Below are 115343 nucleotides of genomic sequence, written 5' to 3'. Positions count from 1 at the left end.
CTTGTTTACGGAGGAAACATTTGATTGATGAAAGGATAAACGCGCGCGAGACCGGCTTCTTACTTTTGCTTTCCCACAATAAAACTCGCTAAAATTTCCTGGCTTTTCGATCGACTCTCTTTTGAGAGGAACCCACAGGTGCCCCAGAAGACGCTGGCGATTTATCAATAGATGAAGAACTTGCCGTTGCCATCCCTTCCTCAGGAAGCGTAGCTACTTGAGCGGCACTGTCAATCGCTCTACGGCAGTCATCAAGGAAGTCAGCTATATATTCATTGACATAGACAACCAACGGCTCCTTTGGAACAACAATCAGACGCCGTTTGTCCGTTTTATCCCGAGTGATGTCGATGAACCCACGCAAATGCGCTGCCTCGACATACTTTTGGCAAACAGTCTGGTTTTTGAAAGGCAGATAGCGACACGCCTGCATCTTCGTCATGGGTTTGTTATTGGCGTCCATATGATATACTTTAAGCATCAATCCAAGAATATTCCTCAGGAATAGTTTTTCTTCGGAATTTTCGCTAAAGAGATCTGACAAAAACGAGTCAATTTTCTCAAGCTTATGCTTTACGCCGACGTCGATCTGTTCTGGCGTATATATTTTTCTTCGTGTTGTCTTCGTCACGGCCACGCCTCTGCGCAATGGGTCGTTCTGTTTTCACCCAAAGCCTGTTACCGGATCCCATCGCGGCGACATTTATCATATGTATGTCTTCATAACTACGACGAATATAAGAATTTGCGGGCGGTCGTGAGACTAACCTTCATCGTGCACGAGCCCCCGCTCTTGTTTTCACATCCATTTAAAAAAACAGTTACACAAGTGTAACTACGAGTGCTATCAAAAATTCGGGAGCTTCGCTTCCGATGGAAGGTCGGTCTCTTGATTGGCCCCCGACCAGCTCGCCCGCCGCCCGAGCTGGCATGCAAGAGCCCGACCTTCCGTTTTGCACGTGGCTTTTCGAACCAGGGATCCGAAATGAATAAAGAGATTTGGAAAGATTACAGCCAACCTTTCGGGACGATTGGTCCATTGATGACAGTGGGCGAAATTCTGGAAAAGAATATTGATGCGGGATACAACGCCTATGATGAGTATGCAAACGCAGCTCTTCAGAAATTTGCTCGGTATGCCTCAGAATTCCTCTCCAATCCACATCCTCATTTAGGTCGGGACGGGAGCGTTTGCCCTTTCGTTCCCGAGGCTCTGACGAAGGGGCTTTTACGGGTTGCCGCGTCGCAAGCTGTTGCAGTTGACGAAATCGAAAACGATTTGGCGCGTATGCTCGCCGTCTTCAGCCAGATGAAACCCGTAAAGTCCTTCAACGATCGAACGGGCGACTGGATCTATAAGGCCATTATCATTGCCCTTCCTGGAATACAGGATGAAGGAGAGATCATCAGGATTGGTCAACTGCAAAAACGGCTGAAGCCCGACTTCATTCAGGAAGGTTTCATGATCGGTGAATTTTATCCAGGTTGCCCGGAGCCCGGTTTGCACAACAGGATGTTTCGACCGCTCGACACAACGGTTCCAGCCTTGGCTATTCGGCATATCACCAAATATGATGCTCCTTTCATGCTCGATAGCGATAAGTGCCTGGAGGCTTACTTCAGTATTTTTGGGAACGAGGGTCGCCGCCGCATTAGGCAGCTTTTGGAGCGAACCGCCTGAAACTTACTCGCAAGAGGGCTGTACTCGCAGTCGCTGAAACAGCTATCCTCGATCGTCCTACCAGGTGAACCGGAAGGAAACGACTATGTTGGACGTTCATCCGAACGTACTTGCTGAACTGCACCAGATCGGAGCGTCGACGGTACGATTGTGGCGCTATAGTGAGTTCGCCACCCCTATTACATCTCCTTCCGATTTAGCCTCTGCTATCGGCGTTCCCGTGGGGCGCGTTGCAAAGACGATGATTATTGCCGAGCAGAAAGCGAACGATGTGATGCGCCGGTCTCATCCTGCGCGCCACCTTTGTGCCGTTTTGCTGCCATCACCTTCAAAGATTGACATGAAAGCGGTTGCTGGCACGTATGGATGGAAACGAGCCGAGCTTGCTCAGAAAGAACAGGTACTCGATCTCTTCGGCTACCCGTCAGGAAGCGTATCACCATTCGGTCTCCAGAAGATCGCTGTACTGATCGACACCGCCCTTTTTTCTTATCCTACCGTAGTCACAGGTGCGGGCAAGGTTGGAGTCGAGCTTGAGATCGACACAAGCATGCTTTGGAAGATCGGGCAGCCGTTACAGACGCGTGGACGGGCCAGTCAAACCTAACGCCTCGTCACCTTTCATAGAGATGCCGTGAGGTAGGTTATTTCTTCGGGAAAGGAAATGCGGTTCCACGTAACGGCGCCTCGATTAGAGAATGAGGGTTCAATACGTATGTTGCGTAATCGGACTCATAGTGCGCACTATAACGAAAATCGTCACACCCGTCCCAACGTCTGCACGACATCTTCACCTCGATAGCTGTGAGGCGGATCAAGCGCGGGAACATAGCGTGAGAAGGTGGCGACCACCGTCAGGACCCGCAGTTTCTTTCCGGTTGCGAGCTGGTCGTGCACGAAGTCCATCGCCCACACGTCATTTGGTCCGACAGCCATTTGCCGATCCTCGCGAAGTTTCGCCTTAACACGGCGCTTCCGAGTCTTATTCCGCAGCTGCAGTCCCAAGTCCCTGTAAATGCGATAGGTTCGCTTGATGTTGGTGCCCCAACCCTCGCGTTCCAAAAGCACATGCACGCGACGATAGCCGTAGCGCACCCGCGCTTACAGGTCTAGACCGGCCTCGGCGCGGCGAGAGATGTAGTGATCGGTCGACCGATCGAAGTTCAACGCGCCACAGGCACGCCGGATCGAGATCGCCCAATCGCGGCACATGACACCACCTCCCGCTACCCCTCAGGCCTTAGAGCTTTCGGCGGATGGCGTCCTGCAGCATCTCACGGTCCAACGTCAGATCCGCGACGATCTTCTTCAATCGCGAATTCCCGTCCTCAAGCTGCTTGCGCCTCTTCATCTCTGGCGGCAACATGCCGGCGTACTTTTTCTTCCAGTTGAAGTAAGTCGTCTGACTGATCCCCGCCTTGCGACAAATCTCCGCGATCGAGACGCCCTCATCACCCTGCTTCAAAATGAACGCCTTCTGAGCGTCCGAAAACTGCGATGCCTTCATCGTGTTCCGTTCCTTTTCCCAGCCAGGAAAATGCACCGGAAAACTCTAACCAAAATTGGTCCAGTTTGAAGGGTTGAGAGCAATTTCCCTATCGTAAAACCTGTGATCCTATGAAGTTAAGATGGGGAATGTTAAGGACATATAACAGCGTGCACGAAAGACGCGGAAGCCAACTGCGTCACATCTATTTCTGGTATCGGCGCTGTTGCGCTGCGGCCAAAACCGCACTGGCTCCTGATCCTTCCACCTTCGGAAGGGGCCGTGATCTCGCCTGGGTCGACCGTATGCTAGTTCGATCAGCAACCCTTTGACGGTGAAGATTCCTGGTTATTCACCTGGTGGATCAATGCCATACAAACAATCAATTTTACGAAGCCATGGGATGTTATTAAACACCTCGATTATGAATTGGGGACCCCATGATGTTGCTCCACCGAGAGCAGCCGAGGGCAAGGTCACAGACCTGGCCGGTAAATGGAGACGAACATGGCCAACGTGGAACTGCAGAAGGCGCTCTCGTCTGCCAATCAAGCGCCGAGACATAGCTCTGGGTCCTTTCTTCGCCTACTGCAGGAGCCTCGTCGCATTAAACCGAATACCAGCTTTAACACATTTGGGTCGCCACAAAAGCTGAACAACCACTATCCGATCTTGCCAATCCTTGGCTTCTCAAAAGTGAACGGAGCTGTGGGTATGCGAGATGGGGTGTTACCCACCGCGAAGTCATACATGAATACGAATGATTCAATGTCATTTCAACGTGAGCATTATGATTAGCTCATCGGCGTCAGCATCGTTTTTTAGAACCAGCAGCTTTTCGATGATTCCTGGCGAAAGACATCGGGGCCACCCTCCGGTCTTGGTCACCGAAAATTCGCCGCCAAACTTGGAGACATTTAAATGACAAACTCTCTTCCCGCAAAGCTGATGGTTGGTATCTTCGACCATTTGGACGAAGACGGAAGGGAGATTGGGCGCCAGTATGAAGATCGGATGAAGTTGGCAGAGGTCTGCGATCGCCTTGGCTTTTATGGATATCACGTCGCAGAGCACCACTGTACTCCCCACGGCAGAGGACCTTCGCCGAATCTATTTCTAGCAAGCGTAGCTCAGCGCACGCAGCATCTTCGTCTCGGTCCTTTGGTTATGCTGTTGAATCTTTATCATCCGTTACGTGCGTTTGAAGAAATTTGCATGCTGGATCATCTGAGCGGTGGCAGGCTCGAGTTGGGCATGGGGCGCGGCTCCTTACCAATCGAATGGAGCTTTTTCGGTATTGATGAGGAGGTGGCGACATCGCGCTATCTCGAAGCCAGCGAGATCGTCATCCAAGCGATGAAGGAAGGAGCTCAGGCTCTTTCCTACAAAGGCGACCACTTTGAACTAGACAAAGTCCCGTTGATGTTGCGGCCACACCAACGTCCTCAGCCTCCGAGATGGATTACAACCAGTCGTCCTGAGGTTGCGCGCTGGGCGGCTGAGAACGATACAAATCTTGCCTGCGGGGGCCCTGCTTCTGCTGTTCGCCAGATCACTGATGCCTACCGAGCACACGAGAGACGTACCGCCGGGGGCAGGAAACGGGCGCCGTTCCTTGGGTTGGTCCGAATGGTGGTGGCCGGCAGCACGACGAAGCATGCCATTTCGCTCGCGGCCCCGGCTTATCAACGGTGGCTTCGGAGCTTTAGGTTTCTGTACGAGATTAACGGGATACAGACTCCTCAGAACCTCCCGCCGGATTTTGATGCAGCAGTAGACTGTCAGTTGTGCGTAGTTGGTACTGCTGCTTCAGTTAGGCAAGATCTTCTCGATCATGTCGAGGAAGCAGGTGCTAATTATCTTCTTTGCCAGCTGGCGTTTGGTGATTTGCCATTGGAGGCTTCCTATTACACTGCAACGAGCGTTCACTCTGGAGTTATGGCTTAATCTGGACTGGCCTCAGGTTGCTTTCCGATCACAGAGATTAAGTCTCTGTGGCCGCGCCCTCAAATCGATTGAGGAGCGTCAAGGCGAATTCAGCCATCGCCGTAGGAACAGCCATTGTGGAATGGGCTGCACTATTGGATAGTTAAAAGATATGCGATTTAAGGGCCTCGATCTAAATCTCCTTGTCGCGCTCGATGCACTAATGATTGAGCGCAACCTTACTGCGGCGGCACGTAGCATTAATCTGAGCCAGCCCGCAATGAGTGCAGCTGTCCGCCGGCTCCGCTCCTATTTCCGCGATGAACTATTTACGATGCGTGGTCGTGAGTTCGTTCCAACTCCGCGTGCGGAAGACCTCGCGCCTGCGATTCGTGAGGCTTTACAGCATATTCGGCTCAATATCATACCCTGGGATAAATTTACTCCTGATCAATCAGATCGTCATTTCCGAGTAAGCTTATGCGATTTCGTTACAGTTGTTCTTTTTCAGAAGATACTGGAGCGTCTTGCGCGGGAAGCACCCGGCATTAGTTTTGACTTGCTGCCTCTTACTGACAATCCAGACGAGCTTTTGCGACGCGGCGACGTAGACTTCCTTATTAGCCCACCGCTATTCATGTCGAGCGCGCACCCTAAGATAGATCTATTTCAGGAACGACTGACTTGCGTCGGCTGCAGTAATAACAAACAACTTGAGGAAGCCCTTACTGCCGAGGAGTATTCTTCAATGGGGCACGCGGTAGTTAGGTTCGGTCGGACGCAGCAGCCTACCATAGAAGATTGCTTCTTGCAGGAGCATGGCCTCAAGAGGCGGGTCGAAGTCGTTGTTTCAAGCTTTAGCATGATCCCCGCCGCCCTAATGGGCACCGATCGCATCGCAACCGTTCCGTTACGACTAGTTGGGCTTTTTGAGGACACGATACCATTGCGGATGACTGCGCCCCCGATAGCGCTGCCGACATTCACCGAGGCAGTCCAATGGCCGGTACTTCACGACAAAGATCCGGCAAATATCTGGATGCGAGATATAATGGTTCAGGAGGCAGCGCGATTGCCGTGACCATCCTGAAACCTAGGAAGCTGGGCTGCATTGGGAGCGACGACCCGCGACGCGGCCGATTAGCTGAAGACGGCACCACCTGTGAGTGACCCGCAGGCCATTTTATCGACGAAGCTGAGCGCTACGCCCGTCGCCGATCGGCCGCCCTTCGGACGATTGCGCGACGTGCTGTCTAGCACCTTCGGCGGCAAATCGAAGGGTGCTGGGGGACCACAATTGCTCCGCACCGCAACCCGCCGCTACCGCCGCAAATACAGCAACCCAAAACCGTCGGAGCGAACTCAAAACTGGATAAAACTTGGGGGCAAGGTCAGCGGCCTTCCCCGGATGGATACCTTTGAAAAGCCTCTTTGGTGGCTGTTGAACTTATTCGGGCTCGGGCGGATCTTACTCAAGCAGGAACCTTGGTCAGGAACCGGATTGTTGTAGCAACCCATGTATTTTAGGTGCGTTGGAGGACATCATACGGGAAGCTTCCTCAACCAATATCTCCCTGAACCAGATGCTCCCTGGATCGGCATTATGGAGCGCTGGCCATTGAACAGCTTCTGTGAAGACGGGGAGCGGTAACGGAAGGTTGATGATCCGCAAAGGGAAAGTACTTTCGTAATGCTCGACTAAGCGAAGCGGTAGGTTAGCTATGCGGTTCGTGCCACGCAGGACTGGTGGTATTAAGCTAAACCCTTGCACGACGACCTCCACCCGCCTCTGAATACCATTCTCGAGCAAGAACCAGCCCTCGACCGATGGCTTCAAAAAGCGCCCAAACGCGGCAGCGACGTGTCCCGTGGAGACATATTGCTCGATCGTCAGCGCTGAAGGTAGGTCCACATTTGTCGAACAGGCTACACATACAAACTTCTCTGTGAACAGTTTTGCACTCGGGTGTGCGCCCGAGAGAAAAAATTCAGGCACGATGAGGAAGTCGACGTCACCGCGGCTAAGCATCTCGTACGGATCACTATCCAAAGGCAGCAACTCAAAGCTGACTGCGGGCGCTTCTCGAGCAACTCGCTCAATGATTTTATTGAAGTATATCAGCATCATGAAATCGGACAGAACTATTCTAAAGCATCTGTCAGACTTCGACGGGTTAAACGGCTCCCAAGAGATGATTGAGCATTGTACCTGCAAGAGAGTTTCACGCACTGCCGAGGCAAGTCCTTCGGCACGGGGCGTCAGCCGAAGTTCTCGACCATTCATTGTAAACAATTCGTCGCGGAAATAGTCCCGAAGCCTACCAATGGCGGCACTCATTGCTGGTTGACTTAGATTGATACTACGTGCGGCAGCCGTTAGGTTGCGCTCGGTCGTGAGCGCATCCAATGCAACGAGCAGGTTTAGATCAAGGCCCTTGAAACGCATCTTTAGTCACATCCAAACAACGGATATTTTATATCCAAACAATCGATTTTTCCAGTACAGAACCTTCCAGCATAGATCCAATGAAGGTTCGTCAAAAAGGCTTAGGTTAGTTTGGTGATCAATTAAGTAGGCCGCATAGTTACGATAGACGTTATAGTTGCAGATAATCCACTTTAAATATCGAATGGCACCTTAGCAATAGGCGATGTGGAGCGGCGTCACCGAGCGACATGAAATGCTAGTGAACGGATGGGCGGAAGTAGGTTCATCATATCGCGATACCGGAGAGGCTTTGCCGTACGCTGGCTATCGACTGGCGGGCTCCTTCTGTTTGGAAGCATGTTCAAGATATTGGTGGCGTGCCAGTAATTTGTGATGAAAAGATCAACGCGCCTGAAGGCGCTTGAGGAAGAGAACGCCACACTGAAGAGACTGCTCGCCGAGCAGATCCTGGATACGGCCCCACTTCCCGAGCTCCTTAAAAAATAGAAAGGCCCGCCGCCAAGCGCGACGCCGTCGCACGCCAGAAAGCCGTCGTGGGCCTTTCGGAACGAAGTAGGTCGCCCGACTGCCGCCTTGCGTTCTCCGCTATCGAGATGCCGTCATCCGGTCGGCGTCCGCGTTACTCGCCTCGGGATCGTCAAAGCGGTTGCCGTCATTAAAAGCTAAGAATTCGGCCGGACTTGCCTAAATCGTCTTTCATAAGCCTCTATGAAGGCTTCCGGAATCGGGTCGCTAAACAATGGGAAATCAACCGGTTTGCGTAAGCCGGTGCTTGGCCGGATAGTGCCGCCATCGAGCCCCGGCCGCCATCCGGCTCCGAAAAAGAAAGCACCATACCGCGCCGCAAGCATCGGGGTCACAGGATTAAGAAGGCTTAGAAATACGGAAACTTCCGCTGCGCTGACTGAGGTATCTGCCCTTGAAAAAGACGCAACGTCGAAAAAGGCGTCTATGGCGTCCATGGCATCCCAGACGCGCAAGTCCTGCACCGCTTCGGAATATCGTTTAACATTGTGGTTCTGCTCGACTGTCAGCTTGTCGGCCGTCAGCGTCTCGTTACATCCGGCGTACTTGCGCAAAGCCGTTTCGAAAGCACGAATTCTAGCCGCGGTCTGAAGCAGCCCCTCGATCAGAAAATCGTTGTCGTTTGCGCCAAATGGCTTGGCGATGCTAGCCAAATAGTAGCGCAGCACGTTCGTGTCGATATCTGCTGCCACCTCGTCAGCCCACACAGCGTGGTCACGGCTAGTAGAAAATTTCGCGCCTTCGAGCTTATAAAAGTCCTGAATTGCATGGTTGTATGGAATCGCATAACCGCGCGAGAACAAACTAGCAGTAACGCCGATCGTGTAATAAAACCGGTTATCCTGACCCATGAAGAATACGAGTCTCGTGCTCGCGTTGCGCATAGTGTCATCGAGATCTGCGCCATTTTGCTTGCAGAGGCGTTCGATTCCTGTCTCATAGCACCACAATCCTTCAAACCAAGTCATTAAAGTTTGGCCTGCCACCTCCACCGGGGAGTTCAAAGTCACACCACGGTCGAAATGCCGCGACATCGGCAATGCCATCAGTTTTGACCGTAGCCAGTCAAGTTCTTTGCGCTTTATGGATTCCGGCCATCCGCTCGCCTCAATGGCGTGATCGAGCCCCGGAGCAAATTTTTCAAGCTCAAAATGAACCTGTCGAATCGGGCGCAAGATAAGGCTCTGGCCGCATGTCGTGTGAATCGGGTTGCGTAGTAGATTGTGTTGCAGCGCCGAGCCGCAATCTTCGCAAAGGTTACTATCTGTTGGCGCGTTACAAGCTGGACACTCTCCGACCGCGAGTGAGTCTGCGGCGAACTCTTCGCACGTCCCGCAATACAGTTGCTCTCCGTCGCGCAGCTCAACGTAGCCGGACGCTCTTAGTTGGTCGTAGATCGCCAAGCTGCGGTCTTTGTGGTCTTCGCTTGAAGTCCTTACAAATACGTCCGGTTCAATATCAACTGACCGCAGACACTGCAGAATTTCTTCAATGTGCATGTGTGCGACGTCATCAACCGGCCTGCCAAGCTTTCGGGCTTTCACCAGCGTGTAAGTGCCATGTTCGTCCGCACCTGTCACGTGATAGGCCGCGTTGCCTACCATGCGGTGGTAGCGTACGAACACGTCGGCGAGAAGGTACACGCCACCTATATGCCCAAGATGCAGCTTGCCGTTCGGGCACGGCGGCGCCGAGCAGGCAAAAAAAGTATGTTGGTTTGCTCTCAATTCAATCCCACCATATCGAAAGGAACTTTAAGCTGGTTTGAGGGCTGCTATTTTTGATCGCGTGTTTTTGGTGCGGCGCTATATAGACCATCGTGTCCCCACTGACTGCGGAGGTTTCTCCATCGGATTGAAACACGCCGCTGCCCGAGATCAATACCCAGAGTTCGTGCTCTGGGTGCGAATGAAGATCGACCGCATCGCCAGGTACCACCTCCACAATCGATGTGCCGAAAGCCGTTGCGACTGCCTGCGGTAGATGCTCAAGTAACCGGCACACCAGAACGCCATACTCCTGGCGCATGATTGAGCGGTCGATCTGTTTCGTATACATGTTTGCCTCTGTCCTCTGCCTTCAATCGCGATAGAAAATGCCGTTCGGCGGCTTGAGCTCGTCGATGTTGGAGACCTTGCCCTCGGGAGGGTTGTAGGCGCGTTTCAGTTTGTTGTATTCGGCCCTCGTTGGCCCACCAGTTGAGGCACGCTGGAACACGAGATAAATCACCCTTCGAGAATTTTCACTTTTGTTGGGCTTTGAGTAATGTGGGGCATAGTCGTCAAAGATGAAAATGTCACCGGCCTTCCACGTTACGGGCTCCCAAGCCAGCCTGTCCGCGACCTCGGGGTACATTACGCCGCCGGCGTCCATTGGGAACACGCCCTTTTTGTGGTTCCCGGGGCTGAAGAAAAGCCCTCCGTTGTCTGGGCCGGAATCGTCGATGCCTATTGCAACAATCGCGTGCACCATCCGGTCTGGTAGCTTATGTGGGATATGGTAGATGTCCTGATGCGGGCGATAGCCGCCGCTGTCGGAGTACTTAAAGATCAGCAACTCTTTGAGCATGCGGGCATCTTCCCCCAGTAACTCTTCGACGATCGACTCGATACGGTGGTCAGCCAGCAGTAAATCACGCACGGGGGCGTTAAATTCGAGGAAGTTCTCGACCTTCGAAATGATCCTCCTACCGACAGTTGTTTTTTCGAACCATATCAGCCATTTGTCTTCACTTGTCTCCCAGCACGAAACATCAGCCACAAGAGCTGAAAGTTTATCTCGGCTTTCTAGATCGAGAAATGACTCAATCCTAATGTATCCAACGTCATCCCATGTTGATTTTTGTTCTTTGGTTAACATGTGTAACTCCTTTTTAGATTTAAAGCCGCCTGGTAAAGCTGCGTCGTGAGCAGGCGCCCCGAGCTGCACTGCACTGGAGTGTTATCTTGCGTTTTGTGTCTCTTGAGCGGGAAGTAAACCTAGGCACCCAAGGATCGGCCGATCTGGGACGTTCAGATAGTATTCACGCCGAAGCAGGCTATTGATGATGCGACCGTTTCGGTAGGCGACGAGCGATAGATTCACACTCTGCAAGCCACTTTGGACTGGGGATCGGTTTTGCAGATATACCTGGCCGGGGGCGTTGTCCTCGAATTGAACGGAGTAATCGTCCTTCACGACCGGCAGACCGCCTTCCATAGAAGCGGAAGCCAATAGGCGATCGATAAACGCTAGCGGGCGAGGCTCGAAACCGGTGGCGAGTACGACCCGATCAGCCACTACAGTCGGTCGCTGACAGGTGCCGTGCGAAGCCAACAGCGCGTGCCAACCGTCCGCATGAGGAGACAACTCCTTCATGACGACTGCGGGTAGCAGTTGAATGACATCGTCAATATTGCCAGTCGCGCTGCGGTGATAGATAGTTTCGTAAATGCGGTTGCTCAATTCTGCTGAAATGCCGTCACTGGTGAGTTTTTCGTCGTCGACAATAGTGCGACGTTTTTTAAGTGGCAGCGAATGAAAGCGCTGGCTGTAAGACGGCGTGTATGACACGTTGATAAAAGAGCTGTCATCCCTCGTGAACAGGTTCCCGCGTGACGTCACCCATGTAATTTTACCGATACCCGGACTGCCCAATAGGTGTTCAACAACCTCCGCACCGCTCTGCCCCCCACCAACGACTAATACGCGTTCACCGATGTCGATTTGTGGCCGATCCAGATAGCTCGCCACATGGTAGACCTTCTCGCCCAGCCAAGGTTTGGCGCATTCGGGAATTGTTGCAACGACACCGACGCCAATCGCAACTGAGCGTGCATGGTAGTGATCTCGAGTCGTCGTCACGCGGTAACCCTCGTCTAATCTGGTTACGTCGGTAACCTCCTCCCCAAACCGGAGTTGTGGCAACTGATGCGCAACCCATTGGAAATACTGTGTGAACTCTCTTCGCGACGTGGTCGCGTCGCACCGGTTTACGAAGCTGTACAGCCGTCCATGCACCGCGAGGTAGTTGAGAAACGAAAACGGACTGGTCGGATCTGCAAGTGTCACACAGTCCTTCAGCGGAGATACCTGCAGGCGACTGTTGGGCAGCAGCAGCCCAGGATGCCAATCGAAGCCGCTTTCCTTTTCGAAAAAGGCAGTGCGCAGCGGCGTCGGACACGCGAGTGCTGCAAGACTAAGATTAAAGGGTCCGATGCCTATACCGATGAGATCCAGCACTTGCATAAACACACTTCCTTTGGTTGGGCGGGCACGTGGGCAGCGATACGGAAATCATTATGAAGGACGTCTGTCTCCTACACCGCCCTCCACAATGTCTGACTGGCGATTGCGATGTTGAGAGCGACCAGACCCGCCATCACGAGCATGGCAACGTCGATGCCATAAACAGCAATTAATGTGCCACCGAGATACGGGAATTCGAACGAACCCACGAAAATAAGCGAGTGTAAAGACTTGGGAGGCCGTTGAGATTGACAGACCACGTTCGCCAGCGAGGTTCACCACCATCGCATTCAAGGTCGAATAAGTGAGACCGTAGCCTATCGCAAAGAGAACGGTGGCGACGACGTACAGCAGCTCGCTTCCCGGGTTCAAAACCAAAAGTCCGATCCCAATCAGTGTCGTCACGAAGAGGGTGAGTGCTAGGCGCCCAAGCGGCAACTTACCGATCATACCCGCGACGGAGAATCGCAATGTGACAGTCGTGACGGTGAATGTCAGAAAGAAGACATTCGGTGAGAGTCCGCGCGTTTCGGCATATATGCTTTAAAACGTGGACAGGCCTGCGAACGTACAAGCACCGATCGCCAACATGACCACCGGCAACACCGTTCTCCCCCACAAAATAGACATGGTCGTCGGATCGGATAAGCGACGGCGCTGGTAGAAAGTTGCGGCTGATGCTGATCTGAACCCTTCAAACTGGACCAATTTTGGTTAGAGTTTTCCGGTGCATTTTCCTGGCTGGGAAAGGGACCAGAAGACGATGAAAGCGTCGCAGTTTTCGGACGCTCAGAAGGCGTTCATTCTGAAGCAAGGTGATGAAGGCGTGTCGGTTGCTGAAATCTGCAGGAAGGCGGGGATCAGCCAGGCGACTTATTTCAACTGGAAGAAAAAATACGCGGGCATGCTGCCACCGGAGATGAAGAGGCTGAAACAGCTCGAGGACGAGAATTCGCGCCTGAAGAAGATCGTCGCGGATCTGACGCTGGACCGCGAGATGTTGCAGGATGTCATCCGCCGAAAGCTCTAAGGCCTGCTCGGAAGCGGGAGATGGTGAAAGGCATGTGCTGCGATTGGGCGATCTCGATCCGACGTGCTTGTGGAGCGTTGAACTTCGATCGATCAACTCACCACTATACCTCTCGCCGTGCTGATCAGGCCGGTCTGGAACGTCGTATTCGCGAGATCTGCGAGATCCGTGTGCGGTACGGCTATCGCCGCGTGCATGTGCTGTTGGAACGCGAGGGTTGGGGCACCAACATCAAGCGAACCTACCGCATTTACAGGGACTTGGGGCTACAGTTGCGGAACAAGACACCGAAGCGGGGGGTAAAAGCCAAGCTTCGCGAGGATCGGCACATGGCCGTCGGACCCAACGACGTCTGGGCGATGGACTTCGTTCACGACCAACTCGCAACGGGTAAGAAACTGCGCGTGCTGACGGTGGTCGACACCTTCTCGCGCTACGTGCCGGTGCTTGATCCACGTCATAGCTATAGAGGCGAAGACATCGTGCAAACCCTTGAACGGGTGTGCCAAAAAGCCGGCTATCCGAAAACGATCCGTGTCGACCAAGGGACCGAGTTCGTGTCGCGCGACTTGGACCTGTGGGCCTATTCCAAGGGCGTGACGTTGGACTTCTCACGCCCCGGCAAGCCGACTGATAATGCTTTCATCGAAGCGTTCAATGGCCGCTTCCGTGCAGAATGCCTGAACCAGCATTGGTTCCTGACCCTTGCGGATGCCCGCGAAAAGATGGAGGATTGGCGTAGATACTACAATGAGGAAAGACCTCATGGTGCGATCGGCAACAAGGTGCCGATCTCGTTGGTGAATTCGGGAGGCGCAACCAGCCCGCCTCCCTGAATGAAGCCGGAAAACTCTAGCATCCGGTGGTCCAACGTTTGGGAGCGTTTCAAGACCGCCGAGGCTCTAATCGCCGCCGGATGAAAATTCAGTGGCAGGTCATTTGGTCTCGATGTTGCACAAGGAGCCAATTCCAGCGGCCACGAAGTACTTGGTATGCACCCGTGGGAACAACATGGGCGCTTCAATTGAACGGAAACTCAAATTTATGGCTGGCTCTGACAAATTACGGACGATCAGCGATAGTTCGGGTCTCCAGCGGGATTGCAGCATGAGGCCGGCAGTCAATACCAAAGGACATTACTGCGACTTCGCCGAATGCCGGTAATAGACATCCGCCAGAATGTGGTGGTCATGGCGGTAGACTTCGGCCATGATATTATAGAGGCTTGGATCGTGAGCCTCGAAATCTTCTGATGTGGCAATGGTGAGATTGCCTCGGCTGTAAGCCAAGTTCGTATTGAACCAAAATCGCGTGCCCTCGGCCCAATACTCATCGACGTTGTTCTCCATATAGGAACACGCCCAGAGGCCTTTCTCGTAGGCGTGCGAATAGGCACGTTCAACTCGTGCAACGAGATCAGGATCTACCGTGCGCAGCGCGTTGAAAATATTATGTGAGAATTCGTGAACAAGAATGTTCCCGCCGTAATACCGCGTGCCCGGCACGCCCATCAAATTCTCCACAGCTCCCGTCGTGTAGAGCCCGCCCATGCCGCGCGCCCTTTGTGCCCAGTAGTCTCGGGCAGTCATCTTGCCGATCGTGTTGGCGTAATCCCGCCGCTCGTCAGGGGTGAGACGTGGATCATCGGGAAGAGGCTTCTTCCAATCCCGCTGCTCGGGAATATCAGTCGTCGTCTCGTCAATTGCCATGACGCCCACCCGCGCTCCAGCCTGGATTAAAGCATCGCGGACATCACGGCGTTCTGACAACATGTAGAGGACAATGTCACGTGAGATCAATAGTGCCGTGTCTGGAACCTTGTTTGACGAAATAATAGGTATGCCCGCTGCGTCAGCATATTTGGCATAAAATGGATCCAGATTGAGTGATGTCGGTGGGCTGCGAACTATGAAAGTCTCGAAACTCGATACATCAGCCGCGGACAAAGGCGAGTCAGATAAGACATTCTCAGCGCCGCCGAGTCTGCCTGCGGATGCAGCAAGAAGGTACCCACCGCACAACACCATCCCCATCGAGCATACATCCATCATCGTGACCTCTCGTTAACGGCTGTCTTTCGTGAGACGACGCAACAACCGTGCCAGTCACTAAGTATTTCCTCGGGGGCTCATCGGCGCCGCCGGCTCTGTACCAGACCATGTGCGTGACGATCGGCATCCGGTGACCAGGGTATGACGATCACCTCATACCGTTATCTAGGAGAAAATTGCGATCTCGCGGCCGCCTCGCCAGTCCTGGGAGGCGTTTGCTGTGTCCGGGGTCCTAAAAGCTTGCACCGGAAACGCACTGATCTGCGAATCCATTCCTGTACCCATCATCTTCTCCCGAGGTCGGGATCGCCAGGCAAGTATGTCCTCTGGCAATCTTCGCCGATACCCAGCGTGCCGGTCCATGGGCTGCGATAGCCAAAGCGAACCAGGGCGTTTTGCGAGGGGAACCCCTTTCAGATTCAACAGGAGAATGCTGCTGCCTATCGCCGCGTCCCATTTTGTGTGGAATCAGACTGTCGCAAACCGAACATTCCGAAAAAACCCCTCCGCCAGGTCGGGTCGTTCGACGACTTTCGACGCCGGGATAGACCAGCCCGGTTCCGCCGAGGGTTCTAATGTGATCTCGACAATTTGCCTGATTATCGCCGAAAACGTCTTTGGCTTGCTTCTGCCTGAGTAGCGAGCCTCTCAGTCATGGTCAACTTTTCAGTTCAATGTCCTGGATGCCTGATCAAGATGATCCAGCATGATGGACAAGGCGGCATGTTCACGAAGAAGTTGGAGCCCGGCCGCTTCATCTGGCGTCGGCAGCCGATGGCAGGCCGATTGATTGGAACGCATCCATTGGACGGATGAGTTCCATCCAAACAAATGATTTCACCAGCTTATACCAGTGCCATTAGAAGCGCCCCAACGAGTGCGTATCAAGTAGTTGCTCTGTCGACGCCTGGACAGAGTATTAAGTGGAGGTTTAGGTATGAGCCCTCAGGTGCGGTGGAAAGTGTGCTGGGAAAACGAGTTGGAGCTCTCTGACCACACGGAGCTCGCAGATTTCTTTCGGAAGACCTATGGGCCAACTGGAGCTTACAACGCCCTTCCATTCGAAGGTGCTCGTAGTTGGTCAGGAGCTAGGCCCGAGCTTCGCGTAATAGGCTATGATGCGCACGGTGTGGCCGCTCACATGGGGTTGTTGCGTCGTTTCGTTCGGGTTGGCGAGGTCGATCTACTCGTATGCGAGCTTGGATTGTGGGGCGTGCGTCCAGATCTTGAGGGGTACGGCATTAATTCGATGCGCATTGTTTACCCAGTGCTGCAGCAACTTGGCGTTCGGTTTGCGTTCGGCGGTGTTCGGCAGGCGTTGCGCAACCTTGTTCTCAGGCTCTGCCGAAATGGTCTTGCGACGGTTTTGGAAGGGGTACGCGTGCGATCCACCCTTGCCGATGTTTATCTCAACCTCCCGCCGACGCGCTGTGAAAACGTAATTTTGGTAGTATTCCCAATAGGATGCTCAATGAGTGATTGGCCATCGGGGACCTTGATCGAGCGGAATGGCCCTGAGCTATGAAAGAGCATGGTCCCATAGCTGAAGTTATCCGAAGAGACGGTGGCGGCCCAGTGATCGGTGCGTCTATTTAACCCTCGATGACGGACCGACCCACACGATGACACATCCCGCACCTTTCGATCTGCGAACGCTTAGACGTCAAGCGTGAGATATTCGAGACAAGCAGGACCATCAGGAACATATGCCCCGAAGCCTCGGTACCGCAATCCGGGCACCTGGTGGAAGTATGAACATCATCGGCTAATGCCGTATTTTTGCGCGCTCGCGGGTTCACGATCCGCGCTCCTCGTTCGACCCGCTAACTGACGCCACTGCCGCAGAGCACGGCATCGGAGCCTGCGCACAAGCGCACTGCCGACCATACTGCGATGGCCGACAACCCAGATCTTCTTGTTGGACAAGTCGTACACTCAGAGCTCTTCCCGGCTGTTCAGGGCCTTCCAGTGCTTGACATCCTCGCGCACCATCTCGGCGACGAGCTCCTGAACCGGGGCCTTGTGTTGCCAGCCCAGCTTCTGGCGGGCCTTGGTCGGATCACCGGCAGAAGATCAACTTCCGTCGGGCGGAGGTATCGAGGATCGACTTCAACAAGGCAGGCACCGGACGCGGAGTCGTAGCCAGTCGACGCCGGACGCCTTCCATTCCAAAGTAATGTTCAAGTCGGCAAAAGCCCGCTCGAGAAATTGGCCGACACTCGTCGTCTCGCCGGTCGCCAAGACGTGGCCATCCGGTTTGTCCTGCTGCAGCATGCGCGACATGCCCTCGACATACTCACGTGCGTGGCCCCAGTCGTAGCTCCTGGCGCTGTTTTTGGCCAGCTGTCGGGCGCGGCGGGCCTGCGCGATCGAAGTTGGCTTGTTCAGCCACAAGGCGAAGCTCTATCACTGGGCGCTCGCAGCGTCTCCCGTGCGATACGCCATTTCTCTCTTGGCTACAGGGATGTGCGATTGTCTCCTGTTTTCAAAGCTCTTTGTCCTGCTGATGGTCGCGGTCGCGCTGGCGCGCGGTCGACCTAGACATGTCCTGCGATTGATGAATCGATTGTGAGGTGACGAGAGCGACCGAAGCTGATTCAACATCCACAGCGGAGAGGTGGATGATGGGACAGGCCCTGAGCGATGATCTCCTAATACGGGTTTTGAAAGCGTCTGCGGCGGGCATGTCGGCTCGACAGGCTGCGGCTCGTTTCGGAGTTGGGATTTCGACGGCGATCCGCTGGATTGAAGAGCGAAAGAGGGTGAGTTAACTGCTCTGCCACAGAGCTGGAGACGACCTTCGGCAGTGGATGCACACGAGGAATTCGTTGTCGCGTTGATCAACGAGCGTAGGGATGTGACGCTCGATGAGATGGTTGAGCGCTTGTCCGTCGAGCGGCAGGTGAAGATCAGCCGCAGCGCACTTGGCGCCTGGCTTCGAGGCCGTGGGTGGACCTTTAAAAAAAGACCGCACACGCACTGGAGCAGGACCGACCGGACGTCCTGAAGCGCCGGCGCGCCTGGTTCGATGGTCAATTGGACCTCGATCCGGAGAAACTGATCTTCATCGACGAAACCGGCCTCTCGACCAAGATGTCACGTCTGCGCGGACGTCCATTGCGAGGTGAGCGTTTGCCGTGCCGGCGTGCCGCACGGCCATTGGAAAACAACGACTTTCACCGGTGCGTTGCGCCTCAGCGGAATGACCGCCCCATTCGTCTACGATGGCGCGATGAACGGCAACGTCTTCCTTGCGTATGTCGAACAGGTGCTGGTGCCGCCCCTGGAGATCGGCGACGTCGTCATTATGGATAACCTGCCTGCACACAAGATAGCCGGTGTCCGCGATGCCATCGAACGTGCCGGCGCCAAGCTCATGTTCCTGCCGCCCTATAGTCCGGACTTCAATCCAATCGAGAACGCATTCTCGAAGCTGAAAGCCATGTTGCGAGGCCGAGCCGAGCGAAAGATCGATGCTCTATGGGATGCGGTCGGGGCCTTGATACCTCGCTTCACTGCGGCAGAATGCGCAAACTACCTTAAGGCCGCTGGATATGACCCAGATTGAGCAGGATTTGCTTCTAGCCCAGTTGCAAGTGATGCCATCACGACACCGTCTGTCGGCTTTGTCTGATCGGCGACATTAGGTTTGTTTGGCAGTTTCCTGTGGTGGTTCGGAGTAACTTTCTGAAACCCAACAAAAGGATCTTTCCTTTGGCTCGATCGGCCCACATGGCACGGGTTTTGAAGATTGCCATGCGAGGCGGCGCGAGCTGCCTGCCTTTTACTCAGCGATGGATGGAACGAAAGAAGGAAGGCGATATGTCAGATTTGCGTCAAATCGCATTTTACGGCAAAGGGGGGATCGGCAAGTCCACCACCTCCCAAAATACGCTCGCAGCGCTTGTCGACCTCGGGCAGAAGATCCTGATCGTCGGATGCGACCCGAAAGCCGACTCCACCCGGCTGATCCTGAACGCCAAAGCACAGGACACGGTTCTGCATCTGGCAGCGCAGGAAGGTTCGGTGGAAGACCTTGAGCTCGAGGACGTGCTCAAGGCCGGCTACAAAGGCATCAAGTGCGTGGAGTCCGGCGGTCCGGAACCGGGCGTCGGCTGCGCCGGGCGCGGCGTCATCACCTCGATCAATTTCCTTGAAGAGAACGGTGCATATGACGATGTCGACTACGTCTCCTATGACGTGCTCGGCGATGTGGTGTGCGGTGGCTTTGCGATGCCGATCCGTGAGAACAAGGCCCAGGAGATCTACATCGTGATGTCCGGCGAGATGATGGCGCTCTATGCCGCCAACAACATCGCCAAGGGCATCCTGAAATATGCCCATTCCGGCGGCGTGCGGCTCGGCGGCCTGATCTGTAACGAGCGCCAGACGGACCGCGAGCTCGACCTCTCCGAGGCGCTGGCTGCCAGGCTCAATTCCAAGCTCATCCACTTTGTGCCGCGTGACAACATCGTCCAGCACGCCGAGCTCAGGAAGATGACGGTGATCCAGTACGCGCCGGACTCCAAGCAGGCCGGGGAATATCGGGCGCTAGCCGAGAAGATCCATGCCAATTCGGGCCAAGGGACCATTCCGACCCCGATTACCATGGAAGAGCTCGAAGACATGCTGCTCGACTTCGGCATCATGAAGAGCGACGAGCAGATGCTGGCCGAACTACAGGCCAAGGAGTCAGCGGTGGTTGCGGCTCAATAACTGCCGCTGTCGACAGGACGCGCTGGCCCTTGCGCCAGCGCGTCCTTCCAAGAAAGCCGCTTCGGCGACGACGACCTAACCCGAACCTTGAAAGGGGGCAGGGGCCCATGAGCCTTGATTACGAGAATGACAGCGTTTTGCATGAACAGCTCATTGCGGAAGTATTAGCGCAATATCCAGACAAGGCGGCGAAGCGCCGCAAGAAGCACCTCAGCGTCGCAACGAGCGGCGACGAGCCTGGCGATGAGCCGAAGGCCCTTTCCGAATGCGACGTCAAATCGAACATCAAGTCCATTCCGGGCGTGATGACGATCCGCGGCTGCGCCTATGCCGGTTCCAAAGGCGTGGTATGGGGGCCGGTCAAGGACATGGTCCACATCTCGCACGGGCCGGTCGGTTGCGGTCATTATTCCTGGTCGCAACGCCGCAACTACTACGTCGGCCTGACGGGCATCGACACGTTCGTGACGCTGCAGTTCACCTCAGACTTCCAGGAAAAGGACATCGTGTTCGGCGGCGACAAGAAGCTTGAACAGGTCATCGACGAGATCGAGGAGCTTTTCCCCCTCAACAACGGCATCAGCGTGCAGTCGGAATGCCCGATCGGGCTGATTGGCGACGACATTGAGGCGGTGTCGCGCAAGAAGGCCAAGGAGCACGAAAAGACGATCGTGCCGGTACGCTGCGAGGGCTTCCGCGGCGTCTCGCAATCGCTCGGCCACCACATCGCCAACGACGCCATCCGTGACTGGGTTTTCGACAAGAACGAAGTCGAGTTTGAGACCGGCCCTTACGATGTCAACGTCGTCGGCGACTACAATATCGGTGGCGACGCGTGGGCTACGCGCATTCTATTGGAGGAGGTGGGGCTGCGCGTGGTCGGCAACTGGTCGGGTGATGCCACGCTCGCTGAGGTCGAGCGCGCGCCAAAGGCCAAGCTGAACCTCATCCACTGCTACCGCTCGATGAACTACATCTGTCGGCACATGGAGGAAAAATACGGCATCCCGTGGATGGAATACAATTTCTTTGGTCCGTCCCAGATCGAAACCTCCCTGCGCGAAATAGCCAAGCACTTCGGTCCGGAAATCGTCGACAAGACCGAGGCTGTCATCACCAAGTACCGGCCCCTGGTCGATGCTGTCGTCGACAAGTACCGGCCGCGCCTCGAAGGCAAGACGGTGATGCTCTATGTCGGCGGCCTGCGTCCTCGCCACGTCATCACGGCCTATGAGGACCTCGGCATGCGGATCGTCGGCACCGGCTACGAGTTCGCCCACAACGACGACTATCAGCGCACCGGCCATTATGTGAACAAGGGTACGCTGATCTATGACGACGTGACCGGTTACGAGCTGGAAAAGTTCATCGAAGGCATCCGCCCCGACCTTGTTGGGTCCGGCATTAAAGAGAAGTATCCGGTGCAGAAGATGGGCATCCCCTTCCGCCAGATGCACTCCTGGGATTATTCCGGCCCGTATCACGGCTATGACGGCTTCGCCATATTCGCCCGCGACATGGATCTGGCCATCAATAATCCGGTGTGGGATCTCTACGACGTCCCCTGGAAAAAAGAGGCCGCGCCAGCTGAGGCGGTTGCGGCCGAATGAGAGCCTGGCCTGTCTTGGGAAGGGGCAGGCCAGGCTCTTCCTATCGGACTTGATCCGCACTCGTGACAGATGACATCCCATTGCCGCCACCGGTGCGGCGCGATGAAAAGAAAGGTGCTTACTATGCCGCAGTCGGCGGAAAAAGTTCTCGACCATGCTCCCCTGTTCCGCGAGCCGGAATACAGGCAGATGCTCGCCGAGAAGAAAGCCAATTTCGAATGCCCCCACCCGGATCAGGTCGTTGCCGATCAAAACGACTTCACGAAGACCTGGGAGTATCGCGAAAAGAACCTGGGCCGCGAAGCCCTGGTCGTGAACCCGGCCAAAGCCTGCCAGCCGCTCGGTGCCGTCTTCGCAGCCGCAGGCTTTGAGCAAACGATGTCCTTCGTCCATGGCAGCCAGGGCTGCGTCGCTTATTACCGTTCGCATCTGTCGCGTCACTTCAAGGAGCCTTCATCGGCGGTCTCGTCCTCGATGACGGAGGACGCGGCAGTGTTCGGCGGGTTGAAGAACATGGTCGACGGGCTCGCCAATACATACAAGCTCTACGATCCGAAGATGATCGCCGTCTCGACCACCTGCATGGCCGAAGTCATTGGAGACGACCTCCACGGCTTCATCGAAAACGCAAAGAACGAAGGGTCGGTCCCGCACGACTTCGATGTTCCTTTCGCCCACACGCCTGCCTTCGTCGGCAGCCACGTCGATGGCTATGACGGCATGATCAAGGGCATTCTGGAGAACTTCTGGAAAGGCAACGAGCGGAAGGAGGTTGCTCAAGCCATCAACATCATTCCCGGCTTCGACGGCTTCTGCGTCGGCAACAACCGCGAACTGAAGCGCCTGCTCGACATGATGGGCGTATCCTACATCTTCATCCAGGATGCCTCCGACCAGTTCGACACGCCGTCTGACGGTACGTACCGCATGTATGACGGCGGCACGAAGATCGAGGACTTGAAAACGGCGTTGAATGCCGAAGCGACCCTGTCGCTGCAGCACTATAACACGCGCAAAACGCTGGAATATTGCAAGGAGGTCGGTCAGGTTACGGCTTCGTTCCATTATCCGCTGGGTGTTCAGGCGACCGACGAATTCCTGATGAAGGTCTCGGAGATTACCGGCAAGGAAATTCCTCCGGCAATCGGCCTGGAACGCGGCCGTCTCGTCGACGCTATGGCAGATAGCCAAGCCTGGCTGCACGGGAAGAAATACGCGATCTACGGCGATCCTGACTTCGTCTACGCCGTTGCCCGGTTCGTCTTGGAAACCGGCGGTGAGCCGACCCACTGCCTTGCTACCAACGGCACGTCGGCCTGGGAAGCCGAGATGAAGGCGTTGCTCGCATCCTCGCCCTTCGGCAAGGATGCCCAGGTCTGGGCGGGCAAGGACCTGTGGGCGTTGCGCTCGCTGCTCTTTACCGAGCCGGTTGATCTTATGATCGGCAATTCCTATGGCAAGTATCTCGAGCGCGACACCGGCACCCCATTGATCCGGCTGACCTTTCCGATATTCGACCGGCACCATCACCACCGTTTCCCGCTCATGGGCTACCAAGGCGGCCTGCGCGTCCTGACGACGATCCTCGACAAGATCTTCGACAAGCTCGATCGCGAGACGAGCGAGCCGGGTGTGACGGACTATTCTTACGACCTGACCCGCTAGGAGCGGCGGCGGTCGGCCTTGTGAGGCCGGCCGCCTTCATCTGAACTTGGAGACCGCAATGCCCTTGCTCAATGCTAAAGTCCAGGATGTCTTCGACGAGCCTGCCTGCGAGAAGAACCGCAGCAAGGATTCCAAGGCGCGCAAAAACGGCTGTTCGAAGCCGCTGATCCCCGGGGCGGCAGCCGGCGGATGCGCTTTCGATGGCGCCAAGATCGTGCTGCAGCCGATCACCGACGTCGCGCACCTGATCCATGGGCCTCTCGGCTGTGAGGGCAATTCCTGGGACAATCGCGGATCGGCTTCCTCAGGTCCAACGCTCTGGCGCACGAGCTTCACGGCGCTGACCGAAGCAGGCGCCATTGAAAAGAAGCCTTTCGATGAGGAGGACTAAGAAATGGGTACATTGACAGGAAGTACGAATGGCCCTGCTGTCAACGAAGATGGGGATCTCGCCACCCCTTTTCTCAGATGCCTGATAAGGCTCATCCGCGCTCAGGATGCCCATGGGGCGTGGGAAGGCAAATCGGACGCTGACCTGCTGGCCGACTTCATCCTCACCAAGGAGCAGCGCCGTAAGATCCCGATCATAGGCGATCCGGATCCTGATGTGCTGTGGAGGCTACAGAATTTTTACAGTTGCGTGGGGCTTGTGATCGAAGAGTGCACAGGCCTGTTGGCATCGCCGATCATGACGATCGGCCATGAGGGCTTCGGCCGCTTGCTTTTCACGACTGGACGGTTGGTCGTTCTGTCGAAGACCCTGCGCGATGTCCACCGGTTCGGCTTTGAGACGCTAGGCAAGCTCGCCGAGACCGGCACGAAAATGGTCGATGACGCTATTGAAGTTATCGAAACCTATCCCGACGTGGCGCGGGCATCATGAAATCAATTTTCGAGGAAAGAGATCATGTCAGACATTGTGGAGCAGCTGAAGAAGGTCCGCAAGCTGCAGTCCCGCGCCGCCGCTGCGAAGATGGAGTTGCACGATCTTGCCGAGGACCTTCCGATTAATTGGGCTAGAATCAAGACCATTGCAGGAGAGACGTTCGACGCCTTCGCCGAGTTGAACGCTGCGAAGGAAGAGCTCGCTGCATTGGAGAATTCACGATGACTGGCCCTTTCGTCACGCGCGACGGCTCCAGCTGGGTGCCGGAGTACCTGACCTGCATCGATGCTACAACCTGCATCGGCTGTGGCCGATGCTTCAAAGCCTGCTCTCGCGAAGTCATGCACCTCTATGGCGTCGGTGAAGCGGGTGAAATCCTCGGCATCTGCGACGACGAGGAGGAAGACTTCGATGGCGAGCTCAATCGTATGATCATGGTTGTCGATGAGGCCGGCCGCTGCATTGGTTGCGGCGCCTGCGCGCGCGTCTGCCCGAAGAACTGTCAGACCCATGTCGCGGCAGACAAGGTTACTGCGTGATCTCGCGAACAAGTCAACGCTGTTACCTTCAGATCGTTTGTTGTCTCCTGCTGCTCGTCGTCTGCGCAAACGAACGAACGTAGTTACTTCGTGTGGCATTCCATCCACAAAGTTAGCGCTGCGATGGTGGCTAGTTCGTCGCTTCTTTCAATAGGACTTTTTTAAAAGCGCGAAGTGGCGATCGCTGTCTCGTCGCCCTCGGCGATGAACTTATCCGGTTGCCAAGGCAGATGCCCCGCGATTGGATCGCCACAGATCGTGCCGTTCGTGTCCCATGCCTGATCCGCGGATGCGGCGGTTCTAATCAATGGCGGCCGGTGCAAAGAAGGCACTGCAATTGCACGCAATGTCTCGCGCAAGCTGACCGTCAAGGTAAGCACCAGTGCGCAGCTGACGGAGGCACTTGCGGCGAGGACCGCAAAGCCACTTTCCACCCCGCAGGCTCAATACGATCCGACACAGGACGATCCTGAGCGCGGTTGAATTACATGCTAATTCCCTTGTCCCCAGCGCAACCGTCGACATTTCTCGCAAATGTCGGGCATCCGCCACTTTTGTCAGGTTTGTCGTGATTGGAACGTTTTGTTCGCCGGTCTCTCCGTCAAATACACATCAACCTGCCCTCAACCCGCCCATTGATAAAAGAAAATCATCTTCTTGGCGCGTCGGAGCAGTTGGCATGGTGTTTGCTGATCCCTGGTTACAAGCGGCAGAAAGCAGTCTGCATGATGCCGGTTCATGAAACGAACGGAACGGAGGCCACCTGACCGTTCGTCATCGGATCCGCGTTCTACCAAGCGGCCATGCATCCGCCGGCGGAAGGGTCAATCCCGATGTCACAGCTTGCAACCAACTCAAAGAGAAGGAAAATGCAATGACCAAGATTTCCGAAAGATCCTTTGAAACGATCGAAAACCCGGGGTCATCGTCGCTCAAGGTGCCAGATCAGTTCGGCGCATCTGTTGAAAAGGGGAACAAGAAGGTGACAGAGGCTCTTTTGAAACTTGCGTCCGGCGCTGAAGCGACACAGAAAATGCTGCCTCCGATCCTCGAAACGACAAGTCTATTCGGCAACGAATTGTGGTGGAAGACGATCGCTGCACTGCAGGCCGACGCCGAGGCCAGCTTCTCACATTTGCAAGCTTTGCTGGGCGCGAATTCGCCGTCGCAGATCCTCGAACAGCAGTCGACCTTTTTCCGCAAGCGCGTTGAGACAAGTTTGCAGCACGCCAAGGAAGTCCGGGTGCTCTCAAGCAGGGCGGTGGAGGAAATCTCAAAGCCGGTCAAGGATGCTTTTGACAAGGTGCTGACGGACCTCAAGGCGACGTAAAACTGAGGAGACCCTAGAAATACCGCGCGGTGATCTGCCCGGTGAAGAAACACCTGAAGTTCGCACTCGCTTCGATGACCGCCCGGTAACCCCGATCTTTCCCATTCATCTTCTGTGCACGGCTGATGCGCGGGACCATGTCTATGGCGCTTATATTCGCGCCCGAATGCAGAGCCCGCTTGAGCAACTCATTGTTGGCTGCGGGATAGAAGAAAGCGATCAGCGTCTTTTCAGGCGACAGCAGGGCGACCTCATTGATCGAGGCGCACCTTGACGATCACGTCGGCGGCCGCGGCGAGGGCCTGTGGAATTGGAAAACGACCACGACTTCCGCGTTTCGGTAGGCTTCGCTCGAGATTCCCGCCGTTAGGCCGGCACCAGTTCCACTGGCGATCAACAAACTATCGCCGGGGGCCAGCGCATGGAGCGAGCCGAAACCGTGGGATGGCTCGACCGGCGACAGCACGCGGACACCAATTTGTTTCACCCGTTTTGCGTATCAGTCATTCTTGCTCATTTCCTTGTGGCACGTCTCTTCGAACAGCCGGGACCGCGGCTCGACCCATGTCAGAACGAGATGTTAGGCGGGTTCGAAAGTGCTGACTTTCACAGCGGACAAAGATCCGGCTGATTCTGGCCTGAGACGTCATCATTGATTTGGGACAAGGAAGCCGGCGCGGCCGGAGGTCATAAAGCATCCTGTTTTGAAAAGGGATGCGAAAATGTCTGATGATCTGATCGCCAAATACGGCGATGCGCGGGTTCCGCGTTATACGAGTTACCCGACGGCGGCGGCTTTTTCTGCAGCCGTGGGGCCGGATGAATATGCCGGCAATCTCGCCCATATCGCCGCGGCTGGCCCGGTTTCGGTTTATCTCCACGTCCCGTTCTGCCGTTCGATATGCTGGTACTGCGGCTGCCACACGACCATCACCCGGCAAGACGCTCCGGTCGCCGACTATCTCGACGTGATGAAGGAAGAGATCGAGCTCGTCTCTTTTGCGGCCGGAAACGACGTGCCCGTCAAGTACGTGCATTTCGGCGGCGGCACGCCGTCGGTCATGAAGCCGCAGGAATTTTCGGCTCTAATGGCAAAGCTCAGGAGTGCCTTCACGTTTGAAGCGAAAGCCGGCGTCGCAGTCGAGATCGACCCTCGCACATTGGTCGCCCCCATGATCGATGCGCTCGCCGAAAACGGCGTCGACCGCGCAAGCCTCGGCGTCCAGAGCTACGATCCGATCGTGCAGGCCGGTATCAAGCGGCTGCAATCCTTTGAGCAGACGGAAAGGGCGGTCGCCGGGTTGCGCTCAGCAGGCGTCAGCAGCATCAACTTCGACCTAATTTATGGCCTTCCGAAACAGACTGTCCAATCTTGCATCGAGACGGTCCGGCTGGCTGCAGAACTGCGTCCCGAACGTTTCGCCGTTTTCGGTTACGCTCACATACCCGCTTTTAAGAAACATCAGCGCCTGATCGACGAAGCATCGCTGCCGGACGCAAAACAGCGGAACGAGCAGGCGGAAGTGATCGCCGAGGAGCTCCAGAAGGCCGGATATCTGCGCATTGGGCTCGATCATTTTGCACTGCCGAACGATCAGTTGGCGCTCGCCGCGCGCAACAGAACGCTGAGGAGAAACTTCCAGGGCTATACCACGGATGATTGCGATAGCCTGATCGGCCTCGGCGCATCTGCGATCGGGCGGCTGCCGGCCGGCTATATGCAGAACCACGTGCCTCTCGGCCTCTATGCCGAGCGAATTGCCTTCGGGGTGCTGCCGACCGCCAAGGGATATCTTCTCAGCGAGGAGGACAAGCTTCGGGCGAGGGTCATCGAGAGGCTGATGTGCGATTTCGAAGCCGATCTCGGCCAGTTGAGCAGCGGATCGGGTTTCGACACCGGCTTCCTTGTCGAGCGCAACGACCGTCTCGGCGAGCTCATGGCCGACGGCGTCGTGACGATCAGCGGTGAGCGGATTGTCGTATGCGAGGAGGCGCGCTTCATGGTCCGTGCAGTCGCGGCGGCATTCGACGCCTATTTTAGCTCGCACGGGCACACGCACAGCAAGGCAGCCTAGTACTTGTCGCCGGAAGTGTGCATCGGTTCCGGCGACACGAAACGCATCAAAGGCCGCGCGAGAAGACATCGAGTTCCCGTTTCTCGATCGAGGACCCTGCAGTTATCTTCCCAGGAGTCCCGTCGACAACGGCACGTCGAGGAGGATCGACGTCGCAAGTTCGTGTGAAGCAGGGCGGGCGCACTCACAAATACGGTCATCGGGCCGCCCTGTCACAAGTAGATGGGCGCCCGTATCACCGCCTGGACGTCGAGGTCGTTATCGTCGAGCTTTTCGGCTCATTCAAATACAGCTCGATCTCGGCAGGCCCCGGCCCAGGGTATCGTTGGCGACTGACGTCGAACCTTTAAGGTGGCGTGGGCAAGCGCCGGTCCGCAGAGTTGTGCCCATCGCGATTATGGCGGCCGCGCAGGCGCCTGAAGGAGCCTTTTCGCGAGGTGAGCTACCGAGCGCCACATGATCGACGGCTCTCGCCCTCTCACGAACGCGGTTGTTCGAGCACGTCGAAGGACGAGGCAGGGGTCTCCTAGTTGTAGGACTTGCCTGCCGCGGGGATTTCGATCAAACGTTCGACGGCGCCTTCCGTGCAATTCTTGGGTAACCAGAACGAGACCCCGGGTTTTGGCTGGCATCTCCTTCGCGACTGCCGCGCAAAAAAACGACCTCGTTATATTCGTCGTCAGCGAGATTGCCGCCGGGCTAGTGATCTTGCCCACGCGTTCCTTCACAGGTCTGCCGTGCAGATCATAGCTCTTTTCACAGGCCACATTCACTTTCTCGACGGTCCCACCAGGTTTCGGCATCGGCTTTGCCGACAACCGTGTCCGACCACTGCCTTGGACGTCTTGCCTGACAGCGCCTGGCTCTGCTCGATGCTCACTGAGCATCAGCTGCTCCTGGCGAGGCAAACAGCTGCCACGAAAGCCATCGTCATGGGCTGCGCGGTCATCCGCACCTGCTGTGTCTCACTGGGTGATGTTTGTGAGGTCGGCATCGAGCCGCTTGCGCACCATGTTCGGCACCTTTGCAGTCTTGATCGCTTCGAGATTGGGCGGACTGTCACCCACCTGGATCAGGGCAACCATGCCCATGCCGGAATGTGGGGTGCATTTCAGGACATAGACGCCTGGAACATCGAATTTCGCGCGATATAGCTCATTCGGCTTTGACTTGAAGTCGGCAACGCCATCCGGAATGAGGCCTTTGAAGGTTTCGACGTTGTGGCCCTTGTCGGTGGGGATGAAGGTGACGGTGTCGCCGGGGGCGATCTTCAGGAAGCCAGGCTCGAACACCATCGCGCCTTCCGTGCCTTTGTTGAGCATCCGAACCTGGTGGTCGGCCGCCATCAACGGCGCTGCCGAAACAATCAAGGCTGCCGCTGCAGCGATCAGACCGAATTTTAACCGCATTTGCAAGCTCCTTTTCTGCGAGACCCAATCAGCCTCATGAATGTGTCTTAGCAGATGCCGGAATTGGGCTCTTTGACGCCCGTCAAATTCGGGGAAAAAAGGCAGAAGGTCCCAATTTTTGCCTGCTTGCCCAGCGCCCTTGCGAGGGACATGGCAGCCTGCAAGCGATGTAGGAATCACCGAAGGACAAGCACGCTCGGCGAACGTCGGCGCTGCTGAACAGCTTAGGATTGCCGTGACTGAGCTCATATCGCGTCGAGAAGTTCGCGGAGGGCATGAATGTCGATCCCGCGGCTTGTCGCGTGTGTTGAGGTTTACCCTCTGACAGAAATCCTCGGAAAAATCATCAGTGTCGCCCGATAACCGTACCAGCGGGCAAGATTGACGTTCCGCAGGTCGTGCCTGCCCTCGGGAATAACGATGTTGCGCGACGCAAGTTTCGTAACGGTGTGGGCCAGGGTCTCAATGGTCAGGCCGAGATGATCCGCAATGTCTTGACGATTCATGGAAACGCGCAACGGACCTTGGCGGACGCGGGTTGCGCCGGAATGCAAGCTTCACGATGAAGCTGCAGGGGCGCTCCTCGGCGTTCTTCTTCGGCAACAGCACCATCTGTTCATGCGAAGCGGCCGCCTCCTGCCAGAGCAACGAGAGCTAGGTCGAGCGAGCGCATTAGACCGAGCGACTTCCCCGTGGAAACTCATGTGCGATATCCGGCGGATCTTGCATTTCGTGACGGCCTCAGCCGTAAATAGGAAATCGTTTTGCAGCGACGCGCCGTTGAGATCGCCGGCGAATTGAAGAGCGATTATCACCCGACGATCTTTCGCCGATGATACGAAGCAGGCGCACGACACCTTCTTCCACCTGGACAAGATGGTTGCTTATCACCCTCCCACCAAATCGCCTTACCGGCTGCGACGGCCTCGGCCGCCGAGCCTACGAACAGCGAAGAGAGGGATTGGCCGGCATGTATGGCTTCGCGCCCCTTCGCGCCATTGTCGAACGCGTGGTTGTTCTGCACAGCATCTTCATCGCCCCTTGTGGCAGTGGGTGCGGTAGAAAGCAGCTGCGTCACACGGGAGTAAGCGGGCGGTGCCAAAGGGGGAAGTTTGCAACAGAGTGTAACAACGTCGGTTCGTCCACCGCTTCCAGTCCGCTTGTTGATGTAGATCAAGGAGCCGTTCCCGTCTTCGTGACAGTCCTGCCTCGAAATCCGAGAAAGCCGGCCGCGAGGCGGTCGTCTGCGCACTGGAGACGACATCATGAATTACACGACAGAAACGATGGTGATCGCGGTCGCAGCGTTTCTGGCGCTGCTCGCGGCCGCATTCGCGCACGATCATCTGTTTGCAGTCCATATGGGTATACTTTGCCTCTGCCTGGTTGCGGGAACGCTGCTGCTTGTCAGAAACGCAGAGTTTTCGCCGACGGGCCAACAGCGCAAAACAGAGCTTACGGGCTATTGCGACGAGGTAATCCGCTACGGCCTGATCGCTACGGTGTTCTGGGGCGTCGTCGGCTTCCTCGTCGGCGTGATCATCGCGCTGCAGCTCGCCTTTCCCGACCTCAACATCGCGCCCTATTGGAATTTCGGAAGATTGCGGCCGGTTCACACATCGGCGGTGATCTTCGCCTTCGGCGGCAACGCGCTGATCATGACATCCTTCTATGTGGTGCAACGCACCTGTCGCGCGCGTCTCTTCGGAGGAACACTCGCCTGGTTCGTCTTCTGGGGCTACCAGCTGTTCATCGTGATGGCTGCGACCGGCTACGTGATCGGCATCAATCAGTCGCGCGAATATGCCGAGCCCGAATGGTACGTCGACCTGTGGCTTACCATCGTCTGGGTCGCCTATCTGGCCGTCTATCTCGGAACGATCCTGAAGCGCAAAGAGCCGCATATCTACGTGGCAAACTGGTTCTATCTCAGCTTCATAGTCACCATTGCGATGCTGCATGTGGTCAACAACCTCGCTGTTCCGGCGTCGTTCCTCGGCTCCAAGAGCTATTCTCTCTTCTCCGGCGTCCAGGATGCACTCACCCAATGGTGGTACGGCCACAACGCCGTCGGCTTCTTCCTCACCGCCGGCTTCCTGGGGATGATGTACTATTTTGTGCCGAAGCAGGCCAACCGGCCGGTTTATTCCTACCGGCTGTCGATCATCCACTTCTGGGCCCTGATCTTCATGTATATCTGGGCCGGCCCGCATCATCTGCATTACACGGCGCTGCCTGACTGGGCGCAGACGCTCGGAATGGTCTTCTCCGTCATGCTCTGGATGCCCTCCTGGGGCGGCATGATCAACGGTTTGATGACCCTTTCGGGCGCCTGGGACAAAATTCGCACCGACCCGATCATCCGGATGATGATCGTCGCCATCGCATTTTATGGGATGTCGACCTTCGAAGGCCCGATGATGTCGATAAAGGCTGTCAATTCGCTCAGCCACTATACCGAATGGACGATCGGTCACGTGCATTCCGGAGCACTTGGCTGGGTGGGTATGATCACCTTCGGGGCGATATACTACCTGACGCCGAAACTGTGGGGGCGCGAGCGCCTCTACAGCCTGCGGATGGTCAACTGGCACTTCTGGCTCGCGACGCTCGGGATCGTGATCTACGCCGCGGTGCTCTGGGTCGCGGGCATCCAGCAGGGGCTGATGTGGCGAGAATACAATTCCCAGGGCTTCCTCGTCTATTCCTTCGCTGAAACGGTCGCGGCGATGATCCCCTATTACGTGCTGCGTGCCGTCGGCGGAGCACTCTACCTAGCGGGTGGCCTCGTCATGGCCTGGAACGTGTTCATGACGATCCGCGGCCACCTGCGCGACGAAGCGCCAATCCCGACCAGTTTGGTGCCCCAGGCACAGCCTGCCGAGTGAGGTGAGACATGGCATCGTTACTTGATAAACATAAGACCCTCGAGAAGAACGCGACGCTTCTTCTGGTCGGCTCGCTGCTGGTCGTCAGCATTGGCGGCATCGTTGAAATCGCACCGCTGTTCTACCTGCAGAACACGATCGAAAAAGTGGAAGGCATGCGGCCCTACACGCCGCTAGAGCTCGCCGGACGGAACATCTACATCCGTGAAGGCTGCTATCTCTGCCACAGCCAGATGATCCGGCCGTTCCGTGATGAGGTCGAACGTTACGGCCATTATTCGCTCGCCGCGGAATCGATGTACGACCACCCGTTCCAATGGGGATCCAAGCGGACAGGGCCCGATCTGGCCCGCGTCGGGGGGCGTTACTCGAACGAATGGCACGTCCAGCATCTCGCAAATCCGCGGGCCGTGGTGCCGGAATCAATCATGCCGAGCTACGCCTTCCTCGAAGAGAAGGAGGTGACGGTCAGGAGTATCGGAGAGGACCTCAAGGCCAATGAGGACGTGGGCGTGCCTTACAGCGACGACATGCTGGCGAATGCCGAGGCCGACATGAGAGCCCAGGCCGATCCGAACGCGGACACGGCGGCTCTACTCAAGCGCTACCCAAATGCGAATGTCGGCGATCTCGACGGCGATCCAACCCGGCTGACCGAGATGGACGCGCTGGTGTCCTACCTGCAGATGCTCGGAACGCTGGTTAATTTCTCGACCTATGACGACGCGACCGGCTACCGGTGAGGTGATCCATGGAAACTTACACTGCAATGAGACACTTCTCCGACAGCTGGGGCCTCCTGGCAATGGCCGCATTCTTCGTCGGCGCGGTCATGCTCACCCTTCGCCCAGGTAGCAAGCAGACGGCCAAAGATGCCGCCGATATTCCCTTGAAGGACGATTGAGATGTCGCAAAAGCATATCGATGAACTGAGCGGCGTCGAAACGACGGGTCATGAATGGGACGGCATCCAAGAGCTCAACAATCCCATGCCGCGCTGGTGGATCTGGACCTTCTACGTGACGATCCTCTGGGCGATCGGCTACGCCATCGCTTACCCGGCCATCCCGATGATCACTTCCGCCACTAACGGCTATCTCGGTTATTCAACGCGCGCCGAGCTGCAGCAGGACCTCAATCTCGCTAAGTCATCGCAGACGGAGTTCCATGACCTGATCGCTGCCAAGACAGTGGAGGAGATCGACGCGGATCCTGCTCTTCGTAAATTCGCGATCGCTGGCGGCGCATCCGCTTTCAAGGTGAACTGCGCGCCCTGCCATGGATCGGGAGCGAGCGGCGGTCCGGGGTTTCCGAATCTCAACGACGACGACTGGCTGTGGGGCGGGGATCTGAATGCCATCCAGGCCACGATCTCTCATGGCATCCGCTTCGACGGCGATACGGATAGCCATTCCTCCGAAATGCCGCCCTTTGCCGGTGTTCTGGAGCCCATCCAGATGAAGCAGGTCGCCGCCTTTGTCTGGGGGCTGACCAATACGCCCTCGGATGTCGGTCTGGCGGCGGCCGGAAAACAGGTTTTCTTCGACAATTGCGCCCCATGTCACGGCGAGGACGCCAAAGGAAAGGTGGAAATGGGTGCGCCGGATCTCGCCGACGCAATCTGGCTGAAGTCGCGGGGTGAAGACGCCATCCTTCGTCAGGTTGCCTCTCCCAAACATGGCGTAATGCCTGCCTGGGCAGCGCGCCTGGGGGACACAACGGTAAACGAGCTTACTATTTTCGTTCATGCGCTCGGCGGCGGCACGTAAGGAGAAAAGACATGACAGCCCACGACCGCAATCCGATCCTCCCTCTCTACGGCGCGCCGCGTACTGTTATCCGATCGCGTGTCTCAGCCCGCGCCCAACAGATGCCTGCGTCTTCGGAGCAGGACGACCCGGCAAAAATCGGCAATTCGATGGTGAGTTTGATCTGCCTCAAAGACCACAAGCAGACGAGCCGATAGTTTCAGCTCCTGTGGAGGACGTCCCAGCGGTTTCTCCGCCGCTGTCCTCCGGCCACGCCCTTACTCTGGGGCGTGGCCTTTTCGCTTCTGCACGGTCGTTCTTGATCTGCATCAAGGAACGGATCCGCCACGGCTGGGAAAAGAGTGGTGAAAATCGGACAGGTCCTATGAATCTCTATACCCGCCCTAATCTAAATGACATTGACCACGTTCGCGTCGAACCCGTCAACGCCCGGCGCAACCGCCAGTCTCTCTATGCGCCGCGCAAGAAGATCTTTCCGAAACGAGCCGAAGGGCCCTTTCGCCGGTTCAAATGGGTCTTGATGCTGCTCACGCTTGGCACATATTACCTCGCGCCGTGGATTCGCTGGGACCGCGGTCCCTATGCGCCCAATCAGGCAATCCTCGTCGACCTCGCCTCGCGGCGCTTCTTCTTTTTCTTCATCGAGATCTGGCCGCAGGAATTCTACTATGTGGCGGGCCTGCTCGTCATGGCGGGCTTCGGCCTCTTTCTCCTCACCGCCGCTGTCGGCCGCGCCTGGTGTGGCTATGCCTGTCCGCAGACCGTCTGGGTCGATCTCTTTATCGTCGTCGAACGCGCCGTCGAAGGCGACCGAAACGCTCGGATGAAGCTCGATGCCGACCCCTTCACTTTCGACAAGCTCAGGAAGCGGGTGATCAAGCACGCGATCTGGTTGCTGATCGCCGTCGCCACGGGCGGAGCATGGATCTTCTATTTTGCCGACGCGCCGAGCCTGGCGGCTTCACTGTTTGACGGCAGCGCTCCTGCCGCTGCGTATGCCACGATCGCCACCCTGACCGCGACGACCTATGTGCTTGGCGGCCTCATGCGCGAACAGACATGCACCTATATGTGTCCGTGGCCGCGCATTCAGGGCGCGATGCTGGATGAGAATTCGCTTGTTGTCACCTACAACGACTGGCGGGGCGAGCAGCGGTCGCGCCATGGCAAGAAGGCTCAGGGTCTGCCGGTGGGCGATTGCGTGGACTGCAATGCCTGCGTCGCCGTCTGCCCGATGGGGATCGACATCCGCGACGGCCAGCAGATGGAATGCATCACATGCGCCCTCTGCATCGACGCCTGTGGCGGCGTCATGGACAAGCTCGGGAAGCCACACGGCCTGATCGCCTATGCGACGCTCAAGGAATATTCGAGCAACATGTCGCTTGCTACTGACGGAGGACGGACAGCCATCCAGCCCTCCAATGTCCGAAACGACGACGGAAGCTTCATGCCAGCTGTCCGGAATTTCGACTGGCGCATCATCTTCCGCCGAAGAATTGTCTTCTACGGTGTCGTCTGGGCATCGATCGGCGTCGCCATGGTCGTCCATCTCGCCTTACGCGATCGGCTCAGGCTCAACGTTATCCACGACCGGAACCCTCAATATGTTCTGGAAAGCGACGGCTCCATCCGAAACGGCTACACGCTGCATGTCCTCAACATGGTGCCGAAGCCGCGGGACGTGACCATCACCCTCGTCGGGCTGGAGGGGGGCACAATGCGCATTCCCGAGTTCGGCAGGCAGGATGCCCGCAGCTTCACCGCTCACGTCGAACCCGACGCGGCCACGACGCTCAAGGTCTTCGTCACGCGCGCCCCAGACGGGGCAGAGATCAACGAATTCCTCTTCGTCATCGAAGATATAGGTCAAGACGCAGGTCAAGCCGACCGGGCGAGCTATCGCGCCGCGTTCAACGCGCCGGGAGACGTGAAATGAAGACTTCTACTCAGGGCTTTACCGGCTTGCACGTGCTGCTTGCCACCTCGGCATTCTTCGCCGTAGTGATCGCCGTAAACGCCACCATGGCCTTCTATGCTGCGTCCAGCTGGAGTGGCATCGTCGTGGAAAACACCTATGTGGCCAGCCAGGAATTCAACACCAGGGCGGCAGCGATGAAGGCAATGGCCGCCTCCGGCGTCGAGGGCGCGCTCGTCGTTAAGGGCATCCAAATCCGTTACGACATCCACGACAAGGCCGGCACGCCTGCGATCATCGATGATGTCACGCTGAACTTCAAACGGCCCGTCGGCGATCATGAGGATTTCCGCGTGACGCTCCGGAAGACGGGCGAAGGGCGGTTCGAAGCCGATCACCAGGTTGTCGCCGGCGACTGGATCGTCGAGGCCATATCGAGAATGAACGGGGCGGTCGTCATGCATGAGGCCAAACGCTTCGACACCGCGGAGTTCCGCCAATGACCTGCTGCTCGATGGATGCGGAAAGCGTTCTCGGCCTCAGCGCGACATCCGCCAGCGCCGAGGAGGTATGCCTTGCAAGCCACCCGCTCGGGGCAGGGTTACGCCAGATCGACCTCAGCGTACCCGACGTCCACTGTGGCGGCTGCATATTGACCCTCGAAAAAGCGCTGTCGGCGCTTGCGTTCGTCAGGAAAGCCCGGGTCAATCTCACCGCCCGGCGTGTCACCTGCGTCTATCAGGAAGAGATCGAGGCGAAGGCGACCGATCCCTCCGAAATCCTCGCCGCGATCACCTTGGCCGGATACCGCGCCCATCTCATCACGTCGACAGCACCCGAAACCGACAGGATCCGGAACCAGCTACTGCTGGCGATTGGAGTTTCCGGCTTTGCGGCCGCCAACATCATGATGCTCTCGGTGTCGGTATGGTCGGGCGCCGATGCGGCCACGCGCGACATGTTTCACTGGATCTCGGCGATGATCGCGGCGCCGGCGCTGGTTTATGGTGGACGCTTCTTCTTCAAATCGGCCTGGAGCGGGCTCAAGCGTAGGCGCACCAACATGGATGTTCCGATCTCGCTTGCAGTGACGCTGTCCTATGCGGTCTCCCTATGGGAAACCATGCACCATGGCGAACATGCCTGGTTCGACGCGTCGGTGTCTCTGCTGTTCTTCCTGCTGATCGGCAGAACCCTCGATCATGTGATGCGGGAAAAAGCCCGCGCCGCGATCAACGGGCTTGCCAGACTGGCGCCGCGCGGGGCGCAGCTGATGATGCCGGACGGGTCGCGGCACTACATCCCGGTCGAAGAGATCGCCGTCGGGGATAACATCGCGATTGCCGCCGGCCAACGCATTCCCGTCGATGGCATGATCGTCAGCGGCGAGAGCGATGTTGACCTCTCCATCGTCACCGGTGAAAGCAGCACGGTCGCCGTCGCCGCAGGCAGCGCGCTGAATTCGGGTGCGATGAACCTGACCGGTTCGCTCGTCCTGCGGGCGACCAAAGTGGCAAGGGATTCGCTTCTTTCCGAGATCATCGGCCTGATGGAAGCGGCCGAGGGCGGCAGGGCTCGTTATCGCCGGGTCGCCGATCGCGCCGCAGCACTTTATTCTCCCGCCGTGCACCTGTTGGCGCTGGCCTCCTTTCTCGCCTGGGGCTTGCTTGGGGGCGATTGGAAACAGGCCATGCTGGTCGCGGTCGCGGTGCTGATCATCACATGCCCCTGCGCATTGGGCCTTGCTGTACCGGTGGTCCAGGTGGTCGCCGCCGGCGAACTTTTCCGCAGGGGCATCGTGGTGAAGGACGGTTCGGCGCTCGAAAGACTGGCCGACGCGGACATCGTGGCCTTCGACAAGACCGGCACCCTGACGATGGGCCGGCCCCGCCTCGTCCGAATCGACTCGATCGCGGGCAATAGAGCCATCGTTTGCGCAATGGCGGCGCATTCACGGCATCCGCTTTCCCAGGGTCTGGTGCGGGACATAGACATCTCTTACCCCTTCGCCTTCGACAGGGTCACGGAAATCGCCGGCGGGGGGCTGGAAGCCTGGCAAGGAGCGGACTTCTATCGGCTCGGCAACCGGGCCTTTGCCTGCGGAACCGGGCTCACGCCCGCGGGCGATACTCCGTTTTCGGAGGTGGTCCTGTCGAAAAACGGCGTCGATCTCGCCCGTTTCCTGTTTGACGACACGCTTCGTCCGGGCGCCGCGGAGACTTTCCGCCAGCTCGCTGCAGCCGGTATCGAAACGTTGATAGTATCCGGCGACAGGCAGGCCGTCGTCGACAACACAGCGCGGGCTCTCGGTATCGGCAAAGCTCTGGGCGACCTGGGGCCGAAACAGAAGGTCGAGGAACTCCAGAGGCTGGGCGCCGAGGGCTATCGCGTGCTCATGGTCGGCGACGGGATCAACGACGCACCGGCGCTGGCCGCCGCGCAGGTCTCGATGGCGCCTGCAACCGCATCCGACGTCGGCAGGCAAGCCGCCGACCTTATCTTCTTCAACGATCGTCTCGATGCCGTTCCTGAGGCAATCGCCGTTGCACGAAGATCCGCCAGCCTCATTCGCCAGAACTTTGCTCTCGCCATCGGTTACAACGTGCTTGCGGTACCGATCGCAATCGCCGGCCTGGCAACGCCGCTGATAGCGGCGGTGGCCATGTCGACTTCGTCGATCATCGTCGTGACGAATGCGCTGCGATTAAATGCCTTCGGCCTACGGAGCGAGCCGCTTGCCGGCGGACGTGCGGAAGTTGAAACCGCATGAACATGCTGATCTATCTGATGCCGATCGCACTGCTGATGGGGGGAATGGGTCTCCTGGCGTTCCTCTGGTCGCTGACGAGCCGCCAGTACGAGGACCTTGAAGGAGCAGCTTGGCGAATCCTCGTCGAGGACGAAACCGATTGCAAAAGACCTTGAACCGCTCACGGCCGAAACGAAAGGAAGATCGATGCTATCGAGACATCCCATACTTTTGCGATCTGACCTGTTTCACGGCCTGGACAAAGCAAGGATAGAAGAACTGGCCGACACGGCTCAGTTCCAGATCTTCGCACCGGACGAGCGGATCATCGCCGAGGGCCAGCAGGCGTCGTTCGTCTATTGCGTGATGCGCGGCTTCGTGCGACTTTCGAAGTCGGAATCCGCGGGGCGCCAGGCAGATATCTGCATCTGCGAACCGGGTGAGACGTTCGGTGAATATCTCCTGTCGGCAGGCGGCTCCTACACCTACAGCGCATGGTCCGCCGACGGCGCAGAGGTCGCGTTGTTCGACCTTGTGGAGTTGCGGGCGCTTGCCGACCGGGACCCCGTCATGCGTCGCAACGTCATGCGCATCATGGCCCGGCATCTGCTCGGTGCCATGGATTGCATAGCGGGAGACCGGCTGCACACGGCTGCACAGCGTGTTGCGAATTACCTCGTCAGCCGCTGCCCGGCCTCAGCATCGCAGGCCACCTTTCGCCTGCCTTACCGGAAAAGAATTCTGGCCGGCAAACTCGGGGTTGCGCCCGAAGCCCTTTCGCGGGCTTTCGCTGCCCTCGGTCCTGCAGGGGTCGAAGTCAGAGGCAGGGTCGTCGTGGTTGACAGCGTCGATCTGCTGCGGAAGGCGTGCTGACCTCGGGGCAGGGCGATAACCGCGCCGGAATTCGACAACCGTCAATATGGCGATCGCTTGCTCCGTTATGGCCAGGCGCAAAAAAGCACCAGGACGGATTGTTTTTGTGATCTCGACTGTCTTCATCGCTTGCTTCAGGCCTTGTCCGCATCAACGGTGGCGCTGACGACACATGCGGATACCGTCGGACTGGCGGGCTTAATAGGGAAGTGCAGACGAACGGGCGCAACGAGCACCAACATGCGACGGAGAGCGTCCGGCGCTATTCTTCGAGGGGCCGTCGCGAGATAACCCATGCTGATGGTGCTTGCGAAGAGGTAGATGAACAGGCCCTTCGCGAGATAATTCTCAAGCGTGCCTGCCGCGGCAAATCCATTTTGCCAAACGAAGAAGCCCACGGCGGATCCAATTGCGAACCCCGTCGCCAAACGCGTGAGTATGAACCTGATCATGCGAGGCATGGCACCACCTCAGACTTAATCATTACAAATGGCCGGGCAACGGAAATGCTGGCTGGCCAATTGAGTTTTGTCAACGACTGGCGCAAGCCGTCATGCAAGCAGCGGCGGGAGCCGGAGACTACAACAGTGCATCTTCTGTCTTTCGCAGCCGGCGTTATCACGCCTGCGAATGCGTCGAGGCTGAGTGAGTTGCGAGTTGCAAGGACGATGGGCGCTAAGGACCTAGCGCGGCGGCGGCTTCTGTGGTCGCGCGGTTTGCCAGACGTGTCGGGATGCGGGAATAAAGAACGGCACCGGCCACGCCCACGACCGCATAGAGCACGAAATCAGCTTGATGGCGATCTGTCGACCAAGCCCGACGAACGCCCTCGCATCAGGCAGGGCGTCGGCTAAGGCGCCGACGAGGCTGTGGCGCGCGAACGTCCTCATCCCATCGGAATCGCCGACGTGCGAGCTTGCTATGCCAATGGTGCGGGTCGAGCGCACGGTGCCGTTTCCATTCACCGAAGGCGCCCAATAGCTACCCTTCACAACAATGATCCGGCAAGCCTTTGGACGCGCGAGACGCTAGGAGAAGATGCGCCCCGGCCTTGTCTCGTCGGGTGCTGCGCCCACATCGCGATCCAGTGAACACCTCTCCTCAATCCTGCGAGGGCGCCGAGAATTTGTTCAGCGGAGTGCCGGTTCATCAAGCCGGCTCATGCTCGGACGATTCATCAGTCAAGATCAAGCGAGTCGGATTTTTCAAGTCGAACTCAATAACACGTGGCACGAAGAGACGGGCATAGCGCGTAAAGGCGCTGGTCGGCGGAAAGCGAATTACCGTATCGCATCGGGCGAGAAGGTACATCTCTGTAAGAGCAGAGATACCACCGTCCACTCCCAGCGATGCACTGTGTAATGGCCCGGCCTGGGCCGCCTGGAAGCATTTCGGGATAGTGATTAGATCGGGGAACACACCGAGTAAATGGTCCCGTACCTGCGCGCTGTCCGTACACAAGAAAACCATCACAGGGCGTCGATGCGGTAGCGCTTTGGCCTTCTCGATGGCAGTGCACACCTGGCGTAAGGCCAACTCCGGATCGGCCCAGTAGGGCGTATGGTCCATTATATCTTCGCCATTGCCATGCCGTACGTGCACACCGATGATACTGCGCCCCTTGAAGTGCTCCTGATAGATGGCGTGAATACGAGCCTGAATTTCAGGTCTAAGGTTGAGGCTCTGAAATATCTGGCGTTCGGCAGCTTGGTCGCACCGCCACATTAAACAGGCATCACAGACTACCGTGTTGGCATCAGTATCGTCCTGGGCTTGAAGAAGCTCGGTCAGTTCGTCACGTTCCCGGAAAATTTGCTCATCGGGGCGGTAAACGCTCTCGATTGAGGGCTTGTTCCACCATGATGGGAAGAACGGTCCCGGAAATGAGAACTGGTTGATCTGGTCATCGCAAATAACCCGTACGCCAGCAATATCTTGAATCGGCTCGAAGAACACCGTAAAAGCGTTCGTGAAGGGTTGATTGAGATAGCAGGAGCCACGCCAATCGATGGCCAGCGTCCGCCCCGTTCGCTGTGCATAGCGCCAAGCTGCCGCCAGCGACCAGAGACAATCACCGAAACCAGTCCGCCGTCGAGAAACAACATACCGATCCCTCTTCAGGTCGCCAGCGAGCATGTTCGTTGCCTTGTTCTGGAAAAGCGCATCGGCTTAAATCCTGCTGAAATTTTGCATATCAATTCCCGGACCTGCATCAACGCTCGTGATTCCCGCCAATTTTATGCATGACCCTTCGTCGCACAGATTTACCATTTTACGCCAGACTGGAAGTTGCGGCGCCATACGCCTTTTCAGTCCGGGCATTGAAGCCGCCGCATAGCCCTCCGTCATCGTTCAGTCGTTTATCTCGCACCCGATCCAACCCATCGGCATCGCACTTGGCTCGGAGCGAGAGGCCGGAGCTTACGTTGCGGTACGGCTCATGTTGGCGCGCTTCGCCGATTCATCGAGGGTGGCGCCGATCTAGCCAATTCCCGTCCTTTCCCGCTACCTGATCTCTATTTCATGCGTCTTCTGGAGCATCCTGGGGAATCCGTAAAATCGATTGTTTGGATAATCTCCATCCGCTTGATGGATAAGTGTGGCCACCATTGCGTCACGGCTGCCACCGTGGCGGCGATGCTGGCGAGTCTCACAACTGCGGCTCGCTGGACAAGCAGTCGATGATCGTGCCGCGGCCCAGGTTGTTGATTCAGACGAGCTCGGTTACCTCCACTTGGAGGCCCATCGCGCCCGTTTGTTTTCCAAATGTGTTCCGCGCTACGACAACAGCTCGATCCATAGTCGCGTGGTCGTCACAGCATTATTGGACCGCCTGCTTTCACCTCTCGACGGTGGTCACCATCCGGGCGACAGTTATCGGCTTAGCCAAAAGCGACGCTCCGACCGTCTGCGGAAGATTGGGGCCAGTGCTCGGATCTAACGAAACGCAAACCGATGGGGTCCGTTCTTCAATTCGGCAAGTGGGACTAGTTCCTCGAGTCGTTTGACAGCCATAGCCGATCAATTCTATCCGGCGCTTTCAGGCTTCCGGAAGGTTTCAATCTGCTCCGGAGCTTTACCCAGAGTAGGTTAGAAAGCCGCCAATGCCGAGCCATGATAAGTTCGTCAAGGGAGCGACGACGGAAATCCGGCGTCAGCCACGACAACAGGCTCGGTCCGTTAGCAGGAACTGTGGCTCGAATTTTATCTATGGCGTGGATGGGTATCATCCAAACAATCGATTTTACGAATTGAATGGCATGATCCATTAGACGAGCATCTTGACGGAAATCAAGTCGTCGATGGCGCGCCAGTGGTGTAGAGGGGTCAAATGTGTGGCTTTGGAATGTAATGCTAGCATAAGCGTTCGATCAGCCCATTGCATCATCTTGCAATCGTCGATAGGTCGGGGTTCGCGACCAATCGTCACTTTGATCGCAAGATCGATCGTTTTGGCAAATCGGCAAAGATTATGAGGCCTTTGCATGCGATTTACGTGCGTTGGGAACCGTTGCGGAAAAGGAATCGCAACTCCGACCATGTCGAGGGAATTTACATTCGCACTCGGTACAGTCCGCAACGAGCCGCGTATTGACAGATTCAAACGAGGCGGTCTGGTGACCGCTATTTTGGGAAACGGCGTACGCTACACGCTGCCACACGCGCGTTTCGACCTGCGTCCACGCGCGGCGTCATCATCCTACCTTTGGGCGGCCGGTCTCCGAATGGCCACCAGGATAATTTACCGGAAAGGACGAGAGCAATGACGCACCTCGATTGCTCGTGCGAAGTGCACGGTGAGCGCGATGACGGCACTGGTCGTCACAGCGTTTATTTGACGTTCGACGACGGTCCGCATCCATTTTGTACACCGGAGATTCTCGATATTCTGGCTGAACACCGGGTGCCGGCAACATTCTTCGTCATCGGCGAGTTCCTGGCCGATCAATCGAAATTGATCCAGCGAATGATTGCAGAGGGGCATGAAGTCGCCAACCACACAATGACGCATCCAGACCTGTCTGACTGCGAACCCGACGAGGTGCAACGTCAGATACTCGAGACAAACAGAGCCATAAAAATGGCGTCGCCTCAGGCGGTGGTGCGGCACATCCGAGCTCCTTACGGCATCTGGACCGAAGAAGTGCTCAAGGCTTCGGCGAATGCGGAACTCACTGCCGTGCACTGGTCGGTAGATCCGCGAGACTGGTCTCTTCCCGGGGCCGACGCCATTGTTAATGATGTGCTGCAGTCTGTCCGGCCGGGGTCAATCGTGCTCTTGCACGACGGTTGTCCCTCCAGTGAAATGCAGCAAGGAGCTGACCACAGTCTGCGCCACCAGACTATCATGGCGTTATCTAGCATAATTCCAGCTTTGCATGATCGCGGCTTTGTATTTCGCTCGCTTCCTCGGGAGTTCTGAAGATCCGATGGATATGCTTGACACAACCAGCACTGTCGCCGTCTCGCTTTATGCACTTCTCTCGACTGCATATAAAAGCATGCAGGCCGTTTATTCTCTGCCGACCGATGTTTCATTGGCGTCCCACGGCTTGGGCGGCTTTGACGAGCTGCCCAGCGTAGATGTCATCGTGCCAAGCTTCAACGAGGATCCCCGCACGCTTTCGGAGTGCCTGGCTTCTATTGCGGGTCAGGAATACGGGGGAAGGCTGCAGGTTTACCTAGTTGATGACGGTTCCGAAAATCGCGAGGCTTTGCGACTTGTGCACGAGGCCTTCGCGCGAGACCCCAGATTCAATATTCTCCTGCTTCCCCAGAATGTCGGCAAACGGAAGGCACAGATCGCTGCGATACGCCGCTCTGCTGGAGATATGGTGTTAAACGTCGACTCCGACACGATCCTCGCATCTGATGTCATCAGGAAGCTCGTGCCTAAAATGCAAGATGCGGCTGTCGGCGCGGCCATGGGACAGTTGACGGCCCGCAACCGAAACGACAGTTGGCTGACCCGTTTGATCGACATGGAGTACTGGCTGGCTTGCAACGAGGAGCGTGCGGCACAAGCTCGCTTCGGTGCCGTTATGTGCTGCTGCGGTCCATGTGTTATGTACCGTCGCTCTGCGCTCGCTTCGCTGCTTGACCAGTACGAGTCACAGTATTTTCGGGGAAAGCCAAGCGATTTCGGTGAGGATCGGCATCTCACCATTCTCATGCTGAAGGCAGGCTTTCGAACAGAGTACGTGCCGAGCGCCATCGCAGCGACAGTCGTTCCGAACAAGCTAGGACCGTATCTGCGCCAACAACTACGCTGGGCGCGGAGCACGTTCCGGGACACGTTGCTTGGGCTGCGCCTGCTGCCCACCCTCAATCGCTTCCTTACGCTCGACGTCGTCGGACAGAACCTCGGACCGCTGCTTCTGGCACTATCAGTGCTGACGGGACTCGCACAGCTTGCATTGACGGGCACCGCGCCTTGGTTGGCAGCCCTGATGATTGTGGCCATGACGATGATCCGCTGCAGCGTTGTAGCGCTTCGGGCCCGCCAACTACGGTTCCTCGGATTCTCTCTGCATACATTCATCAATATTTTTCTGCTACTGCCCTTGAAAGCCTACGCGCTGTGCACGCTGAGCAATAGCGACTGGCTGTCGCGCAGCTCTGCTGGCAACTCGAATCAACATCCGACGGCTGATGCACGCACTACAGAATGTTCTGGACATGCGACAGCGCCTCGAAGGCTCAAGCCCGCCCGCCATCCTGCCAGGCGAACGACGTCTGACTGCATGTGCAGCGACGAGTAAGATCTATTTACCGAGGTGAACGAGTTGACACAGAGCGACAATTATCAATTGCTGAATCGGGAACTGGCTGCACCCGATCCATGGGGACTCGACGCCAATCCATTCGAGCGTGAGCGTCACACGCAAATGCTCCGCTTGGCGCTTGCCCAGGGATCCATCTCAAGTGCGCTCGAAGTGGGATGCGCTGCCGGCGCATTTACGGTGCAGCTAGCCCCCCACTGCAAACGGCTCACCGTGATCGATGTTGTGCCTCAGGCTATAGAAAGATCGCGTCGACGCATAAGGGGTTCTCCGCACATCAGCTGGATAGTCTCTGATGTTCAACAGTTTTCACCTGACGAGAGGTTTGATCTGATCGTTGTGGCGGAAGTGCTCTACTACATCGGAGGAATAGCCGAGATGAGAGGGGCTGTTCGGAATTTAGTGCGGATGCTTGCGCCAGATGGATATCTGGTTTTCGGATCGGCGCGCGACGCCAACTGTCGTCGCTGGGGCCACGTTGCTGGTGCTGAGACGATCCTCGGCATGCTGAACGAAACTTTGCTCGAGGTAGAGCGGCTTGAGTGTCGGGGTGAGTCGGTCAACGAAGATTGCTTGCTCGCCTGTTTCCGAAATCCGTTTTCTGCCTCCTAACGGCTCAACCCTCGACGTTCAGACATGGAGACACTATGCGCATCTGTGGTATCAAATTGACCCATGACGGAGCGGACGCGCTTGTCGAGAATGGGTGGCTCGCCTTCTGCGTCGAGCAGGAGAAGCGGGGCAGCAACCCGCGATATGAAACTGTCGACAATCTCGACGCGATTGGCGCCGCTTTGGCGCAACACGGTCCGGATCCACGCGTTCTTGATCAAATCATCATCGACGGCTGGGGTGCAATGCTGAAAGTTCTCTCGAATCCGTCGAGGGCTCCGGTCTCGTTCCAATGACAGGGCATTTCCCTGCAAGAACTATCCTCGTGATAGGTGCCGCGCGGCCACCGCAGCCCGTGGCTCCGCCTCGTGGCGCCGATCTGCCTGGAGGACCCGTGCGCCTTATATAGTCAGCCCTCGAACTCCGGATTGCGAAATGTTGTTTAACCATCAGACCCGGATGAGATGCCAGGACAGAATTCCGGCTGTTGTCCATCTCGATGAATCTGCACGATTTCAGACCATCCCAGGCACTCTCTCCGTGAAGGCGCCGAGCTACTCTTCGAATGTAACAAGCTCAGGGACATTCGGCTGCTCTGCAACACGAGTGCCAATTACCACGGACGAGGCGTTTTCCCGGATTCTGCTGCAGCCCTTTAATGGAGACGCAATGAACACATACGGTGCGATGGACCAGGAAGAACCCAACCAACCGAAGAAATGCCGGTCAACGGCGCCCGACGGTCAGATGAGCGCATGTTCATGACCGCAATAGATTTTTCCGACGTAAGTAAGACATATGGCGACAAGGCCGTGGTCAGCGCGCTATCGTTCCGCGTTTCCCCGGGGGAATGCTTCGGGCTGCTTGGACCGAACGGCGCGGGCAAGAGCACGATCGCACGCATGATCCTTGGCATGACAGCCCCTGATGCGGGGAAGATTACCGTGCTCGGCGTGCCGGTGCCTGCCCAGGCTCGCTTGGCGCGAAAGGGTATCGGCGTGGTGCCGCAATTCGACAACCTTGAGCCTGAATTCACTGTGCGCGAGAATCTGCTGGTCTACAGCCGCTACTTCGGCATGAATACACGCAAAGTCGAGGCGGTCATGTCGTCGCTCCTTGAGTTTGCACGCCTAGAGAGCAAGGTGAATGCGCGTGTGTCTGAACTTTCAGGCGGCATGAAGCGGCGCCTGACGCTAGCGCGTGCGTTGATCAATGACCCGCAGCTACTTGTCATGGACGAGCCGACCACCGGTCTCGACCCGCACGCGCGCCACCTGATCTGGGAGCGCCTGCGTTCCCTGCTTACGCGCGGCAAAACGATCATCTTGACCACCCATTTCATGGAAGAAGCCGAACGGTTATGCGATCGACTCTGCGTACTCGAAGGAGGTCGCAGCATTGCCGAAGGGCGTCCGCATGACCTGATCGATGAACTGATCGGGTGCGAAGTCATTGAGATCTACGGCGGCGATCCGCATGAGTTGGAATCGCTGGTCGGGCCATATGCCGATCGCATCGAAATTAGCGGCGAGACCCTTTTTTGCTATGTGTCCGACCCGGAGCAGGTGCGTGTGCGGTTACGGCAGCGCGCGGGCTTGCGCATTCTGCAGCGTCCGCCGAATCTTGAGGATGTATTTTTGCGGTTGACCGGGCGCGAGATGGAGAAGTGAACGATGGATGAAGGTTGTGCTGCGGCTCTGCCCGCCAACGCTTTTAACTGGATTGCGATATGGCGACGCAACTATCTGGCATGGAAGAAAGTAGCACTTGCGTCAATTGTTGGAAGTCTGGCCGATCCTATGATCTACCTGTTTGGCCTCGGCCTTGGCCTCGGAATTATTGTGGGTCGCGTTGACGGCACAACCTACGTTGCATTCTTGGCGGGCGGCATGGTGGCGACAAGCGCGATGACGTCTGCGACGTTCGAGACGATTTACGCGGCCTTTACGCGAATGCACGCCCAACGCACCTGGGAAGCCATGCTCTACACACAAATGACACTTGGGGACATCATCCTGGGTGAGTTGGCATGGGCAGCGAGCAAGGCATTTCTTGCCGGTACGGGAATCATAATCGTCGCCACCGTGCTAGGCTATGCGACGTGGCCATCAGTCGTCTATGTGCTGCCAATTATCATGCTCACTGGATTTGCATTCGCGAGCCTTGCGATGGTAGTCACGGCGCTTGCGCCCAGTTACGAGTATTTCATTTTTTACCAGACGCTCGTCCTCACACCAATGCTGTTCTTGTGCGGCGCGGTGTTTCCAATCACGCAACTGCCCCAGACTTTTCAGCAGGTAGCGCAGTTCTTGCCTCTAGCGCATGCGATCGACCTCATACGCCCGGCAATGCTTGGGCGCCCCGCGAGCAGCATGGGCCTGCATATAGGCGCGCTTTGCATCTACGCGCTTTTGCCGTTCTTCCTGTCGGCAGCGCTGTTGCGTCGGCGCCTGATGTCTTGACGCCACTCGCCACCACGCCAGGAGGGGTATTGCGATGCAGTGTCTTGAAAAGACCCGCAGAGCTCTGAAGATAATCATCATAGTCCGGGAACAAACGAACCCATGTCGGCGCCGGCGAGACGATGCAGGTTTTTCGCTCTGCAACTGGCCGAACTCGGAAGCAAACACCCTTCAGGAAGATCCGGCGTGTATCAGGAGAAAAGCAAATGAAGGTCATCTCAATCGCTACGGCGCTCTTTGCTCTGGCGTGTCCCGCGAACGCGTTCGAAAACAAAGCGGTCGCGGCTACGCTTATCTTAAGGACCGATCGTACGATTGCCGGTCAGCCCATCATCGTTCCACGGAAGGATGTCGAGGTCATCGCTTCGATTTATGAGATTGCGCCCGGTGCGACGTTACCAATTCATCAGCATCGCTATCAGCGCTATGGCTATGTGCTTTCGGGGGAGATCACGGTCACCAATACAGAATCTGGGAAAGAAAGCATTTTCACGGCAGGGGATTTTATCGTCGAGTCCTGGGGCATATGGCATAAAGGGGCGAACAACGGCACCGAGCCGGTAAAGCTGCTCGTGATCGATCAGGTGGAAAAGGGCAGTGAGAATGTTCTGCCGCAAAAATAAAGACGTTGAGGTATTACCGGAGGGCAATCTGGCGCCACGGCTCGGATGTGGTGAACCCGTCCCATATTAGGGGTTGGTTTGCCGCTCCTTGCTAATGTCGATTGGAGCTGCGTGAACCTTCGACTTGCGTCGTCGACAAACTGTCGAGGAGGTTGTTTCATTGGTCGGCTGAACGGCGGGCGTAGGAGAGCATCTGTCCAGTTCCTCCATACTTGGTCGTCAGTCAGCGCGGCTGTTGGGCCAGCGGCGACAGGATCATCGATCATCCGTGAGACTGTAGCGGCGGCGTTTCAAAGAGGCTCCTCATTCCGACGCCATGAATCACGCCGAACGACAAAACCACGAAAGAATGCTAGGAAATCCTGAGACGTCTCATTACCTCATGGGGCGAAGGCATGCGGGATGCTTCCTGGCATAGCACGTCCCGCATCCAGAGGCTTGCCTGATCACTATTGTGAAGCGCGGGCCATTGGAGGGCCTGTGTGAACGCGGGCAAAGGTAGCGGAAGGTCAGCGATCCGCAGGGGTATTGTCTTTTCGAGCTGCTTGACCAGGCGTAAGGGCATTGTCGCTATGCGCTCGGTCCCTGAAAGCATGAACGGAACCATGCTGAAGCCCTGCACGACTACTTCGACATGTCTCTTAAGCCCGTGCCCAAGCAAACACCATTCCTCGATGGAAGCAGCGTTCCCAAACTTCACCACAACGTGCCCCATCGACATATACCTCTCGAGTGTAAGTTGCTCCGAGAGTAGCTTGTTCGAGCGGCAGCCCACGCACACGAGGGTCTCCTCGAATAACGCCACCTTAGGATGTGCGCGCGACATGAGCAATTCCGGAAAGATGAGAAAATCGGCGTCACCGCGCCGCAAGTAATCATCGTAGTTATCGGCGATCGGCAGCAACTCGAAGCTGACGGCGGGCGCTTCTCGGGCGACACGCGTCACGACCTTTTCAAAAAAAACGAGTGCGGCGTAATCGGAAAGAATGACTCTGAAGCAGCGATCCGATTGAGCAGGGCAAAACGGATCCCAGGATATGATCGAAACCTGGATGTGAAGCAGAGCCTCGCGGACCGAAGGCGCGAGCCGCTCCGCACGCGGGGTTGGAACGAGTTCGCGACCGACCATGGTAAAAAGGTCGTCATTGAAATAGGTGCGTAACCTGCCGACGGCCGCGCTCATGGCCGGTTGGCTCAAGTTGATGCTGCGCGCTGCCGCCGTGAGATTACGCTCGGTCATCAAGGCGTCGAGTGCGACGAGGAGATTCAGATCAAGGCCCTTGAACCGCATGTCTTCATCCATAGCGAGGTGGCGAGATAAAAGGTGAAAAGGCTTGGTCTCGCAGTGTGCGCCGCCACGAGAGATCAGCAAGCAAAGGGTCGCCTAAAATTGAGAAAGTATCGATGTTCCAGCCGCCGTGGCTTTGATGGTCTTACTGCTACCTTCAACCGACACGATTCAGTGGTGCCTGATCATTCTGGCGAGTAGCAGTGTTTTCCGCGGATAAAGGTTTCGGTCTGCGACGTCGATCACTTCGGCGCCTTCAATATGTACTTCGGGGGGTAAGACGCACTCGTAGCACTCACCTTCTTCGGCAGGAGTATCTTGGCAATTGAAGTCTTGAGTGTGCTCCGCTGAATGGGCTTTGTCAGCACCATTCAGGTTTGCGCGGGGGTCACTTGCCGCCGGGCCACAATCTTGGTTACGATCATCTGCTGCAAGTGACGGCCCGGCCCGCAATGTCAATGCGAGCAACGCTGCAACGATGACGTAGTAACCAATAACCTTCATGAGACGTTTCCTTTCTTCGACTAAGGCCAGGCGATACCAGGTAGGATTGATGCCATTCCCGCCGCCAGTGCTTCGGGGCTACAGGCGTTGTTGGATTGGTTGAGAGCCTTTCAACGGATCATACCCGGTGGAGTGGAGACGGCCGTCTATGGAGCATCCGCGAAAATTGGTGAAATCTATTGTTTAAATGCGAGTCATCCATTTGATGCATGTAGACGACGTCTTGCCTGCCCGAGCCAACAAGTGTCGCCAAACCCACTGTTTTCAGGGGCGCCTTTTCACCCAGTCCTTCTATCCTCAGTGGGCTTGCGCATGTCGTTGCCGCCATCCCCTTCATCCGGGATAGCAAAGGGCGCCGCGTGCGGGAGGGACACCCCTGCGTCTCCCGTCAGGCTACGACATTTTGTTCGATCGGCTGCCTTGTATGGAGAAGACCGGATTCCTGACGTTTCAGTGTCATCGTTTGCAATGAGATAGAGGTAATGGCCGCAAGCCGGCTGGGTCGACCACGTTTAGCTTCCATCGCGGAACGTCGCCATTAGCTTTCGACGTTCATTTCGAATGATCGTAGCGTGATGAACAAGTCGGTCTACCGCGGCAAGCGTCATGGCCGGGTCCGGAAAGACGAGGTTCCATTCTCCAAAGGGCTGATTGGCGGTGATGATGATGGACCGCCGCTCATATCTTGGGAGATGAGTTCGAAGAGCACGCGGGTTTCGGCCTGGTCCTGGTGACGTAGGCCAGGTCGTCGAGGATAAGCAGATCGAACTTGTCGAGCTTTGCGACGGCGGATTCGATCTGGAGTTCACGCCGTGCGACCTGCAGTTTCTGGACGAGGTCGGTCGTGCGAGTGAACAGCACCCGCCAACCGTTCTCGATCAGCGCGAGGTCGAGGGCCGCGGCGAGATGGCTCTTTCCGCCGCCCGGCGGACCGAACATGAGGATATTGGCACCTTTCGCGACCCAGCTGTCGCAGCGGCAATGGCCATGACCTGGGCCTTGGAGACCATAGGGACTGCATCAAAATCAAAGCTGTCGAGCGTCTTTTCCGGTGGCAGGTTTCGCCTGGGCAAAATACGCCGACGCTTTGCGCAGAATCTCGTTGGCCTGACGAAGCTCGCGGCTCTCCCGCTCAAGAGCATTCATATTCTCGGCGACATCGTTCGGCCGGCCTGCTCGCTTACCGCTATCGACCTCGGTCTTCTTCACCCATTCGTGCAGCGTGCGTGGCCGGCGAGCAGCCGATCTTGGCCGCGATAGATGAAACGGCAGCCCACCGCGCGGGGTGCTCGGCTTCGTGATCCAGCACCATGCGGATGGCACGCTCACGGACTTCAGGCGAGAATTTGTTCGTTGTCTTGCTCATATCGGCTCCAATCTCTCATGAGTTGAAGCCTCCGGCAAACTCGGCGCGGTTCTTGAATCCCAAAAAGGGAACCGGCTATAGGCTTGTGTTTTTAAGCAAAACGTCACCCTCCACTCCTAGGTCCTGTTGACAAAGTCAGCAGTGATAATGCGATAAGATGGCTCCTAACGGAGGATTTGATGTCTGGAGCTGATCGGGAAATACGACTTCGACTTAGTGTGCAACGCGCCTTGCTCGGGGCCGTATCATCGACGCTCGCCGCCGTTACGTGTGGCTGGAGTGGCAACGAGATTGTCCTCGAATTCTTGGTCGATCCCGATTTCAGCGATGATGACCGCGAACGCATGGAGGTAGTCGCATCCGAGGTCATCTCGGATTTCGGTTATGAAACAATAATGACTGTCTTCACATCCCCACCATCGGATGGACCGAAGGTTCCGGTTGATAGGCGATGGTGGGCTTACAGGCGATTTGAGCCATTGCTGGGCTAAAGGCGTTCCATGAAGTGCGGCAGCCAGATTTTTGCGGCGGCCAGCAAAAGGAACGCTTCGAAGGAAGTTCGGGTCTTGTCGTAACGGGTGGCAATCCGTCGGAGCTGTTTGAGCCGGTTGAACATTCGTTCGATGCGGTTGCGGTCTTTATAAACTTTGAAGTCGCAGGAAGGCGGGTCTTTCCGGTTCGCTTTTGGCGGAATCACGGGCCGAATGCCGTGGATCAGCAACTCTTCGCGGGCGGAGTCGCCGTCGTAGCCCTTGTCAGCAAGGAATGATTTAGGTTTGCCAACGGGTATGGTAAGAAGCGCTGGAACGGCGCTAGCTATAATTAGAAGCCTCGCCACCTGTCAGGACAAAGCCGAGAGGACGTCCCTGACCGTCTGCGCGGGCATGGACTTTTGTCGTAAAGCCGCCGCGTGATCGACCAAAACCCTCCTTATAAGTCCCCCTTTAGCGCCCGCAGCCTGCGAATGGCCGCGAACCGTGGTGCTGTCAATCATATGTTGCCAGTCATCGGTCAATCCAAGTTCGACAAGCGTTTCCAGAAGTGCGTCCCAAACACCTTGTTCGGCCCAGCGGCGGAAACGAACATAGACCGAATTCCACTTTCCATATCGCTCGTGCATATCGCGCCACGGACAGCCGACGCGCAGAACATGGAGCATCCCGTTAAAAAAGCGGCGGTTGTCGTGGGATGGCCGAGACTTGCGACCACGCTCGGTCGGCAATAGCGGTTCGACAATCCGCCATTCCTCATCACTCAAATCGCCTCGTGCCATAGCTGCTTCCTAAAAAGCAGTCTTGAATCACGCCTAGGCTGATTTGGGAATCCACTTTGTCAACAGGACCTAGTCTCAACCGAAATCGGAGGGTCAAACCGAACCCACTCGTACTCAGAAAGATGGTTCTTGGGACGGCGTATCGAGCCCGAGAGATCCCATTCCTTAGCGCTGTCATTGCCATTGCTGGGATGAAACTCGATCATCCCGTTTCGGTCGCTGATCGCAACCTCGGATAGCCTCATCCGATCCCGATCAGAACCCATTTTCTCCTTGAAGCGTGCAGCGGCTCTGGGGTCTGGCTCAAAGCAATAGAGCTGGGCGCTCGGAAGAAGGCGCAGAAAGCGTTGAGCATCGCTTCCGTCATTGCACCCAATGTCAAAGATTACAGGGTTAGGCTTATCGAGAAGCGAAACGATCTGTCGATGTACGTTTAACTCACACACCGGATCCATCACAGTCTCCTTAACTTTTCGAAGTGCCCCTGCTGAACGAGCTCGGACAGGATATCACTGAAATACCGAGCCATTTGGCCCTTCTTTCGACATGGTTGTTGACGCGTCGCCGTGCGATTAGGTGGGCACGGCGCATTGTCGGTCGCGGGCTTTGCTATTCGCGAGTTTGTTTGGCGTAACGACGCGACCCCAAGCTATGCTGAAAGCCCACTAGTCACCGAGGCCTCAGCGGGGACGGATACCTGTGATTTGCGGCCACGTACCGGGCTTAAGCATATGCAACGCTGCTCCCAAATCTGCCGAAGTTCATTTAGGAAAGTCTCACGACTACCTGAAACAGGCGCGATTCCATCCAAAATGTCGCCAACCAGGGCTTCTCCCTCAATCCTAATTAGCTGTTCAAACAACTCCGGTGAAATACGCACGGCCTGCAGGCTGGAGGCGCCTGTGCGGATCTCACATACAGTCTCTTGCCGATCCAGGGTGGAATATGCACGCGCCTGATGGAGACTTGCGTAAGGTGGCAAGGAAACTGCTAGTTTATTCCACTCCTCCATCGTTGAGATTCGCTTCTTGACGAGAAATGGACCGATCACAAGTGCATCCAGGTCGGTCGTCAAAAAAGTCGTTACGGCATCCCTAACCGAATCCACTACCGGCTCGGCGTTGTTGTTAAACGACGTGTTGAGCAAGATCGGAACGCCGGTTCGCTTCCCGAAAGCATTGATTAGCTCCCAATATGCGGGATTTGTCTCGCGTGACACTGTCTGCAAACGAGCCGTACCATCTACGTGCGTGATGGCGCCTAGCGAACTACGCTTGGGTTCGCGCACAGACACTACGAAATTCATAAAAGGAAATTTGCGCAAGGTACCTGGCAGATCAAAAAATTCCACGGCGTCCTCCTCCAATACCGAGGGAGCAAATGGGCGGTAGCCTTCCCGCTTCTTGACCATCATATTAATTCGATCCTTGTTTGACGCCGGCCTCGGATCAGCAAGAATACTCCGGTTGCCTAGCGCCCGTGGACCGAACTCCGAACGCCCCTGCACCCAGGCGATCACGGCGCCATCCGCAATCCATTCGGCTGCTTTGCCTGTCACGTCATCACTCCGTTCAATTTCGAGATGCTGGCCCCAAGCAAAAAGTTCCTCCTCCACGCTTCCTTCGCTCTCCAGGTCGGGTCCCCAATAGACGTTTTGCAAACGCTCACGAGGTGCCGGATGCCCCAGATCATGAGACGCCATCAATGCGGCGCCTAGTGCGCAGCCAGCGTCATGGGCAGCCGGTTGCACGAAGATGTCGTCAAACATCCCCGAGTACAGCAGCTTGCCATTCAAAGTGCAGTTGTGAGCCACTCCTCCGGCCAAACACAGTCGTTCGATGCCCGTAACCTTGGTGTAATGCCGTAGGACGTGGAACACGATCCGTTCCAGTGCTTCCTGCAGTGAAGCACTCACATCTTTATGCTGCTGCGTGAACGGCATGCCTTTCTGGCGTATTTGAATGTTACTGAGCAACGTAGGACCAACTCGGTCGAGATGGACCCGATAACCACCGTCGTCTAGGAGTTCGTAAAATTGTTCGAAGATCTCGCGGTACGAAGCGGGATTGCCGTAAGGTGCCAGACCCATGATCTTATATTCATCGAACGCGCCATAACCTAGGTAGCGGATCGTTTCCAAGTATAGCAGCCCTAGAGAATCATTCTCCGGAAATGTCACGAGTGGCTCAATCTCCGTGCTGGAACCAATCGCCAAAAGCCCCGAAAGAAAGTCTCCACCGCCGTCAATTGAGAGGACCAAACTTCGCTCGAAGCCCGACATGAAAAACGAGCTCACCGCGTGCGACATATGGTGGCTCACGAACGACACACGTGAGGGATCAATTTCGGCACCAAATTCTTGCCCGAGTAATCCGCACAACAACAGTCTCGCGTCCGGTATTGGGGTACTTGGGTGAGAGAGGCGCACGCGCTCGAGCACAGCGTTGCAATAGGCCTCGGTCGCATAATACGCGATGCGGTCGATGTCGCTCAGGTGAACACCTGCAGATGCGAGGCAATATTGAATCGAACGCGTTGGTAACTTGTTGGAGTGCTTGATCCGGTTAAGGCGCTCCTCCTCGACCGCCGCTATCACTCGCCCGTCGCGAACGAGAACCGCAGCCCCATCGTGCATAAAGGTGTTCGGTAGATCGAACGAATTTTCGTAGACTCTGCTTAGACCGCCACTGAGCCCTAGACACAGCATGTTGCTCTCCAGTTCGTTTCGAAAGGTAGGTCGCTCTGGTCTGGCCACCGGCTTTCGCAGTTTCATAGGGTGGCGCTTGACAGTGCAGCTAGAGCTCACGGGTCGAAGCCGAAATCAGATCGTGACCGGATCGGTGAGATTGCCGACAATCGGCGCTAACAGAGCCCCAGACCGAAGCATTTGCGGCAGTAACGCCGCGTAACGTATCCACATTACCCAGTCCTTCATCTTTCCGCCCGACAGCCACAACGACGTTTGGTGGTCGCTGCAAAGGTCGCAGACCGTATCCTTGCAGCGGCGAGTGCGCCTGCGTTGGCTCCGAGGCATAGCACACAGAATTCCGCCGCCGGCCTCCGTCATTCGCATATGCGCCAGTACCGAACTCAGCTCCCACGCGGTGGGGCCGCCATTGATAATCACGTCGAACGGCGCCCACGGCGTGAGAACCGATCTGCAACAAACGCTAGAAGGGGAAGCAGTAGAAAGATGACCAGCGCGCGGTGAAGACGAATAGGAGGCGGCATCGACCGGGGCAAAAGTGCGTCCCGTGAGAGCCCACTGAAACGTCGAGAAGCAACGACCAAGATTCTACCCGATCACGTCGAGCGCAAGATAACGATCGAGACCAGGCAGCAGACCGACTGCCTCATCTCGTTTTCCCAGCACAGTCTCCACGGCACCCGAGGACCCATTTTAAGAACTCCGAATTACGGCTTTTACAAAACGCTTCTTCAGCGTCTTCTAATGGCAACCGTTTCGATCAGTAAAATCGATTGTTTGGATGGAATGCATTCACGAAAACGATGGCGTGACTCAGCAGTGAAGCGAGCGGCGACCCCATCCTTCTCTCTATGGCGGCCGTGTGCAAGGCAGATCCGCCTGTGACATTCGACCGACAAACTCCTCGTGTCTTGTCATAAAAGCAACACTCCTTCGCTACTCTTGTTTCAGCCGACAAAGCCAAGCCGCATGTTCGTCTCGGCACATCAATGAGCCTAATGGCGGCGCTAGCTGCAAGGAAACTGCGTTCGGTCTTGGTCAGCACCGCCGCTGCGAGTGCCGCGAAACGTGGGCCAAGCGCTTCAACATTTTCCCCGGCGTAAGTGCGCAGCATCTGGTCTTTGAAGCGCCAGCCGACGAAGGAGAAGCCTGGGTTGGTGCGCGGCTCCTTCACCACTTTAGGGACCGGGACGATAAATCGGCAGAGGCCGCGGTAACTCCAAAAAATAATGCGGCGCTAAAAAATTGGCCTCAGGCTAGACCGTGGGTATAGACTGGTAGTCCGGTAGGCGCTATTCGTGCTGTTCCAGCATAACATCAGCCACCCCGTGGATTCTCCAAGGCCTCTTATATTGAAAAAAGTGCAACGCAGTTTTGCCGTCGAGTACAAGAACGGCAGGCGAAAACTTGATGCCAGATCGAACTCGATCTGGGGCAATGTGGATCTAAAGTCAGTCGCGCGCGATCTAGAGGAAGAGGCATTGCCTTTTCTGTCAGGTAGCTCTCAGAGTGGCAAACCCGACAGCGAAATGTCTTTGCCGGAACAAGATCAGGCCGAGCAGTTGTTGACAGCGCCTCTCGGGCCGTCGACAACTGCATCAGATACACAGGAGATGAGCATGGCCGACGAGACTAATACGACAACCAAGGTCGATGGACAGACCGTTGTCGAAACGCCTAATGCGCCGAAGAAACAGCGCAAACCGCGCGCCAAAAAAGTCGCGGCACTCGAGACCGCGTTAGCTGACGCTACGGCAGAGCCGGCAGCTGCGCTGGCCGGGGACGGTGGTGTGAAGAGGAGAGGGCGCAAGACAAAGGCTATCGAAGCCACGGCGAGCGCCAAACGCGCACCTGTGCGCCGTGCTCCAAAGGCTGTGCAGGCAGCGCCGGCTGCCCCGATGACGGCGAGCGATGAAATGGCAGACCTTTTGCAGTTGGAAGAGGAAAATCAGCGGCTGCGCAAGCTTCTTGCTGGAAAACTTCGCGCTGAAAATGAAGATCTGCGCAAACGGCTCAAGCTCGATTGATATAAGCAGCCGGTCAATAAGCGACCGGATCTACATTCTTATCGAGACAAACAATTCGGCAACGGTAATGCTGTTGCCGGACCCCAAACTCACTGCCTGCTTGCGGGATAAAACGCGAGGTCGGATAGATGGCGTCTCCCTGGAAACTTCTTGCCCGACTGATCTCACCGGGTCGCGAACAAAAGCGAGAAAACGGCTCGGACCAGAAGGTTACGCCGGACACATTGGCCATTGCCGGTCCGACCGAAACGCCTGCCGAGAAGAGCCTGATAAGCGCCGTTCGACCGGCAAGCGAGGGGCCTCCCCGTCACGGCCATTCTCCTGCAATTTCCACCGAGTTTGTTGTTTCTAAGGAAGTCGGAATCGGTGGCCACGATCAGGTCGAAGGCCAAGATGCCAAAAACGTTGAGGCGGCCGATCCACCTCCATTCGGCGGGCTTAGTACCGACATCGCCGCTGGGCACGATGCTACGAGGCTCGAGCGAACTCTCGAGGTCGCCCCGCGTAAGAAGGCATCAGCCGCGATTGCAAACGCTGCCCCGGCAGTTCACACTGCGGACCAGATGAGCCTCGACGAAGACATCAGGGTGCTCAGGAGGCAGCTAGCCAGAAAGCTAAGGCTGCAAAACGCGCAGTTGAGAACAATGCTGGAGCGGTTTGAACGGTGACCTGTCGCAGTGCAACAACCTGTCGCCCTGGGCATGTAGTGGAGCCAACGGCAGCATCACCTGTGTACGGCAAGGACAAATAATTGGGGTCCGAACACGGTCCCATTTCGTCGAGATCAACGACAAGAGTGTTTAGGCCATGTTCTAGGCATTTAACCGCGCTCGATCGCCACCGTGAACATCGAGCCTGCCGCAGGTTTCCTGGATGCGCGTCTCCGCCGCCTGCGCAATCGAAGCCGCATTGGTGGCGTCAAGCTGAACTGTCCGGGCGTCTGGTCCGTTTTGAACGAAGGTGTCGCCTGCTTCAAGTTGGCGCGCGCAACCGAGCCGGTGAAGCCGTGCTGCGCCAGACCTTTCACGATATTTGACGGCGGATTTCTTTGCCAGTGGCGAGAGCTGAACTGTGACGCGATCGAGACCGACACATGCCATGGACTGCGAATTCAGCGATCGATTTAAAATCGAGCAATTGGGGGCTTGCCTCCTGCCTAACATCTCGACGAACTCGAGCTCGATTAAGTGATCACTCCAAGGTCCTCCGTTTGCCAGTCTAGATCGGCTGGCGGCCAAGATAAGCATCGAACGCGGCAGCGACATGGCGAAGGGCAGAGCGACGTTCGTGCCGCACACTGACTAAACCGTTGTCAAACTCAACGATCCCATCCTCAGCCAGAATCTCTAGCTGCTTAGCTGAACTCACTAGATGGGTCTGATCAAATCCCTGAGCCGTACAGATTGCTGATATGTCCGCCTCCACGTAGCACATGAGCTGTTCGATGATTGCAGCTCTTACGCGATCCTCGGTAGCTAAACGGTAGCCCCTTGAGATCGCCAAGCGGCCGGATGCTATGTGCCGGTTATAACAGCTTTGCGTGAGATCGTTTTGAACGTAACCGTCGCCGCAACGACCAATGGCGGACGCGCCCAAACCGATGACAGTTGAGCAGGTTTCGGCAGAGTAACCAAGCGAATTTCGGCGCAGACGACCAGCTCTCTGTGCTATTGCAAGCTCGTCATCCGGCAAAGCAAAATGGTCGAGACCAATTTGCAGATAGCCTGCTGCAACTAACGTATCGGCCATGGCTGAGGCCTGCTCAGCTCGCGCGGCTATATCGGGCAGTGCTGCTGTGTCAATCAAGCGCTGATTTTTTCGAAAAGATGGAACGTGGGAATAACCGAAAACCGCGAGGCGGTCGGGACGCATCGCAATAGCTAACATAGCGCTCTCGAGACAGGACTGGACGGTTTGGTTCGGCAAACCGAACATCAAGTCGAAATTGATACGCCTGACCCCATACAGGCGGAGGTTTTCGACGGCGGTCATCACTTGCGCCTCGCTCTGAATCCGGTTGATCGCTTTTTGTACGACGGGATCGAAGCTCTGCACACCGACGCTTGCGCGATTCACACCGGTTCTTTCTAGGGCTTCGGCCATATCGGTGGTGAACGTGCGCGGGTCGACCTCAACGGCAATGGTTGCACCTCGCTCAAGCGCAAAACGGCCGCGCAGGAGTTCCATTAGCGACAGGAAGTCTGCCGATGGCATAATGGTCGGGGATCCGCCGCCAAAGTGCACGTCACCCACGGAGAGTGCCTGCGGCACTTGCTCGGCGACCAGGCGGATTTCCTCGCGCAGCATTGCTAGATAATCGGTTATCAAAGTGTCCCGACGAGTGATGCTAGTCGGAAAACCACAATACCAGCACATCGAGCGGCAGAATGGAATGTGGAGATAGAGCGAGACAGCGTCATCAGTTCCCTGGCTTCTCAGCCATTGCTCATAAGTGTGGGCGCCGATTTCTGGAGAAAACTCCTGTATTGTTGGGTAGATAGTATACCAAGGCAACTGCGCCCCGCTATTTGTGTTCGGAACGAAAATCGACGACGGTGCGCGCAAAGACTTTCGCCTGCAGTCCGTGTCACGTTCACATACAATATTTGACACGTTTTTTTCCTTCGAAAGCGTGGTCCTATTGGGCACATGCCACGCCCGGAATGGACTTGATGTTCGATTTGACGTCGCATTCGGAAAGGGCCTTCGGCTCATCGCCAGGCTCGTCGCCGCTCGTTGCGACGCTGAGGTGCTTCTTGCGGCGCTTCGCCGCCTTGTCTGGATATTGCGCTAACACTTCCGCAATGAGCTGTTCATGCAAAACGCTGTCATTCTCGTAATCAAGGCTCATGGGCCCCTGCCCCCTTTCAAGGTTCGGGTTAGGTCGTCGTCGCCGAAGCGGCTTTCTTGGAAGGACGCGCTGGCGCAAGGGCCAGCGCGTCCTGTCGACAGCGGCAGTTATTGAGCCGCAACCACCGCTGACTCCTTGGCCTGTAGTTCGGCCAGCATCTGCTCGTCGCTCTTCATGATGCCGAAGTCGAGCAGCATGTCTTCGAGCTCTTCCATGGTAATCGGGGTCGGAATGGTCCCTTGGCCCGAATTGGCATGGATCTTCTCGGCTAGCGCCCGATATTCCCCGGCCTGCTTGGAGTCCGGCGCGTACTGGATCACCGTCATCTTCCTGAGCTCGGCGTGCTGGACGATGTTGTCACGCGGCACAAAGTGGATGAGCTTGGAATTGAGCCTGGCAGCCAGCGCCTCGGAGAGGTCGAGCTCGCGGTCCGTCTGGCGCTCGTTACAGATCAGGCCGCCGAGCCGCACGCCGCCGGAATGGGCATATTTCAGGATGCCCTTGGCGATGTTGTTGGCGGCATAGAGCGCCATCATCTCGCCGGACATCACGATGTAGATCTCCTGGGCCTTGTTCTCACGGATCGGCATCGCAAAGCCACCGCACACCACATCGCCGAGCACGTCATAGGAGACGTAGTCGACATCGTCATATGCACCGTTCTCTTCAAGGAAATTGATCGAGGTGATGACGCCGCGCCCGGCGCAGCCGACGCCCGGTTCCGGACCGCCGGACTCCACGCACTTGATGCCTTTGTAGCCGGCCTTGAGCACGTCCTCGAGCTCAAGGTCTTCCACCGAACCTTCCTGCGCTGCCAGATGCAGAACCGTGTCCTGTGCTTTGGCGTTCAGGATCAGCCGGGTGGAGTCGGCTTTCGGGTCGCATCCGACGATCAGGATCTTCTGCCCGAGGTCGACAAGCGCTGCGAGCGTATTTTGGGAGGTGGTGGACTTGCCGATCCCCCCTTTGCCGTAAAATGCGATTTGACGCAAATCTGACATATCGCCTTCCTTCTTTCGTTCCATCCATCGCTGAGTAAAAGGCAGGCAGCTCGCGCCGCCTCGCATGGCAATCTTCAAAACCCGTGCCATGTGGGCAGCAGCATATAAAACAGCTGTTTTGCTGATCTTCAGCTATTTAGTTCCGAACTTTCGAAGGCGGGATCGACAAACTCTTGTCTCGAAACCGCCAAACTGGACGAAGCGGCTGCGAGGTCTTGTCGGTTGGAAATCGCTTGCGTCAAAGATCAACAAATCTCGTCCGTATCCTTACATCTCAGGCGAGGGACAGAAGTAGTGTGGCAAGTCGTAGAGCCAAGCAGATCGGTACCGTCTTGACGGCCGATCGGCTTCGCACCACGCGTCGAATCAAGGCCGGATGATCAGCAGAACGCATATGAAGGCACAGTAGAGATTGTCGCTTACAACAAACTCGCTGTTATGCTGTCTCCATGAACAAATAGGGGGAATGCCGACAGCTTGGCAGCTGCAGTCTTGCAGGCCCGGATTGTTTCGCCATTGGCTGAGATTGACAACGGAGCCGGTTTCGATCGTCAGCGGGCCAGATTCTGAGGAAATGCTCGAAGGCTACAGCAAAGATCGTGAGCAAGCTATCAAGTTAAAGCGCTAGTCGCGGACGCTTTTTTCCGGCCATACGCTCAGCTCCGACAAATTGTGGATCGCGTAGTCGAATACGGCGAAGAGCTTAAGGCAATTTTAGTAGGTGCTATCAGAATTGACCGATGATCATTATCCGACGACGACATCACCGCTCATCTTTAGGAAAGTGGCATTTGCGCGTGCCCGCACAGTCGTAATATCGGGAGCAATAATCCCCCGTATCGGTTCAACGTCGCCGGACAAGCCCGCCAAGTTGCATCTGTGGCCTTCACGTTTTCAAGATCTCGCGCCCGACGAACTCTGCCGCTCCAGAAAGACTTCCGCTTTCCTCAGGGAGAAAGCATTCATTAAAATCGCCGCATTCCTTGCAGCTGGGAGCGCTACAAAGGGAAAAGCCTTCAGCTTCGCAAATCTTGCGGTAAAAATACTTCTTCCACCTCATGTTGTTGGTGTTGCCTGCCACCAGCGCCGGAAAATGCGCGAACAGCAATCTCCTAAGTTCGGCTTTGTCAAGCAAGCCGAGATCCCGCCAGAGGTGGTCTTCGCGCATGGAACGTCGCGCAATGATCTTAGCAAAACGCACGCCCTCAGGGTCGCCTGGCCGCACATGCCCTAGGAGCATATCGCGCAACAGTTGCTCCTCCGCATCAGGCACGCAATCACTCGCCTCTTGCAGGGCAAAAGCGCGGATAAGCCTTGCCGGGAAACTGCGGGCTGGTATATCCCGCAGCTCCCTAAGCGAAAGGCCGGTTGCCTCGGTCGCGGTGGCAATCCCCATCTCAATTTCTTCAAGTGCGCGCGAAAAAACGCGGAAGAGCACATAGTCATCAAAATATAACTTGAGACCCATCTGGCATGGTCGGCTGAAATAGCGTGTTTGGCAATCGTCGCAGTGGTCGACGGCTATGCCGGTTTGACGTGCGGCGTCCGCAGCTGGCACCGCCACCGTCGAGACCCCGATGTGATGCACATTTGGCATGCGCTTCGTCGCTTTCTCCAATAATCGAATTCAGTTGGCTGCTTTGATCCCCGCAAGGCGAGCATTCAAAGGTTGTGCCAGCTTGAGCAAGTGACAGTTGAAGCCGGCTTTTCAATCACTCGATCGCCCGTGCAGCGGGGAGGCGATCCCGCCTCCCAGTTATCGCCAAACGGACAAACGCAGGCTTTCAATCTGCGGCGCCGATCGAGCAGTCTGAGTGTAGCAATCTGAGGGAAGATCAAAGATCAATTGCTGCGCAACGACGTGTTAGCCGCCGATAGAGTTATCATATGTCTCTTCGATAGTCCTCAGAGTAGTTGGAGACCGGCACTGAACGTCTTCCGACCTTCAGTGTTGACCTTTGTCCAGTTGAACGGGAGGCCTTCGGCAACGTAGTAAACGCCGCTTTGAGGCGTCAGCTTTCCGTTTCTCGAGCCCATGTCGCCACGCTCGCGGACTCTCAGCGAATCGGCGCGATAGAGTTCATTCTCCTGGATCCTATCATTCGTCATTGCGCTCATAGGAGCACCGGGGAGCGGCGATCAATACGCACTTGCAGGCCTTCCAGTGCGCCCGCAACGATGAGGCCCTTGTTCGCCACTCGGTCCATCGGAACAAACACAGGATCAAGCACCGGCCGGCAACATTCAAAACGTCGCGCGGCTTCCGTCATCGTTATTGACGGCGAACGATAAGGTTTACTACCATCGCCTCCCAAAAGCGCTATCTGCCCGGCAAGAGGGATCGGGTACCCGTCAAAGATCGTAAAGGCGGTTAACCCAACTCGCAAAGCTTCTTCGCCAACAAATAGCGAGTGCATGTCGTCGAAGCGGATCATCTGAATAAGATCACTGCCAATTAAACCGGCGATCGATGCAATGCTGTTGCGATCAGGGAGCTCAGCGGCGCGAAAGATCGCACTTTCTGGCTCCAACAGATACACAAAATTTTCCATATCCTTGCCTTCTAAATTCTTGAAAAGAGCTCGTGCCCAGCTGCTTTTGACGGGAGCGAAAGCGACTCGTGCATCAACTTGGGATAGCGACAACGCGCGGCAATATGCAGATTTCAGCGTGCTGTGTAAATGGTCCTGCGCCAATTCGGTTCGGTTCAATTCAAGCCAGGCTCCGGACGCGTCGCTCCGATGTCGCCCAGCCAGTTGATTCTATTGAGATATTTTAATGGGCGTGTTTTTATTCCGGCCAGCCCCCATACCAACTCCGGGCCAAACATGAACGCGACGATGTTAGACCATACCGGCAGCCGCGAGTCGACTAAGCGGGTTCAGCAATCGAACGCGGCGGCCATCGGCGTCGCCGCACGTATGGCTCGAATTTGTCCCAAATTTGCGGAACGGATCCCGACCTTGGGCAAACTATGCAAACGGGTGCGTGTTCCAAGTTTGACGAGATCTGTACGTTGTACGAATACCCGGCAGAATTAGAAATCATTTCCCATGCTGCAGACGCGAGAGCCTGAACTCGAAGCTAACGAGTGGAGCTTCTATCAAGGCACCCCTTACGACGTATAAAGCAGAAAGAAAATTTGCAATCGGCGAGTTCCATCCGAGCATCACGACATTTGGCTAGCGCAACCGGGGCAACAGCCGCGCTCACTGTTGGCTGACTTAAAGTGTGCTGAAAGCCGCGGTCGCGAGTTCGCGCTCGGTCCCCAGGCGTTTTCGGTGCCGCGTTTTTAGCGTTATTCAAAACGCGGATGATGGCATCCAATCAATCTATTTTGCCTGATTAGCGACCTTGGTGCATGACCAAGGTGTCTCACCAAACAAGCCGATCGCGACCTCAGCGGAGAACGTACAAAAATGCAATAGATAGGAAGCGGCAGATTTTATTGCGTATCCCGGAGAGATACTGGCGCCGCCTTGTTGCTCGCTATGGCGGCGGCCTTCGGAGTCTGGCGAACAGGATTTGCCGAGTCGGAAGCCGCGAAAGAAGAAGTCGTCACTTTGGCGTATTCGCGCTGACCCAACTTTTGGCAACCTATGGCACTCACGGCGAAGTCATGCACGTTCATAGCGTGGACGAATCGGGCGAAACGTCAGCGTCGACGCAGTTCAAGTATTGGACGAACGAACGGGAGCAAGGCTTTGTCCTTTAGAACTTTTTTTTGCATCCTGCTACTGGTCACGTGCACCAGCGCTGTTTCGGCCTACGCCGCGTCGCTTTCCATCTTCAAAGCGTTCGCCGTAACACTAGCGGCTTCGGTTTTCCTTCAGGTCGTTTATTTCTTGAGCCTGCTATTTATGTCCTTCCGGCCCACGCGCGAGAGCGACAGGTCGATACATTCAGGAACTCGGCAGGCAAACCAGCCACAAAAACATGATCGCGATGAAACTGAGCTGACCTGCCACTGAATTTTCATCCGGCGGCGATTAGAGCCTCGGCGGTTTTGAATACGCCAAGTGGCGCGGTGTGAGCAACCGGCGGAAACGCGAAGCCTTCATCTTGCGCAGCGTTGGAGCCGGTTGCGGCGATGGTCCCGGCATAATCTGCCGGGGTCTGATATCCGAGCGATTAGTGCGGCCGGAAATTATTGTGATCGTCCGCCCATTCGGCAATGGCGCTTCGGGCATGATTGAGGCCAAAGAACAGGCTTTCGTTGAGCAGTTCGTCGCGCATCCGACCATTGAAGCTCTCGGCATAGCCGTTCTGCATCGGCTTTCCCGGCGCGATGTAGTGCCAGTCGACTTTGTGATCCTTCGACCACGCGAGGATCGCATTCGAGGTGAGTTCAGTGCCGTTGTCGGAGACGATCATCCCCGGCTTGCCGCGTCGTTCGATCAGCGTCGTCAGTTCTCTGGCGACACGGCGGCCGGAGATCGACGTGTCCGGGATCGCCGCCAGGCATTCGCGCGTTACGTCATCGACGATGTTGAGCACGCGAAACCTCCTTCCGCAAGCGAACTGGTCGTGCACGAAGTCTAGCGACCATCGGGCATTGGCCTTAGCTTCGACCAGAAATCGGAGCACGCGTGCGGACAGCACGGCGTCTGGCTTTGCGCTTGCGGACAGAGAGACCCTCCTCCCGATAAAGGCGATAGATGCGATTGACCCCGGACGGTTCTCCCTCCCGCCGAAGCAGGACGAACAGTCGCCGGTAGCCGAAACGCCGCCGCTCATTGGCGAGGTCGCGCAGCTTCGCTCGCAACTCGGTTTCCGGCGGTCGGTTCGACTGATAGCGGATCGTCTTGCGGTCGGCGGATATGATCTGGCAGGCCCGCCGTTCCGAAAGACCCATGACGGTCTTCAGATGCGTGACGGCGTCACGCTTCGCGACAGGCCCTACCATTTTTTTGAAAGAAGCTCGCGGAGTGCTGCTGCGTCCAACATCTGCTCGGCGAGCAGCTTCTTCAGCCTGGCATTCTCATCTTCAAGCGCCTTCAGCCGCTTGGCCTCGGAGACTTCCAGGCCGCCGTATTTGGCTTTCCAGTTGTAAAACGTCGCTTCTGAAATCCGTGCTTGCGGCAAAGGTCGGCCGCCTTCGCACCAGCCTCCTGCTCCTTCAGCACCGCAATTATCTGCTCTTCGGTAAATCTCTGCTTCTTCATTCGTCCGTCCTTTGATGGGCCGGACTCTAATCAATTCTGGAGGAAATTCGCAGGGGCAGGTCAGAGCAGTCCAACGTCCCCCAGCTTGACCTAAGGCGTAAACGGCGCACCCCTTAGTTAGCGGTGTAGGTATTGACCCAATTCATCAGGCTAAAGCTCAATTCGATGTCATGGAACTACTCAACAACCTCCAGCAACCGAGGACCGCTTTCTTCACCACGGTGCGGCGGTCCATGAGATGCTGCATTGGTCTCCCGATTGCTTCATCTTCGGCAGGAGGCTTCTGGATTGGGCATCGTCTGGTTTAGAAAGCACCTCCGACTCAGGCGACTGTTGCCGACCGCCGCTCCTGATTAGATGACATGTTTCCGGAAGAGAACATGCTTCGAAATTTGAGCGTTTCCCGTTGCCTTTTCTACCTACGCCGATCGAGAAGCTCGACCGTCTCGGTAAGCGCGGGGGTGGAAACATTAAGAACAACGTCAACGAGATGACTACAAGCTCAGAACTTGCATTTGGCGGAAATAAGCTCCGCAAACTTTACTACCGGAGGGTCGAGGCGGGTCCAGTCTGATTTGCCCAGAGCCGGCGCTTTTAACGCGGCGGCCTCGGCGCAGTCGACGACGTTCCCGCCCATCGGACGAAAACTGGCGGGGCAACTTCGACGTCGAAGATGGCGCGGATTGTTGCACGAAAGCCCGCCGCGAGGGCATCCCATGCAGGTCGCCGACTATCGGACGCAGACCGGCTTAGAGCAGTCTTTTGTCAGACATGTACTCCGCGGTTGTCGGCATTGAGACTGAATGGCGGGAGCTTGACACTACGCGCTGCTACGAAATGCCTGCTGAACCCACGAATTCACTTCGGCACGCGATTTGCTCTGGTCACGGTATGTCGCCAATCGCAGCGCGATGGTCTTCGGGCGGCGCATCGCTGTTCGCGTCTCGTGAGTTCCGATGGTTTGCTGGGCAATGATAGTGGCTCGGTTGTGTGTGCCGGGAAAATGTGAGGAGTGTTAGATGCGATCTAGAGTTCTTCGTTTGCGACCCACAACAATCGCCCACGTCGCGAGCGGTACAGCCAAAGCGGCAGACCTTGAGCCAGGCGGGAAGCCGGGGGTGTGGGACTGGACTGGAAGTTCTGTTTGCGGACGGGTCGGTGGGCGGGTGCGGTCGAACCTGCTGCGCCAATTCCTACGGTCGGCCGACCTATGGCGATACCGACATGTTCGATTTCAACCGGCTGCAAAACCCGCACCTGCCGCTCGGCCAGGGGCCGCATCTGTGCCTGGGCGCTGCGCTGGCGCGCCTGGAATTGGGAAGTGTCTTCCCCCCGCCGTTCGTGCGGCCGGAGGATCTGGCGCTGGCAATCGCCGCAGAGGGCGTGGTCTACACGTTGCCTTAACTCATTTGCTGCCCGCAGTCTGCCCATCATCTTCCGCCCCTTCCGGGCTTAAAGAGTGAAGCGTCACCATGTCCGAACAATCCTTGCCGACGCTGCCGATGTGGCGGGTCGATCACATCGAGCCCTCGCCCGAGATGTTAGCGCTACGCGCCAAAGGTCCGATCCACCGCGTGCGCCTTCCGTCCGGGCACGAATGCTGGTGGGTGACAGGCTATGACGAGGCCAAGGCGGTGCTGTCTGACGCGGCATTCCTGCCCGCGGGAATGCCTCCGGCGGATTTCACCCCCGATTCGGTCATTCTCGGTTCGCCGGGATGGCTGGTCTCGCACGAAGGGGACGAGCATGCTCGGTTACGCACGATCGTGGCGCCGGCCTTCAGCAACAGCAGGGTGAAGCTGCTTACGCAGCAGGTCGAGGCGATCACCGTGCAGTTGTTCGATACGCTGGCGGTTCAGCCCCAGCCCGCAGACTTGCGACGCCATCTCTCCTTTCCGCTTCCGGCCAAGGTAATCAGCGCGCTGATGGGCGTGCCCTTCGAGGAACACGCCTTTTTCGCAGGGCTCTCCGACGAGGTGATGACGCACCAGCATGAAAGCGGCCCGCGCAGCGCGTCCGGCCTGGCCTGGGAAGAGCTCCGCGCCTACATCCACGGCAAAATACGGGGCAAGCGACAGGATCCGGGCGATAACCTGCTGACGGATCTGCTAGCCGCGGTCGACCAGGGCAAAGCGACCGAGGAAGAGGCGATCGGCCTCGCGGCGGGCGTGCTGGTGGCGGGGCACGAGAGCACCGTCGCGCAGATCGAATTCGGCCTGCTGGCCATGTTTCGCCATCCGCAACAGCGCGAACGCCTGGTCCGCGATCCTTCCCTGGTTGACAAGGCGGTGGAAGAAATACTGCGCATGTATTCGCCTGGCGCGGGGTGGGACGGCATCATGCGCTATCCCCGGACCGACGTTACCATCGCGGGCGTGCATATACCCGCGGAGAGCAAAGTACTGGTCGGCCTGCCGGCGACCTCGTTTGATCCGTGCCATTTCAAAGACCCGGAAGTCTTCGACATCGGACGCGACGCAAATCCCCACCTGGCGTTCTCCTACGGGCAGCACAATTGCATCGGGGCGGCGCTGGCGAGGCTGGAACTGAAGGCCATATTCGGTTCGATCTTCCAGCGCTTTCCCGCGTTGCGCCTGGCCGTGGCGCCCGAAGAACTGAAGTTGCGCAAGGAGATCATCACCGGCGGGTTCGAGGAGATGCCGGTGCTCTGGTGCGGACGCCCCCCGGCATCGCAATCTTCTCATTTGGCGGCGCCTGGCGCGCACCGGTCAGATCAGCCACTCGACAGGTAATCAAGATGGACGTGCAAGACACCACGGCAGCATGCCACGACGCCTTCGCCGAGCTGGCGTCGCCAGCATGCATCCAAGACCCGTACCCGTTCATGCGGTGGTTGCGAGAGCACGATCCGGTGCACCGCGCGGCGTCGGGCCTCTTTCTGTTGAGCCGCCACGCCGACATCTACTGGGCGTTCAAGGCTACGGGCGATGCGTTTCGGGGGCCGGCGCCATCCGAACTGGCGCGCTATTTCCCGCGTGCGGCGAGCAGCCTGTCGCTCAATCTGCTGGCGTCTACGCTAGCCATGAAGGAACCACCGACGCATACGCGTCTGCGCCGGCTGATTTCGCGCGATTTCACCGTGGGCCAGATCGACAACCTGCGGCCGAGCATCGCGCGCATCGTCGCAGCTCGCCTGGATGGCATGGCGCCCGCACTGGAGCGAGGAGAGGCGGTGGACCTGCATCGGGAATTCGCACTGGCCTTGCCCATGCTTGTCTTCGCTGAATTGTTCGGCATGCCCCAAGACGACGTTTTCGAGCTCTCAGCGATCGTCAGCGCCATTCTAGAAGGCCTGAGCCCGCACGCCAGCGATCCACAGCTCGCCGCGGCGGACGTGGCCAGCGCCAGGGTGAAGGCCTATTTCGGCGACCTCATACTGCGCAAGCGCGCCGATCCCCGCCGCGACATCGTGTCGACACTGGTCGGCGCACACACCGACGACGCCGATACGCTCTCGGACGCGGAGTTGATCAGCATGCTGTGGGGCATGTTGCTGGGCGGCTTCGCCACCACTGCTGCGACTATCGACCATGCGGTGCTGGCGATGCTGGCCTACCCCGAGGAGCGGCACTGGCTGCAGGGAGACGCCGCAGGGGTGGAGGCATTTGTAGAAGAAGTACTGCGCTGCGAGGCGCCCGCCATGTTCAGCTCCATTCCGCGTATCGCCCAGCGCGACATCGAACTGCATGGCGTGGTGATCCCGAAGGACGCGGACGTGCGCGTGCTGATCGCGGCCGGCAATCGCGACCCGGACGCTTTCGCTGATCCCGACCGCTTCGATCCGGTGCGGTTCTACGGCACCAGGCCTGGCATGTCGAGCGACGGAAAGATTATGCTGAGCTTCGGCCACGGCATCCACTTCTGCCTAGGTGCTCAACTCGCCAGGGTGCAACTGGCCGAGAGCCTGCCGCAGATCCAGGCTCGCTTCCCCACGTCGGCCTTGGCCGAGCAGCCGACCCGGGAGCCCTCAGCGTTCCTTAGGACGTTCCGCGCGCTGCCGGTGCGGCTGCACGCGCAGGCGGCGGCTGAGGTTCGCGTCGTGGTCGACCAGGACCTGTGCGGAACCACTGGTCAGTGCGTGTTGACGCTGCCGGGCACCTTTCGTCAGCGCGAGCCGGACGGCGTGGCGGAAGTGTGCATGGCGACGGTCCCGCAGGCGCTGCACGCCGCCGTGCGCCTAGCAGCCAGCCAGTGCCCGGTCGCGGCCATTCGGGTGATCGAAAGCGAAGCCGGCGATGACCATTGCACCAACCCCGGCCCTACGCCCTCTCCGGCAGACGCTGAGCGACATGCAGCGAAAGACCTACGCAATCCAGGAGAACATGATGGAACGATTTAAAGGCAAGGTGGCCGTGGTGACCGGCGCCGGCGCCGGGATCGGCAAGGCATGCGCCCTCGCCATCGCGCGCGAGGGCGGCAGAGTGGTGGTGGCCGACATTGATGGCCCCGCTGCCATCGCCTGCACCGCACAGATCGCAGCCGAAGCGGGCCAAGCGCTGGCCGTGGCCATGGACATCGCAGATGCGCAGGCGGTGGCAGAGCTGTTCAAAACGGCGAAGCGGCGCTTCGGTGGGGTCGACGTGCTTGTGAACAATGCGAGCGCCATGCATTTGACTCCGCACGACCGCGCGATCCTCGACCTGGACGTGGCGGTCTGGGACCAGACCATGGCGACCAATTTGCGCGGCACGCTCCTTTGCTGCCGGCAGGCCATCCCACAAATGATCGGCCGTGGTGGTGGCGCGATCGTGAACATGTCATCGTGCCAAGGGCTCAGCGGCGACACCGCACTGACGTCATACGCCGCGTCGAAGGCCGCAATGAACATGCTGTCGGCCTCGCTTGCCACCCAATACGGACACGCGAAGATCCGCTGCAACGCGGTTGCGCCAGGTCTTGTCATGACCGAACGTCTCTTCGCCAAGCTGGACGAGTGCATGCAACGGCATCTACACCGGCACCAGCTCCTGCCGCACGTCGGCCGCCCCGAGGACGTAGCCGCGCTGGTCGCGTTCCTGCTCTCGGAGGAGGCTGCGTTCATCACCGGCCAGGTGGTGTGCATCGACGGCGGCATGTTGGCGCATGTTCCAACCTACGCCGACGGTGGCAACAGCGCGGCTCGGCCGGCCGGTGACGCCGCCGAAGCAGCCGCAGCGTCGCATTGGTGATGGACATGCTGCTCAACCCGCTGAACCGCTGGCGCCGGCTACGGGACGACATCCCGGTCATGCCTGGCGCTTTCCCCCTGGTCGGGCATCTTCCCGCCATCGTCTGCGATCTGCCGCGCCTGCTGCGGCGCGCGGAAAGGACCCTAGGCAGCCACTTCTGGCTGGACTTCGGCCCGGCCGGACACCTGATGACATGCCTGGATCCAGATGCGCTCGCATTGCTCCGGCACAAGGAAGTGTCCTCGGCACTGATCGAAGAGATCGCGCCCGACATCCTTGGCGGAACGTTGGTCACTTTGGACGGTAGCGCGCACCGGCAGGCGCGCGATGGGATAAAAGCGGCGTTTCTGCCGAGGGGTCTGACCGAGGCCGGCATTGGCGAGCTGTTCGAACCAATTATTAGGGCTCAGGTCAAGGCGTGGCGCGACCGCGGTGAAGTCGCTATCCTGCCAGACACCCGCAACCTGATGCTCAAACTCACCTTCAGTCTCATGGGCATCCCCGCCCAAGACCTGTCGGAGTGGCATCGCAAGTATCGGCAACTGCTACAATTGATGGTCGCGCCCCCGATCGACCTGCCGGGGATGCCCTTGCGACGCGGCCGCGCCGCCCGCGATTGGATCGACGCGCAGTCGCGCCAGTTCATCCGGGACGCGCGCGCGCGCGCCGCGCGCACCGGGTTGATCAACGACATGGTGAGCGCCTTCGATTGCAGCGATGGCGCGCTCTCCGATGACGTCCTGGTCGCCAATATCCGCTTGCTGCTGCTTGCCGGCCACGAGACCTCCGCCTCGACGATAGCCTGGATGGTGATCGAGCTGGCGCAGCATCCAGAGCTGTGGGACGCCCTGGTCGAAGAGGCGCAACGCGTGGGCGCGGTGCCGACCGGGCACGAGGACCTGGCGCAATGTCCGGTCGCAGAGGCGCTGTTTCGGGAGACGCTACGAATGCATCCGGCTTCCTCGCTCGTACCGCGTCGCGCGATGCAGGAATTACAACTCGGCCAGCGGCGCATTCCTTCGGGCACTCATTTGTGCATCCCACTACTGCATTTCTCGACCTCGCCGCTGCTGCACGAAGCGCCCGATCAGTTCCGTCTGGGGCGGTGGCTGCAACGCACGGAGCCGATCCGGCCGGTGGACATGCTGCAGTTCGGTGCCGGCCCACACGTCTGCATGGGCTATCACCTTGTATGGCTGGAGCTGGTGCAGTTCAGCATCGCCTTGGCATTGACCATGCAGGAGGCCGGGGTGCGGCCGCGATTGATGAGCGGCGTCGAAAAAGGCCGGCGCTATTACCCGACCGCACATCCGTCCATGACAGTCCGCATCGGATTCTCATGAGCTGGGATCCTCTGCCCCGTGTCAAGAGGCAGCGGCGACGACGATGGGCGGCATTGCTGCACTCGGCGCGCGCGCGCGGTGCGACGCCGGCAGCACCGCGGCGGCTCGCCGCTCGCCGCGGCATTCTCTGTCAGGTAGAAGGAGATGAACAACATGCAGAAGGGTTCCACGCTAAACGACGACCGAACTGGCGTTTCCCCGTTCGGCGGATCGGGCGCGCAGGCGTGCGGCGGATTGCCGGTGCGCGCGTCCATAGGCATTGGCGCGCTATGCGCCGTCGCGGAGGATGCCGCGCTTTACTCTGTACCGCGCACTGGATCGCTATCGCGCCTGTTTCGGCCTTGTATTGTAGGTGGTCGAGGATGACACGCCAGCGGATGACGCGACGCTGGGCAAGCCCCCGGCAAGCATGCGGCGGAGAAGAAAGCAACCGGCGTGCCGATCACGAAGCTGCATGCAGCGCCCCAGTCAGTGCCGGGCCTATGGCCAGAGGCCGAGGAAGCCATCACCTCGCTGCGCCCGCGTGCGGAGCGGTTGGCGCAGGCCGTGCAGCGGGCCAAAAGGGTATCTGTTCAAGCACGCGCCGTGCGCATTGGCGCCGGTCCGCACGGAGGCGCCGCCGTACCGCTGCGATCGGCCGGCGGCACCGCTAGATGCTACATTGTGTTCGATTCCACGGCGCAGATCGGAGCGGTTGCCCACCGCGGACCGCCGCCAGCATAGGTGCGCTTCGCCGCGCTTCTCGTCAACTGCCTGCAGAGGGAACATCCCGCATGAGTGCGCTGTCCGAACAGATCCTTTCTGAATTGCGCCACTTGCTGAACGAGACGCGCGATGGCGGCAGCGTGAGTCCGTCCGTTTACGACACGGCGCGCGTTTTGCAGTTCAGCGGCAACGTCACCGGTCGGCAGAACGGATACGCGTGGCTCATGGCGCAGCAACAGGCCGATGGCGGGTGGGGAAGTGCTGACTTCCCACTGTTCCGCCATGTACCCACGTGGGCGGCGTTGCTTGCATTGCGGCGTGCCGATCCTCTTCCCGGCGCTGCGGACGCAGTTCAGGCTGCAACGCGGTTCCTCGAGCGCCAGCCGGATCCCTACGCGGATGCGGTGCCGGAAGACGCGCCGGTAGGCGCGGAGCTGATCCTGCCGCAGATCTCCGGCGAGGCCACATCCTTGGTGGGCGACGTGGTGTTTCCGCGCTACCCGGCGCTGTTGCCGTTGCGGCAAGCGTGCCTGGTTAAGTTGGGGACGGTGGGACCGCTGCCGAGCGGCCATCCGTTGTTGCACTCCTGGGAAGCCTGGGGGACGTCGCCGACCACGGCATGCCTGGACGACGACGGCAGCATCGGCATCAGCCCGGCGGCAACCGCCGCGTGGCGTGCGCACGCCCTCACACAGGCGAGCGCGCCACAGGTCGAGCGTGCCGACAGGTATCTTCAGGCCGCATCGCGCGCGGCGCGCAGCGGCATCGAAGGTGTCGTTCCCAGCGTCTGGCCGATCAACGTGTTCGAGCCATGCTGGTCGCTGTACACTCTGCATCTGGCCGGGTTGTTTTCGCATCCCGCGCTCGCCGAGGCGGTGCGCGTGATCGTCGCGCAGCTCGATGCCTGTCTGGGCGTGCGCGGTCTGGGTCCGGCCTTGCACTTCGCGGCCGATGCGGACGACACTGCTGTTGCGTTGTGCATCCTGCACCTAGCAGGACGCAACCCGGCTGCCAACGCGTTGCGCCACTTCGAAATCGGCGGGCTGTTCGTTACCTTCCCCGGCGAGCGCAATGCCTCGGTGTCGACCAACATCCACGCCCTGCATGCGTTCAGACTGTTGGGAAAGCCCACCGCCGGTACCAGCGCTTACCTTGAGGCCAATCGCAACGCGGACGGTCTATGGGACAATGACAAATGGCATGTTTCGTGGCTGTATCCCACCGCGCATGCAATCGCTGCGCTCGCGCAAGGCGCGCCCCAGTGGCGCGACGAGCGCGCGCTGGCGGCGCTGTTGCAGGCGCAGCGCGACGACGGCGGCTGGGGCGCGGGTCGCGCGTCAACATTTGAGGAAACCGCCTATGCGCTGTTCGCGTTGCACGTGATGGATGGGCGCGAAGAGCCGACAGGGCGCGCCCGCATCGCGCTGGCGGTCGCGCACGCGCTGGAGTGGATGCTCGCTCGCCATGAGGCGCATGAATTGCCGCAGACGCCGCTGTGGATCGGCAAGGAATTGTATTGCCCGACCCGGGTCGTGCGCGTGATCGAACTCGCCGGCTTGTGGCTGGCTCTTCGTTGGGGGCGGCGCATCCCGACCGAGGGAGCAGGAGGAATGGCGCAATGATCCCGACGGAAAGCGCGCTGCAGCAAGTACTGGAGTGGGGGCGTTCCCTGACCGGATTCGCCGACGAGCATGCCGTAGAAGCAGTTAGGGGCGGACAGTACATCCTGCAGTGTATCCAACCGAGCTTGCACGATATCAGCGCCCGCACCGGCCGAGATCCGCAGGACGAAAAGCTGATCGTGGCGTTTTATCGCGAGTTGGCGCTACTGTTTTGGCTCGACGATTGCAACGACCTTGGCCTGATCGCGCCGGAGCAGCTGGCCGCGGTGGAGCAGGCGCTGGGGCAGGGCGTGCCATGCGCGGTCCCCGGTTTCGAGGGCTGCGCTGTGCTGCGCGCTTCCCTGGCCGCGCTCGCCTACGATAGGCGCGACTATACTGAGCTTCTAAACGATACCCGGTGCTACTGCGCGGCGCTGCGCGCCGGACCCGCGCAGGCGGCGGGGGCTGAACGCTGGTCGTACGCCGAATACTTGCACAATTCCATCGATTCGATCGCCTACGCGAACGTGTTCTGTTGCCTGTCGTTGCTATGGGGGCTGGACATGGCGACCCTGCGCGCGCGTCCGGCGTTTCGCCAGGTGCTGCGGCTCATCTCCACGATAGGGCGCCTGCAGAACGATCTGCATGGATGCGCCAAGGATAGGGCGGCGGGAGAAGCCGACAACGCTGCCATCCTGCTCCTGCAGCGTTATCCGGCTATGCCTGTGGAGGATTTCCTCAACGACGAGCTGGTCGGCCATGCGCGCATGCTGCACCGAGTGATGGTGAAAGAACGCTTTCCTGCACCATGGGGACCGTTAATCGAGGCCATGGCGGTCATTCGCGCGAAGTACTACCAGACCTCGATCAGCCGCTACGGCAACGATGCGGCGGGGGGAGGCCAGCGTGCGCCGGCGTGAACGCGCGGGAGGCGGCGGCGTGCGCGCGGCGCCCTCGGTCCGATCCGACGCAACGCCAACGCCCAATACGGCGGATCGAGCGAGCGGGTGCGACGACGCCCTGACCCGGCGCAAGGACGACCATCTGGACCTCGTGCTGGATCGGCGAACGGCGCCAGCCACGGTCGCTGCCGGCTGGGAGCAAATCCGGTTCGAACACTGCGCACTGCCCGAGCTGGACCTGACGCAGATCGAACTGCGCACATCGCTGTTAGGCAAGCCCATACGTGCGCCGCTGCTGATCAGTTCCATGACCGGCGGAATGCCACGCGCAAAGGCCATCAATCGGCACCTGAGCGAGGCGGCGCAAGCCTTGGGGATCGCCATGTGCGTCGGTTCGCAGCGCGTGAGCCTCCAATCGCGCAATTCCCAGGGGCTGACGCGCGCCCTACGCCGCCTGGCGCCTGACATTCCCTTGCTGGCCAATATCGGCGCTGCGCAACTGCGCGAGGCCGACGGCCTTGATCTGGCGCGCCGGGCTGTCGATGCGCTGGAGGCTGATGGGCTGATCGTCCATCTCAATCCGCTGCAGGAAGTGCTACAGCCGGATGGCGACCGCGACTGGCACGGCGTACTGGCGCAGGTGGCTCGCGCCGCGCGTAGCGTGGGCGTGCCTATCGTGGCCAAAGAAGTCGGGTGGGGCCTGTCCGCCTCGGTGGCCTGCGCGCTCGTCGAGGCGGGTGTTGAGGTGATTGATGTCGCCGGAGCCGGCGGCACCAGTTGGGCCGCGGTGGAGGGCGAGCGCGCCCGCGATGCCGCCGGCCGTGCAGTGGCGATGGCGTTTGCCGATTGGGGGATCCCGACACCGGCCAGCTTGCAGGCGGTCCGTCGGGCACTGCCAACGGTGAAGCTTATCGCGTCCGGCGGGATCCGCGACGGCGTCGACGTGGCCAAGGCCATTCGCCTGGGTGCGGACATTGCCGGGCAGGCAGCCGGCGTGCTGCCGGCGGCTACGGTATCGACCGAAGCGGTCGTTGCGCATTTCGAGGTCGTCATCCGCCAGTTGGCCGTCGCCTGCTTTTGCACCGGCTCACCTGATCTGGCGACGTTGCGCCAGGCGCGCTTGTTGCCCTCCGCGCACTTGTTGCCCTCCGCGCATCCGCCAGTCGGATGATGCCGGCGTCGCCCGCTCTGTCGGCCGGCCCTCCAAGCTGGTTGCAAAAACCGTTAACGCTAAAGCTAGACCTCTAATCCACCTTGGCCCAGCGGTTCGATGCAGGGAACGAAATGTTCATGAAGCAGCTGTTGACGATGAAGCGGTAATGATGCCGCCGGCTAGGTTATGCGTACCGTAACTCGGGCTTACAAAGGCGCGCAATCCAGCGCCGTTTGTTGAATCAGACCGGCTTTTCCCGGTCCAGCCACGCCTTTGCAAAGTGCATGATTAAGCCAGTCAACGAAGGACCGTTTTTGAGGGCTGGCAGGAATGGTGTCACCTATCTGTTCGAGATACGCATAAAATCTGGCGGCTGCGCTGTCCAATCCTTGGCCGCGAACGATACTGGGTCGATTCAGCTGCGTGTCCACGGCAGGCAATTTGCCAAGCACTTCTGCGCGGCCGACTGTATCTGCGATGTCGTCGGCGATCTGATACGCGTGCCCGAGCAATTCCCCCACCTTAGACCATGGGGCCGGATCTGCACCACTTGCCAGGGCACCGCAAGTGGCCGCCGCGACAAAGAGGGAGCCGGTCTTGTAATGGTGATAGCGGTCGATTGGGACGTGCGTCATTGCCTCCATCGACTGTCCGGCGATCAGTCCGTGACTGGGGCCGACCGCCTCCGCAACCACCTCGATCATGCGCGCGCCCAACTCAGGTGTTAGCGCAGCCTGCAAGCTGAGGTATTTGAAAGCCATCACAATCAAGGCATCGCCGGTCAAAACGGCGATAGGCTCTCCGAAAAGCCGGTGCACCGTTGGTCTGCCGCGGCGTAGCGCCGCGTTATCGAAGCAAGGCAAGTCGTCATGCACCAACGAGGCACAGTGCAGCAATTCAATTGCTGCCGCGGCTCTTGTCGCCAGCTCAGGATCTTTTTCGCCGCACACATAGGAGACTTTCAAGCAGAGCTTGGGGCGCATCCGGGAGCCCCCTGGAAACACTGCCGCGTCCAGCGCTCCACGCAGGTGAGCCGGCGCAGCCGGACTTAGAGCAGTATCCATGGCAGCTCGCAGCGCTTGCTCGATGAGCTTGTCGCTATCGCCAACCACGTCGGCTTGGTGATTCGAAATCATATCGCATCTCCACTTTTGAGACGAAAACGAAAACGGGCCTAGTCCAACCGGTGCCAAACAAAAGGCCGATTTCGCTGTGTCTCTTCAGGTTCTAAGGCACCGTTAAGTTTAGCGGATTGCGGCGGCCAACATGCGGCACCGGCGTGACCAATGAAACCGTGTGCCAGTGGGAGCCTTAACTCGGCAAGGCGATCTCCCACTGGAATCCCTTGAAGCAGTCTCATTCGTGGCGACCTGACATCTGAACGTCGGTTACTTCGATCGCGCGCGAAGAACATTGGCTCCGGCGGCGCTGTCGGCCAGAATGGCATCGCTCTCAACGTCTTGGTCCAAAGCTGAAGAGGCTCCCGCGCTGAGCAGTGGCTGGTGACAAAGCTCTTTGGATCGGCTGCACGCCGCCGCGCGTGATGATCGCTGACGAGCTCCGTTCGTACGGTACGACATGGGCGAAGATGGGCCTTACATCTAAAGGTGTTGGTCATCGTCGATAGTAGCCACTGGAGCTTGGACCGGAACCATTGCTGGCAGAGATCTGGGCTCCTACAAGCAATTGGTGTGCCACCAGATCATTGTTAGTGAATGTTTCAATGGCGACAGAAGGCGTCTTCCGGTGCTCACCGTGTGTCGGGAGTCGCGGATTGTGCCACTCCGCCTAGTATTTGAACAGCGTCAACCTTGCGAGCGATCCGTCCGAAGGCCAACCCAGCATTGGAGTGATTTGGGTTGAGGTCACAATGCACGTCGGCGCTTGCATCATGCCAGCCTGTCAATGTGCGCGATCGCACACGACTGTCAGCTTTGCGTCAATTACGATCGAACCGATGCTTTTGACGTTTCACGAGGTTACGCTGCCGATAGACCCAGCGTGAGAAGACGACTGAGCCTTCCAGTTGTTCTTCGGCGCGATGTTGCCGAAGCCTTACACTCGACCGGCTTGGCGAGGATTTCAGCGCTGCCGTAGCCCTTGTCGGCCGGCAGGAAACCGCTTCGAAAAGTCGGTCCCCTACCGCCTTTTGCTAGCGGACTAAAAGGGCGGAGCAGGTGGATCTATACAGCGCTTTCTTTCAAAGCCCTGGTTGCGCCTTGTGTTCGTCAGCGATCAGGAGCGCCTTCGGCTCCACATGCTTGGCGACGGCCGCCCATGCATCCTTGCCGTTCTCGTCCAGGATCACCCGCGTCACCGTTCTGTTCGGTGCATGGCGGTTGGCCTCCCTCAGCGCCAGAACTCACATACGCTTGCCGTTCTGATTTTCCTTCTTGCGCCCGTCCTTGCGCTCTTCCTTCTTGTCACCTTGCGGAGGACGCCGCCCACATACTTGCCGTCGATCTGCACCGTACCGTGCAGCTTGATCGCATCACGGCGAAGGTCGGCTGCCTCCCGGAGCTTCTGCAGCAGGAAGTAGGCGGTCTTGTACGTACCCATCCGGCGAAGGCCGTCTGTCCTGACTTGCTGATTGGCTTTAAGTCCATGCCTTATGTCATGCGCTACAATCATTTCCCCCATTGAGGTCTTGTCCGTCGACGATCTTGGTCGCCGACGGGATTGGTCGGACGAAGAGAAGGTTCGGATCGTCGAGGAAAGTCTACAAGGCTTTCGGAAAGGCTCGGTGACGGCGCGGCGATATGGATTGTCACGGTCATTGTTGACCCGTTGGCGTCGGGAATACCGTAGTGGTCTTCTGAGCAGTTCCGCTACAACGGGCTTCGTGCCACTTACGATTTCGCCACCGGCGGCGGCATCTTGCGAGGTAGCCTCACGGCCGCGATTTGAAGACGACATGACGATCGAGATCGGCCTGCCGAATGGCCGACGGCTGACGATCCCAGCCTCGCTTGATCCGACCATTCTTGCCCGCCTGTTGCCCGTCGTGGATGGGTCATGATCGCGTTTCCCGCGGGGGTAAAGGTGTGGATCGCGGGCGGGGTGACGGACATGCGTTGCGGCATGAACAGCCTGGCGCTGAAGGTTCAGCAAGGTCTTGGCCGCGATCCTCATGGCGGCGAAGTCTTCTGCTTCCGGGGTCGCAAGGGTGACCTGATCAAGGTCCTCTGGCATGACGGCGTCGGCATGTCGCTTTACCTGAAGCGGCTGGAAGCTGGAAAGTTCATCTGGCCGGTCAGCCAGAATGGCTCCGCCGTGCCTGTATCGTCGGCGCAGCTCGGCTATCTCCTGGAAGGGATCGACTGGCGCAACCCGCGCTGGACGCAGCGGCCTTCGAAGGCAGGCTGACCGCCTGCATTCCTCTGTTTTTGTTGGGCTTTCGGCATGCGGCATGGTAGCTTTCGGCCATGGATGATGCTGCTTCGGAGATAGCCAGTCTGCGCGCCGCGCTTGCGGCATCGGAAGCGCGTGCCGCCTCTGCCGAGGCCGACCTCGCACAGGTGCGCGCGGTCGTGACGACGTCTGAGGCGATGATCCGGCATCTCAAGCTCGAGATCGCCAAGATACGTCGCGAGCAGTACGGCCAGAGCTCGGAGCGCCGCGCCCGGCTGATCGAGCAAATGGAATTGCAGCTCGAAGAACTTGAAGCCGACGCCACCGAAGACGAGATCGCTGCGGAACGCGTGGCGACGAGAATCACAAATGTCTCCGCTTTCGAACGCCGCCGGCCGGCCCGCAAGCCGTTTCCCGAGCACCTGCCGCGCGAGCGCCTGGTCATCGATGCCCCGTCGACCTGCACCTGCTGCGGCTCGCACCGCATCGTGAAGATGGGCGAAGACATCACCGAGACGCTGGAGATCATTCCGCGCCAGTGGAAGGTGATCCAGACGGTGCGCGAGAAGTTCACCTGCCGGGACTGCGAGAAGATCAGCCAGCCACCGGCCCCTTTCCATGCGACACGCGGGGATGGGCAGGACCGCACCTGCTGGCGACGATCCTGTTCGAGAAGTTCGGCCAACATCAGCCATTGAACCGCCAGGCTGAGCGCTACGCCAGGGAAGGCGTCGCTCTCAGTCTCTCCACACTGGCCGATCAGGTCGGAGCCTGCACGACGGCCCTGCAGCCGATCCATGACCTGATCCGTGCCCATGTTCTGGCCGCCGAGCGGCTGCATGGTGACGACACCACCGTGCCGCTTCTGGCCAGGGGAGCAACAAAGCAGGCGAGACTCTGGACTTACGTCCGCGATGACCGCCCTTTCGCGGGCGGCGCGCCTCCCGCCGCACTCTTCCACTTCTCTCCCGATCGCGAGAAGACCCACCCCAACACGCATCTCGCCGGATGGCACGGCACCCTGCAAGCCGATGCCTATGGCGGCTACAACGACCTCTATCGTGCCGACCGCCGCCCCGCGCTGGTGATCAGCGCACTTTGCTGGAGCCACGCGCGGCGCAAATTCTTCGAACTCGCTGACATCGCCGGCAACGTGCGCAAGGGCAAACCTGCCCACGAGATATCGCCCGTCGCGCTTGAGGCCGTTGCCCGCATCGACGCGCTCTTCGACATCGAGCGCGGCATAAACGGAATGCCTGCCGAGGATAGGCTCGCAGCGAGGCTGCAACATGCTCGCCCGCTCGTCGAAGAACTGCACGATTGGCTCATGGCCCAGCGCGGGCAAATGTCGAAGCACAACCCCGTCGCCAAGGCGATCAACTACATGTTCGAGAAGGAGGGTCGCTGGGAAGCCTTCGCCCGGTTCCTCGACGACGGCAGACTGTGTCTGACGAACAATGCCGCCGAACGAGCCCTGCGCGGCGTTGCCGGACCTGAGTCATTGTGCACTCCCTCTTTAAGTATCTGTAAACATTGGAAGCGTCTCGGTGTCAGCAATGCGACACGGGCGGCCCTTTCGGGCTATCGCGGCTTGGACGGTTGCCGAAGTCAGATTGCTGGCCCGGATTTGATACGGCGCGCCGGGAACCACCTGCTCGGCAGACAACACGTTCGTCTTGATCAGGTGGCGTATTCGGTGGTTGGTCACGCCCAAAACCGCCGCCGCCTCTGTCATGGTCAGCCATTCGCCCTCTTTATCGGCTGATTTGTACGCGTGAATGGCCCGGACCCGCCTTACTGAAGCGACCCGGTGTGCAGTCCAGGTTTTTCCTTGCCCCGTGGGCATTCCCATTCGATTGAGCGACGCGGCGATATGTTCATCGGACCAGCGTCCTGCCATGCTCCGCATCACTGCCAAAGCATCTTCCGTTGTGGCGCACCCGTGTTCAACCGTCTGGGGCTTGCGAACCTTGAGCTCCGAATGCTGACCGCCTTTCCAATGGATGGTCAGCACCACGTCGCGCACCTCATCATCGACATCGACAACAATGTCGGCGATCAATGTACGTAGCAGTTGCTGGCGCACGCGCATGGTGACATCCGGCGACTCCCAGGCCGCCTGCAGATTGTCGGCGAGGTTTGCGAAAGTGGCCTGGGTCAACTTCGATGGTTGAAGGACTTTCGGTAGGCCTGCGCACTTCCAGATCACGGACGCGGCGTAGCGCCGTTTCCCAATTCTTCTCAAGCTGTGCAGCTATCAGGCGGTTGTCGGGATCGCATGCCGCATAGCGGCGCTCGGCGAGGCTAGCCTCGTAGCGGGCCTGTTGTAGCTCCAGATCGTGAATGTGGCGCTGGTCTTCCTGTCGCTCCCGGTGCATCCGCTCTGCTTTAAAAGTCGCCTCGATCGCTAATGGTTCTACCGCGCGCAACAACTCGCGCGCAACCGCCGCATCGACCTTCGAGCCGCCGAACGTCATGCAACGGGGCAAGCCCATCATCAGGTTCTGTTTATAGCAGCGATAGACAGGATTTTGTGGATTTCCCGTATAGGCAACACTCAGTCGCCGTCCAGACCGTCCGCAGGTCAGGAGACCTGATAATAATGCTTTGCCGCCGCGGCCCGATTTAGTCCCACCCGATCGGCCATAATTATTGAGGGCCAGTTGCTGTTGGTTACGCTCGTATTCGCCCCAACTAATTTAACCTTCGTGATGGTCCCGGATCATCACCTCCCAGGTACCGACGGGCTTGCCGTGCCCGTAACTGCGCCGAGCCCATCCATCGACGATGGCAGTCCGCTTCTCGCTCTTCCCATAGACGTAAACGCCGGCGTAGAAGGGGTTTTTGAGGATGCCGATCACATTGCGATAACGTACTGGCATCCATACGAAGTTGGTCATGCGCCCTTCATCCGACGGCCGAGGGAAGTGAATGTGATCTTTCGTCATCGACAGCAGCACCTGACGCGCGCTTCCAAGGTCGTGGAAGCGGGCGAAGATGGATCGAATTACCTCTTGCAGACGCAGATCAGGATCGAGCCCAAGCCCGGCCTCCCGATGCCAAATGTAGCCGAACGGAACAGAAAGTCGCAGTTCGCCACGGCGCGCCTTCGACCTGGCGGCATCGAGCATCCGGGCTCTCAGCACGCCCAGTTCGAACTCGCTGATACTGCCCTTCATTCCCAGCAGCAGCCGATCGTTGGGTCGACATGGATTGTAGACGCCGTCATGGTCAATGACGCGGGCTTCGACCAGGCCGCACAGTTCGAGCAGGTGATGCCAGTCCCGACCGTTGCGCGCAAGCCGTGAAGCATCGAAGCAGAAAACGGCACCAACTTTGCCGGCGCACAGTAGGGCGACGAGACGATCGAAGCCCGGACGGGCGACGGTTCCGCTGGCAGAGCGCCCGAGGTCGTCGTCGATCACCTCGACGTGGCTGAAGCCGTGGTGTCGCGCAATGTCAACAAGATCATACTGCCGTCGCTGGCTTTCCAGATTGGTTATAACCTGCGACTGAGTGGATTGCCGCACATAAACGACGGCCTTGCGCGCGAGCAGCGCTGTCGGAATCAAATCAGTGATGGTCATCGTTGAGCTCCTCGAATATCAGGTCGAGCTGCCGGCCCGACGCCGGCACCAGCGTATTGCGGGATCTCATCATGGTCCTCCTGAGTGATTCTACGTCCACTTCGGAAGGGTGCCGCTTTGCTGCCGCCAGAGACCAGCCTGTTCAATTCGATTAGCGTCGCAAGATCGACGCGTGGCGTTCCCATGGTCATGCCGCGGCAGACCACGGGATCGATCATCCACCCTGAGATCGCGATGACGACACCTGTCGGCCCCAGAACCTTCAAAAACCGGCCTGTCGCTCGTTCTTCGACGCGACGAATGGAAACCTTCTGGCCAAAATATGGATGCCAGCGATAGTGAACCTCGACTTCATCGCCGACATGGGCAGAATGAACGGGGCATTGCTCTCGGAAGAAAGGCATGGCTATTCGCCGGTTCCCAGCGCGGAGGCGAGCGTGCTGCCTTCATGTATTCCCTAATCGTCACGGCAAAGACGAACGATATCGATCCGCAGGCCTGGTTGGCGGACGTGCTCGCCCGCATGCCTGGCATTCCCGTATCACGGCTGCCGGAACTGCTGCCGTGGAACTGGCCCGCCGGAAGCGCCCGGCAGATGGCGGCCTGATGGCGCGCCCGACGCATGTCTACACGATCAACTACGTCGCCACGCTGATTGGCGAGAACCTCGAACTCATCCAGGAGGTCGCCAGCAACTCCGACAACATCGACTGTGGTGAGATGATCCATGCCCATGACGGCAGCGAAGAGGGCATCACGACCTTCACCGACCGGGGCATCGAAAGCTTGAAGGAGTTCCTCGCCGATATCCGCACCTGGGAAGGAGGTGTTCGGCAGTTCCTTGTCGACGAGCAATGCGATCGCGACAAGATTCGAACGCATCATGGCAGACGAGCCGAAATCATAAGTGCCGCGGCCTTCGCCGGATGGATACTCTTGTACTGGACGTTGACCTTGCGGCTCAGATGGAGCGCCGCCATGCCCTTGGCGGCCGTGATTCCTCCCAGATTGCCATGATGATCTTCTTGAATGAAAGCTTGCGGTCGGCGAAAACCGAAAATTCGGCGCGGCATTCCGGCTCCGAGCATCAGAACGACGACGCCGTACGGCGCCAGGCAGCCACAGCGAGGGCAATATGGCTTCCCGACGTTCTTGGGCCAACGGAAGTCGACGAACAGGCCGTAGGTGTCGTCCTCGGCTGCCCGAAGCCTCTCTCGGGTCAGGCCAGGCGCACTGGTCGTATTTCGAACCTCCGGTCTCCTGCGGAGAAAGCGTCGTAGGAATTCGGTCTCAGGATGGAATTCGCTCCTGCAGCATGTTCAGGCTTCCGGTCCATACGCGAGACATAAGCAGACAACTCCGTCGTAAGGACGGAAGCGAAAGGTCAGTGCTCTATTCGTATCGATTTGAACATGAAAGGACCCTTACCAGGAGAACGAAACCACGTTCAGGGGTTAGCACTTTCGTAAGGTTGTCAAACCCGTGCCCTTATATCGGGAGAAAATTCAATGTCTCAGAGCCAGACTACCCAGCGCAATCTATAATCCAGTTCAGTGAATGGGTCCAGATCGTGAGAGCTGTCTTCGGGTGACCGCGCCTCATGACGACTATTAACGACTCGTTCCCAACAATCGAACATCCGCAAGGTAGATTCACGTTCGAGCATCTTGTGCCTACCTCTGTATGCCTTACTGGGCAGGTAACATTGCCGTTTCAGGCCCTGTCCTGACCTCTGGCCTTAATGATCTTGTTGTTTATTACCTTTTCCCGAGCAGATCAGACGAACACAACGTAGAACTGGTGGTAAAAAGCGCTGATCAGAAAGAAATTAATTTCAGCCGCATCAAGCGAAGGTGTAACGTCTGCCAACTCGTAAAAAAGGCTCATTTCCAGCAAATAAGGGTGCCCTAGAAACAAAAAAGGCCCCCTAAAGGAGCCTTCCCATGGCGTTTCCGCCGAACGCGTGTGCCCTACCGTGGTGTACCGACCTCTAAGGGTGCACCTGCAACAGCGACCTTTCGGAAGCCTCGTTGTCTGCTGCTCACAAAGATATAACCCTCACGGTCGACTATTTCAAGCCCTTTGTGTGGATGCGATAAGGTGGCGGCTTCGTTTAGCAAAGTTCACGTTTGTGGCACTTGCTCCATGATGCCGGAATTTTCAGAGAGCATCGAACCTACACGCTAGCGGGAGCGGTAACCGATATGGGTTCTTGGCTGAGTGATTTCCAGCACGGCGGAGCTTTCCCAGCTAGCCAAATGGGATATCGTGGGACGGGGAAATGGATCGGTTTTCGAGGATTATGTCTTATCGTCCTCAACGAAGACCGCTTAGAAGATGTTGAGCATTGAATGTGAATTTTCGCTCAAATTCGACGCAACCTAGATGTTTCAGTGGCGGGTGCGGCCATAGCCGACTCATCTTTCATGGAACTGGGCCACCGGTCTAGCGAGACTGTTTTGAATGCATTCATGAAGCAATTTGGCTAAACTCTCAAATATTTGCTATAACGCAAAAAATGCCCAAAATGGGTATTTAAAACGGTTGTAGTGTGGCGATGACAAGTGGTTCAAATCGGTTCAGGTTGGCTCAAGCCTACAACGAGTGGCAGGAAAACAGGGACGTGCGGTGACGGAAGATCTAGCAAGCTACAGAAGTTCGAGAGGCCTCGTCAGCACCGCCGATCCGGAGGTTGACAAGGCGATCTATCGAAAGCCAGGTTTCGGCGGCGAAATTACATCGTTGGGTCACATGGAGGAATTGATCAGCGCGTTCCTGAAAAAGACACGCGAAGCGCAGGGCCTGTCTCGCGCAGACGTTGCTCCAATGCTTGGTCTGTCCATCCCTGTATACGGACGCTACGAGCGGGCATTTTCCAAAATGACTGTTACTCGGATGATCCATCTGTGTGAGATTCTTGGCTTCATGCCTATCGATATGATCTTTGAAGCTGCGCCACATCTTTGGGGCCGCACATCGGAGGAGGCCGAGGATTGTCTCACACTGGCGAGGATTCTTAGGAGACTTCCGAACGGCACGACGCGCGATCTTATTCGGCTCCTGCAGCGAATGATCCCCGATGACGACGAGAGCGACAGAGGTATCAGTGATGTAGCGGAGCCCGTGAAGTGAGCTGGGTTTGTCTATGACGCCCCGACCAGTAGTTAGCAGTATTGGTGATAGCTGTCGCAGCCGACGCGCTGTCGTCGGTGTGCAGACACCCGCAATCTCACAACTTAGTTTTTCACTCGAATTTCCGTCTGATCAACAATACGCGCCGATTGCGCAATTTTTCGATCTTTGGTTGGCGTTGATCTCGCTCGATGCTCGAGCGATTCGTCGGCGAGCGACGCCAAGTCTATTTGCATGCGCTTTGCTTCGACAGTAGGGTCTGTGTTAAACTCCCTCGTTGGGTTTTCCCGCTCAATGCCATGTGGGTATTCGAGCTGCCGGCGCGCATGCTTTGATTTCGATTGCTGAATCTAAGCCCGTCCTCTCCGCGCCTCCGTTCCATCGCGCCGATCCTTTTTGCCATTCGGCTCGGAAACAGCCTTTTGACATCACGATCAGGTTCCGCGAAAACGGGGTCGAGTCGCTGAGACTGGAAACGCTGTTCATGGCTGTCGCCGTTCAGAGGTAAGGGCATCGCCTAGGTGTTTAGTCCCGGCATTTGATGGATGGGGTCGATGATGAATCGATCCGGCTCCAAAGTCCATCGTCTACAGATGAACTCGTAAGGCGTAAGGCCCTTTAACGTCTTGAGCCGGCGCCCGAAATTGTAGGCGTCGATAAAGTCGGCCAGATGTTTTTTCAACTGCGCATGATCGTCGTAGTGGAAGCGCTTGACGGTCGCCTCCTTGATCGTTCGGTTCATCCGTTCGACCTGTCCGTTGGTCCAGGGATGCTTCACCTTGGTCAGGCGATGCTCGATGCTGTGATCGTCGCAGACCCAATCGAAGATGTGCTGGAAGGCATTTCGATCACAAGCTCGGTTGGTGAACTGAATGCCATTGTCGGTCAAAACGGTGTGAATGGTGTAGGGCACTGCCGCGATCAGATTGCGCAAGAACTGAGCGGCATTCATCTTGCCGGCTTTGGTGTAGAGTTCCGCGAACGCGAACTTGGATGTTCGGTCAATTGCGACAAAGAGATAGAGCTTGCCCTCAGCCGTCTGCACCTCGTCAATATCGATGTGGAAGTAAGCGATCGGATAGCTTTTGAACTTCTTCTTCGGCTCCTTGTCGCCTCTGACCTCCGGCAGACGTGAAATGCCGTGGCGCTGCAAACACCTGTGCAACGACGAACGCGTCAGATGTGAAATGGTCGGCTGAAGAGCGTAGAGGCAATCATCGAGCGGCAGCAACGTGTGCCGGCGGAAGGCGACGATAGCGGCCTCTTCTTCGAGGGAAAGGGTCGTCGAGTGCGGGTCCTTTGGGCCTGTAGGAAGGTCGACCAACGATGTCCGCTTCTTCCATTTCGCCACGGTTTTCTGGTTGATCCCGTATCGCTTCGAAAGCGTTTTCAGGCTCTCTTCACTATTGCTCGACGGATTGCCTCTGTCGTCGTGGCGCTCCCGTGTAGAACCTGGCCCATAGTGCTTCCCTCCATGCCAAGGAAAATATTGCACCATCAAATGCCGGAACCAAACACCAGAGCAGCCAGCGCGCGGAGCCGTGATTGGTCTGCCGTGAACCGAGAGCTCCACGTGCAGGACAAAAGGCCACCATGCCCGCACACGACGTCCCGGGAGCTAGACGAGGAAATGAAGCGACCGTTATCACCAAAATCACTGAGGGTCATAGCCAATTTGGCGCAAGTGGATAATCCTTGCGTGAAGCGATTTCGGTATGATCTATGTCTATGTACTTGCGATCACTTATATATTTTGGTGAACGATAGCTATCGGGTGAGGTCCGCGTGGCCCAAAATGCGCCAAATTAGATCGAAACGAAACATTGGTGGTTCCAAGCACATCACTTTCCGTATAAAGAGCTTTGGCGCATTTACCTCAGTCGGAGCAATGTCAGGACCACCATTGAAGCAATGGATTAATGAACTCGGTTTGCAACAAGTCGATGATCCAGGCATAGACAAGCCGGTCTATCGAAAACCTTTTGACGGACGGATTGCACTTAGCGCCGAACTCGAAAACTTGATCAGCATCAGCCTTCGCGAAGCCCGCGATAAGCGAAAACTCCCGCGCTCGAAACTGGCGCCCTTGCTTGGCATCACTAAGCAGGTCTACGGCCGGTACGAAAATGGAGTATCCCGCTTGACCGTGAGCCGACTGATTCATCTGTGTGAGGTTTTGGATGCCACTCCGGAAGAGATTATCGCCCCGGCGGCACCTTATCTTTGGGGCGAAACTGAAACCAAAGCGGTTCTGCTGCTGGCTACTATCGTGAAGTTGCGGACTTTCGATGAAGAGATCTTGCAAGATATTTTCAGCTTACTAAGCCGCATAGACGAGACCGGTAGCGATAGCGGCGATCGTGCCATGAAAGTCGCGTCTACCAGCGCCACTGCAGACGATCGCGAATAGGACGTAGATCGCTAGCTTCAATAAACAGAACGTGCGTCCCTGATGAAGTTCCATCAGAAACCGCGAAGGACTAGCTGGCGACCGTTCATCGCCACTCCGGGACATAGGTGGGTAAACCGGGGAGGGCGCAGTTGGGTCAACTGGTCCAACGCATCCCTGCTTTCGGCCGCTGGAGGGGACGCGCGGTCGTCTTTACGCCGCGAGTGCCAGGGAGGTCACGTCAAAGTCTAAGAAACCCGTATATTCGACATACAAAGCATCGATAATTCCATTCATACAATCCATTTTACCAATCTCCCGTGATGATGCATTAGGAATGATCTCAGACGCGAGTGACGGCGAAACATTTGACGATCCGGACTGGCTATAGCGCGAACCCGAGAGCAACGGCGCCGACATGCATCGGGGCGGCCACTGCTTCGATCGCACAGTGCGGGCTTCAAAAACAGCAGCAGGAAATACCAAAGGAGGTCTTTGCATGTTCTGAGGTGCGGTGGAAGCTGTGCTGGGAAAACGAGCTGGAACTCATCGACCACGTCGATCCTCCCGAGCTCTTTCGCAAAGCCCAAGGGCCGACCGGGGTCTTCAATTTCAGTGGCAGCCAAAGCTGGGCAAGGCGCGCCGACAACCTGCATTGGCAGGCGACCGACGCTGACAAGGGCGCGCGCGGCGATGAAGAGTCAGCAGCCAGCCGTCCTTTTGTTCACTGGACTTTCCGGCTCCGGCAAGTCGACAATCGCCAATGCGCTCGACCGGCTGCTGCATGCCCACGGGAAGCACACCTACATCCTCGACGGCGACAACGTGCGCCACGGGCTCAATCGCGACCTGGCTTCAATCAACCCGATCGCGTCGAGAACATCCGCCGCGTTGCCGAGGTCGCCGAGCTGATGGAGGAGGGGAGCTTATTGAAATCCTCGTCGACACGCCGCTTGAGGAATGCGCGCGACGCGATCCGAAGGGGCTTTATCGGAAGGCGCTCGCCGGCAAGATCGCCAATTTCACCGGCGTTTCCTCGCCGTACGAAATCCCTGAGGGCGCTGAATTACATCTCGAAACGGTTGGCCACGACCCTGCGGCGTTGGCGTTTGAGATCGAACAGTTCCTCGAAAGGCGAATGGAGCAAGTGACGCATGAGTGTGAGAGTGGGGAGGCTTGACCATTGGCGGCTTGAAGCGGCCGCGGCGGTCCTTGGCCTATTAACTACGCGGCGACCGTAGCAGCCCGCAGGCGGCCCGCGCCAACGTCCGATGTGGCTTCAACAGGAGACGGCCGATCACGCGCTCACGACTCGGCTTACTGAAACGGAGAAAAGATATGGCTGATGCAAAGCTGCAAGCCGTGCTTTCGGCTCTTTCGCCGATGGCGAGACAGCTAAATGCGCTACCCTCCAATCAACCGGGGCGAGATGCGAACTGCGTTAAACTAAACACGAATGAGAATCCGTTTCCGTTGCCGATGATGGTGTTGCAAAGTGCGCTGGCGGCCCTCGAACGGCATTATCTGTATCCCGAAGATGACAATCTGAGCTTGCGCGACGCAGCCGCCAGCGCGTATGGCCTCTCCCAGGATCAGGTGGTCGCCGGGAACGGCTCGTCGGAGCTGCTTGGGCTCATCTACAGAGCATTCCTCGACCCGGGAGATAGCGTTGCGATGATATCGCCAGGTTTTTCCTTTAACCGCAAACTGGCCAAGTTGCAGGGTGCCAGATTTCTCGAAATCGAATGGGGCGAGTCTTATTCTCTGCCAATCGAGCAGCTGCTTCTTGGTCCAGCAAAAGATGCAAAATTCATACTGCTGGCCAATCCGAACAATCCAACGGGAACATTCGTTCCGGTGGCTGAAATCGACCGCCTCGTCGCGCAATCGGACCAGTTGATAGTGGTGGATGAAGCGTATGTCGACTTTGCACCCGATGATGCCCTGCGCCTAGTCGATCGTCATCCAAACCTTCTAGTATTGAGAACACTTTCGAAAGGCTTTGCAGCCGCGGGAATTCGCGTCGGTTTCGGCTTTGGTCATCCCGAACTTATTGGGAGGCTACGCAACCTGCAAAATGTCTTTAACATGAACGTGATCGGCCATGCGGTGGGCATTAGTATCCTTTCGCACCGCGCCGACTACGACGAGAACCACAGATATATTAAACATGAAAGACACAGAACGACCACTGCCTTGTCTCAATTGGGCTTTTCTGTCATTCCCTCCCACACAAACTTTTTGCTAGCTCGGGTGCCACCCGGACGAGATGGCAAATGGTGGCAAGCGTCTTTGGATAGGCAGAACATACTTGTAGCCGTCTTTCCCGATGCCGGTTTGGAAAATTTTATCCGCGTCAGCATCGGCACCAGAACCCAAATGGACGCGTTCCTTTCAGCCGCCAGGGACATCATTTCTGGAAGTATGAAGACGCAGAGCTAGGCGGTTAGAATTATTGGCCACACTGCTTGTCACTTGGAAACACCAAGTATCGAAGTCCATATTGTGGGATTCAGATCACAAATAAGCGCAAGACCGTAAAGCGTGTGCCGTCTCGATCCCGTTGATTACGCGTGTTATTGGCGCACGAGTGGAGCACCCGGTGGCCGATGCGAGGCTTATTTCTGGCGATTCCGGCCGCGGCTCTGCCGCTGTATTGGGAATGGTTTAGGTTTCTTCATAATCGGTCCTTCGATTGACATTGAGTGAACAGTAATCTGCGGTCGTCGCCGATCTTCCGTCGATCACCTGCGACAGAACCTCGATCCGCTAAAGATCACGCTCGCTCATCGCCATTGATCCCACCCGCAATCCCCCACGCCAGCAAACGTGGGCAGTATGGCATTCGAACTTGGCAGAAACAGAACGTTTTCAATCTGCGGCACTCTAGCCGCTACAGAGATTCGAAGCGGAAGCCGTGCGGCCATGGTCACCATCCGCCTTGCTACCAAATGGTACAAGCAGAGCCGCGGCTTCGCCGATCGGCAGGTCGACCACCGTGATTCCGCTTGCTGCAAGGAAACGGCGCTCGTTTTTGGTAAGGCCTTCCGCATCAAGTACTGCAAAGTGGGGGCCGTGAGAGCGCTTGATGATCTGTCGAGCGTAGATCCGGAGCATCTGATCGTTGAAGCGGCAGCCAATGAAAAGAAAACCGCGATCTATACGCCGTTCTTTCACCATTCCAGGTATTGGCGTCTGGATATCGATTTCGGTTAGGACTTCCACGTAATCGGAATCGGACACCAGAAAGTTCGAAGCTGGTATAACACTGCCGTACGGCGCATAGAGGACCGTCTTTGGCGCTGAGACGCATTCGACGTCTCTCCCGGACAGATCGTAAGTTTTTGTCCAAATGTCGCCGCCGCCGTTTGCACGCGTGACGCCCTGAATCTCGACGACATCCGTTCGACCGGTCTTCGCGAAAGCCGCACGCATTGTCCCGTCGTACCAGCCGTCGACGATAAGGGAGAGCGGCAGCGTTGCGAGCCAGTCGTGGAGGGCGGTCGGCGCCACGGGTGCTCCAAATATTTCTGCCATCCAGGCCTGAAGCGTCCGGCGATGCCGTCGCTGTTCAATAAACTGCGCGACTGACCACATATTGCTGCGTATCCTGGAAGGGGCAGGTGTGCGTTCGTTGAGTGCCGCGGAGACGGCTTCCGGGGTGTCCGGTACAGGTGGTTCCGTGGATTGCAGCCGAAGGAGATCTGGACCGAGATAGGGAACGATCCGATCCGCAGCGAGCGCTTCCTGGAGCAGCCTAAGTCTTTTTTCGGCGTCACCGTTGCGAATGATCAGGAGACGGTCCGAGGTTAAAATTTTGTTCATGCTGGTTTCTCTTACCTCTCGTTTGCAGCATCAGTCCTCGTCAGGAATCTTCCTTGCGTGGACGGTGATCGGCAGAGGCGTATCCCGCGATAGCTTGGGCAAGACGAGTCTCCAGCCGTTCCTGAGAGTGATCGTGCCGCCCCACATGTCATCAGCCTCGACATCTACGATCGGCTCTTCGAGATCTTTCTTTGGTACGTAAGCCGACAAGCCGGCGCTCGTTCTGCGAATCATTATCTTCATGTCGCTATTCCTTCGTTGGGGGCCCCGCGATTTCAGCAGGGCCGCAAGCAGCGGCGTTGTCTAGACTCGTCAGTTCACGGGCACGCATGCCGACGATAGTGCCACGTTCGACCCATTCGACGGCATAGATGTAAAACTGCTGGAGAAAGGTGCCGATGTCGCGCACATAGCCTTCGTCGCCCTTCCGCACCAAATTTTCGCCAATTTTTTTGCCAGCATAGGTGCCGTCATTCTTTACGTGAAGTCTGGCCCGCACCCGCTCGCCGGGTGTAAATCGTGGAGGCCTGTGAATTTCGACCTCCTGTTCACGTCCAAGGCCCATGGGCATTCCTCCTTGCAGGATGTCATTGAAGGCTTCTCCGCAGGAGCCCCGACCATGCTGAAGGTCAAATCGCAGGTGCGGCGGGGACGCAGGTCTTCGGCACGGGGCAAACCTCCGCGCATTGCTGCGTTTCGAAGGTACCCTTGCATTCGGTGCATTTTTCCGGGTCGATAACGTAGATCTCACCTTTGAACCTGATCGCACCGGAGGGGCATTCGAACTCGCAGGCACCGCACTGGGTGCATTGGGACGCTATGATCCTGAAGGCCATTTTTAAACTCCTGAAGATGTCGGATTAAGAGCGCTCACGCCGTCGCCGCTTGTGGTTCGACGCCAAACTTGGCGGCGTAGAGGGTGCCGATGGCGGTCTCGATGTAGTCATAGCAATAAGCATCCGTTGCCCGAACCCCGGCCTCCATGAGCTTAGTCTTAGGGCACTCCCCGATCTTGGCGCATAGCACGACGTCAATACCGACCAGCGCAGTTATGATGCCGTCGAGGGTGGCTTCCTCGCCCCTGCCTCCGAGGCAATACTGTTCGATCTTGCGATGCCCGACGTAGGTGATGCCTCTCGACGAAGCTTCGTATACTTGGAACTCCTTCGCGTGGCCGAAGTGCTCGTTGATGCGACCGCCACCCTTTGTCGCGACCGCGACGTGGAGGGACCCATCGCCGGCTGCTTTGACTGTCTCGATTGCCTCGCTCTTGGCGGTCGCGTGATCGCCGCGTTCGCGGGCGATCACTTCCCGATAGGCCTCGCGCTTACGGGCGTCATAGGTGATCTCTCCGGGAAGCTGGTCGAGTGCGAACTCCTGGCCCCGATCATCCCCAAGCAGGCCGACGGCATCGGCCCTACACTGCCGGCAATGGCGCATTAGCTTTGCGCCGCCTTCGAGACGATCCTGGAGCGCCTTCAATTCGAGCGCCCGCGGGCCGCGCTGTCCGGTCAAGCCGTAGTAGGTGCCATGGGCCGGATCGGAAATAAGCGGCATGACGTTGTGCAGGAACACCCCCCGCTCCTTGACCCATTTATTTACCTCGACCAGGTGTTCGTCGTTGACACCAGGAATCATCACCGAATTGACTTTGGTGATGATGCCGCACGCGGTCAGCATCTCCAGGCCCACCATTTGCCGCTCGTGCAGAATTCTCGCAGCTTCGATGCCGGTGTAACGACGGTTGCGGTAAAAGATCCAGGGATAGATCTTTGCGCCGATTTCAGGGTCAACCATGTTGATCGTAATTGTCACGTGATCGACATTCATGTCGACAAGTTCGGCGACGTGATCCGGCAGCGCAAGCCCGTTGGTGGAGATGCACAGCTTGATGTCGTGGATCTCCCCCGCAACTCGTTCGAACGTTTCCTTTGTCTTCTTCCAGTCGTAACAGGCATCGCCCGGTCCGGCGACACCCAGCACGGAAAGCTGCGGCACTTCGTTGGCGACGGCAATGACCTTGCGCAGCGCCTGGTCTGGCGTCAACTTTTCCGAGACGACCCCAGGGCGGCTTTCGTTGGCGCAGTCATATTTACGATTGCAATAGTTGCACTGGATATTGCAGGCTGGTGCGACCGCGACATGCATGCGCGCGAAATAATGGTGAGCCTCTTCTGAATAGCAGGGGTGGTTTTTGATCTTCGCCCAGATAGCCTGGTCCACGTCGGCCGGTTTTGTGGACACGCCACATGACGAGGATGTGCAGCCACTCGGTTTCGCGGTCGCCAGCAATTGATCCAAGGATGTCGTGCTGGTCGCACTTTCAAGCGAAATCATCGGTGCGGACATTGAGTGCTCCGTTGCTAGTTGACGTCGCCTTTCAAAACGCAAAAGCCATGCCATCCCAAGGACGGGATTTGCTTTAAGAATTTGCATTTATTGCCCGTTTCCGACCGTGTTCGGACACAGACTTGTCAAGCTTCCGACAGTCGACAAAAGAGTTGTCCGTAAGCCACCAAACCAGGCATTGGAGATCGAGAAGGTCCAACATCACCCAGGCGCTTAAAGCTTTTTCACCTCGATGCGATGCTGGCGTAGAGCATAGCCGACCTGACGAGGCGTAAGGCCGAGAATACGAGCCGCTTTGGCCTGAACCCATCCGGCCTTTTCCATCGCCTCGATCAACCGGTCCCGTTGCGTGAGGCGCGACTCCATTGCGGGACAACCGGAACCGTGCGGATCACAAGCCTTGACGGAAGATACCTCGTCCGACGCACCGATGCTCCCGCCCGAGCGCGGCGATGAAGTCGGCATCACATTGCTCCGGGCATGCCCATCGACGGTGATGCCGCCGGGCGACCCGTCGGTTTTCCAGAGGAGCGACGAAAGGCACTGGCTGTTCTTGCAGGCAAAATCAGACGAAACGATCGAGCTTGAACGCGCAAGGGTGGCAGTCCTTCGCACGCAGTTTTCGAGTTCCCGGACGTTACCTGGGAAATAGCATTGCGACATCACCTCGATCGCCGACGACGAAAACGTCAGCTCGCGTTGGTTCTCCTTGTTGAATCGGTCAAGAAGAGCGTTCGCAAGGCGTGGAATATCGCCGGGTCGCTCTCGAAGCGGCGGCAGGACAATTGGAACTACGCTGATGCGGTAATACAGGTCGGCCCTGAATTCGGCGTTTGCAACAGCCATCTCGAGGTTCTTATTCGTGGCGCATATGAGCCGGACGTCGACCGCAAGCGTCTTGGTTCCGCCCACCCTCTCCAGTTCGCCTTCCTGCAGGACGCGCAGCAGTTTGGCTTGAAAGGCGGGCGAAATCTCGCCAATCTCGTCAAGCAGAAGCGTTCCGCCATTTGCCAGTTCGAAGCGTCCGGCGCGCTGCGCGATGGCCCCGGTGAAAGCCCCTTTTTCATGCCCAAACAGCTCCGATTCCAGGACGCCTTCGGGCAGCGCGGCGCAGTTCAATTTGACGAACGGCTTGTTTTTACGAGGGGAAAGTTCATGGATCGCCTGTGCAAAAAATTCCTTGCCGGTGCCGCTTTCGCCCCGCAGAAGCACGGTGGAATTCGTCCTCGCCACCACCGAGACGGTTTCAACCACCTGCTGGAGAGCCGGGCTATCCCCGATAATCCCGTCGATTTTGACGGGTGGATGTCGGCCCGGCGCGCCCCTTTGCGCGATGATCGGCTTCTCCGGTCTCTCTTGTTCGCCGATAGGTCGCCGACCCTCCAGGTTCAGGAAACGATGAAGCCTGATCGTCCGACTGACCAGATTGGCGACCATGGTCAGAAAGCGAACGTCCTCGTCGGCGGGGAAGGGGGCGGCGTCGTTCCTGACGCGATCGATCGATATTGTGCCAAGTATTTTATTATCGGCTTTTACCGGAACGCCAATAAAAGAAATCGGGACGGTGCCGCTGCTCCAAGGCGGTTGCGGCTCAGCCTGAAATAATTCGGACTTGCTGACATCCTTTACGATTAAGGGCATACCGGTCGTCGCGATATGGTCGATTACGGCCTTAGGTATAACGCCTCGAGCGGCTGATTGAGAGGATGGGGGGATGTCGCCAGTTGCGGCAATCTCGGGCTGACCTTCAGCGTCTAGAACAACGATTGCTCCGCATCGAATCTGCAGAAAGGAAGAGAGGACGTTCACGACGTTGGCAAGCGTAATCTCTAGCCGGGCGGGGGCAGTCAGTACCTTTGATATCTCGTAGATTCCGCTGCGCTGCGTGCCCGCTTGGCGCATAGGTCCAGCAGGTAGCGCAGATAGGGGTTCCGCTCCATCGACCGGTCGGGCGGGCATGTGGGTCATTATATGGCCTTGGGTTGTCTAACGTTTCTTATCACCCTTGCTTGCATGTATATATAGTAATTTCTAATACCAATCTGCAACGCGCACCTCTGCAAGTTTCCGATGCGCCCGTCTGCAAACCCAAGTTGGTTCTGAATCGTGGAGTTGCAACCTTTATCCGAACTTGAAGAGAACGCCGAAACCGCCTCTCGGATAGTTCCACTCGATATCTCCACTTGCCTCGCAGAGTACGCGGCACGTGCCGCACTCCATGCACCCGTCGGCGATAACCTCCACTTGGCCCTGGTCATTCAATTCGTAGCACTTGGCCGGACAGACACTTGTGAGGGCATACAGATTTACGCTTGGCCAATCGTGTGGACGCACCCTAATATGCGGGCGTCCGGCATCGACCACGTATCGATTTTGGTAAAGCTTGTCCTCTACGCGTATGTTCGTCACTGCAACCGTCATCTCATCTCTCCTTTATCGCCACGCGCGCGCCAAGCGAACCGCGTCACCAAACAGCCCCCAGCGGGAGCGTGCCTTGATGAAGGTGCCCGTGGTCGCCCGTTCCTTGTCGATCTTCGGGGTGCCATCGACTCGCACAAAGTTCTGTGCGGCCTGCGACAGCAACCTTGGATAAGTCGTGAAGAAATTGCGGGAATTGGTGTGCAGCAGGGCAGGCATGTCCTTGTATTTCCGCAAGTCTTTGATAACGAACGACTTTTCAAGCATCGACTTGTAAAGGGAGAGGTTCTCCTTGACCATCGGCTTTTTGCGATTCTTGATCTGGACGATTGCTTCGCCGGCGATGCGCCCCGACGTCATGGCGAGGTTGGACCCCTCGCGGTGCACCGCATTATTAAGTTGTGCCGCGTCGCCGACGACGACCCAGCCGTCACCAAAAAGCTGCGGAATTGCCTTGTAACCACCTTCTGGAATGAGATGCGCCGCATATTCCTTGACTTCCGCTCCTGCGATCAGCGGCTTTACCGACGGATGGCTTTTGAATTTTTCGAGCAGATCATAAGGACTTTCCATTGTTGCCGCGAATTCGGAGACAAGGCAGCCAATGCCGATCGAGATCGATTCTTTGTTGGTGTAGAGGAAGGCAAGCCCGGCCATGTTGCGAGAGATCGTGCCAACTGCCTCGATGACGCAGCCTTCATTGGCCTGGAGGCCGAACCGCTGGTCAATTACCTCTTCGGCCAGGAAATGCATTTCCTTGACGGCGAGCGCGACAGTTTCCGGTTTTGGCGTGTCACGCAATCCAGCACGCGTGCCGAGCAGCCCATTGACGCCCTCTGCGAGAACGACCACGTCAGCAAGAATCACGTCGCCGGCGCGGTCGGTGCGAACGCCAATCACCTTGCCCTTTGGATCACGAACGAGTTCCGTCACGGTCGTCTCGCATAGAAGCGTCGCTCCGGCCTCGCGCACCTTGCGTGAAAACCATTTGTCGAATTGGGCGCGAATGACCGTGTAGCGATTGTGTCTCGACTCGTTGAAGTCGTCCGACCGGTATTGCATACCGATGTGGGACGAGTCGTCCATCATCCAGAAGCGCTGCTCGACTAAGTGCCGCTCCAGAGGCGCATCATCCCGGAAATCCGGCAGGATTTTCTCCAGCATGTCCGCGTACATGATGGCGCCCTGCACATTCTTGGAGCCCGGATACTCGCCACGCTCCAACTGCAGCACCTTCATGCCGCGGTTCGACATCGTGTAAGCAGCTGCGTTTCCGGCCATGCCGGCCCCGATAACTATGGCGTCGAAGTTTTCCTCAGTCATGGGGCGCCCTCAGTTTGCAAGCTTATCGCGACTGTGCGGCGACAGTCGATGGGTGAAGAGTTCCGTTAATGACGGCAGTAAACGGATCGCATCGGTGACGACGCCGAGGTGGGCGAAATCAAAAATCGGCGCGTTAGGATCGGTGTTAATGGCTAAAATAAGATCAGCTCCCTCGACGCCAACGCGATGCTGGATGGCGCCGGAAATGCCGGCTGCTATGTAAAGCTTCGGCCGGATAGTTTTGCCAGTTTGGCCGATCTGCCGATCAGCAGGCATCCAGCCCTTTTGGACGAGGGGGCGCGAACAGCCATAATCGGCCCCGATCGTCCGCGCGAGTTTCTTCATAAGCTTCACGTTCTCCACCGCGCCGAGACCGAGGCCTCCAGCAACCACGACGTCCGCATAGGCGAGATTCGCCGTCGCCGACTGGCCATCGGACAAGAAACCGAGGACCTTAGTGACGATCTCTTCCTCGATCATCGACACTTTGTGTTGAATGACGCGTCCGATCTTATTATTCCCGCGCGGAGGCATGGCCATGACCCTCGGCCGGACCGTTGCCATCTGCGGCCGGCAGTTGAGCGTGTAGATCGTGCAAAGCAAGGAGCCGCCGAAAGTCGGCCGGGTCGCCGCAAGCGAGCCGTCCGCATCCACATCAAGTTCGGTGCAATCCGCCGTGAGCCCTGTCAACAAGGTCGTCGCCACGGAACCGGCAAGGTCGCGCCCGAGCGTCGTTGCCCCTAAAAGAAGGATTTCCGGTTTGTAGTTAGTAACCAGATCCGTCAATGCTTTGGTGAAAGGCTCATTTCGGTAGTCGGCGAGCAGTGGGGCCTCGACGAGGTAGGCCAGGTCGGCGCCATAAGCAAAAGCCTCGGCGATGGCAAACCACGTGGCCTCTCCCGGTGGTCCGAGAACGACGCCGGCAAGCTGGACGCCCAGCTTGTCGGCGAGCTTGCGGCCTTCGCCGAGCAGCTCGAAGGAGACGGGATGCACCTGATCGCGCTCCAGCTCGATGAAGACCCAAACGTGCCGATGGTCCTTAAACTGATCGGGCAGCTCTTTCTTCATGGCGGCACGGCCAGCGGCTGGAGGAGGGCTCTCTCGATTCGTGCTCAACATCGTCGCTCCTTGCCTTCATTCGCCGTCAAAGGCGAGTTCGCTTTCGAGCGCCGGCTGGCGCAAAAAGATCCCAGCGATCAACTCCTCCGCGAGATCGCGCGGTGTTTTTTCCGCGGTGTCGATCTGCTCCGCCTTTTCCGCCCGCTCAGGAGGGGCAAAGACCCTCTTAACGACGGTTGGCGAGCCACGCAGGCCGCACTTGGTGAGGTCCTCTATGCCAGCGTCGGCCGCATTCCACTTCACGATCTGGCTGCGCGCGGCCCGTAGCGCGTCATCGAGCGAGCCGCGGCGGATTTCGTTTGTGCCTTCGAGCATTGTAATTAGGCAAGGGAGCTTGCTCATCAGCGTCTGCGTGCCCCCTTCCGAGCGGCGCTCCACCGTAATCTCGCGCCCATTGATGTCGACAGAGACGATTTTGGCAACGTAGGTGAGCTGCAGGAGGTCGAGGCGCTTGGCGATGCCAGGCCCAACCTGGGCGGTATCGCCGTCGATGGTCTGTTTGCCCGTAAAGACGATATCGGGCGTACCGAAGGCCTCTCCGATCTTCGCGATGGCTCGCGAAAGAGCAAACGAGGTCGCCAGAGTGTCGGAGCCGGCAAAATGACGGTCGGTCAAGAGTACGGCGCGGTCGGCGCCGTAGGTGAGCGCCTTGCGCAACGCGTCCTCTGCCATGGGCGGCCCCATGGTGAGCACGGTCACCTCGCCGCCATGGCGGTCGCGCAACTGGAGCGCCTCTTCAAGGGCGAACAGATCATAGGGGTTGATGATGGTTGGCACCCCCTGACGCATGATTGTGTTCGTCACCGGATGCACTCGTATTTGTGCGGAGTCCGGTACCTGTTTGATACAGATAACTATGTGCATGGCGGTTTCTTACTCCCTCCCTCTATGGGTGGCGGGCTTGTCAGTACACATGCTTGCGTGCATCATTCGTGCCAACCGTTTGGCGTTCTCTATCACATTGAAATGGCTTCGATTCCGACGTTGCTAGCATATGACTGAATTGTAAGCTTCCCGACATTGTCGTGTCGCAACCGTGCTCACTTCTTTTCGAACGGCTTCAGGAAAGAGTCTAACGGGACAACGGTGCGGCCGGGTGTGACAGGTCTGTTCGGATTGTGGTCCTTGAGCACCTTGAAGACCCGGTGCGAGAGCGGCGCGGAGGTCGCGAAATCACAGTAGGCCCTTTCCAGTATGGCACGGGCACGAGCAGCGATTACCCGGTCTGGGAGATGGGAGAAGTCCTCTGCCGCGAGGTATTGGCCCATACGCTTCATGATATGGAGTCGTGAGACATCGAGAACCTTCGGGTCATAGGGGACCCCTAGGGCTTCGAAGAACTCCTCCGCAGCCGAGAGAGATTTCAGCCGATTGAGGATGTCTTTGACATCGACGGGACTGCTGTCAGCGGAGCAACGGCACATAAGATTCCCCCTGGTCGTGAGCGGTGATCGCGAGATCGTTCTCCCGTAGCTTAAGCTGCAACGTACGGAATGCGTGGTTCGACGCGGCTAGGCGCAAGGCAGTCGCGTTGCAACTGGAGTCGGCATAGGCTGATGGTCGGATGCGATCCACCGATGGTGTCGAGAGATTGATTAAGATGATATGGCGCTGGGCCCCCTCCATGAACACGCATGGGCGGTGAACCGGCGATCTATGTGACTGAGAGCCCCGGCTTTTACCTGATCGTTCATACGATGCCGGTGCCGTCATGCAGGTCGTATCGGTGAAAAGGAATTGCCGTTTCATGAGCGTGCCTGCTCCTACTCCCCTGAACGAACCCGGCTGCTCGTGTCGGCCACGTGGCCGGAACGGGATTGGCTCCGGAGCCTTTCAACGATGCCCGGTAAAACTTCGAGCACCCGGTCGACATCCTCGTCACAGTTATCGCGCGAGAACGAGAAGCGGATTGTTCCGTGCGCCATAGCATGAGGGATATCCATTGCCCTCAAGACATGGCTCGGCTCCAGCGAACCGGAGGAGCAAGCAGAGCCGGAAGAGCAGGCGATGCCATAGCGGTTGAGAAGAAGGAGCATACTGTCTCCTTCGACACGTTGAAAGGCGATGTTCGCCGTGTTCGGCAACCTCTTAAGCCTATCGCCGGTTACGAAGGCGCCTGGAACACGCTGGACAATGCCGTTCTCCAATCGATCTCGGAGCGACTTTAATCGGGTGCTCTCGTCGTCTATTGATTTCAGGGCGAGTTCGGCAGCCTTGCCTAAACCGACAATCCCGGCCGTATTTTCTGTCCCTGCGCGTCGGTCGCGCTCCTGATGACCTCCCTTGATCAGTGAGGAGAAAGATAAGCCCCGCCTGAGATAGAGTGCACCAATGCCTTTTGGTCCATGGAATTTGTGTCCGGACAACGAAAGCATGTCGATTGCAGTAGGTTGGAGGTCCATTGGAACCTTGCCGACCGCCTGGACCGCGTCGGTGTGGAAAAGTGCACCGATTCTCTTGGCCATCTCGGCAAGCTTAGCGACCGGGAAAATGGTTCCCGTCTCGTTGTTCGCCCACATGATCGAAGCAATCGCTACACGATGAGTGAGGGCGGTCTCATAGGCGTCAAGATCGAGACGTCCATGTCGATCCACTGGGATCCTGTGTACCTTAATGCCGCGCGTCTTCTCCAGATGGCCGCAGAGTGTCAGCACCGCTGAATGCTCGACTGCGGAAGTCACGATCTCTGTGCGCTCAGGCATCACCTCCAGCGCCGAAAGGATCGCCGCATTGTCGCTTTCCGTCCCCCCCGAGGTGAACACGATCTCATGATCGAACTCGGCGCCGATCAGCGCTTGCAATTGCCGGCGCGCCTTCCTCACCGCCTCGCGGATAGAGGAGCCAAAAGCGTGCGTCGACGAAGGGTTTCCAAACTGATCCGCAAAGAACGGCAGCATGGCTTCAACCACTTCAGGATCGACTCTGGTCGTTGCATTATTGTCGAGATAGATCGCTCTCATGGGTGGATCTCGACTGAGGGGAAGCGGTGACAATGCTGCGGCGTCTTGCACATGCTGTTGTTTGCTAACCTCGGGCAAGCAGCGCGGGGTGGAGTCGTGCGATGGCGCGTCATGCGATCTTGTTGGCATCGATAACGTCGCATCGCCGCCATCAGTAGGAAGGGAAGAACGTTGTGCGCTCGCGCCTTTTCCAACGGTTGGATTCGCCGCGGCTGCTTAACTAGATGGGTCGCCAGCTTAGCTTGTCGCTGAGAACTGAACTGTTGCAGGCTGCGGCGATTTTTAGACCCTGTCCTACGCGATTGCCGGCTACAACATCGATTTCGACCCTGCCAATTTCTCCAGGCCTCAGATTTCTGTTGTGACGGTCTGATCGTCCTCCTCTGCCGGAGCGAGGCTTTCGACGACCAGTACTGTATAAACCGCTGACACGTCTTCGACGGCTTGAACGAGTGTCGTCCGTCTACTGCCAGATCTAGCGAAGTGAGCGACTTGGTCATGAAATCAAGCCTCTTGACACGCACGCGTCTTCGCTCACCTTTCCTCGGCGCGGAACTGCTTGCAGAGGGAGCGTCTCCTTTGGAATCCTGGCCCGGATGCCCGCCAAAAAATTTTGCTGCCTCAGGATAATCCGTTGATGAGCAGACCTTTTTCTCCGGCAGCAAACCGCTTAAAAAGCCTGCTGTCTCCTGACGGACGGTTTGAGGCGCTTCGGCGGGCTTTAGGGTTATGAGTTCGGCCAGCGCTGGCGAGAAGGCGGTCGCTGGGTTGGAACGCAAGGACGACGGCGTCACCAGAAACGCTCCCACCGTTGGATCGACTCCAATTATCAATTCAGGCCCTCTACCGTAGGAAACTGCCGCGGTCTCGCTGAGGGGATTTTCCTGCACGCCGTCGTTCTTCGGATTGAAAAAGGAAACCATGACCTTTTCGCAATAATTCCGCATGGCTCTCTCGCTTTCTCGGTGATCAGCCGAAGGATTTGCCGCAAGTGCAGTTCTGGTGCGCATTGGGATTGTCGAAGACAAAACCGGAGGTTTCTGGTCCCGTCACGAAGTCGATCGTCATGCCGTTGATGTGTGCTTGGGAGTCTGCGTCAACGAACACCTTGACCCCATTTGTTTCGATCACCGCGTCGCCCTCGCCCTGGACGCTTTCTAGCCCCACCAGGTATTTGTAGCCGGCGCATCCACCTGCCTCGACCGCGATGCGAAAGCCTTCCGCCTGCTCGGCTCGGGAAAGCGTTACGTTCATGATGGCGGCGGCATTCTCTGTGAGCTTGATCATGGGATGATTCCTTTTTGTTCGATGGCGCATTTTCGGATTACCGTGCATGCGTCGTGCCAAGCGGTAAGGAAGGCCAAGAGTTCGATCAGCCCGCGTGTTGTATTCCTGCGTCGTCGAACATCGGAGATCTCGAAAGCGCGCCAACTCCAGAACGTCTGCCCGCGTATCTCCGTCTATCATTTTCGGTTGAGGCTCTCGTTGCCGCCGCACCGAAATCCCAGCGGTTCGGCGAAAATGAATGGGAGGCGACAACTGCTTCTAGATTTGTCGCTTGCGCGACATAAAAATTCTGCACGAGTTTCGTGATTAACCGCTTAGCCCCTAAGCGCTTGGGCTATGGAACAGACATCTAATCTTTTCTAGAACGTTAGCTTAAGCGGCCGGAACAACTTTTGAAGCTCCCGTGACGAGGCTGCGGTCGCCAGCCCATATGAAGTCGATCCTCCATGGAGAGGACTAGGCACAATGTCACATGTGCCTCAGTTCCGCGGTTTTTGGGAAAAGGGCATCACCTACGGTACAAAGGACTTATCCCTCCGCGGCCGCCAGTACAAACCGTTTCTCCCGCCGGCGTTGCGCGGACGAGGGGATGTTCATCGCCTCGCGATATTTGGCGACTGTGCGGCGAGCAATGTCGACGCCTGTTTCCTTGAGCTTGGCAACGATGCCATCGTCGGACAGCACATCATGGAGCGTCTCTGCGGCAATAAGTGCCCTTATCTGATGGCGCACAGCTTCGGCCGAGTGCGCGTCACCGCCTTGTGAGGACGGGATCGCGACGGTGAAAAAATACTTGAGCTCGAACACGCCGCGGGGCGTGAGAATGTATTTGTTCGACGTTACCCGACTTACAGTGGACTCGTGCATGTCGATCGCGTCAGCGATGGTCTTAAGATTGAGAGGGCGAAGATGAGCAATGCCATCTTCCAAAAAGACATCCTGGTGGCGCACGATTTCGGTCGCCACCTTAAGGATCGTCGTGGCGCGCTGATCGAGACTCCGAACCAACCAGCTCGCGCTCTGGAAGCATTCGTTGAGGAATGACTGATCTTTCGAGCTTTGGGCGGTTAGGCGAGTAACTTGCGCAAAATAGGTTTGGTTGATCAGTACCTTGGGCAAAATCTCCCGATTAAGCTCGACGTGCCATCCGCCTCCCGGCGAGGGTAGGACGAAGACGTCGGGTATGATGGATTCCGACCTTGCGGACTGGAACTGGTTTCCAGGCTTTGGGTCAAGTGCACGAATTTCGTTCAACATATCGAGAAGGTCGTCTTCATCGACCCGGCAACGTCGCTTCAGTGCTCGAAAATCGCGTCGCGCAAGCAACTCGAGATTTGCGACCAGAGCTGCCATGGCCGGGTCGAACCGGTCTCGTTGGCGCAACTGAATCTCGAGGCATTCGCCCAGACTTCGCGCAAATATGCCCGGCGGGTCAAATAGCTGCAAAGCCTCAAGAACCCGCTTCACTCCAGCCTCAGGGCTATTTAGCCTCTCTGCTAGCTCCAGAAGGTTCACTTGCAGATACCCAGTGTCATCCAGATGGTCGGCAAGCGCGCCAGCAATCAGCCGCTCCTGGGGTGTGAAGGCAGTGAGGGCGATCTGATGGGCGACATGTTCGTGCAATGTCTCAGTTGAGGCGGCGAACTCATCCAGGGAAGGCCTTTCCCCCGGCGAAAGGTTGCCTGTGTCACGGATTGATTTCCAGGGACTAGACAGCTCAGGCATGTCCGTCCTGGCCGGTCCATCAACGTGGTCTTCGCGTGCGCTGATATTTGGATCATCCGCCGCAGTTGGCGATACGCCAGAAGCCCCGCCGTCATTCGACGCCAGGTCGAGAAATGGGTTCTTCTCGATTTCCTGTTCCACGAACTGATTCAGTTCGGTGTGCGCCAGCTGCAGCAAGCGAATAGACGCGATGAGCTGGGGCGTAATAACCAGCGATTGCTGCTGACGCTGATGAAGGCTTGTAAAGGACTTCATGGTTCGAGCAAAACTCCTATCGTTCGGCGCAGGTGTGCACGACAAGTCGTAGCTGCTGGTCGTTGGCTTCAATGCTCATACGAAGGCTGGGGCCTTAAGGCATTTCAAAATGTTTTGCGGCGAAGAAACGCCATACGGATCGGTTGCGCAGTTGTCGCCAAAGCCTTCTTCCTCGAACCACCCCTCCACGACGCCATTATTGATCACGGCAGCGTAGCGCCAGGAGCGCAGACCGAAACCGAGATTGTCCTTGGCGACGAGCATACCCATTTTCCGAGTGAATTCTCCCGAACCGTCCGGGATAAGCTTGACATTTTTCAACCCCTGAGACTTGCCCCAAGCATTCATGACGAAGGCATCGTTGACGGAGAGACAGTAGATGTCGTCAATGCCATTCTTCTTAAACTCGACATAAAGACTTTCGAAATCAGGCAGTTGGAAGGTGGAGCAGATTGGCGTGAAGGCGCCCGGCAGCGAAAAAAGGATTACCCGCTTACCGCTGAAATAGTCGTCGGTCGTCTTGTCTTCCCAGCGGTAGGGGTTGGGACCGGATATAGACTCGTCGCGAACCCGCGTGCGAAAGGTGACAATAGGGACCTGCTTTTCCATGGTCATCAATGAAGCTCCTCTAGGAAAATTTATTTGCGGCCTCTCAGTCACGGCTAACACGAATCCGACCTCGGCCCACACGCCAGGGCAAGCAAGCGTCATGCCATTTGGCCTGAAGGAGATGGACTTGCGGTCAGCACAGGGCCTTCGTCGCCGCACTCGTGCGCTGCTCGTGCGGGCGAGCGAATTGTGAAGCCGTTGTGCCGCGCTGACGGCCGGGCGCTGTTTCGGCTACTTCCGACCGCATCTCGATCAAGGTTTCTCTGCCGCCTTTTAGAACCTTAGCATACTGCCCGCCAGTCCGGTCGCGGCGGGAAGGCGCGGGTCACGGGGTTTGAGGTTCTGCTCGTGCGTATGTCTACCCGCGCACGTTTTCTTGTTTGAAACTGCACAAGAAAGTTTGAGGTCCGACAAAAAGGGGGCGCCAGGCTCGGACCGCGCATCGAAAAATGGTGAAACGCAAACGGCTCCGATAATTTCGTCACAGAAGACGACGATGGCGGATATCCGCAGGTTGGGGGCGTGAAGAGCTCGCAGCCGCCAATATCGATCGGCTGATGCCGACCGGCACCCGGGTCGCGCTATGTAGCCTTTGGCCTACGAGCATTTGTTGCTCGGCTGACGTCGCCGCGGAGCTGATATTTTGTTCCTCTCACCGCTCACCGCTCAGCTCGCTGGCGACCTGCTGGGCGCCCGGCGCCGATGGCGACGCCACCCACCTGCCCGGCGGCTATCCCGAGCTGCAAGCCGGCGGCTCCGGGACTAGAAGTTTTCTCGCCCGGAATGCTCGATGTGGTAGCGCCCGGCACGTCCGTCTGCATCCCGACAATGCCGCCTAGTTCTTTACGCTGGCGCGCCAGGCTGGCCTTTCCAATACGCGGGTGGTAATTACCCGCTGATTTTCTTTGCGAGCGCATCCATGTCGGGCACGGTGATATGCCGGATGTTCTCGATGCGGATGACGCCCTCTTTGCGAAGCCGGGTCAACTGGCGGCTGACGGTTTCGATCGTCAGCCCGAGAAAGTCGGCAATCTCGGCACGCGATAGCGGCAGATCGAAGGCAGTGCTCGTCGCCGTCTCGGCGTGGGCGGCAATGAGGTGGAGCAGGCTTGCGACCTTCTCCTCGGCGGTCCGCCGGCCGAGCGTCAGCATCCATTCGCGCGCGGCATCCAGCTCGTTCAGCGCCTGAGCGTGCAGGCTACGCTGCAATTCCCTAGTCTCCAATATCATGCGTTCGAGCAAATTGCGGGGGAACACGCAGATCTCCGCATCGGTCGCGGCCTCGGCCGACAGCGTGCTTTCGCGCACGAAGGGGCGGCCGACGAAATCGGGGGCGAATTGCAGGCCAACGATCTGCTGGCGCCCGTCCGACATCACCTTGCAGAGCTTCACCACGCCGCGCGTGATGTTCGAATAGAAAGAGTTTTCCGATCCTTGTGCAATGATCTCGCAGCCTGCGTCGACCTTGCGGCGCAGCGAGTGGCGGCCAAGTTCGCTAAGCTGGCCAGCCGACAAGGCGCCGCAAACGACGCCGTGCCGCGCCTGGCAGGAACGGCAAGCGACGGAAGTGCCAATCACGAGAACCTCACTGCGTGCGACGTCCATGTCCTGATCCCTTCGAAAACCGCCTATGCCGGACATGCCCGAGACGACCACGCGGCCGTTGCGACTTCGGCTATCCCTATTTCTTCCAGCGCGTCTTTGATGGCTATCAATTTCATCGGGATTGCGATTTGATCCAGATCAAATCTCCGTACCCACGCTCTTGCCGTGCCAGGCAGGGCAGTTTGTGGATTTGTTTCGGACGGCATTTTCGGCCCGCCGCTTGAGCGGGCTTTCTGCGGCCATCGCCTTCCGTCTCGGCGGACGGTAGGCCACCATACCCATTGCTGTCAGGCAACACCCAATCGGCAGATTGCCGCCGACTCTTAGGGTGGTGTCGTCGGGCTGGTAGAACTGACATTCAGGACAAAGGAGTAGCACGCTTCGAGCTGTTCCCGGAATTCCGCCGCTAGCTCGATGCCACAATTCAAAGCTACCCACCCTCAAGCTATCCCACTGCATCGCAGTACATCAGGACATTCGTTACTCGTCGCGCTGTCTCTGGCCCCCGGCTGTGGTGGCTGGAAAAAAGTCGCACCTGAATAGATGGCATCCGGCACCTGATGTCGGGTTTTGTTAGATACGCGACACGGCCTTGATCAGCCAATCTTTAGTTCTGCCTTGAGCCAAAGCGCTGAAAGGCAATTGAAAAATTTCTTTCCGGCCAAATCAATCAAATTGGCATGAACTTTGAAGTTCTTCTTGCGGGGCGGCAAGGACTGTCGGCCGGTTTCTTTGGTGACCGCCATGGAGCGGAGGAAATCAAAATGCATCTGTGCTCAGAACGCATTTACCGGAAGAGAGGTACCCGTGAAAATCCGATGTCGACCGGAAGGGCGGGCGAGGCATCCAAGAAATTTCGACTTCGGCCAACAAAGCAGCGTGGATTTCGAGCCGCACGGCGATCTGATCGCTGCATCGCATGTCATTGGCGCCTCGCGCTGCTGAGATTGGAAATCTGGCGCTCAACGATTTTGCTCGCTCCCTCTCCGAGGAGAATTCGTTCTCGGCGAAGGGGCTTTGATGACAGGAGAAAAGCAGTGGCTACCATTAGGGTTCCAGAACATGTCCCTCCCGAAATGGTGAAGGACTTCAGCCTGTTCACGTCGCCCGGCATGGAGCGCATGCCAAATGGGGATCCGCACGCAGCTGTCGCTTGCCTCCATAATGGACCGAGAATCTTTTATTCTCCCTGCAATACGCGCGATGGCCGAGGTACCTGGGTCATCGTTCGCGCTCAGGACCAACGCAAATTGCTGCAGGACACCGGAACCTTTTCCAGCCATCGGAGCCTTTTCGCCTCGGCGCTTGGCGAAAACTGGCCGCTGATCCCGCTTGAACTCGACCCCCCGGCTCACAGCGTGTTTCGCTCACTTCTCAATCCGCTGCTTTCGCCCAGGCGGATAATGGAGCTTGAACCGGCGGTCCGTGATCGGGCGATTGCGTTGATTTCCAAGATTTCCGCGTCGAGCACAAGCTGCGACATCTTGACGGACTTCGCCTTTCCTTTTGCGGTTAGTATCTTCCTCCGTTTGCTCGGCTTATCCGATGAGCGCCTCAATACATTCGTGGGCTGGGGGAAGGACCTGCTCCACGGCGACGGCATCAGACGAACCGCAGCCGCCCGAACAATTTTGGCGTTCATCGATGAACTTGCAGCGATGCGCCGCAAAGAACCGGCCGACGATTTCATGACCTTCGTCGTGCAGGCAAAGGTCGACGGCCGCCTGTTGAGAGACCAGGAAATCCATGGAATAGGCGTGCTTCTATTCGTCGCGGGACTGGACACCGTGGCAACGGCGATCGGCTTTGACCTGGCCTATCTCGCGCGCAATCCGACAGAACAGGAATTGCTGCGGAGCAAACCGGATCGAATTGTGCTCGCAGCCGAAGAACTGCTTCGCGCCTATTCGACCGTGCAGATGATCCGTGTGGCGACGAAAGATATCAATTTCGAAGGCGCGCCGATCCGTAAGGGTGACTACATTTCCTGCGCCACGATGATTGCCAATCGTGATCCGGTGGAATTCGAAAATCCGAACACGATCGATTTGGCACGAGAAGACAATCGCCACACCGCTTTTGCGTACGGTCCCCATCGCTGTCTTGGATCACACCTTGCCCGGCGAGAGATCATCATCGGCCTGGAGGAGTGGCTGTCGCGCATCCCTGACTTCCGTATCAAGGATGGTACGGCGCCCATCACCTATGGGGGCCACGTGTTTGGAATGGAGAATCTGATCCTGGACTGGTCCTGATAATTGAGAGGAGGAAAGACATGGAGTACCGTATGCGCGTCATAGTGCACACTTCCAAATGCCAAGGTCATGCAAGATGCTGGGCCCAAGCGCCCGAAATATTCAATCTTGACGACGAGGGATACATACTGCCCGGTGCAATCGATGTCGAGGAGAGGGACGAACTGTTCGCGTCGCGAGGCGCTCGATCCTGCCCTGAACGTGCGCTGGAGATAGATTGCGTTTCGGATGCGTTGCTCGATCGCCTTTTGTTCAACCAACATTGTGGGGGTTGAAACGCAACGCAACTGGTGCATGACGGCGCCGTCGCTGTCCAAACACCTTACCCGCAGCTCTCCCATTGGTGTCTACTTCTAAGGGCAGTTGTTTACATGCATGCCTAAGCAGAGGGAGGGTTTTTCCTTACGTCAGCCGAGCAGTTGAAAGCTGGCTGCGTCACTGGATGGGTAAGCGCCCCGATATCAGATGTGCGACAAGCGATGAAACACAAAAAAAAATTACCGAATTGCTCGACCGCGAGGCGCTCCGCGACTGCCTCTATCGGTATTGCCGCGGGATAGACCGCGCCGATGAAAGGGCGCTGCGCAGTTCCTACTGGCCCGATGCACGTGACAATCACGGGACCTATCCCGGTTCGGCCGAGGGCTTCATCGAGTTCGCCCTTGGTGTCTTCAAGACGGGACCGCGCAACATCCATCAAATCACGAACATTCTGATTGAGTTCAGCAGCCCGGAAAAAGCCGCCGTCGAAAGTTACTTCGCCGCACTGCAACGCGCACCGGACAAGGCCGGAACGCTAAGTCAGGCCCTGATCTGCGGCCGCTATTGCGATCTGTTCCTGAAAAAGGGAGGGGATTGGAGAATTGCCGAACGGACGGTGGTCTATGATCTAGTCGAGGAGCAGATCTTGGCCGCGGCATCCGAGACTGAGCAGTTCGGCCACCGGCAGCCGATCGGAGCATCATGTCCCGATGACCCCGTCTACGCATTTAGGAAGACTGCATTCCTTCAAGAGGATGAAAGTGAGACTTGATCGATCAGGATTCAGCCTCGAGATCGTCAACGTTGGTCAGGGAACTTTTACGTGCGCATGCCGATGGTTTCGGAACTTGAACGCGCGGGCAAGATAGACCTCACCGCGGTGCGCAGCCGGGTGCCAATGGGTCGCGTGGCGCGTCCAGACGAAATTGCCCGAGCGGTGCGCTTTCTCGCCAGCGCGCAAGCGTCACCGGGTCTGTGGTGACCGTCGACGGTGGCTGGAGATCGTTTAATAACCGGGGTAGGCGCACCCGCCATGCCCGGGACGCCACGAGCCGAACTCTTCCCTCCTGCCGAGCACTCCACCGCGCGAATTGCGCTTGTCATGGCGGGGCGGACTGCATAGGCGCTGCCGTTGTGCGCCGCTTTGCGGAAAACGGCGACGCGCTTACCAGAACACTGCCGGAGCTGCTCGGAGTTTTCTCCCTCGTCTGCGGTTGATTGGCGCGCATGCGGCGCTGCCGATTTGTTGAAACGCGACGCGATATTGTTCGGGCGCTGTTGATGCAGTTGCATTTAGGCTCCGAGCAAATAGGAAAACTTTTCCTAGGCTCTTTTTGCAGCTGGCACGATTTTTGGATCTACCACATGCCGAGAGATTGGAGTTTTGTTTATCAGCAATGGGCGCCGAGTCGACCGTAATGGTGAAGTGGGGCTTCATACGACCGTATGGGCCTCCCGAAGCCGCCTTATACTTCTTGACAAGCTGGAAAATCGCCAGCGAGGGTTGGGCCAAATGAAAGGCTCGAAGAGGAGGAAAAGAGCATGAACGGCGTTATGTTTCGGACCGTCCACCGCGGTTCTGCCATTGGCGAAGAAGACGTCAAACTGCAACAAGGGCGACGTGTGTCTGTCCCGGCTGCAAATTCAGGTGCGATGTCGCCCCTCGTACCGAGTGAGGTCGCTCGTGCACTACTTTAAGCCGTTATTAAAGCGTTCTCATCAGGTGTTTGTAGCCGACGACGGGAGTATCTGGATCGGGAAGGAATCCCAGAAATCAAGAAAGATCATCCAATCTCCTCCGCCTTGGGTCGCCGGTTTGGTTTCGAAACTGGACGGCGAGTATACACTACCAAGGATACTGAGCGAGCTTAAATCAGAACGGTATGACGTCACCAAATGCGACGTTCACGATTTCGTCTCTGCCCTTGCTAGCTGTGGCCTCATTGAAGAGAGCTGAGCCACTTAAGTTGGAGACTGGGGTCAATCGGGCAATGGTTGCCCCATGTCCGGCCGCGGCGTTGGAACTGGCTAAAAGGGTTTCTCATCAAGGGCGATCACGCAACGAGCGTTCGACGACAAAATGGGGTTTCGATGAAAGAGATCATGCGGAAGATTGTCGAACAGCCCTTTGATGTCGAATTCCAGAACCCAATCGTACTTCCAGCACCGCTGACGCGTTACCCCAACGGCATCCAAAGCCGACTTCATCGGCCTGTAGCCATAGGAGTCTCGCAAGAAGAGCGGCCCTAAATCCGGCTCAATCATCTGCTTGACCACCATCTGCGCGATCCGATCACTGACCGTCGGCACACCCAAAACCCTTTCGCCTCCGGTCTTCTTTGGAATGGAGACGACGCGCACCGGCGGCGGAAAGTAAGCCCCAGCCACCACGGCTCTTTATCGCAGCAGTTCGGACTGGTTTGAGACCCGCTCCTGAAAGCCGATCCCGGAGGGCCATCCTCCATCATTCACGCAGCTTCACGTTACGGGGTTAGCTCATACTGAACTCCTTCCGTGCCTCTGCAGCACACTTTCG

Annotated in this window: 95 protein-coding genes and 26 pseudogenes (1 of these 121 cut by a window edge); 64 read left to right on the top strand and 57 right to left on the bottom strand. The window is 57.5% G+C overall.

The features are described 5' to 3' along the window. Nucleotides 1-88: 88 nt before the first annotated feature. Complete coding sequence (locus QMO82_RS04425; protein ID WP_029875808.1) at nucleotides 89-631, bottom strand: hypothetical protein; 543 nt, start codon at nucleotides 629-631, stop codon at nucleotides 89-91. A 354-nt stretch (nucleotides 632-985) separates the two neighbouring features. Here QMO82_RS04425 and QMO82_RS04420 point away from each other — a divergent pair, with 354 nt between their 5' ends. Together QMO82_RS04420 and QMO82_RS04415 are read left to right on the top strand one after the other, a co-directional pair. After that, complete coding sequence (locus QMO82_RS04420; protein WP_004677746.1) at nucleotides 986-1681, top strand: DUF6875 domain-containing protein; 696 nt, start codon at nucleotides 986-988, stop codon at nucleotides 1679-1681. Between the two features lie 85 nt (nucleotides 1682-1766). Then, nucleotides 1767-2288, top strand: coding sequence for an aminoacyl-tRNA deacylase (locus QMO82_RS04415; protein WP_004677747.1), 522 nt, complete (start codon nucleotides 1767-1769; stop codon nucleotides 2286-2288). Between the two features lie 155 nt (nucleotides 2289-2443). Here QMO82_RS04415 and QMO82_RS04410 read toward each other — a convergent pair. Beyond that, a pseudogene (locus tag QMO82_RS04410) lies at nucleotides 2444-3188 on the bottom strand (transposase); the annotation flags it as partial. A 900-nt stretch (nucleotides 3189-4088) separates the two neighbouring features. On the opposite strand from QMO82_RS04410, the gene QMO82_RS04405 reads away from it, so the two are divergent. The 3 genes from QMO82_RS04405 (at nucleotide 4089) to QMO82_RS04395 (ending at nucleotide 6603) form a co-directional block, all read left to right on the top strand. Continuing rightward, nucleotides 4089-5114 carry an LLM class flavin-dependent oxidoreductase gene (locus QMO82_RS04405; RefSeq protein ID WP_011053483.1) on the top strand — a complete coding sequence of 342 codons (1026 nt, stop codon included), beginning with the start codon at nucleotides 4089-4091 and terminating at the stop codon, nucleotides 5112-5114. Nucleotides 5115-5265: 151 nt separating this feature from the next. Continuing rightward, the gene (gene nodD3, locus QMO82_RS04400) at nucleotides 5266-6174 is read left to right on the top strand and encodes a transcriptional regulator NodD3 (protein WP_004677763.1); all 909 of its coding nucleotides are present in this window, start codon (nucleotides 5266-5268) and stop codon (nucleotides 6172-6174) included. An 81-nt stretch (nucleotides 6175-6255) separates the two neighbouring features. Next, nucleotides 6256-6603 (top strand): hypothetical protein, encoded by a 348-nt coding sequence (locus tag QMO82_RS04395; RefSeq protein ID WP_012489591.1) that lies wholly within the window; start codon nucleotides 6256-6258, stop codon nucleotides 6601-6603. Here QMO82_RS04395 and nodD2 read toward each other — a convergent pair. Then, the gene (nodD2, locus tag QMO82_RS04390; RefSeq protein ID WP_004677768.1) at nucleotides 6583-7539 is read right to left on the bottom strand and encodes a transcriptional regulator NodD2; all 957 of its coding nucleotides are present in this window, start codon (nucleotides 7537-7539) and stop codon (nucleotides 6583-6585) included. The two genes, QMO82_RS04395 and nodD2, sit on opposite strands and share 21 nt — an antisense overlap. 384 nt (nucleotides 7540-7923) lie before the next feature. Here nodD2 and QMO82_RS04385 point away from each other — a divergent pair. Further along, nucleotides 7924-8093: pseudogene (locus QMO82_RS04385) on the top strand (IS3 family transposase); the annotation flags it as partial. A gap of 111 nt (nucleotides 8094-8204) precedes the next feature. On the opposite strand, the gene QMO82_RS04380 reads toward QMO82_RS04385, so the two are convergent. The 4 genes from QMO82_RS04380 to QMO82_RS04365 form a co-directional block, all read right to left on the bottom strand. Next, nucleotides 8205-9734, bottom strand: coding sequence for a class I tRNA ligase family protein (locus QMO82_RS04380; RefSeq protein WP_237353193.1), 1530 nt, complete (start codon nucleotides 9732-9734; stop codon nucleotides 8205-8207). Nucleotides 9735-9795: 61 nt separating this feature from the next. Beyond that, the gene (locus QMO82_RS04375; RefSeq protein ID WP_004677772.1) at nucleotides 9796-10125 is read right to left on the bottom strand and encodes a cupin domain-containing protein; all 330 of its coding nucleotides are present in this window, start codon (nucleotides 10123-10125) and stop codon (nucleotides 9796-9798) included. 21 nt (nucleotides 10126-10146) lie between these two features. Continuing rightward, the gene (locus QMO82_RS04370; protein ID WP_029875810.1) at nucleotides 10147-10926 is read right to left on the bottom strand and encodes a phytanoyl-CoA dioxygenase family protein; all 780 of its coding nucleotides are present in this window, start codon (nucleotides 10924-10926) and stop codon (nucleotides 10147-10149) included. 81 nt (nucleotides 10927-11007) lie between these two features. Then, complete coding sequence (locus QMO82_RS04365; protein WP_010009012.1) at nucleotides 11008-12294, bottom strand: lysine N(6)-hydroxylase/L-ornithine N(5)-oxygenase family protein; 1287 nt, start codon at nucleotides 12292-12294, stop codon at nucleotides 11008-11010. Nucleotides 12295-13057: 763 nt separating this feature from the next. Here QMO82_RS04365 and QMO82_RS04360 point away from each other — a divergent pair. Beyond that, a protein-coding gene (locus tag QMO82_RS04360; RefSeq protein ID WP_283196501.1) for an IS3-like element ISRel21 family transposase occupies nucleotides 13058-14160 on the top strand; the annotation gives its coding sequence in 2 pieces (ribosomal slippage) (nucleotides 13058-13319 and nucleotides 13319-14160; 1104 coding nt in all). A gap of 300 nt (nucleotides 14161-14460) precedes the next feature. Here QMO82_RS04360 and QMO82_RS04355 read toward each other — a convergent pair. Together QMO82_RS04355 and QMO82_RS04350 are read right to left on the bottom strand one after the other, a co-directional pair. Further along, entirely contained in the window at nucleotides 14461-15375 is a 915-nt protein-coding gene (locus QMO82_RS04355; protein ID WP_010034735.1) for a hypothetical protein, read from the bottom strand. Nucleotides 15376-15439: 64 nt separating this feature from the next. Then, a pseudogene (locus QMO82_RS04350) lies at nucleotides 15440-15648 on the bottom strand (insulinase family protein); the annotation flags it as partial. Nucleotides 15649-16312: 664 nt separating this feature from the next. On the opposite strand from QMO82_RS04350, the gene nodA reads away from it, so the two are divergent. Continuing rightward, a complete protein-coding gene (gene nodA, locus QMO82_RS04345; protein WP_004679687.1) occupies nucleotides 16313-16900 on the top strand; it encodes a nodulation N-acyltransferase NodA in 588 nt (195 codons plus the stop codon). Nucleotides 16901-17310: 410 nt separating this feature from the next. On the opposite strand, the pseudogene QMO82_RS04340 reads toward nodA, so the two are convergent. Further along, nucleotides 17311-17769 (bottom strand): annotated as a pseudogene (locus QMO82_RS04340) (GDP-mannose 4,6-dehydratase). A 230-nt stretch (nucleotides 17770-17999) separates the two neighbouring features. On the opposite strand from QMO82_RS04340, the pseudogene QMO82_RS04335 reads away from it, so the two are divergent. The 8 genes and pseudogenes from QMO82_RS04335 to fdxB all read left to right on the top strand — a co-directional run bounded on the left by QMO82_RS04335 (nucleotide 18000) and on the right by fdxB (nucleotide 24791). Continuing rightward, a pseudogene (locus QMO82_RS04335) lies at nucleotides 18000-18943 on the top strand (IS630 family transposase). Nucleotides 18944-19197: 254 nt separating this feature from the next. After that, a complete protein-coding gene (gene nifH, locus QMO82_RS04330) occupies nucleotides 19198-20091 on the top strand; it encodes a nitrogenase iron protein (protein ID WP_004675840.1) in 894 nt (297 codons plus the stop codon). A gap of 107 nt (nucleotides 20092-20198) precedes the next feature. Then, nucleotides 20199-21701, top strand: coding sequence for a nitrogenase molybdenum-iron protein alpha chain (nifD, locus tag QMO82_RS04325; protein WP_010023084.1), 1503 nt, complete (start codon nucleotides 20199-20201; stop codon nucleotides 21699-21701). A 123-nt stretch (nucleotides 21702-21824) separates the two neighbouring features. After that, a complete protein-coding gene (nifK, locus tag QMO82_RS04320) occupies nucleotides 21825-23366 on the top strand; it encodes a nitrogenase molybdenum-iron protein subunit beta (protein WP_004677342.1) in 1542 nt (513 codons plus the stop codon). 58 nt (nucleotides 23367-23424) lie between these two features. Further along, nucleotides 23425-23715 (top strand): annotated as a pseudogene (locus tag QMO82_RS04315) (nitrogenase component 1); the annotation flags it as partial. A gap of 45 nt (nucleotides 23716-23760) precedes the next feature. After that, on the top strand, nucleotides 23761-24249 hold the full coding sequence (locus QMO82_RS04310; protein ID WP_004679071.1) for a NifX-associated nitrogen fixation protein: 489 nt from the start codon (nucleotides 23761-23763) through the stop codon (nucleotides 24247-24249). A 24-nt stretch (nucleotides 24250-24273) separates the two neighbouring features. Beyond that, nucleotides 24274-24477, top strand: a complete 204-nt coding sequence (locus QMO82_RS04305; protein WP_009991124.1) for a CCE_0567 family metalloprotein — start codon at nucleotides 24274-24276, stop codon at nucleotides 24475-24477. Beyond that, nucleotides 24474-24791 carry a ferredoxin III, nif-specific gene (gene fdxB / locus QMO82_RS04300; protein ID WP_004677870.1) on the top strand — a complete coding sequence of 106 codons (318 nt, stop codon included), beginning with the start codon at nucleotides 24474-24476 and terminating at the stop codon, nucleotides 24789-24791. Before QMO82_RS04305 ends, fdxB begins: the two co-directional genes overlap by 4 nt. A 161-nt stretch (nucleotides 24792-24952) precedes the next feature. On the opposite strand, the gene QMO82_RS04295 is transcribed toward fdxB, so the two are convergent. Beyond that, entirely contained in the window at nucleotides 24953-25162 is a 210-nt protein-coding gene (locus QMO82_RS04295) for a hypothetical protein (RefSeq protein WP_225880317.1), read from the bottom strand. A gap of 503 nt (nucleotides 25163-25665) precedes the next feature. On the opposite strand from QMO82_RS04295, the gene QMO82_RS04290 reads away from it, so the two are divergent. After that, nucleotides 25666-26121: a phasin gene (locus QMO82_RS04290; protein ID WP_012489581.1), complete on the top strand. Its 456-nt coding sequence runs from the start codon at nucleotides 25666-25668 to the stop codon at nucleotides 26119-26121. Between the two features lie 13 nt (nucleotides 26122-26134). Here QMO82_RS04290 and QMO82_RS04285 read toward each other — a convergent pair whose 3' ends face one another. Continuing rightward, nucleotides 26135-26341 carry an NAD(P) transhydrogenase subunit alpha gene (locus tag QMO82_RS04285; RefSeq protein ID WP_085994811.1) on the bottom strand — a complete coding sequence of 69 codons (207 nt, stop codon included), beginning with the start codon at nucleotides 26339-26341 and terminating at the stop codon, nucleotides 26135-26137. A gap of 502 nt (nucleotides 26342-26843) precedes the next feature. Between QMO82_RS04285 and hemN (QMO82_RS04280) the strand changes: the two genes are divergently transcribed. Further along, nucleotides 26844-28196 carry an oxygen-independent coproporphyrinogen III oxidase gene (gene hemN, locus QMO82_RS04280; RefSeq protein ID WP_008536465.1) on the top strand — a complete coding sequence of 451 codons (1353 nt, stop codon included), beginning with the start codon at nucleotides 26844-26846 and terminating at the stop codon, nucleotides 28194-28196. Nucleotides 28197-29161: 965 nt separating this feature from the next. Here hemN (QMO82_RS04280) and QMO82_RS04275 read toward each other — a convergent pair. Then, on the bottom strand, nucleotides 29162-29605 hold the full coding sequence (locus QMO82_RS04275) for a pseudoazurin (RefSeq protein WP_004674399.1): 444 nt from the start codon (nucleotides 29603-29605) through the stop codon (nucleotides 29162-29164). Between the two features lie 306 nt (nucleotides 29606-29911). Continuing rightward, nucleotides 29912-30629 (bottom strand): annotated as a pseudogene (locus QMO82_RS04270) (cyclic nucleotide-binding domain-containing protein); the annotation flags it as partial. Between the two features lie 241 nt (nucleotides 30630-30870). On the opposite strand from QMO82_RS04270, the gene ccoN reads away from it, so the two are divergent. The 10 genes from ccoN to QMO82_RS04220 all read left to right on the top strand — a co-directional run bounded on the left by ccoN (nucleotide 30871) and on the right by QMO82_RS04220 (nucleotide 39802). Beyond that, the gene (gene ccoN / locus QMO82_RS04265) at nucleotides 30871-32493 is read left to right on the top strand and encodes a cytochrome-c oxidase, cbb3-type subunit I (RefSeq protein WP_004674403.1); all 1623 of its coding nucleotides are present in this window, start codon (nucleotides 30871-30873) and stop codon (nucleotides 32491-32493) included. Nucleotides 32494-32501: 8 nt separating this feature from the next. After that, nucleotides 32502-33236, top strand: a complete 735-nt coding sequence (gene ccoO, locus QMO82_RS04260) for a cytochrome-c oxidase, cbb3-type subunit II (RefSeq protein ID WP_004674404.1) — start codon at nucleotides 32502-32504, stop codon at nucleotides 33234-33236. A gap of 8 nt (nucleotides 33237-33244) precedes the next feature. After that, complete coding sequence (locus QMO82_RS04255) at nucleotides 33245-33397, top strand: cbb3-type cytochrome c oxidase subunit 3 (protein WP_004674411.1); 153 nt, start codon at nucleotides 33245-33247, stop codon at nucleotides 33395-33397. A gap of 1 nt (nucleotide 33398) precedes the next feature. Beyond that, entirely contained in the window at nucleotides 33399-34262 is an 864-nt protein-coding gene (gene ccoP / locus QMO82_RS04250) for a cytochrome-c oxidase, cbb3-type subunit III (protein WP_004674413.1), read from the top strand. A gap of 11 nt (nucleotides 34263-34273) precedes the next feature. Continuing rightward, complete coding sequence (locus tag QMO82_RS04245) at nucleotides 34274-34459, top strand: hypothetical protein (protein WP_029875589.1); 186 nt, start codon at nucleotides 34274-34276, stop codon at nucleotides 34457-34459. 167 nt (nucleotides 34460-34626) lie between these two features. Beyond that, complete coding sequence (ccoG, locus tag QMO82_RS04240; RefSeq protein ID WP_004674417.1) at nucleotides 34627-36201, top strand: cytochrome c oxidase accessory protein CcoG; 1575 nt, start codon at nucleotides 34627-34629, stop codon at nucleotides 36199-36201. Further along, nucleotides 36198-36683, top strand: a complete 486-nt coding sequence (locus tag QMO82_RS04235) for a FixH family protein (RefSeq protein ID WP_004674419.1) — start codon at nucleotides 36198-36200, stop codon at nucleotides 36681-36683. The genes ccoG and QMO82_RS04235 overlap by 4 nt, the downstream gene beginning before the upstream one ends. Further along, entirely contained in the window at nucleotides 36680-38950 is a 2271-nt protein-coding gene (locus QMO82_RS04230; protein ID WP_029875590.1) for a cation-translocating P-type ATPase, read from the top strand. Before QMO82_RS04235 ends, QMO82_RS04230 begins: the two co-directional genes overlap by 4 nt. After that, a complete protein-coding gene (gene ccoS / locus QMO82_RS04225; RefSeq protein ID WP_011053470.1) occupies nucleotides 38947-39105 on the top strand; it encodes a cbb3-type cytochrome oxidase assembly protein CcoS in 159 nt (52 codons plus the stop codon). The genes QMO82_RS04230 and ccoS overlap by 4 nt, the downstream gene beginning before the upstream one ends. A gap of 31 nt (nucleotides 39106-39136) precedes the next feature. Further along, nucleotides 39137-39802: a Crp/Fnr family transcriptional regulator gene (locus tag QMO82_RS04220; RefSeq protein WP_011053469.1), complete on the top strand. Its 666-nt coding sequence runs from the start codon at nucleotides 39137-39139 to the stop codon at nucleotides 39800-39802. 275 nt (nucleotides 39803-40077) lie between these two features. On the opposite strand, the pseudogene QMO82_RS04215 reads toward QMO82_RS04220, so the two are convergent. Together QMO82_RS04215 and QMO82_RS04210 are read right to left on the bottom strand one after the other, a co-directional pair. Beyond that, nucleotides 40078-40263: pseudogene (locus QMO82_RS04215) on the bottom strand (hypothetical protein); the annotation flags it as partial. A gap of 688 nt (nucleotides 40264-40951) precedes the next feature. Continuing rightward, nucleotides 40952-41938, bottom strand: a complete 987-nt coding sequence (locus tag QMO82_RS04210; RefSeq protein WP_010025697.1) for a nodulation protein NodZ — start codon at nucleotides 41936-41938, stop codon at nucleotides 40952-40954. 1627 nt (nucleotides 41939-43565) lie between these two features. On the opposite strand from QMO82_RS04210, the gene nodB reads away from it, so the two are divergent. The 8 genes and pseudogenes from nodB (at nucleotide 43566) to QMO82_RS04170 (ending at nucleotide 49282) form a co-directional block, all read left to right on the top strand. After that, nucleotides 43566-44225, top strand: coding sequence for a chitooligosaccharide deacetylase NodB (gene nodB, locus QMO82_RS04205; protein WP_011053465.1), 660 nt, complete (start codon nucleotides 43566-43568; stop codon nucleotides 44223-44225). 7 nt (nucleotides 44226-44232) lie between these two features. Next, a complete protein-coding gene (gene nodC / locus QMO82_RS04200; protein ID WP_029875592.1) occupies nucleotides 44233-45564 on the top strand; it encodes a chitooligosaccharide synthase NodC in 1332 nt (443 codons plus the stop codon). A gap of 15 nt (nucleotides 45565-45579) precedes the next feature. After that, complete coding sequence (gene nodS, locus QMO82_RS04195; RefSeq protein WP_011053463.1) at nucleotides 45580-46197, top strand: nodulation methyltransferase NodS; 618 nt, start codon at nucleotides 45580-45582, stop codon at nucleotides 46195-46197. Nucleotides 46198-46232: 35 nt separating this feature from the next. After that, a pseudogene (locus tag QMO82_RS04190) lies at nucleotides 46233-46436 on the top strand (carbamoyltransferase N-terminal domain-containing protein); the annotation flags it as partial. Between the two features lie 129 nt (nucleotides 46437-46565). Beyond that, a pseudogene (locus tag QMO82_RS04185) lies at nucleotides 46566-46853 on the top strand (carbamoyltransferase C-terminal domain-containing protein); the annotation flags it as partial. Nucleotides 46854-46952: 99 nt separating this feature from the next. Then, entirely contained in the window at nucleotides 46953-47867 is a 915-nt protein-coding gene (gene nodI / locus QMO82_RS04180; RefSeq protein WP_010024000.1) for a nodulation factor ABC transporter ATP-binding protein NodI, read from the top strand. 3 nt (nucleotides 47868-47870) lie between these two features. Continuing rightward, the gene (locus tag QMO82_RS04175) at nucleotides 47871-48659 is read left to right on the top strand and encodes an ABC transporter permease (RefSeq protein ID WP_011053461.1); all 789 of its coding nucleotides are present in this window, start codon (nucleotides 47871-47873) and stop codon (nucleotides 48657-48659) included. Nucleotides 48660-48865: 206 nt separating this feature from the next. Then, nucleotides 48866-49282 carry a cupin domain-containing protein gene (locus tag QMO82_RS04170; RefSeq protein ID WP_010020624.1) on the top strand — a complete coding sequence of 139 codons (417 nt, stop codon included), beginning with the start codon at nucleotides 48866-48868 and terminating at the stop codon, nucleotides 49280-49282. 352 nt (nucleotides 49283-49634) lie between these two features. On the opposite strand, the gene nodD1 is transcribed toward QMO82_RS04170, so the two are convergent. From nodD1 to QMO82_RS04125, 9 genes and pseudogenes are all read right to left on the bottom strand, one after another. Then, the gene (gene nodD1, locus QMO82_RS04165) at nucleotides 49635-50573 is read right to left on the bottom strand and encodes a transcriptional regulator NodD1 (RefSeq protein WP_029532439.1); all 939 of its coding nucleotides are present in this window, start codon (nucleotides 50571-50573) and stop codon (nucleotides 49635-49637) included. A gap of 168 nt (nucleotides 50574-50741) precedes the next feature. After that, on the bottom strand, nucleotides 50742-51074 hold the full coding sequence (nolE, locus tag QMO82_RS04160) for a nodulation protein NolE (protein ID WP_010022281.1): 333 nt from the start codon (nucleotides 51072-51074) through the stop codon (nucleotides 50742-50744). Between the two features lie 388 nt (nucleotides 51075-51462). Then, a pseudogene (istB, locus tag QMO82_RS04155) lies at nucleotides 51463-52132 on the bottom strand (IS21-like element helper ATPase IstB); the annotation flags it as partial. Between the two features lie 13 nt (nucleotides 52133-52145). Further along, nucleotides 52146-52440 (bottom strand): annotated as a pseudogene (locus QMO82_RS04150) (transposase); the annotation flags it as partial. Between the two features lie 487 nt (nucleotides 52441-52927). After that, entirely contained in the window at nucleotides 52928-53278 is a 351-nt protein-coding gene (locus tag QMO82_RS04145) for a transposase (RefSeq protein ID WP_237359921.1), read from the bottom strand. A gap of 3 nt (nucleotides 53279-53281) precedes the next feature. Next, the gene (locus QMO82_RS04140) at nucleotides 53282-53713 is read right to left on the bottom strand and encodes an IS5 family transposase (protein WP_011053456.1); all 432 of its coding nucleotides are present in this window, start codon (nucleotides 53711-53713) and stop codon (nucleotides 53282-53284) included. Nucleotides 53714-53772: 59 nt separating this feature from the next. Next, nucleotides 53773-54168: an FkbM family methyltransferase gene (locus tag QMO82_RS04135; RefSeq protein ID WP_011053455.1), complete on the bottom strand. Its 396-nt coding sequence runs from the start codon at nucleotides 54166-54168 to the stop codon at nucleotides 53773-53775. Nucleotides 54169-54362: 194 nt separating this feature from the next. Continuing rightward, nucleotides 54363-56420 carry a carbamoyltransferase gene (locus QMO82_RS04130; RefSeq protein ID WP_011053454.1) on the bottom strand — a complete coding sequence of 686 codons (2058 nt, stop codon included), beginning with the start codon at nucleotides 56418-56420 and terminating at the stop codon, nucleotides 54363-54365. Nucleotides 56421-57180: 760 nt separating this feature from the next. Further along, nucleotides 57181-57597 carry a hypothetical protein gene (locus tag QMO82_RS04125; protein WP_011053452.1) on the bottom strand — a complete coding sequence of 139 codons (417 nt, stop codon included), beginning with the start codon at nucleotides 57595-57597 and terminating at the stop codon, nucleotides 57181-57183. A gap of 175 nt (nucleotides 57598-57772) precedes the next feature. Here QMO82_RS04125 and QMO82_RS04120 point away from each other — a divergent pair, with 175 nt between their 5' ends. Further along, the gene (locus tag QMO82_RS04120; protein WP_029875595.1) at nucleotides 57773-58447 is read left to right on the top strand and encodes a transcriptional regulator; all 675 of its coding nucleotides are present in this window, start codon (nucleotides 57773-57775) and stop codon (nucleotides 58445-58447) included. 128 nt (nucleotides 58448-58575) lie between these two features. Then, complete coding sequence (locus tag QMO82_RS04115) at nucleotides 58576-59115, top strand: hypothetical protein (protein ID WP_004679185.1); 540 nt, start codon at nucleotides 58576-58578, stop codon at nucleotides 59113-59115. A gap of 550 nt (nucleotides 59116-59665) precedes the next feature. On the opposite strand, the gene hemN (QMO82_RS04110) is transcribed toward QMO82_RS04115, so the two are convergent. The 6 genes and pseudogenes from hemN (QMO82_RS04110) to QMO82_RS04085 form a co-directional block, all read right to left on the bottom strand. Beyond that, complete coding sequence (gene hemN, locus QMO82_RS04110; RefSeq protein WP_080658272.1) at nucleotides 59666-61012, bottom strand: oxygen-independent coproporphyrinogen III oxidase; 1347 nt, start codon at nucleotides 61010-61012, stop codon at nucleotides 59666-59668. 88 nt (nucleotides 61013-61100) lie between these two features. Continuing rightward, nucleotides 61101-61298: pseudogene (locus QMO82_RS04105) on the bottom strand (hypothetical protein); the annotation flags it as partial. 107 nt (nucleotides 61299-61405) lie between these two features. Beyond that, nucleotides 61406-62299, bottom strand: coding sequence for a nitrogenase iron protein (gene nifH, locus QMO82_RS04100; RefSeq protein WP_004675840.1), 894 nt, complete (start codon nucleotides 62297-62299; stop codon nucleotides 61406-61408). A gap of 886 nt (nucleotides 62300-63185) precedes the next feature. Next, entirely contained in the window at nucleotides 63186-63896 is a 711-nt protein-coding gene (locus tag QMO82_RS04095) for a nitrogen fixation protein NifQ (protein ID WP_008536495.1), read from the bottom strand. A 517-nt stretch (nucleotides 63897-64413) separates the two neighbouring features. Then, a complete protein-coding gene (locus QMO82_RS04090) occupies nucleotides 64414-65010 on the bottom strand; it encodes a hypothetical protein (protein ID WP_011053448.1) in 597 nt (198 codons plus the stop codon). Nucleotides 65011-66274: 1264 nt separating this feature from the next. Further along, a pseudogene (locus QMO82_RS04085) lies at nucleotides 66275-67464 on the bottom strand (IS3 family transposase). A 1227-nt stretch (nucleotides 67465-68691) separates the two neighbouring features. Between QMO82_RS04085 and QMO82_RS04080 the strand changes: the two are divergent. The 8 genes and pseudogenes from QMO82_RS04080 to fni all read left to right on the top strand — a co-directional run. Continuing rightward, a pseudogene (locus QMO82_RS04080) lies at nucleotides 68692-68868 on the top strand (cytochrome); the annotation flags it as partial. Nucleotides 68869-68936: 68 nt separating this feature from the next. Then, a complete protein-coding gene (locus QMO82_RS04075) occupies nucleotides 68937-70217 on the top strand; it encodes a cytochrome P450 (protein WP_011053445.1) in 1281 nt (426 codons plus the stop codon). A gap of 5 nt (nucleotides 70218-70222) precedes the next feature. Further along, nucleotides 70223-71824: a cytochrome P450 gene (locus QMO82_RS04070; protein ID WP_029875528.1), complete on the top strand. Its 1602-nt coding sequence runs from the start codon at nucleotides 70223-70225 to the stop codon at nucleotides 71822-71824. Then, nucleotides 71811-72653 carry an SDR family oxidoreductase gene (locus QMO82_RS04065; RefSeq protein ID WP_008536513.1) on the top strand — a complete coding sequence of 281 codons (843 nt, stop codon included), beginning with the start codon at nucleotides 71811-71813 and terminating at the stop codon, nucleotides 72651-72653. The genes QMO82_RS04070 and QMO82_RS04065 overlap by 14 nt, the downstream gene beginning before the upstream one ends. Further along, nucleotides 72653-73996, top strand: coding sequence for a cytochrome P450 (locus tag QMO82_RS04060; protein WP_029875527.1), 1344 nt, complete (start codon nucleotides 72653-72655; stop codon nucleotides 73994-73996). Before QMO82_RS04065 ends, QMO82_RS04060 begins: the two co-directional genes overlap by 1 nt. A gap of 773 nt (nucleotides 73997-74769) precedes the next feature. Next, nucleotides 74770-76323, top strand: a complete 1554-nt coding sequence (locus QMO82_RS04055; protein ID WP_011053441.1) for a hypothetical protein — start codon at nucleotides 74770-74772, stop codon at nucleotides 76321-76323. Further along, complete coding sequence (locus QMO82_RS04050) at nucleotides 76320-77222, top strand: hypothetical protein (RefSeq protein ID WP_008536520.1); 903 nt, start codon at nucleotides 76320-76322, stop codon at nucleotides 77220-77222. The genes QMO82_RS04055 and QMO82_RS04050 overlap by 4 nt, the downstream gene beginning before the upstream one ends. Next, nucleotides 77209-78375, top strand: coding sequence for a type 2 isopentenyl-diphosphate Delta-isomerase (fni, locus tag QMO82_RS04045; protein WP_016737499.1), 1167 nt, complete (start codon nucleotides 77209-77211; stop codon nucleotides 78373-78375). Before QMO82_RS04050 ends, fni begins: the two co-directional genes overlap by 14 nt. 188 nt (nucleotides 78376-78563) lie before the next feature. Here fni and QMO82_RS04040 read toward each other — a convergent pair whose 3' ends face one another. Then, the gene (locus QMO82_RS04040) at nucleotides 78564-79493 is read right to left on the bottom strand and encodes a polyprenyl synthetase family protein (RefSeq protein ID WP_008536525.1); all 930 of its coding nucleotides are present in this window, start codon (nucleotides 79491-79493) and stop codon (nucleotides 78564-78566) included. 251 nt (nucleotides 79494-79744) lie between these two features. On the opposite strand from QMO82_RS04040, the pseudogene QMO82_RS04035 reads away from it, so the two are divergent. Further along, nucleotides 79745-79954, top strand: a pseudogene (locus QMO82_RS04035) (IS6 family transposase); the annotation flags it as partial. Nucleotides 79955-80557: 603 nt separating this feature from the next. Here QMO82_RS04035 and QMO82_RS04030 read toward each other — a convergent pair. Then, nucleotides 80558-80674: a transposase gene (locus tag QMO82_RS04030; protein ID WP_008536526.1), complete on the bottom strand. Its 117-nt coding sequence runs from the start codon at nucleotides 80672-80674 to the stop codon at nucleotides 80558-80560. A 32-nt stretch (nucleotides 80675-80706) separates the two neighbouring features. After that, a complete protein-coding gene (locus QMO82_RS04025; protein ID WP_008536527.1) occupies nucleotides 80707-80997 on the bottom strand; it encodes a hypothetical protein in 291 nt (96 codons plus the stop codon). On the opposite strand from QMO82_RS04025, the pseudogene QMO82_RS04020 reads away from it, so the two are divergent. From QMO82_RS04020 to QMO82_RS04010, 3 genes and pseudogenes are all read left to right on the top strand, one after another. Further along, nucleotides 80948-81154, top strand: a pseudogene (locus QMO82_RS04020) (transposase); the annotation flags it as partial. The gene QMO82_RS04025 and the pseudogene QMO82_RS04020 sit on opposite strands and share 50 nt — an antisense overlap. A gap of 218 nt (nucleotides 81155-81372) precedes the next feature. Beyond that, entirely contained in the window at nucleotides 81373-81723 is a 351-nt protein-coding gene (gene tnpB / locus QMO82_RS04015) for an IS66 family insertion sequence element accessory protein TnpB (RefSeq protein ID WP_016737501.1), read from the top strand. 59 nt (nucleotides 81724-81782) lie between these two features. After that, nucleotides 81783-83473, top strand: a protein-coding gene (locus QMO82_RS04010) for an IS66 family transposase (RefSeq protein ID WP_239789231.1) whose coding sequence is annotated in 2 segments (ribosomal slippage) — nucleotides 81783-82335 and nucleotides 82335-83473 — 1692 coding nt in all. Because the reading frame shifts where the segments join, the coding sequence is not laid out codon by codon here. Between the two features lie 265 nt (nucleotides 83474-83738). On the opposite strand, the gene QMO82_RS04005 is transcribed toward QMO82_RS04010, so the two are convergent. Together QMO82_RS04005 and QMO82_RS04000 are read right to left on the bottom strand one after the other, a co-directional pair. Further along, on the bottom strand, nucleotides 83739-84269 hold the full coding sequence (locus QMO82_RS04005; protein WP_239789262.1) for a hypothetical protein: 531 nt from the start codon (nucleotides 84267-84269) through the stop codon (nucleotides 83739-83741). A 138-nt stretch (nucleotides 84270-84407) separates the two neighbouring features. Further along, entirely contained in the window at nucleotides 84408-85295 is an 888-nt protein-coding gene (locus QMO82_RS04000; RefSeq protein ID WP_239789230.1) for a recombinase family protein, read from the bottom strand. A gap of 376 nt (nucleotides 85296-85671) precedes the next feature. Here QMO82_RS04000 and QMO82_RS03995 point away from each other — a divergent pair. Both QMO82_RS03995 and QMO82_RS03990 read left to right on the top strand, forming a co-directional pair. Then, nucleotides 85672-85902 (top strand): annotated as a pseudogene (locus QMO82_RS03995) (transposase domain-containing protein); the annotation flags it as partial. Next, a pseudogene (locus tag QMO82_RS03990) lies at nucleotides 85902-86202 on the top strand (hypothetical protein). The pseudogenes QMO82_RS03995 and QMO82_RS03990, both read left to right, overlap by 1 nt. On the opposite strand, the gene QMO82_RS03985 reads toward QMO82_RS03990, so the two are convergent. Next, complete coding sequence (locus QMO82_RS03985; RefSeq protein ID WP_170965075.1) at nucleotides 86177-86368, bottom strand: hypothetical protein; 192 nt, start codon at nucleotides 86366-86368, stop codon at nucleotides 86177-86179. The pseudogene QMO82_RS03990 and the gene QMO82_RS03985 sit on opposite strands and share 26 nt — an antisense overlap. A gap of 1555 nt (nucleotides 86369-87923) precedes the next feature. On the opposite strand from QMO82_RS03985, the gene QMO82_RS03980 reads away from it, so the two are divergent. Further along, nucleotides 87924-88427, top strand: a complete 504-nt coding sequence (locus QMO82_RS03980) for a helix-turn-helix transcriptional regulator (protein WP_010069248.1) — start codon at nucleotides 87924-87926, stop codon at nucleotides 88425-88427. A 517-nt stretch (nucleotides 88428-88944) separates the two neighbouring features. Here QMO82_RS03980 and QMO82_RS03975 read toward each other — a convergent pair. Then, nucleotides 88945-89888: pseudogene (locus QMO82_RS03975) on the bottom strand (IS481 family transposase). 442 nt (nucleotides 89889-90330) lie between these two features. On the opposite strand from QMO82_RS03975, the gene QMO82_RS03970 reads away from it, so the two are divergent. The 4 genes and pseudogenes from QMO82_RS03970 (at nucleotide 90331) to hisC (ending at nucleotide 93258) form a co-directional block, all read left to right on the top strand. Beyond that, the gene (locus QMO82_RS03970; RefSeq protein ID WP_004671987.1) at nucleotides 90331-90837 is read left to right on the top strand and encodes a helix-turn-helix domain-containing protein; all 507 of its coding nucleotides are present in this window, start codon (nucleotides 90331-90333) and stop codon (nucleotides 90835-90837) included. Between the two features lie 332 nt (nucleotides 90838-91169). After that, nucleotides 91170-91412: pseudogene (locus QMO82_RS33755) on the top strand (hypothetical protein); the annotation flags it as partial. A gap of 39 nt (nucleotides 91413-91451) precedes the next feature. Further along, nucleotides 91452-91996, top strand: a pseudogene (locus QMO82_RS03960) (adenylyl-sulfate kinase); the annotation flags it as partial. 158 nt (nucleotides 91997-92154) lie between these two features. After that, nucleotides 92155-93258, top strand: coding sequence for a histidinol-phosphate transaminase (hisC, locus tag QMO82_RS03955; RefSeq protein ID WP_008536542.1), 1104 nt, complete (start codon nucleotides 92155-92157; stop codon nucleotides 93256-93258). 444 nt (nucleotides 93259-93702) lie between these two features. Here hisC and QMO82_RS03950 read toward each other — a convergent pair whose 3' ends face one another. The 15 genes from QMO82_RS03950 to QMO82_RS03880 form a co-directional block, all read right to left on the bottom strand. After that, a complete protein-coding gene (locus QMO82_RS03950) occupies nucleotides 93703-94641 on the bottom strand; it encodes an SIR2 family protein (protein ID WP_008536543.1) in 939 nt (312 codons plus the stop codon). A gap of 30 nt (nucleotides 94642-94671) precedes the next feature. Continuing rightward, the gene (gene nifT / locus QMO82_RS03945) at nucleotides 94672-94884 is read right to left on the bottom strand and encodes a putative nitrogen fixation protein NifT (protein WP_004678514.1); all 213 of its coding nucleotides are present in this window, start codon (nucleotides 94882-94884) and stop codon (nucleotides 94672-94674) included. A 4-nt stretch (nucleotides 94885-94888) separates the two neighbouring features. After that, nucleotides 94889-95206 (bottom strand): nitrogen fixation protein NifZ, encoded by a 318-nt coding sequence (locus tag QMO82_RS03940; RefSeq protein ID WP_008536544.1) that lies wholly within the window; start codon nucleotides 95204-95206, stop codon nucleotides 94889-94891. A gap of 64 nt (nucleotides 95207-95270) precedes the next feature. After that, nucleotides 95271-95477 (bottom strand): 4Fe-4S binding protein, encoded by a 207-nt coding sequence (locus QMO82_RS03935; RefSeq protein ID WP_008536545.1) that lies wholly within the window; start codon nucleotides 95475-95477, stop codon nucleotides 95271-95273. A 34-nt stretch (nucleotides 95478-95511) separates the two neighbouring features. Beyond that, nucleotides 95512-96990, bottom strand: coding sequence for a nitrogenase cofactor biosynthesis protein NifB (gene nifB / locus QMO82_RS03930; RefSeq protein ID WP_029875523.1), 1479 nt, complete (start codon nucleotides 96988-96990; stop codon nucleotides 95512-95514). A 213-nt stretch (nucleotides 96991-97203) separates the two neighbouring features. Further along, nucleotides 97204-98892, bottom strand: coding sequence for a nif-specific transcriptional activator NifA (gene nifA / locus QMO82_RS03925; protein WP_011053431.1), 1689 nt, complete (start codon nucleotides 98890-98892; stop codon nucleotides 97204-97206). A 219-nt stretch (nucleotides 98893-99111) separates the two neighbouring features. Beyond that, nucleotides 99112-99411, bottom strand: a complete 300-nt coding sequence (locus tag QMO82_RS03920) for a ferredoxin family protein (protein ID WP_004678523.1) — start codon at nucleotides 99409-99411, stop codon at nucleotides 99112-99114. 12 nt (nucleotides 99412-99423) lie between these two features. Further along, nucleotides 99424-100731: an FAD-binding protein gene (locus tag QMO82_RS03915; protein ID WP_008536548.1), complete on the bottom strand. Its 1308-nt coding sequence runs from the start codon at nucleotides 100729-100731 to the stop codon at nucleotides 99424-99426. A gap of 9 nt (nucleotides 100732-100740) precedes the next feature. After that, nucleotides 100741-101850, bottom strand: coding sequence for an electron transfer flavoprotein subunit alpha/FixB family protein (locus QMO82_RS03910; RefSeq protein ID WP_004678527.1), 1110 nt, complete (start codon nucleotides 101848-101850; stop codon nucleotides 100741-100743). Nucleotides 101851-101865: 15 nt separating this feature from the next. Beyond that, a complete protein-coding gene (locus QMO82_RS03905) occupies nucleotides 101866-102714 on the bottom strand; it encodes an electron transfer flavoprotein subunit beta/FixA family protein (RefSeq protein ID WP_004678528.1) in 849 nt (282 codons plus the stop codon). Nucleotides 102715-102890: 176 nt separating this feature from the next. Then, nucleotides 102891-103274, bottom strand: coding sequence for a nitrogenase stabilizing/protective protein NifW (nifW, locus tag QMO82_RS03900; protein ID WP_004678534.1), 384 nt, complete (start codon nucleotides 103272-103274; stop codon nucleotides 102891-102893). Nucleotides 103275-103613: 339 nt separating this feature from the next. After that, entirely contained in the window at nucleotides 103614-104810 is a 1197-nt protein-coding gene (gene nifS, locus QMO82_RS03895) for a cysteine desulfurase NifS (protein WP_004678544.1), read from the bottom strand. Between the two features lie 969 nt (nucleotides 104811-105779). Continuing rightward, a complete protein-coding gene (locus QMO82_RS03890) occupies nucleotides 105780-106097 on the bottom strand; it encodes an iron-sulfur cluster assembly accessory protein (RefSeq protein ID WP_004678546.1) in 318 nt (105 codons plus the stop codon). A gap of 528 nt (nucleotides 106098-106625) precedes the next feature. Continuing rightward, complete coding sequence (gene rpoN / locus QMO82_RS03885) at nucleotides 106626-108077, bottom strand: RNA polymerase factor sigma-54 (RefSeq protein WP_011053429.1); 1452 nt, start codon at nucleotides 108075-108077, stop codon at nucleotides 106626-106628. Between the two features lie 75 nt (nucleotides 108078-108152). After that, entirely contained in the window at nucleotides 108153-108692 is a 540-nt protein-coding gene (locus QMO82_RS03880; RefSeq protein ID WP_004678566.1) for a peroxiredoxin, read from the bottom strand. A gap of 527 nt (nucleotides 108693-109219) precedes the next feature. Here QMO82_RS03880 and QMO82_RS03875 point away from each other — a divergent pair. Together QMO82_RS03875 and QMO82_RS03870 are read left to right on the top strand one after the other, a co-directional pair. After that, nucleotides 109220-109438: pseudogene (locus tag QMO82_RS03875) on the top strand (cobyrinic acid a,c-diamide synthase); the annotation flags it as partial. A 57-nt stretch (nucleotides 109439-109495) separates the two neighbouring features. Next, nucleotides 109496-109585, top strand: a pseudogene (locus QMO82_RS03870) (L,D-transpeptidase); the annotation flags it as partial. Here QMO82_RS03870 and QMO82_RS03865 read toward each other — a convergent pair. Both QMO82_RS03865 and QMO82_RS03860 read right to left on the bottom strand, forming a co-directional pair. Continuing rightward, the gene (locus tag QMO82_RS03865; protein ID WP_010009905.1) at nucleotides 109575-110291 is read right to left on the bottom strand and encodes a Crp/Fnr family transcriptional regulator; all 717 of its coding nucleotides are present in this window, start codon (nucleotides 110289-110291) and stop codon (nucleotides 109575-109577) included. The pseudogene QMO82_RS03870 and the gene QMO82_RS03865 sit on opposite strands and share 11 nt — an antisense overlap. A gap of 596 nt (nucleotides 110292-110887) precedes the next feature. Further along, nucleotides 110888-111061, bottom strand: a complete 174-nt coding sequence (locus QMO82_RS03860) for a hypothetical protein (protein ID WP_010009909.1) — start codon at nucleotides 111059-111061, stop codon at nucleotides 110888-110890. 306 nt (nucleotides 111062-111367) lie between these two features. On the opposite strand from QMO82_RS03860, the gene QMO82_RS03855 reads away from it, so the two are divergent. The 5 genes and pseudogenes from QMO82_RS03855 (at nucleotide 111368) to QMO82_RS33750 (ending at nucleotide 114764) form a co-directional block, all read left to right on the top strand. Next, the gene (locus tag QMO82_RS03855) at nucleotides 111368-112546 is read left to right on the top strand and encodes a cytochrome P450 (RefSeq protein ID WP_042120111.1); all 1179 of its coding nucleotides are present in this window, start codon (nucleotides 111368-111370) and stop codon (nucleotides 112544-112546) included. Between the two features lie 20 nt (nucleotides 112547-112566). Then, nucleotides 112567-112821, top strand: coding sequence for a ferredoxin (locus tag QMO82_RS03850; RefSeq protein WP_004678571.1), 255 nt, complete (start codon nucleotides 112567-112569; stop codon nucleotides 112819-112821). A gap of 167 nt (nucleotides 112822-112988) precedes the next feature. Then, nucleotides 112989-113579, top strand: a complete 591-nt coding sequence (locus tag QMO82_RS03845; protein WP_011053426.1) for a nuclear transport factor 2 family protein — start codon at nucleotides 112989-112991, stop codon at nucleotides 113577-113579. Between the two features lie 48 nt (nucleotides 113580-113627). Beyond that, nucleotides 113628-113974 (top strand): annotated as a pseudogene (locus tag QMO82_RS03840) (SDR family oxidoreductase); the annotation flags it as partial. Nucleotides 113975-114428: 454 nt separating this feature from the next. Beyond that, on the top strand, nucleotides 114429-114764 hold the full coding sequence (locus QMO82_RS33750) for a hypothetical protein (RefSeq protein WP_011053424.1): 336 nt from the start codon (nucleotides 114429-114431) through the stop codon (nucleotides 114762-114764). 140 nt (nucleotides 114765-114904) lie between these two features. Here the strand turns inward: QMO82_RS33750 and QMO82_RS03835 are convergent. After that, nucleotides 114905-115192, bottom strand: a pseudogene (locus QMO82_RS03835) (reverse transcriptase domain-containing protein); the annotation flags it as partial. A gap of 111 nt (nucleotides 115193-115303) precedes the next feature. Then, nucleotides 115304-115343, bottom strand: the end of a protein-coding gene (locus tag QMO82_RS03830; protein WP_164736476.1) for a hypothetical protein. Its footprint extends 227 nt past the window's final position; only the last 40 of its 267 coding nucleotides appear in the window; the start codon falls outside the window, past its right edge; the stop codon is at nucleotides 115304-115306.

Origin of the sequence: Rhizobium sp. BT04 (assembly GCF_030053135.1) — a bacterium.
Lineage (GTDB): Bacteria > Pseudomonadota > Alphaproteobacteria > Rhizobiales > Rhizobiaceae > Rhizobium > Rhizobium binxianense.
The sequence above is the reverse complement of the archived record's forward strand: the minus strand, read 5'-3'. Positions and strand labels throughout refer to the sequence as shown.

Bases quoted from the DNA above. Each gene is read 5' to 3' on its own strand.
- QMO82_RS03915 (WP_008536548.1), bottom strand. From the start codon at position 100,731: ATGACTGAGGAAAACTTCGACGCCATAGTTATCGGGGCCGGCATGGCC.
- nodD1 (WP_029532439.1), bottom strand. From the start codon at position 50,573: ATGCGGTTCAAGGGCCTTGATCTGAATCTCCTCGTCGCACTCGACGCC.
- ccoP (WP_004674413.1), top strand. From the start codon at position 33,399: ATGTCGCAAAAGCATATCGATGAACTGAGCGGCGTCGAAACGACGGGT.
- QMO82_RS04060 (WP_029875527.1), top strand. From the start codon at position 72,653: ATGGACATGCTGCTCAACCCGCTGAACCGCTGGCGCCGGCTACGGGAC.
- QMO82_RS03850 (WP_004678571.1), top strand. From the start codon at position 112,567: ATGGAGTACCGTATGCGCGTCATAGTGCACACTTCCAAATGCCAAGGT.
- nifS (WP_004678544.1), bottom strand. From the start codon at position 104,810: ATGAGAGCGATCTATCTCGACAATAATGCAACGACCAGAGTCGATCCT.
- nodI (WP_010024000.1), top strand. From the start codon at position 46,953: ATGTTCATGACCGCAATAGATTTTTCCGACGTAAGTAAGACATATGGC.
- nifD (WP_010023084.1), top strand. From the start codon at position 20,199: ATGAGCCTTGATTACGAGAATGACAGCGTTTTGCATGAACAGCTCATT.
- QMO82_RS04095 (WP_008536495.1), bottom strand. From the start codon at position 63,896: ATGCCAAATGTGCATCACATCGGGGTCTCGACGGTGGCGGTGCCAGCT.
- nifH (WP_004675840.1), top strand. From the start codon at position 19,198: ATGTCAGATTTGCGTCAAATCGCATTTTACGGCAAAGGGGGGATCGGC.
- QMO82_RS03940 (WP_008536544.1), bottom strand. From the start codon at position 95,206: ATGGGCCTTGGACGTGAACAGGAGGTCGAAATTCACAGGCCTCCACGA.
- nodB (WP_011053465.1), top strand. From the start codon at position 43,566: ATGACGCACCTCGATTGCTCGTGCGAAGTGCACGGTGAGCGCGATGAC.
- QMO82_RS04235 (WP_004674419.1), top strand. From the start codon at position 36,198: ATGAAGACTTCTACTCAGGGCTTTACCGGCTTGCACGTGCTGCTTGCC.
- QMO82_RS03910 (WP_004678527.1), bottom strand. From the start codon at position 101,850: ATGTTGAGCACGAATCGAGAGAGCCCTCCTCCAGCCGCTGGCCGTGCC.
- QMO82_RS04310 (WP_004679071.1), top strand. From the start codon at position 23,761: ATGGGTACATTGACAGGAAGTACGAATGGCCCTGCTGTCAACGAAGAT.
- ccoN (WP_004674403.1), top strand. From the start codon at position 30,871: ATGAATTACACGACAGAAACGATGGTGATCGCGGTCGCAGCGTTTCTG.
- QMO82_RS03985 (WP_170965075.1), bottom strand. From the start codon at position 86,368: ATGCCGCGCCGAATTTTCGGTTTTCGCCGACCGCAAGCTTTCATTCAA.
- nifH (WP_004675840.1), bottom strand. From the start codon at position 62,299: ATGTCAGATTTGCGTCAAATCGCATTTTACGGCAAAGGGGGGATCGGC.
- QMO82_RS03935 (WP_008536545.1), bottom strand. From the start codon at position 95,477: ATGGCCTTCAGGATCATAGCGTCCCAATGCACCCAGTGCGGTGCCTGC.
- nodD3 (WP_004677763.1), top strand. From the start codon at position 5,266: ATGCGATTTAAGGGCCTCGATCTAAATCTCCTTGTCGCGCTCGATGCA.
- QMO82_RS04130 (WP_011053454.1), bottom strand. From the start codon at position 56,420: ATGCTGTGTCTAGGGCTCAGTGGCGGTCTAAGCAGAGTCTACGAAAAT.
- QMO82_RS04370 (WP_029875810.1), bottom strand. From the start codon at position 10,926: ATGTTAACCAAAGAACAAAAATCAACATGGGATGACGTTGGATACATT.
- QMO82_RS04115 (WP_004679185.1), top strand. From the start codon at position 58,576: ATGGCGTCTCCCTGGAAACTTCTTGCCCGACTGATCTCACCGGGTCGC.
- tnpB (WP_016737501.1), top strand. From the start codon at position 81,373: ATGATCGCGTTTCCCGCGGGGGTAAAGGTGTGGATCGCGGGCGGGGTG.
- hemN (WP_008536465.1), top strand. From the start codon at position 26,844: ATGTCTGATGATCTGATCGCCAAATACGGCGATGCGCGGGTTCCGCGT.
- QMO82_RS04050 (WP_008536520.1), top strand. From the start codon at position 76,320: ATGATCCCGACGGAAAGCGCGCTGCAGCAAGTACTGGAGTGGGGGCGT.
- QMO82_RS04230 (WP_029875590.1), top strand. From the start codon at position 36,680: ATGACCTGCTGCTCGATGGATGCGGAAAGCGTTCTCGGCCTCAGCGCG.
- QMO82_RS03860 (WP_010009909.1), bottom strand. From the start codon at position 111,061: ATGCATTTTGATTTCCTCCGCTCCATGGCGGTCACCAAAGAAACCGGC.
- rpoN (WP_011053429.1), bottom strand. From the start codon at position 108,077: ATGAAGTCCTTTACAAGCCTTCATCAGCGTCAGCAGCAATCGCTGGTT.
- QMO82_RS04075 (WP_011053445.1), top strand. From the start codon at position 68,937: ATGTCCGAACAATCCTTGCCGACGCTGCCGATGTGGCGGGTCGATCAC.
- QMO82_RS04170 (WP_010020624.1), top strand. From the start codon at position 48,866: ATGAAGGTCATCTCAATCGCTACGGCGCTCTTTGCTCTGGCGTGTCCC.
- QMO82_RS04405 (WP_011053483.1), top strand. From the start codon at position 4,089: ATGACAAACTCTCTTCCCGCAAAGCTGATGGTTGGTATCTTCGACCAT.
- QMO82_RS03890 (WP_004678546.1), bottom strand. From the start codon at position 106,097: ATGATCAAGCTCACAGAGAATGCCGCCGCCATCATGAACGTAACGCTT.
- QMO82_RS03855 (WP_042120111.1), top strand. From the start codon at position 111,368: ATGGTGAAGGACTTCAGCCTGTTCACGTCGCCCGGCATGGAGCGCATG.
- QMO82_RS04135 (WP_011053455.1), bottom strand. From the start codon at position 54,168: ATGGATCCGGTGTGTGAGTTAAACGTACATCGACAGATCGTTTCGCTT.
- fdxB (WP_004677870.1), top strand. From the start codon at position 24,474: ATGACTGGCCCTTTCGTCACGCGCGACGGCTCCAGCTGGGTGCCGGAG.
- QMO82_RS04375 (WP_004677772.1), bottom strand. From the start codon at position 10,125: ATGTATACGAAACAGATCGACCGCTCAATCATGCGCCAGGAGTATGGC.
- QMO82_RS04055 (WP_011053441.1), top strand. From the start codon at position 74,770: ATGAGTGCGCTGTCCGAACAGATCCTTTCTGAATTGCGCCACTTGCTG.
- nifK (WP_004677342.1), top strand. From the start codon at position 21,825: ATGCCGCAGTCGGCGGAAAAAGTTCTCGACCATGCTCCCCTGTTCCGC.
- QMO82_RS04305 (WP_009991124.1), top strand. From the start codon at position 24,274: ATGTCAGACATTGTGGAGCAGCTGAAGAAGGTCCGCAAGCTGCAGTCC.
- QMO82_RS04220 (WP_011053469.1), top strand. From the start codon at position 39,137: ATGCTATCGAGACATCCCATACTTTTGCGATCTGACCTGTTTCACGGC.
- QMO82_RS04040 (WP_008536525.1), bottom strand. From the start codon at position 79,493: ATGATTTCGAATCACCAAGCCGACGTGGTTGGCGATAGCGACAAGCTC.
- QMO82_RS03905 (WP_004678528.1), bottom strand. From the start codon at position 102,714: ATGCACATAGTTATCTGTATCAAACAGGTACCGGACTCCGCACAAATA.
- nifB (WP_029875523.1), bottom strand. From the start codon at position 96,990: ATGTCCGCACCGATGATTTCGCTTGAAAGTGCGACCAGCACGACATCC.
- QMO82_RS03865 (WP_010009905.1), bottom strand. From the start codon at position 110,291: ATGGACGTCGCACGCAGTGAGGTTCTCGTGATTGGCACTTCCGTCGCT.
- QMO82_RS04025 (WP_008536527.1), bottom strand. From the start codon at position 80,997: ATGGGGGAAATGATTGTAGCGCATGACATAAGGCATGGACTTAAAGCC.
- QMO82_RS04275 (WP_004674399.1), bottom strand. From the start codon at position 29,605: ATGCGGTTAAAATTCGGTCTGATCGCTGCAGCGGCAGCCTTGATTGTT.
- QMO82_RS04245 (WP_029875589.1), top strand. From the start codon at position 34,274: ATGACAGCCCACGACCGCAATCCGATCCTCCCTCTCTACGGCGCGCCG.
- QMO82_RS04415 (WP_004677747.1), top strand. From the start codon at position 1,767: ATGTTGGACGTTCATCCGAACGTACTTGCTGAACTGCACCAGATCGGA.
- QMO82_RS04210 (WP_010025697.1), bottom strand. From the start codon at position 41,938: ATGCTCGCTGGCGACCTGAAGAGGGATCGGTATGTTGTTTCTCGACGG.
- QMO82_RS03845 (WP_011053426.1), top strand. From the start codon at position 112,989: ATGGGTAAGCGCCCCGATATCAGATGTGCGACAAGCGATGAAACACAA.
- QMO82_RS03880 (WP_004678566.1), bottom strand. From the start codon at position 108,692: ATGACCATGGAAAAGCAGGTCCCTATTGTCACCTTTCGCACGCGGGTT.
- ccoO (WP_004674404.1), top strand. From the start codon at position 32,502: ATGGCATCGTTACTTGATAAACATAAGACCCTCGAGAAGAACGCGACG.
- QMO82_RS03950 (WP_008536543.1), bottom strand. From the start codon at position 94,641: ATGAACAAAATTTTAACCTCGGACCGTCTCCTGATCATTCGCAACGGT.
- QMO82_RS04420 (WP_004677746.1), top strand. From the start codon at position 986: ATGAATAAAGAGATTTGGAAAGATTACAGCCAACCTTTCGGGACGATT.
- QMO82_RS04365 (WP_010009012.1), bottom strand. From the start codon at position 12,294: ATGCAAGTGCTGGATCTCATCGGTATAGGCATCGGACCCTTTAATCTT.
- QMO82_RS04070 (WP_029875528.1), top strand. From the start codon at position 70,223: ATGGACGTGCAAGACACCACGGCAGCATGCCACGACGCCTTCGCCGAG.
- nodC (WP_029875592.1), top strand. From the start codon at position 44,233: ATGGATATGCTTGACACAACCAGCACTGTCGCCGTCTCGCTTTATGCA.
- QMO82_RS04290 (WP_012489581.1), top strand. From the start codon at position 25,666: ATGACCAAGATTTCCGAAAGATCCTTTGAAACGATCGAAAACCCGGGG.
- QMO82_RS04000 (WP_239789230.1), bottom strand. From the start codon at position 85,295: ATGACCATCACTGATTTGATTCCGACAGCGCTGCTCGCGCGCAAGGCC.
- nolE (WP_010022281.1), bottom strand. From the start codon at position 51,074: ATGAAGGTTATTGGTTACTACGTCATCGTTGCAGCGTTGCTCGCATTG.
- QMO82_RS04255 (WP_004674411.1), top strand. From the start codon at position 33,245: ATGGAAACTTACACTGCAATGAGACACTTCTCCGACAGCTGGGGCCTC.
- QMO82_RS04065 (WP_008536513.1), top strand. From the start codon at position 71,811: ATGGAACGATTTAAAGGCAAGGTGGCCGTGGTGACCGGCGCCGGCGCC.
- QMO82_RS04355 (WP_010034735.1), bottom strand. From the start codon at position 15,375: ATGATGGATGTATGCTCGATGGGGATGGTGTTGTGCGGTGGGTACCTT.
- hisC (WP_008536542.1), top strand. From the start codon at position 92,155: ATGGCTGATGCAAAGCTGCAAGCCGTGCTTTCGGCTCTTTCGCCGATG.
- QMO82_RS03920 (WP_004678523.1), bottom strand. From the start codon at position 99,411: ATGACGGTTGCAGTGACGAACATACGCGTAGAGGACAAGCTTTACCAA.
- ccoG (WP_004674417.1), top strand. From the start codon at position 34,627: ATGAATCTCTATACCCGCCCTAATCTAAATGACATTGACCACGTTCGC.
- nifT (WP_004678514.1), bottom strand. From the start codon at position 94,884: ATGAAGATAATGATTCGCAGAACGAGCGCCGGCTTGTCGGCTTACGTA.
- nifW (WP_004678534.1), bottom strand. From the start codon at position 103,274: ATGTGCCGTTGCTCCGCTGACAGCAGTCCCGTCGATGTCAAAGACATC.
- ccoS (WP_011053470.1), top strand. From the start codon at position 38,947: ATGAACATGCTGATCTATCTGATGCCGATCGCACTGCTGATGGGGGGA.
- nodA (WP_004679687.1), top strand. From the start codon at position 16,313: ATGAGCCCTCAGGTGCGGTGGAAAGTGTGCTGGGAAAACGAGTTGGAG.
- QMO82_RS04175 (WP_011053461.1), top strand. From the start codon at position 47,871: ATGGATGAAGGTTGTGCTGCGGCTCTGCCCGCCAACGCTTTTAACTGG.
- nifA (WP_011053431.1), bottom strand. From the start codon at position 98,892: ATGCGCCAAGCGGGCACGCAGCGCAGCGGAATCTACGAGATATCAAAG.
- nodD2 (WP_004677768.1), bottom strand. From the start codon at position 7,539: ATGCGTTTCAAGGGCCTTGATCTAAACCTGCTCGTTGCATTGGATGCG.
- QMO82_RS04140 (WP_011053456.1), bottom strand. From the start codon at position 53,713: ATGGCACGAGGCGATTTGAGTGATGAGGAATGGCGGATTGTCGAACCG.